The organism is Bradyrhizobium sp. LLZ17 (assembly GCF_041200145.1).
Taxonomy (GTDB): domain Bacteria; phylum Pseudomonadota; class Alphaproteobacteria; order Rhizobiales; family Xanthobacteraceae; genus Bradyrhizobium.
On the sequence record NZ_CP165734.1, the window covers coordinates 6534979 to 6647802 of the forward strand.

Here is a 112824-nt window from a genome sequence, read left to right on the forward strand (position 1 = left end):
AGCGGCTCGCGATCGCAACCGACTCGCGCTTCCTGGTGCGCAGCGTCGCCGCCGCGTTCGATGCGCATCTGGATCCAGGCAAACAGCTGCATAGCCGGGCGGTGTAGATCTCTCCGTCATTCCGGGGCGCGCCTCTTGGCGCGAACCCGGAATCCATTTCTCATGTCATCCGCCGCAAGATGGATTCCAGGCTCGCGCTTCGCGCGCCCCGGAATGACGAGTTTGCTTGCGCTCCAACAAAGAAACCGCCGCCCGCTCCGCTATCGTCGCTCCGGAACGGAGTTGCTCATGCCTTTTGGATCCGACGATTTGGTCGATGACATCATGCGCACGGCGCCGCACACGATCCGGGTGTTTCTCGCGTTCAGGATGGCCTGCGTCGGCTGTCCGATCGCGACCTTTCACACGGTCGACGACGCCTGCCGCGAGCACGGCATCGATCGCGACAAGTTCCTCGCGGCGCTGTGCGATTGCGTGCCAGCGTAAGGCGGGTTGGAACTCGCGCCGGGCGCGCGGATTCCCGGGTGACGGAGAGCTTGCGCCGTAAGCGGAAGCGCTCACCCCATCCTCACGATGCGCTGTCGGCACTCCGCTCCGCCAGCACGACAAACCCGTGCGGATCGCGCAGGATGATGCGCTGCCGGCCGCTCTCGACGAGACCTTGGCTCTCCCAGCCGCTCAGGATGCGGCTCACGGTGTGCAGCGTGGTGCCGGTCATCTGCGCGATATCCTGGCGGCTGATCGGAAAGTCGATCTCGATGCCCTGATCGAGCTTCTTGCCGGACTGCTTGGCGAGGCGCAGCAGCGCATGCGCGACGCGCTGCTCGACCTGCTGCGTCGACATTTCAAGGATGCGGGTGTGGCTCTCCTGAAGCCGCGTGCCGACGGCCTGCATCGTATTGGCGGCAAGCGCCGGAAAGCGTTCGAGCAGTCGCGGCCAGGCGGCGGTCGGCCAGATCAGGGCGACGCTGTCGTCGACCGCGGTCGCGGTTGCCGGGTATTGCGCGAGCCCGATCGCCATGGCGAGCCCGAAGGTTTCGCCGGGAGCGACATAGCGCACTACGATCTGCTCGCCCGTCGGCGTGGTCTTGGCCGCGCGGACATGGCCGTGCAGCAGCAGAAAGAACGACTGTGCATCCGCACCCTGTTCGAAGATGGTGCTGTGCCTGGGGTAACGCGCTGAATGCGCCTCGCGCAGGACCTCCTTGAGATCGTCGGGCTTAATCCCCGCGAACAGCGGCAAATGCGCCACCAACGACGTGTCCACCTTGGCCATTCTGTCTCCTTGGCGCTCGGGAGTGTGATGGCATCTGCAATCGTCCGGGTGTTTGCGATAGCGCAAATCCCTCCGGCCCGACGGCAGTATTTTTCCATCTGACGATCTGATCTTCAGGAGTGCCCCATGGCCAGTGCCCGATCCCGCAACTTTGAGGGCTGGCCGCTGTTTGCGAACAGCTTTCGGCCGTTCTTCCTGCTCGCTGCAATCCAGGCCGGACTGTCGATCCTGGCCTGGCTGCCGATGTTCTACGGCGAATTGTCGGTGACCTCAGCCTTCGCGCCGCGCGACTGGCATGTCCACGAGATGCTCTATGGCTTCCTGCCGGCGGTGATCACCGGGTTCCTGTTCACCGCGATCCCGAACTGGACCGGCCGGCTGCCGATCCGGGGCAGCTCGCTGGTGGCGCTGGTGGTGGTCTGGCTCGCCGGGCGCGCCGCGGTGATCCTCTCCGCCGATCTCGGCTGGGCCTTTGCGCTTGCGGTCGATGCCGCGTTCCTGGCGCTGGTCGTCGCCGCCGCAACCCGCGAGATCATCGCCGGCGGCAACTGGCGCAATCTGCCCGTCGTGCTGCTCGTGCTGGTGCTGCTCGCCGGCAATGTCGCGTTCCATCTCGAAGCGCATTTCGAGGGTGCCGCCGATGTCAGCATCCGCGTCGGCATCGGCGTGGTCGTGCTGCTGATCACGCTGATCGGCGGCCGCATCATCCCGAGCTTCACCCGCAACTGGCTGGTCAAGTTCAATCCCGGCCGCCTGCCGGTGCCGTTCGGGCGATTTGACGGCGCGGTGATCGGCTTGACGGCACTCGCGCTCATCGCATGGATCGTGGCGCCGCTGAACACGGTGACCGGCGCAGCGATGGCGCTCGCCGGCGCGCTGCACCTGGTGCGTTTCTCGCGCTGGGCCGGCGACCGCACGGCGCGCGAATGCCTGCTGCTGATCCTGCATGTCGGCTATCTATTTGTGCCGCTCGGCTTCCTCCTGCATGCCTTGGCCGTCTTTGGCGTGCTGCCGCCGAGCGCCGGCGTTCATGCCTGGATGACAGGCGCCGCCGGAACCATGACGCTCGCGGTGATGACACGTGCGAGCCTTGGCCATACCGGACAGGCGCTGACGGCTTCGCCGGCGACGCAAGCCATCTACGCCGCGATCATTATCGCTGCGCTGACACGCGTTGCGGCCGCGGTGTTGCCGGCGCATGGCGATGCACTGCTGCACATCGCAGCCTGTGGCTGGGTCGTCGCCTTCCTCGGCTTTGCGATTGCGTTCGGCCCGCTGCTCGCCGGCAGCGAGCGGCGCACGCTCGCCACGATGGGCGTACCCGCCCCGGCGCGCTGAGCCTAGGCCGCCGTGGCCGAAGGCGCACGGGCAGGCTTCGCCAGCGGCCGCACGCCCTTGCGCCATGCCGAGATGGTGCAGCCGAATCGGCCGCGGAACCATCGCGCCATGGCGCTCTGCGCAGAGAAGCCGAGCTGCATGGCGATATCAGCCAATGGCCGATCGGGGTCTTCGATCAGCCGGATCACCAGATCGCCGCGCTGCGCGTCGAGAATGGCCGAGAAGCTGATGCCTGCCTCGGCGAGGTGACGGTGGATGGTGCGGCGGGTACAGGCGAAATGCTCCGCGACGCGCTCGACCGTGCAGTCGCCGGTCGCGAGCAGGCTACGCACGACTTCGTCGACCTTTTCTTCCCAGCTTGCCGGTCGTGTCTCGATCGCCTCGATCCGCTTGCGCAGATAGCTCGCGATCATCGGATGCGCGCTTGGGATCCGCCGCTCCATGTCGTGCGCCGACAACAGGATCGCGTCGTCCTCGGCGTTGAAGATCACACGGCAGCCGAAGAACTCGCGGTAGCGCCTGCGGTCGTGCGGCGGCGGGTAGTGCAGGTGCACCTCCTGCGGCCGCCAATCGCTGCCGAACAGCGACTGGATGATGCGGTGGACGCTGCCCAGGGTCATGTCGATCGATTGGCGCCGCGCGGTCGGCTGCCGGCCGCGCAGATGCAGCCTGACGGTCACGGTCTGCCTGTCGCGCGCAACGTCAAGCCGCATGCCGTCATGGTGGACATGGATGAAGTGCGAGAACGCCTCGATCGCCTCGCCGACCGTGGCCTGTTCGCGCACGATCAGGCCGACCCCGCCAAAGTTGGTCAGCCCGCCGCGCTCGGCGAGCCGCAAGCCGAAATCTTCGGCACCGGACACCTCGGCCGACAATTCGAGCAGGCGACGCAGGCCCGTGACGGCGATGGGGGTATCGGGCCGGTCGAGGCAGGCCAGCGGCAGCCTGACCCTGCGCATCATCTGTCTTGGATCGAGCCCGACCGACCGGGCGACCTCCGGGTAATAGCTCAAACCCGCGCTGCGAATGAGGTCGGCCATGCCAACCGTTCCTGCCAGCCATTCCCGCCGATGTCCCGAAATGTAAAGTTTCTGTCCCGATCCGTCAAATCCGGGAACCGGCTGGAACATACATAAGGGAAACCGAAGCACGGGCGTGAATGCCGTGCTGATGACGGCGCGGCTGGGCGACGAGGCCCGCTTCCGTCTCGGGCCATTTTGACCAAGACATTGCTGGATAAATTTATGCCGGGAAACATGCTTTCCAAGGGTGAGGTATTCGTCGTTGACACTGACGCCGCCTCCCGCGAACAACTTTCAATCGCGCTTCAACACAGCGCCTATGACGTGATCTGCTTTGCCGACAGCGCATCGCTGCTGTCGGAAGCAAAGGCGCGGATGCCGGCCTGCGTGCTGCTGGACATGCCGCCCGATCGCTCCGCTCTCGACCTGCTCAAGCAGCTGCGCGAGGAAAACTGCCTGGCGCCGGTCCTGGTGACCTCGGCCAACGGCAGCATCGCGATGGCCGTCGACGCCATCAAGAGCGGCGCGACCGACTTCATCGAAAAGCCGTTCCGTACCCATGACATCGTCGACCGGATTGACGCTGCGATCGACGAGTTCGCCCAGCCCGATGAACACCGGCAGCGCTGGCTTGCCGGCTGCGAGCCGCTGACCCGGCGCGAAGGTGACGTGCTCGAACATCTCGCTGCTGGCCTGACCAACAAGGAGATCGCGCGACGGATGCATCTGAGGCGCGCACGGTCGAGGGTTATCGCGCCAGTGTCCTGAAGAAGGCCGGCGCCCGCAATGTGACCGATCTGCTCCGCCGCATCTTCGTCCAGGGTTCGCCCTCACAGGTTTGAGGCGCGGCTTCTAAGGGCGCGACTTCCAGAGGCTCCGCCGCGGGACGACCACGCGTTCCGCAGCCTTGGTGCCGCCGCAGCCCCGCCCAACCGAAACCCCAATCGAACCGGTTCCTTCCCCGCCGCGTCTCACCACGATGGTGAGGCGTGTTTCGCGCGTCCGGCTGGCGGCGCGGCGATATCGGCACGGAGGAATTTGATGCGCACGATCACAAATTGTCTGGCAACGACGAGCCTGGTCCTGGTGACCACCGCGTTCGCGTTGCCGTCATGGGCTGCCGATGTCGATGCCACATCGGCCATCGACACGGTCACTGTCTACCCTGATGGCGCGACCGTGACCCGAATCATTGCGCTGGATCTTGCCGCCGGTGACAGCACGCTGGTCGCCAGGGATTTTCCGCTCTCGCTCGATCCGTCCTCCATCCGCGTCGAAGGCGAAGCGGGCGCCAAGCTCACCATCGGCACGATCGATGCGCGGCCGCCGCGCGCGGCGCAGCCCGTCAATCTGCCCGAGCTCGACAAGCGCATCGAAGAGCTGAAGGATCAGCGCGCCGATCTGCAAGGCGCGATCGATTCGGCCGCCGCGCGGCGCAAATTCGCGCAACATTTCGCCGAGGCCTCTCCCGCGGGCCTGGGCGACAAGGGCGAGGCGCGGCCGATCACCGAATGGCGCGCGGCCTTTGCCGCGGTGGCCGAGGAGATCGCGACCGCCGACACCGCGATCCGCGACGCCACACGAAAGCAGCGCGAGATCGATCGGCAGATCGCGCAGCTCGAAACCGAACGCTCGGCCAAGCCGCCGAGCAAGCTCGAGGTGCGGATCGACGTTGCCTCCGCGGCGGCGACCAAGGCGACACTGCGCGTGACCTATGCGGTGCGCAATGCGCGCTGGATGCCGCTCTATGACGCCCGGCTCGACACCGGCGCCAAGGACCGCAAGCCGCAGCTTGAGCTTGTCCGCCGCGCGGAGGTCACGCAATCGACCGGCGAGGATTGGTCAAATGTGACGCTCGGCGTCTCTACGGTTCGCATCGGCCGTGGCGGCAGCGCCCCGGAGCTGAACTCGCTGGTGGCGCAATATCCGCAAGTGCCGAAGCCACGGGTGCTGGGGTCAATCTCCGAGACGGCGACGCCTGCGGCTCCGATGCAGCGAAAGGTGGAATCCGCGTATCAGAGCAGGTCCCGGGAAGAGGTCAACCTAGACCAGCGCGCCGACGAGCAGCAGGCCGTCGCCGAAATCGGTGACTTCCAGGCCACCTTCAAGATCTCCGGCCGCGTCAGCCTCGGTGCCGCCGAGGGCGCCAAGGCCTTGCGCATCGCGTCGATGACCGTGCCTGCCGATCTCATGGTTCGCGCAGCTCCCGTGATGGACCCGACCGCCTTCCTCGAAGCCAGCTTCAAGCAGAGCGACGACACGACGCTGCTGCCGGGCAAGGTCGCGATCTATCGCGACGGCGTCTTCGTCGGCCGCGGCAAGATCTCGGCGTCGGCCAAGGACGATATCGTGCGGCTCGGCTTCGGCGCCGACGACAAGGTCAAGATCGAACGCGCCGTCCTCAAGCGCAACGAAGGTTCGGCCGGCTTGCTCGTCACGACCTCGAAGACCGACGAGCGTTCCTTCAAGACGACTATCCGCAACGGCCATGATTTCCCGATTCATGTCGCGATCGAGGACCAGTTGCCGGTCAGCGAGAACGAGGACATCCTTGTCGAGATGCTGCCTTCCACCACGCCGCCGACTGCGAGCAACATCCGCGACAAGCGCGGCGTGCTGGAATGGTCGGTCGATGCCAAGCCCGGCGAGGTCAAGGACATCAATTTCGCCTGGCGCGTCCGCTGGCCCAAGGACAAGACCATGGTGATCGTGCCGGCCGGCTAAGCGGGGTCTTCACCTCGCCCCGCTCGCGGCAGGGCAATCGCATGTGGAGCCGATTTCTCTGTGGCCATCCTTCGAGACGCCCGCCTTTGGCGGGCCCTCAGGATGAGGACCGAGTGTGCGGCAGCAGTTTCAACGGGCTCCGATGCCGCTTAGCCTCATCCTGAGGAGACCGCGAAGCGGTCGTCTCGAAGGACGAGGTGTGCGCTCAGACCGCCCAAATTCCAAATGCAATGACCCTGCCGCATGCGGGGAGAGCGCGAAGCGCCGGGCGAGGAGGACTTTCCGCGAGTCCATCTCTCACCGCCATCGTTGAAGCAGCCCCTCACCCCAACCCTCTCAGCGCGAGCGAAGCTCGTCGCGGCCCCGTAAGAACGGGGAGAGGGAGAGGAGAGAGTGGAGGCTATTCCTTGACCGCGCCCGTCAGCGACGACACGTAGTAGTCCACGAACAGCGAGTAGAAGATCGCAACCGGCAGCGAACCGAGCAGCGAGCCGGCCATCAACGCGCCCCACTGGTAGACGTCGCCGGTGACGAGCTCGGTCAGGATCGCGACCGGCACGGTCTTGTTGGCGCCGCTCTGGATGAAGGCGAGCGCGTAGATGAACTCGTTCCAGGACAGCGTGAAGGAGAAGATGCCGGCCGAGATCAGGCCGGGCACCGCCAGCGGCAGCGTGATCCGCCGCAGGATCTGGAGCCGCGTGGCGCCGTCGACCAAGGCGCATTCCTCCAGCTCGTAGGGGATCGACTTGAAATAGCCGATCAGCAGCCAGGTGCAGAACGGCACCAGGAAGGTCGGATAGACCAGGATCAGCGCCAGCGGTGAGTCGAACAGGCCGAACTGCACCACGACGGTGGCGAGTGGAATGAACAGGATCGACGGCGGCACCAGATAGGCCAGGTAAATGCCGAGCCCGACATAGCCGCTGCCGCGGAAGCGCAGGCGCTCGATAGCGTAGGCCGCGAGCGTGCTTGCGATCAGCGACAGCGTGGTCGAGCCGATCGCGACCAGCATCGTCGTCCACAGCCAGCGCGGATAGGAAGTGTCGAACAGCAGGTGCTTGATATGGGCGAGCGTCGGCGAGGTGATCCAGAACGGATTATGTTCCTTGAAGTTCATCAGCTCCGCGTTCGGCTTGAACGACGTGATCGCCATCCAGTAGAACGGGAACAGCAGGATCAGCACGAAGCAGGCGAGCGGCAGATAGATCATCATCAGCCGTCGTAGCCCGGAATCCCAGGCCATGGTGTCGGGCGGCGTGCTGGCGACCGCGGCCGGTTGCGCGACGGTGTCAGTCATTGGCCTCTCCCTGCTGCCATTTGCGGCGCGCCAGGCCGAAATAGGAGAACAGTGTCGCGAAGATCAGAAACGGGATCATCGATACCGCGATCGCAGCACCCTCGCCGAGCTCGCCGCCGGAAATGCCGCGCTGAAAGGCCAACGTCGCGAGCAGATGGGTCGAGTTGCCGGGGCCGCCACGGGTGATGGCGTAGACGAGCTGGAAGTCGGTGAAGGTGAAGATGATCGAGAAGGTCATGACGATGGCGAGGATCGGCATCATCATTGGGAATGTGATGTAGCGGAAGCGCTGCCAGGCGGTGGCGCCGTCGAGCATCGCGGCCTCGTAGAGCGAGGGCGAGATCGTCTGCAGGCCCGCCAGCAGCGAGATCGCCACGAACGGAATGCCGCGCCAGATATTGGCGGCGATCAGCGAAAACCGCGCCGGCCAGGGCGAGCCGAGAAAGTCGACGTTGGTCGTCCGCCAATGCAGCACGTCGACCAGCAGATAGGAGATGATCGAGAATTGCGGATCGTAGATCCACCAGAACGCCAGCGCGGAGAGCACCGTCGGCACGATCCAGGGCAGCAGGATGATCGCACGCAGCACGCTCTTGAATGGAAAATGGTTGTTGAGCAGCAGCGCGAGCCAGAAGCCGAGCGCGAATTTTCCGAACGTCGCGATGCCCGTGTAGACCACGCTGTAGAACACCGCGTTCCACCACAGCGGATCGGTGAGCAGATACTGGAAATTCTCGAGGCCGACGAACTCACCGCGCCGGCCGATCGTTGTGTCCGTGAAGGCGAGCCAGATGCCGAGACCGAGTGGATAGGTCAGAAAGACCGCAAGCAGCCCGATCGCAGGCGCGAGGCACATCGTGATCAGGAACGGCTTGTAGTCGAACAGGCGCACGAGCCAGCTTGGCTGCCGCTGGGCCAGCGCGGGGGAAGAAAGTGTGGTTACGGACATCAGGGCGTTGTCCTGTTCTAGACTGTCACCACACCGTCATTGCGAGGAGCGAAGCGACGAAGCAATCCAGGCTCTGGCCGCGGGGGTGGACTGGATTGCTTCGCTTCGCTCGCAATGACGGCCGCTCCGTTTTACTTCTGCCGCCTGAAATACCGCTTGCAGCGCTGCTCGGCCTCCGCGGCGGCGGCCTCCGGCGTGGCAGTGCCGGTCGCAACGGACGCGAACATCTGAATCAGCACGTAGTCGGCGCTGACGGCACCGGTCGCCGTCGAGATCGGACCCGCGTAGCCGTCATAATAGGTGCTGTTCATCGTGTCCTTGAAGATCTTGACCTTGGGATCTTCGCCCCAGACCTTGGCCTCGGCATAGGCCGCCAGCGGCTGGGCCCAATAGCCCGAGTTGGCGTTGAGCCACGGCTCGTACTGGTCCTTTTCCAGCATGTATTGCAGGAAGGCCTTTGCGGCGTTCGGATACTGACTGTGCTTGAACACCATGGCGTTGAGCGTCAGCCCCGCCATCGGAGATATCTTGGCGACGCCCTTCGGCAGCAGCTGATGCTCGCTGTCCTCGGCGATCGCCTTGGTCGCCGGATCGTTCTTCAGCGAGAAATACAGCGAGACGCCATTGGAGGTCAGCGCGATGTCCTGCGCGGCATAGGCGCGGTTGTTGCTGACGTCGTTCCACGAGGTCGTGCCGGCGATGAAGGTCGGATACAACTGCTTGACCCAGTTCAGCGCGGCGATGGTCTCCTTGCTGTTGATGGTGAGGTTGCCGTCTTCATCGAGCAGGGCGGCGTTATGCGACCACAGCGCCCAATTCGCGAAGCCGTTGCCGTCGCCCTTGGCGTTGCCGAGCGCGAAGCCGGCGGGCTTGCCGGCCTTCTGAAGCTTTTGGCAGAGGTCGAGGATTCCGGCATGGTCCTCCGGCACCTTGTCGAAACCGACCGATTGCAGGATCGATTTGCGGTAGATCAGGGCCCGCCGCTGGCGCCGAACGGCAATCCGATCCAGCTGTTGCTCTTGTTCTTCTTGCCGTAGCGCTGCGCCAGCGGCAGCCAGCCGCCATAGCGCTTGCCGAGATAATCGGCCACGTCGGTCAGCTCGATCAGCTTGTCGATGTAGATGTGCGGCGCGTCGGAGAAGCCGATGATGATGTCGGGGCCGGCGCCGGAATTGGCGGTCACCGCGGTCTGCTGGTTGATGTCCTCCCAGCCGACGAAGTCGACCTTGACCTCGACGCCGGTATCCTTGGTGAATTTCGCGGCATTGGCGCGGAATACGTCCTCGTCGGCCTGGACGAAGCGCACCGGCCGCAGCATGCGCAGCGTTGCGCCTTTCTCGATCGGCAGTTTCGGGGCCGGGACGTCGGCGGCCTTGATCGCGGATTGAGCGTGCGCTGCAACACCAGTGGCAGCCACCGCTGCAGCGGACACGCCCAGAGCCAAGGCATCACGACGTGTGATGTCGTTCCTCATCAGTTCCTCCCTATGATGTCTCCCTTCCCGGCGTTGATCGCCGGTGAAGGGCCGTTCCGTCCTCCGGCGCGCCTTGCGCCGGCCGCCTTAGCTGTTCGGGCCGCGGTCCATGCTGACGGGCTGCCAGCGGCGGAGCGCGGTGTCTTGCAGCACCGACGGATTGACGCAGCTTACCGGCCACATGCCCTGAAGCACCAGTGACAATTCGTAGCCCACCCGGCGCTTGCGCGCCTCGTCGAACCGTGCCGAGGCCGAGGCGACGTGGGCGGTCAGGGTAACGTTCTCCATGCCGAGGATGGGATTGTTGTGCGAGGGCGGTTCCTTCTCCAGCACGTCGAGCGCGGCATGCGCGATCCAGCCCTCTTGCAGCGCCTTGATCAGGCTCTCCTCGTCCACGGTGGCGCCGCGGCCGGTGTTGATGAAGACCGAGCCCTTCTTCATCTGCCGAAAATGCTTCTCGGTCAGCATGTGATGCACCTCGGGCCGGGCGGGCGCGTGCATCGACACGAAGTCGGACTGCGACAGCACCTCGTTCAGCGTCGCCGGCATCACGCCGTGGTCGTACATCAGCGTTTCCTGGATGAAGGGATCGTAGGCCATCATGCGCAGGCCGAAGGGAGCGGCGCGCTTGGCCACCGCACGCGCGACGCGGCCGAACGAGATGAAGCCGAGCGTCTGGCCCATCAGCCGCGGAATCTTCAGCAGCGCCGGCCGGCCCTCCGCCCAGCGCCCGCTGCGCACCATCTTGTCCTGCTCGACCAGTCGGCGAAAGCCGGCGAGCAGCAGCATCACGGCGTGGTCGGCGACTTCCTCGATAAAGGTGTCCGGGATGTTGGTGACGGGAATGCCGCGGGCGGTGGCGGCCTTGATGTCCACGCTGTCGACGCCGACCGAGCCGAGCGTGATGACTTTGCAATTCTCCAGCGCGTCGATGATGGTCTTGGTGATCGGGATGGCCTTGGCATAGATGGCGTCGGCGGTCCTGGCTGCGGCGATGAACTCGGCCTCGCTCGCGGGCGCCTCGACGATCTCGGCATCGATCGGATCGAGCGCCTCGCGCTCAAAGGAATAGTCGCTGCCCGCGACCGTGAAGCTCGCGCCCTTCGGCGTCACCACCCTGTATTTCGGCATTTTCTGCTCCCGATTTGGTTTGTCGGTTCTTGTTATGACTCGCAGCTGCGGCGGGCCTTTGCGTCTTTTACGCGGAATCGGGGCGAGTGCGTACAATTCACAGTTGTCAGGGGCGACGATTATTTGCCCGGTTTCCCGGCAGGTCGGGGGTTGTACGGAGGGGCGTGTAAGGAACTTGCTAAGGGGTCCCACACTACAAGCTGATTCAAATTCGATCGATTCGCTTGCGCCCCCGCATCCCTTTGCCCCCGGAGCCACATCGTGAAGTTGAGCAATCTGAAGATCGCCCCCAAGCTTGGCATCCTTGTCGGCGTGACCTTGTTTGGGCTGTGCATTTCCGGGGTTCTTGCCGGCTACCTGATGAAGCAGGAGATGGTGAACGCGCGCATCGATCAGGCCAAGGCGATCGTGGAGTTGGGGCGCAATTATGCCGCGGCGCTGAAGAAGCGCGTCGATGCTGGCGAGATGACGAAGGAGGCGGCGATGGCCGAAATTCGTCGCTACGGCAATGCGATGACCTACGACAACGGGGCGGGCTATCTGTTCGGCACGTCCTATGACGGCATCACGCAGCTTGCGCCCGATCCGAAGCAGGTCGGCAGCAACCGCATGGATGTCGTGACCAACGGCCGGAAGCTGTCGGTCGAGCTGATGGAAGGGGTCAAGGCCAACGGTTCGATCCTGCTGTACTATGAATATGTGAAACCCGGTCAGGAGAAGCCGATCCGCAAGATCGGCTACGCGGTCGCGGTCCCCGGCTTCGACATGTATCTCGGCACCGGCGCCTATCTCGACGACATCGACGCGAAGATGGGCCCGGTCTATTGGCTGCTCGGTCTTGCCATGCTCGCCATCGTCATCGTCGCCGGCAGCGTCGCCTGGCTGCTCGGCCGCAGCATCAGCCGTCCGCTCGCGCTGCTCGGCGCCCGCATGAAGGATCTCGCCGACGGCAAGCTCGATGGCGACATCCCCGGCGTCGGCCGCGGTGACGAGGTCGGCGCGATGGCCGCGACGGTCCAGATCTTCAAGGACAACGCGGTCCGCATTCGCGGCATCGAGAACACCGAAGCGGAGGCCAAGGAGCGCGCCGCGGCGGAACGCCGCAGCGCGATGGAAGGCATCGCCAGCGACTTCGAGCGCAGCGTCAACGGCATCGTCCGTTCGGTCTCTTCGGCCGCGGCCGGCATGCAAAGCACGGCGCAGTCGATGACCGCGACCGCCAGCGACGCCTCGTCGCGGGCGGCCACCGTCGGCGCGGCCTCGCAGAGGGCGTCGGGCAATGTCGGGACGGTCGCAGCCGCCGCCGAGGAGCTGTCGAGCTCGGTTGCGGAAATCTCGCGCCAGGTGACGCGCTCGACCGAAGTGGCGAGCCGCGCCGTCAACGACGCCGAGCGCACCAACGCCACGGTGCAGGAGCTCTCCACCGGCGCCGAGAAGATCGGCGAGGTGGTCAAGCTCATTCATTCGATCGCGGCACAGACCAATCTGCTCGCGCTCAACGCCACCATCGAAGCGGCGCGTGCCGGTGAATCCGGCCGCGGCTTCGCCGTCGTCGCCTCCGAGGTCAAGGCGCTGGCCAACCAGACCGCCAAGGCGACCGAAGAGATCTCCGCTCAGGTGGCGGCGATGCAGACCTCGACCAGCGATGCGGTCGCAGCGATTGGCGGCATCACCCAGACCATTGCCGAGATGAGCGAGATCACCGCGGGCATTTCCGCGTCGATCGAGCAGCAGGGCGAGGCCACCCGCGAGATCGCCCGCAACATCCAGTCGGTCGCCGCCGGTTCGAGCGAGATCAACACCCATATCGGTGGCGTCACCTCGGCCGCGGAAGCGACCGGCAGCGCCGCCACCGACGTGCTCACCAACGCCCGCGAGCTGGACACCCAGTCCGGCGCGCTGCGCAGCGCCGTCGACAGCTTCCTCGCCAAGATGCGTGCGGCGTAAGTACAGGCACGCTGAATTTGTAGGGTGGGCAAAGACGCGAAAGCGTCGTGCCCACCTTTTTCTTTTGAGTGCGTGAAGATCGACCGTGGGCACGCTTCGCTTTGCCCACCCTTGTATTAGCGCGCCGGATTATAATGGCCACGTTCCGTGAGGAATGGCCCAGCCCGGGTGGCCGCCCGAGCTGGGCCGCCGATCGATCGGATCGATGCCCACCGAAGCCTTGAGGGCTGCGTTTCGTAGCAAGATCGCGGTCGGCACTTCATCGGGACCCGCATGGTTGAACGAACTTCAGGTTCGCATAACAAGGGAGGGTCGAGGAAGATGGCCAAGCGTATCATGATCTGTGCCGGGATCGATACCGGCAAACATAAGCTCGACGTGGCGGTCGACGGCAGCTCGGAACAGTTGCGGGTCGACAACACGATGGAAGGCCACCAGGCTTTGGTAGAGTGGCTGAAGCGCATCAAGGTCAAGAGGGTTGGGATCGAGGCCAGTGGAGGCTACGAGCAGGCGGTCGTCGCCGAGCTGCGGCGCAAGCGGTTCGTCGTCGTCTTGTTTCAGCCGAAGCAGGTCCGTGCTTTTGCCACGTTCCATCAGCTGCTGGCCAAGAACGACAAGATCGACGCGGCGCTGATCGCGATGTGCACTGCTGCGATCAAGACCATCCATCCCGCTCCGGATCCGCGGCTGCAGCCCCTTGCCGAGCATCTGACGATGATCGACCAGATCACGGAAGACATCGCAAGGCTCAAGAACCGGCTCGAGAGTTGCCGCGACAAGCGGATTCAAGGGGTTTGGAAGGCGCAGATCGCGCTCCTGGCCAAGTCCAAACGAGCCGAGCTCAAGGCGCTGCTGGCGGCGATCCGCAAGCACCCTGATCTTGCCGCACGGCTCGATCTGATCCACAGCGTCGGCGGCTGCGGCCTGCCGACCGCGATTGCCGTCCTGATCCGGATGCCTGAGATTGGCAACATCACGCGCGGGCCTGCCGCAGCTCTCGGCGGGCTGGCACCTTACGACGACGACAGCGGCAATCGCGCCGGTGCCCGTCACATCGAAGGTGGCCGCGAACGCCTGCGCCGGGCGCTCTACAACGCGGCTCTTGCGGCATCCTTCCGCTGGAATCCGCAGCTCAAGGCTTTGTACAGCCGTCTGATCGCCGCCGGCAAATGCCACAAATGCGCGCTCATCGCCTGCGCCAGGAAATTGCTGGTCACGATCAACGCCGTCGTCGCCCGCGGAACTCCCTGGGTCGCCGAGGCGCCTCAACTCGCCAAGCTGCCCGCCGTCTGACCGCGTTTCTTTGTTCGATCAGGCGACCGTTTCTTCGTCCCGACCTGCCGCCACAACGACGCCGCGCGCCGCGGTCGTCAAGGCTGGCCGTCGCTCAAATCTCTCCTCACATCCGCTGCTGCCAGGCCACGCCTTGACGGCCGCAAGCGCGGCGTCATGCTCGCGGAAATCGGACGCCAACCTAATGGTTGCTACGAGACTGTGGCGTCTCCTACTGCTTCTCGATCCCCGCCTTCGTGATCAGCTTCTCCCACAGCACGAGCTGCTCATTCACGAACGTGCCGAGCTGTTCCGGCGTGCCCGAGAATGCGTCCATGCCGAGCGTCGCGAGCTGGGCCTTGATCTCCGGCTTCTCGACGATCTTGCGGATCTCGGCGTTGAGCCGCGTCACGATCTCCCTGGGCAGGCCGGCCGGGCCGAAATAACCTTGCCATGACGAGATGTCGAAATCCCGCACGCCGGCCTCCTGCATCGAGGGGAGATTCGGCACCAGCGGCGAGCGCTCCCGGGTCGTGACCGCGAGCGCGCGGAGTGCGTTGCCGCTGACGTGCGGCAGGCCGGTCAGGATGTCGACGAACATCATCGAGACGCGCCCGCCCATGACGTCGTTGAGCGCCGGCGGCGAGCTCTTGTAGGGCACATGCAGCAGATCGAGCCCGGCATTATGCGCGAAGGTCGCGCCCGACACGATCGCCGAGGACGAGCCGGAGGCATAGCTCAGCTTGCCCGGATTGGCCTTGCCATAGGCGACGAGCTCGCCGACGGTCTTGGCGGGCACGTCCGGGTGGACCACCAGCATGAAAGGCAGGTCGCCGGTGCGCGCGATCGGCGTGAAATCCTTCACCGGATCGTAGGTCAGGCTCTTGAGCAGATAGGGATTGGCGGAATGCGTGGTGTTGGTGGTCACCAGCAGGGTGTAGCCATCGGGTGCGGAGCGCGCGACATAGGTCGCTGCGATCATGCCGTTGGCGCCGGCCTTGTTCTCGATCACGATGCCGACGCCGAGCGCCTGCGACAAATGCTGCGAGATCAGCCGTGTGGTGGTGTCGGTGCCGCTGCCGGCCGCGAATGGCAGCACCAGCGTGATGTTGCGGCTGGGCCAATTGTCGGCTCGCGCGGTGGATACTATGGCGAGACACAGCATGGCCGCGCCCGCGGCGCGCAGGGCTCTGATTAGTGATGACGGCATGTTTGGGCGTTCCCTCTTTTTTCGTTGGCGGGGAACCTAGCGTCTCGTCGTTGAAACCGGAAGGCGCGACTTTGTCGCTCCGCCACGATTCCGCGGAATTACTTCGCCGCGGAGCCCTGTCGCGACGCGATCACGACGCCGGCGAGCACCAGCGCGTAGCCGATCAGGTGAAATGGCTGCAGCCTTTCGCCGAGCAGCAGGATCGCCATCGCGGAGCCGAACACCGGCACCAGATGGAAAAAGGGCGCGGCGCGGTTTGGCCCGATCAGCGCGACGCCGCGGTTGAAGAAGAGGTAGGCGAGGGTCGAGGGGAAGATCAGGATGTAGCCGAGCGTGGCCAGCGTCACCGTGTCGAATTGCAGCACGCTGCCGCTCCAGGTTTCCCAGATCGCCGTCGGCAACAGCATCATCGCGCCGCAGCAGGTGGTGAAGGAGAGAAAGGAGAGCTGGTGAACCTTCGGCCGGCGCGGGATGAAGGCGGAGTAGATCCCGAACGCCACCAGCGAGGAGGCGAACATGATGTCGCCCCGGTTCAAGCTGATGCTCGCGAGCGCCGCAAGATCGCCGCGCAGGATGATGATCAGCACGCCGAGAAGCGAGATCGCGATGCCGGCAAATTGCGCGCGGGTCAGCCGCACGCCGAACAGCGCCAGCGACCACAACGCCACGAACAGGGGCCCGGCCGACTGGATCAGCAGGGCATTCAGTGCCTCGGTATATTGGAGGGCCCAGTACGAGATCGCGTTGTTGAAGGCGAAGCCGACCAGCGACAGGAACAGCATCAGCGGCAGGCTATTGCGCAACGCGGGCCAGTCGCGCTTCAGATGCGGCCATGAGAACGGCAGCAGGATCAGGAACACGCCGAACCAGCGGATCGTGGTCACCGTCAGCGGCGGCACATGCGCGCCGACATGACGCGCGAGCACGATATTGCCGGCCCAGAACAGCGAGCTCAGGCTCAACAGCAGATAAGGCTGGTTATTGAGCCAGCCGGCCGGATTCGTGGCGGGTGGCGCGGGCGAAGCGATCGTCATTGGCGTTGGGTGCGACCTTGCGCCGGATCGCCGTTGTGACACAAGTCACGCCGCCGCAAGGCTACAATGCAAGCTTGACCCGAGGAGGCGTCATTGGCGGTTAATATGTTGAACGTTGAAGGCCTCGAGCGGCTCGATTCGAGCGCGCCGGTGGTGATGCTGAACCTGATGCGCTTCCACGCACGCTCGCGCGACGGTGACGGTTCCGGCTGGGACGCCTATCTGCGCTACAGCGCGATCACTGTGCCGATGATCAAGGCGCGCGGCGGGACGCTGCTCTGGACCGGCGAGCCCAGGGCGGTCGCGCTCGGCCCGCACGACGGCAACGAATGGGACTTTGTCGCGCTGGTCTCCTATCCCTCAGTCGCGGCCTTCCTCGACATGATGACCTCGGAAGCCTACGAGCGAGAGGCCGATCCGCATCGCGTTAACGGCTGCGCCGAGCATGTGATCATCGCGACGAGCGAAGCGTACAGTAAATTCAGAATGAATTAGCGCGCGCTTCCCCTCTCTCCTTGTGGGAGAGGGTGGCTCGTCGCGATAGCGGCGAGACGGGTGAGGGGTCTCTGTCCGCGAATCCAATTCTTGTTTGAATGCGCGGAGACAACCCCTCATCCGGCGCTTCGCGCCACCTTCTCCCACAGGGGGAGAAGGAAGAATCTAGCTTGCCTGCTTCCTTGACGCGACGAAGACCCCCGACAGCACCAGCGCGAAGCCGATGAAGTGGAAGGCTTGCGGGCGTTCGCCGAGGAAGCTCATTGCCATGATGGCGCCGAACACTGGCACGACGTGGAAGAACGGCGCGGCGCGGTTGGCGCCGATCAGGCGGACACCGCGGTTGAAGCAGAGATAGGCGAGCGTCGAAGGGAAGACGGCGACGTAAAACAACGTCAGGAGGTTCGGCCCGTCGAGCTTCATCACGGGGCGCGCGAATAACTCCCAGATCTCCAGCGGAATCAGGCAGGCCGCGCCAGCGCCGAAGGTGAAGGCGAGGAACGACAGGCCGTGCATCGGCGGCCGCTTCAAGGTCAGCACCGAATAAAGTGCGAAGATGATGAGCGCGACCAGGAAGATCAGGTCGCCCTTGTTGAAGTCGATGTTGGAGAGCGTGGTGAAATCGCCGTGCAGCAGGATGATCAGCACGCCGCACATCGAGAGCAGCACGCCGAACGCCTGCGCTGCGGTGAGCCGGACGCCGAGGATGACCAGCGACCACAGCGCCACCACCAGCGGCGCAGCCGATTGCAACAGCAGCGTGTTGAGCGCCTGGGTATGCTCCAGCGCCCAGTATTGCAGGGTGTTGAAGGCGCCGATGCCGGTGATCGACAAGGTCATCATCAGGCCGAGCTTCTCGCGGATCGCGGGCCAGTCCTTTGCGAGGTGCTTCCAGGCGAACGGCAGCACCAGCAGGAACGCGAAGGTCCAGCGCAGGAACGACAGCGTCACCGGCGGGATGTGACCGGCGGCGAGCCGCCCGACAACGGCGTTGCCGGCCCAGCACAGCGCTGTGATCGAGAGCAGCAGATAGGGCTGATTGGCGATCCAGTTGTGGCCGGGCTGGTCGGCGCTCGTGGTCTGGCCAGTGGCGGACATTTTATTGTTATGGCCCCTGCGTGGCGTGCGCCGAGGCCTTCGGCCCGGCGATGTCCGGGCCGGTCGAGACCCGGCACGTTCAAAAACACGGAAACGCGCCGGATATCAATGGCGCGAGGCGCATCGGCTCCATGCGCCGGGAGCGATGCGGCGGGAACCTCGCTCAGGCTTTCCGTCCTGCGCTGATCGCAAACGGCTTCAACAACTCGGCGCAGACGAGATAGATCACGACCAGCGCCGCGATGCCGGTCATCATGAGCGGAGGCGGTGCGACGAAGCCGAACCATGAGCCCAACGGCGTGAACGGCAGGACCATCGCCACCACGAGGGCGATCAGCGAGGAGATCGACAGCACCGGATCGGGCCAATTCTGCCAGGGCCGTCCATTGGTGCGGATGATGAAGATCACCAGGATCTGCGTCGCCATCGATTCGATGAACCAGGCGCTGCGGAATTCCTCCGGCGATGCGTGAAACAACATGATCAGCGCACCGAAGGTCAGGAAATCGAACACCGAGGACAGCGGGCCCATGATCCCGGCGAAACGCACCAGCCGCCTCATGCTCCACACCTGCGGCTGCGCGGTTGCGGCACGCGAGACCTGGTCGAAGGGAATGCCGAGCTCGGACAGATCGTAGAGCAGATTGTTGAGCAGAATCTGTGTCGGCAACATCGGGAGGAACGGTAGCGCCATCGAGGCGATCGCCATCGACAGCATGTTGCCGAAATTCGAGCTCGCGCCCATGCGGACATATTTCATGATGTTCGCGAAGGTGCGCCGGCCCTCTTCGACGCCGTCGGCGACGACTTCGAGGTCGGAGGCCAGCAGAATCATGTCTGCCGCGGCCTGGGCCACGCCGGTCGCGCCTTCCACCGACAGGCCGATATCGGAGGCTTTCAGCGCGGGTGCGTCGTTGATGCCGTCGCCGAGGAAGCCGACCACCTCGCCGCCGGCCTGCAGCGCCTTGACGATGCGCGATTTCTGGTCCGGCGCCAGCCGGCCGAACGCGTCGGCGGAGCGCACCTGCACCGCCAGCGCCTCGTCGCTGAGCTCGGCGATGTCGGCGCCCGACAGCACGCGCCCGGCGTTGAGCCCGACGAGGCCGGCGAGCCGCTTCACCACCAGGGGATCGTCGCCGGAGAGGATCTTCAGGCGGATGCCGGCCGCCGCAAGCCGGGCGATGGCGGCCGCCGCGGTCGGCTTCGGCGGGTCGGCGAAAGCGCACAGGCCCTCGAACACGAGACCGGTCTCGTCCTCGGTCTCGACCTCGCGCGTTGCGCCGTTCCAGGGACGCGAGGCGATTGCGACGCAGCGCAGGCCCTCCATCGCGAGCTGATGCACGCGCGCCATCGCGGCAGTTCGCGCGTCCTCGTCGATCGCGCCGCCGCGCTGCGTCGTGCACAATTCCAGCACCGTCTCCGGTGCGCCCTTGACGATCAGCAACGCGTCTTGTTCGGGACCGGTCGCGAGCACCGATCCGAGCCGGCGCGAAAAATCGAACGCCTGCCGGCCGGCAAGGATCCAGCCTTGCGCGGCATCCGGCTGGCTTGCAGCCAGCGCCGCATCGAGCGACCCGCGATCGCCGCCGAGAGCTGCGGCGATGGCACCGAGACGCGCGGCGCGGGCATCGTCCTTGCCATCGACATCGAGGCTCCTGGCCAGCGTGATCTCGGCCGAGGTCAGCGTGCCCGTCTTGTCGGTGCACAGGACGGTCATGGCGCCGAGGTCGTGGATTGCGGCGAGGCGCTTGACGATCACCTTGCGGCCGGCCATCCGCAATGCGCCGCGCGACAGCGTCACCGTGGTGATCATCGGCAACAACTCCGGGGTCAGCCCGACCGCGAGAGCGACGGCAAACAGCAGCGAGTCCATCACCGGGCGGCCGAACACCACGCGCACGGTGAGCACGACCAGCACCAGTGCCAGCGTGGCGCGTGCGATCACGAGGCCGAATTCGCGCAGGTCGCGCTCGAAGGGCGAGCGCGTCTGGGCTTCGGCCAATGCGGATGCTGCCGCCCCGAATACCGTGTTGCGCCCGGTGTAGACCACGAGCGCGATCGCCTCGCCGGTCTGCGCCACCGCGCCGCGAAACAGCGCACTCGACGTGTCGTCGGGATCGGCGCATGGCCCCGCGCGCTTCTGCACCGGGTAAGGCTCGCCGGTGAGCGCCGCCTCGCCGGCGGTGAGGGCTGTGCTCTCCAGGATGAGCGCATCGGCCGGGATGATGTCGCCGGCGCGAACGCGCAGAATATCGCCGGGGACGACCTGCTCGACGTCGATCTGGCCGAACGCACCGTCCCGCTTGACCTCGGCCTTCAGCGCCACCGAGCGGCGGAGGATGTCCGCGGCCCGCACGGCGTGGCCTTCCTGAATGGTGTCGAGCCCGATCGAGAGCGTCAGGATCAAGACGATGATGAGCCCGCCGATCCCGTCGCCGGTGAGCATCGAGGCGACGCCCGCAACCAGCAGGATCAGCGACAGCGGCTCCAGCAGCCGGCGCAGGATCGCGTGCGCCGCCCCCTCGATCCGCGGCGCTGCGTCGCTGTTCGGCCCGAAGCGGTCGAGGCGTTCGGCCGCTTGCGCTGCAGACAACCCCGTGAGCTCGCAGCCCAGCCGGCTGCAAAGGTCAAGGGCGGACAGACGCCAGAAACCGGCGTCGGTGCGGGTTGGTTTCTCCAGCAAGCGAAGCTCCCGGTTCCAAGGCGTCGTGTGGCGGCAGATGGCCCTGAATTCATCGTCACCTATTGACCTAAAGCAATTTGGAATGCCGGCGGTCCGGGAGCGATATGGACCTGGCGCGGCGCTGCGACCGCATCATCGAAGTGGTTGACGGCCGCATCCGGGCCTAAGGTTGTAGAGCCGGCCGGGCAAGACGGATTTTTAGGCTAAATCAAGGGCTTGGATCGCGCGTTGGGCCGCGAAAAAGCTCCGTTCTTGCTTGCCTAGAGAGGCCGCTTCCTTTATCCGGTTGAGCTGCCTCGCGTGCGAGCGGCCTAGGCCGTGACTTGGGCTGGGCGCATCTAAAATTCTGCAGAGGGATTACCCGCGAATGGCCAATGTTGTCGTCGTCGGCGCCCAGTGGGGCGACGAGGGAAAGGGCAAGATCGTCGACTGGTTGTCGGAGCAGGCGGATATCGTGGTCCGCTTCCAGGGCGGTCATAACGCCGGCCATACGCTGGTCATCAACGGCAAGACCTACAAGCTCGCGCTGCTGCCCTCGGGCGTGTTGCGCGAGCACAAGCTGTCGGTGATCGGCAACGGCGTGGTGTTCGATCCCGCGGCCTTCCTCGACGAGGTGGGCAAGCTGCGGTCGCAGGGCGTCGCGGTCTCGCCGGACAATCTGCGGATTGCCGAGAACGTCACCCTGATCCTGCCGCTGCATCGTGAACTCGATGCCCTGCGCGAGTCGTCCAACGCGGCGACCGCGATCGGGACCACCCGCCGCGGCATCGGCCCCGCCTACGAAGACAAGGTCGGCCGCCGCGCCATTCGCCTGATGGACCTCGCCGATCTCGACACGCTGCCGCACAAGATCGACCGGCTGCTTGCGCACCACAACGCATTGCGCCGCGGGCTCAACCTGCCGGAGTTCGAGGGCAAGGACATTCTGAAGGAATTGACCGCGCTCGCGCCGCAGCTGCTGCCCTATGCCGAGACGGTGTGGCGGCTGCTCGACATCAAGCGCCGCGAAGGCAAGCGCATGCTGTTCGAGGGGGCGCAAGGCGCGCTGCTCGACGTCGACCACGGCACGTATCCTTACGTCACCTCGTCCAACACGGTGGCGGCGCAGGCGGCGACCGGCTCGGGCCTCGGCCCCGGCGCGGTCGGCTATGTGCTCGGCCTGTGCAAGGCCTATACGACCCGCGTCGGCCAGGGCCCGTTCCCGACCGAGCAGGACAACGCGACCGGCCGCAGGATCGGCGAGCGCGGTCGCGAGTTCGGCACCAATACCGGGCGGCCGCGCCGCTGCGGCTGGTTCGACGCCGTGCTGGTCCGCCAGGCGGTCCGCACCTGCGGCATCAATGGCCTGGCGCTGACCAAGCTCGACATTCTCGACGGCTTCGATTCGATCGAGGTCTGCACCGGCTACAAGCTCGACGGCAAGGAGATCGACCATTTTCCCGCCGGCGAGGGCGCGCAAGCCCGGGTCGAGCCGATCTACGAGACCATCGAAGGCTGGAAGGAGCCGACCGCGAACGCCCGGTCGTGGGCCGACCTGCCGGCCCAGGCCATCAAATATGTCCGCCGGATCGAGGAATTGGTGGGGTGCCCGGTCGCACTGCTTTCCACCAGCCCCGAACGCGAGGATACTATTCTGGTGCAAAATCCGTTTGAGGCTTAACGATATCTTACCGGGACGTGCGCTAGTTGAGTTCAAATGGCTGATTACTATCCGCTGATCGCCCGCGCTATTTCCGCCCTGGACCCCAACGCTCCCGGCGAAAGCCGTCGCGCGCTCTATGAGCGGGCGCGCACGGCTCTGATCGCGCAGCTCCGCAGCGTGCAGCCGCCGCTCTCCGAATCCGAGATCACCCGCGAACGGCTGTCGCTGGAAGAGGCTGTCCGCAAGGTCGAGTCGGAGGCCGCCCAGCGCGCCCGCGAGGCCTCGCGTCCCGGCGGCGGTGCCCGCCCCGGCGGCAGCGGCGATGCGTTCCGCCGGGCCAGCGCCCGCGCCACTGAGGCTAACTCGCCTGCATCTTCTCAGCCGCCTGCTCCGCCGCGCGCGCGTCAGCCCGCACCGCCGCCGCCGCGCAACGACCGCCCGCCACTCGGCGGTGACGACCAGGGCGATGCCCAGCGTCCGCCGCGTGCTCCTCGTTTCGACGCGCCGCGCCAGCCGCCTCCGCCGGAGCAGCCACCGCCGGCCGGGCGTGATCGCTCTGCCCCGCGCCGCCCGCAGGATGCCGGACCGCCGCCGCCGCCGGCCCCTGGCGTGCGCGGCTTTCGCGACATCACCGCCGACGTCAATGATCTCGGCGGCGCCGCCGCGCAGGCCAGCCGCGCCGCGCGCCGCACTTACGCCAACGTGCCCTCGCCCTCGCCGGAATTCGACCGGCTCGAGCCGAGCCTGGAAAATCGCGCGGCCGAGCCGGACGCGCCTTATTCCTATGACGAGTCGGTCGAGGAGGCGGAGCGCTATACGCCGCGGCAGTCCTCGGGTCGCCCGCACATCCCCGTCCTCGGCCGCGATGCCAAGAAGGCCAAGCGCGGCTCGATCTTCCCGTTCAAGAGCGCAATCGCCATCGGCATCGTGCTGATCCTGGTCGGCGCCGGCATTCTCTGGGGCAAGTCATTGGTCCAGACCGCGAGCGGTCTGTTCAAGTCCTCGCCGACCCAGGTGGTGGAGGCGCCCAAGGACACTTCGCAGCCGCAGAGCAAGCCCAAGATCCCGGATCGCGTCGGCCAGCCTTCGGCGAGCGACCAGCCGGTCGCGCCGGTGGCGCAGAAGGTCGTGCTCTATGACGAGGATCCGTCCGATCCCAAGGGCAAGCAATATGTCGGCTCGGTGGTGTGGCGGCTCGAGCCGATCAAGGCGTCCGGCAACCAGAAGGCCGACGTCGCGGTGCGCGCCGACATCGACATTCCCGAACGCAAGTTCAAGATGACGATGTCGTTCCGCCGCAACACCGACCCTCGCTGCCGGCGAGCCATACCGCGGAATTGACCTTCGTCCTGCCGCCGGATTTTCCGGGCGGCAGCGTCTCCAACGTGCCGGGCATCCTGATGAAGTCGAACGAGCAGGCGCGCGGAACGCCGCTCGCGGGCCTCGCGGTCAAGGTCACCGACGGCTTCTTCCTGGTCGGCCTCTCCAACGTCGATGCCGACCGCAGCCGCAATATCCAGCTCCTGAAGGAGCGTTCCTGGTTCGACGTGCCGCTGGTCTACGCCAACCAGCGCCGCGCCATCATCGCCATCGAGAAGGGCGCCCCCGGCGAGCGCGCCTTCAACGACGCCTTCGCGCAGTGGGGCGACTAGAGCTCTTCTCTTCTCACCGAAGAAGGTCGTCATGCGCGGGCCTGTCCCGCCTGCGCGGCCGAAGCCGCTTCGGCGAGGCGAAGGCCCGGGCATCCACCTTGTGTCTTGGGCGAGGCGTCGATGGCCGGGACAAGCCCGGCCATGACGCTCAGGACAGTCTATTGCACGGCCGCTTCGCGCTTGCGCGATGCTGAGTGCTCGCGCTCCATCACGGCGCGGCAGCCGGGGCTGACCTGCGATTTGTTCCGCACCATGCATGCGGTGACCCGCGGGATATCCGGGATTTCACGGGAGCACAGCCGCATCGCATCGCCCGAGCACATCTGCTGCGCTTCGGACGAGAAGGCGAGGCTCGGCGTGGTCTGCAAGACGAGAGTAGCGCTGACGAAGGTGAACAGCGTGGCGATGATCTGTTGGCGTGTCATGTAGATAGGTCCCCAAGTTTGCCGCGGATCTGAGCCGCTTGATTTTTGGGGCGCCGCACGCGGCTTGCTTTGCCGCATGTCACAGCCATCACGCCAGGAGCCTAGTCCCGCATGTGGTGCTCGATCTCGGATGATGTTCAGATCGAAAAGTGCTGCGCCGCCCGAGCGAAGTATGCGCCATTGTCACGAGGCTGCAATGGGAGGCGCAAAGGAATTCGCGATTGTTGCGCCTTCGACACGTCGGTCGGCGTGTTCCGTGAAAAGTGGCGCTAAGGTGATGCGCTCGCCTCTTCCGTTTCGGCATCGCCGAGCGCCGCGGCGTGGTCTTCGACGGCGGTGACGCCCTTCGCGGTCAGCTCGAACAGATCGCCGTCCTTCATCACATAGCCCTCGGCGATCAGCTCGCCGATCTTGCCGTGCAGGTCGTCGGAAAACGCCACCGACTGGCTGATGTCCCGCAGGATCGAGAGCTGGTCGTCGCGCAGCATGTCCGACATTTTCAACCTCCGAGGGCTTGAGCCTCACATGCCGTGGCTCTCGAACACCTTGCTGCACGATCTGGACAGCTTGGCGCGGTTGGCTTGCAGGCAACCTTGCACCGCACCGTCATTGCCGAGGTCCTTGCGGCAGAGCCGCGAGGCGTCGCGCGAGCAGGCGCGCTGCTCCTGAGGCGAGCCCATATGGCCCTGCGCGCGCACGGGCGCGTTCGCCAAGCCACCGAGCGCCGTCAGTGTGATTGTCGCCAGCAAGAACAGGTTACGAGGCATCGTCAGCTCCAAATCCGGCAGGTAATTTCAACTCCTGTCTGAACTCGTCGCTTTGTCACTTGTTCCCCGAACGGCTCGCGACCCCGCTGTTCAAGGTTCCGGTCGCACTGCTATAAAACCCGCTGGATGTGAGGAGTCCTTAATGAAACGCTATCTGGTGTTTGCGCTGGTCGGTCCGTTCGTTGGCGGGTTCCTGCTGCTGCTGACGACGACCTACCAGTCCGGCTACTGGACCCAGACCAATCTCGGCGAGGTCGGCAAGCTGTTCGTGGTGTTCTTCAAGACCCTGCAATACAGCTATTTGTTCGGCTTCCTGCCGTCGCTGATGATCGGGGCGGTGGATGACATCCTGCTCCACGTCAGGCGTATCGGCCCGCTGCTGCGGATGCTGCTGGTGGGGCTGTTCGCCTTCATCCTGGCCGCGCTGACCTACGGCTCGCGCGGATCGGATCCGGGCGCGGTGCAGTTCATCCTGTACGGACTGGTCGGTCTCGTGCCGGCGATGCTTTCATCCTGGCTGGTGCATCGCTATGTCGAGGAGCCGCAGCAGGCCGCGGCGGCGACTTGAGCGCGACGTTCGGACGCTCCGGCGCAACCTCCGCCACGCTGGCGCGTTCTTGAAAGCCATGACGATGTCCGACGACGATATTCTTGCGCCGCGTAAACCTCGTTCCGGGGGCCGTTCCCGCGCGGGCGCCGAGCCGCGTGGGCCGATCATCGACCAGGAGGGCCATGAGATCCGGCCCGAGACGCTGGAGCAGGGATTTCGCGAGTTTCGTTTCGAGTTCGGCAAGGACAACCCGTTCGGTGCGAACCCTTTCGGCAATCTGACGCGGGAGCAGCGCATCGCGCGGCTCGAGGCCATCGCAAAGCTGCTCGATGTCGCCTTCGTTCTGCCGGGCACCAATATCCGTTACGGCATCGACGGGCTGATCGGGCTGATCCCGATCATCGGCGATCTCATCACCACCGCGATCTCGCTGTGGCTGGTGCGCGAGGCGCGCGCCCTGGGGGCGCCCTGGTATCTCACCGCGCGGATGCTCGGCAATGTCGCAGTCGATGGCGTGGTCGGCATGGTGCCGTTCGCGGGCGACGCCTTCGATGTGATGTTCCGCGCCAACATGCGCAACGTGCGCCTGTTGCGGCGCTGGCTCGACAAGCAGCCGCGCGTCTAGCGAGGTTGTTCGCCTCTCCCGCAAGCGGGAGGGCCATCGCATATGAGGCCGATTTCTCTGCGGCCATCCTTCGAGACGCCCGCCTTTGGCGGGCCCTCAGGATGAGGACCGAGTGTGCGGCAGCAATTTTAACGGGCTCCGATTGCCGCTTAGCCTCATCCTGAGGAGACCGCGAAGCGGTCGTCTCGAAGGACGAGGCGCGCGCTCAGGCCGGCCAGCAGCCATATCCGATAGCCCTGCCGCAAGCGCGGAGACGGAGAAGAAATAGCTCCGCAGAACGCGAAAAGCGCGACGACCGTTGGGTCGTCGCGCTTTCAGCGCACATGGGAAGGCTTGCGAAAAAGAAAGGCTTGCGAAAAAGCTTACGCCGCGTCGGCGTCGGCTTCCGCGACCGGCTCGGGCTTGCGGTGGCGGGGCAGGGGGAAGGCTTCGCTCTCGTAGAGCGAGCGGATGCCGTTCTGGTCGAAGCGCGCTTCCTCCACCTGAAGGTAGGCGCCGTTCAGCGAGTCCGTCGGCAACTGCTCCATTGCGAACTGCACGGCTTCGGCGGCGGTGCCGAACCGCCGATAGGTAAAGCCCGCCCGCTTCTTCTTGCGGATCGCGGCGGGGAAGAGTTCGGCGGAAGTGTTGAAGTTGAACGGACGCAGTGGACGCATGGTCAAAGACCTCGTGATCTTCTCTGGGGCTTTAAGCGCGTGGGGTTGAGGAGGGCGAAGACCCGATTGAGGGGCCCGCCCTGCGCATCATTTTCATCATCTAATATAGGCCGATTTGACAAAATTGCGACCCCTGAGATGGGAGATGATGAATCCACGCATGGCAGGCCCGCAACCGCGATAAATCAAATTATATCAACGTCTTAGATGGTTTACAGCTTGCCAAGAAGCAGCAGCACGATCAGCACCACGAGCACGACGCCACCGATCCCCATGCCGGAATGGCCCATACCGTAGCCATAACCGCCGATGCGGCCCGACCAGCCGCCCAGCAGATAAATGATCACCAGGATGATCAGGATGGTCCCGAGTGACATGGCTTCCTCCCTGGCGGCCGCCGAAGTGCGATGACCGGCCGCGCCGCCAGAGAAGAAAAGCACATCGCGCCGCCGGGTTCCACGTCGGAACCCGGCGGCGCGGGATGTTATTTCGGCTCGAGCTTCAGCGAAGCCGAATTGATGCAGTAGCGCAGGCCCGTCGGTCCGGGGCCGTCCGGGAAAACATGGCCCAAATGGCCGCTGCATTTGGAGCAGAGCACCTCGGTGCGGACCATGCCGTGGCTGACGTCCCGCTCTTCGTCGACATGGCTGTCGACGGCGGGCTGGGTGAAGCTCGGCCAGCCGCAGCCGGAATCGAACTTGGCATCGGACTCGAACAGCACGTTGCCGCAGCCGGCGCACACATAAGTGCCGGCGCGGTGGTCATGCTCATATTCACCTGAGAAGGGACGCTCGGTCGCCTTCTCCCGCAGCACGGCGTATTGCATCGGCGACAATTCCTGCCGCCACTGCTCCTCGCTCTTGATGACCTTGTCGCCTGTGGTTTTCGTCTTGGTGTCGGGCATGGGTCTCCCGTTTTTTCTCGATGATCTCGCGATCAGTTGGTGGCCTTGCTGGCACTCACCAGCGTCGGCTTCTCAATGTAGTTATCCGCGAACAGCTTTTTCAGGTTCTCGACCTTCGGGATGTCGTTATAGGCGATGTAGGGCTGGTTCGGGTGCAGCGTCAGATAGTCCTGGTGATAGGCTTCCGCCGGGTAGAACGCCTCCAGCGCGCCGACCTTGGTCACGATCGGCTTGCTGAAGACCTTGGCGCCGTTGAGCTGGGCGATATAGGCCTCCGCGACCTTCTTCTGCTCGTCGCTGGTGGTGAAGATCGCCGAGCGATATTGCGTGCCGCTGTCCGGGCCCTGGCGGTTGAGCTGGGTCGGGTCGTGCGCCACCGAGAAGTAGATCTGGAGGATCTTGCCGTAGGAGATTTTCTTCGGGTCGTACTTGATCTCGACCGACTCTGCGTGGCCGGTCGTCCCGGACGACACGGTGTGGTAGTCGGCGGTCGCCTTGCTGCCGCCGGCATAGCCGGAGACCGCGTTGACGACGCCCGCGGTGTGCTGAAACACGCCCTGCACGCCCCAGAAGCAACCGCCGGCAATCACCGCGGTCTGGATGCCGCTGGCGGGCGCTGCGTCCATCGCGGGGGCGGGGATGACGACTGCGTCCTCCGCGGCGCGGGTCGGTGCAGCAAAGGCCAGCGTCATGGCGGTGGTCGCGGCAAGCAGGGACAGGAGGGCGGGGCGGCGCATGGCGGATCCTCTTTTCCGAAGGTCTGACAGTCTAGGGCGGCCGAGGCTGAGCGAACAGCCTGCCCGGCGGCATTTGGTGACCTGAGATACGGGCCCCGCTTGCCGATGTTACGCCGGGACGGACACGAGTCCGTGAGAAACGCCGCCTGAGACGGCCCGGCTTGGCGAGACCGGGAACTCCGGGCTAGATGAACCGCCGCGATCGATGACCGACTTAAAAATGTGGTGGCTGGAGCTGACCTGACAACATGCTACGCGTCCTTGCCCTGACCTTTGTCATACTTGTCACCGGCGCCGCGATCGCCGCGGCCGAGCCGCCAGAGGGCGACGATCTCGCCACCTGCCGCGACCGCCAGGCGGAAACCCAGGCCCGTGCGACCGCCTGCGACAATCTGCTCAATGCCGATCGGGTCACCGGCAAGGACAAGGCGGTCGCGCTCGGCGTGCGCGGCAATACGCTGATCGGCAAGCACGACTACGATCATGCGATCGAGGTGCTCTCATCCGCCATCGAGGCCGATCCGGACAATGTCGTGATCGTCAACCTGCGCGGCGTCGCCTATGAGCGCAAGGGCCAGGACGATCTCGCGCTGGCCGACTACAACCTCGCCATCCGCAAGCGCGCGACTTACGGCGTTCCCTACAGCAATCGCGGCACCATTCAGCTGCGCAAGGGCGCGCTGCAAAGTGCGCTCGACGATCTGAACCTGGCGGTCAAATACGCGCCGAAATTCCTGTTCGGCTGGACCAACCGCGCGCGCGTGCGCACGCTGATGAAGGATTATGACGGCGCGCTGTCCGACTTCGCGGAAGCCGAGAAAATCGATCCGACCGCGCCGCAGATCGCCAGCAACCGTTGCGTCACTCATGGCCTGATGGGCAAATACGACCAGGCCTTCGCCGACTGCAACGGCCTGATCCAGAAGCAGCCGAAGAACCTGTACGCGACCAACAACCGCGGCGACGTCTTCCTGATGAAGGGCGACATCGATGCCGCGCTCAAGGACTACAACACCGTCCTGGCAGCCAATCCGAACAATGTGCGCGCCCATTCCGGTCGTGGCCAGGTGTTCGAGCAGAAGCACGACCTCGCCCAGGCGCGTGCCGATTATCGCTCGGCGGCCTATGCGTTGACGCCATTCGACGAGCTCGACGTCGCCCGCGCCCGCGCCAAGGCACAGGAGCGGCTTGCCGCACTGACGCCGCAGACGGCCGGGACTGTTGGCAATTCGCGCCGCATCGCGCTGGTGATCGGCAACGGTGCCTACAAGAACGTCCATGTGCTCGACAATCCGCCGCGCGATTCCAGGCTGATCGCAACCGTGCTGCGCGACGCGGGCTTCCAGAGTGTGACGGTCGCCAACGACCTGACCCGCGACAAGTTCTTCGAGACCTTGCGCGCCTTTGCGGCGGAAGCGGAGAAGGCGGACTGGGCCGTGGTCTACTATGCCGGCCATGGCTTCGAGATCGGCGGGGTCAATTATCTGGTGCCGATCGATACCAGGCTTGCCGCCGACAAGGATGCCGAGACCGAGGCCGTGGCGCTCGAGCAGGTGATCGCCGCGGTGGGCGGTGCGCACAAGCTGCGGCTGGTCATCCTCGATGCCTGCCGCGACAATCCGTTCGCGCCGACCATGCAGCGCACGCTGTCGCTGCAGCTGGTCGACAAGGGCTTTTCCAACATCGAGCCCGGCGCCGGCTTCATGGTGGTCTACGCCGCCAAGCACGGCGAGACCGCAATCGACAGCGACGGCGGCGCCGACAGTCCGTTCGCCACCGCGCTCGCCCGCGACATCAAGGAGCCGCGCGTCGAGGTCAGAAAACTGTTCGACATCGTCCGCGACGACGTCTGGTCCGCGACCAAGCACGCGCAGCAGCCCTTCACCTACGGCTCGCCGCCGGGGCGCGACGATTTCTATTTTATCGGGGGAAGTGATGTTTCGATGTTGGTGCTGTAGGGTGGGCAAAGGCGCGCTCTTGCGCGCCGTGCCCACCATCTCTCCACAGACGCAATAACGGTGGGCACGCTTCGCTTTGCCCACCCTACGGCAGCGCGGCTTCACACCACGATGCTCAACCGTTTCGCCGCCCGCGTAATTCCCGTGTAGAGCCACCGCGCTCGGCTCTCTCCGAACGCAAAGCTCTCGTCGAACAGCACGACGTCGTCCCATTGCGAGCCCTGCGATTTGTGCACGGTTAGGACGTAGCCGAAGTCGAACTCGTCGTAAGGCTTGCGCTGCTCCCAGGCGATCGCCTCGACGCCGCCCTCGAAACAGTCGGCGCGCACCGAGACCTTGGTCACCTTGTGCCCGAGATCCTCGTCGGGCGACAGCCGCATACTGAGGATGCGCGATTTCGAGCGCGAGGTGTTGCGTGATTTCACGCGCCACAGGCCGCCGTTGAACAGGCCCTTCTTGCGGTTGTTGCGCAGGCAGACCAGTTTGTCGCCCGCGACCGGGAAGGTGTCCTCGATGTTCTGGCGCTGGCGGAAGCGGGTGTTGTAGGCGCGGCGGGTGTTGTTGCGGCCGACCAGGATCTGGTCGGCGCTCATGACGCGGTCGGGGTCGAGCTCTTTGCGCGACACCACTTCGCTCTCGCCGTAGCGGCCGATGTCGAGTTCGCGCCCCTCGCGGATGTCCATCGACATCCGCACGATCGGATCGTCCTGCGCCTGCCGGTGCACTTCGGTGAGCATCGCGTCGGGTTCGGTGTTGGTGAAGAAGCCGCCGCCCTGGATCGGCGGCAGCTGCGCGGGATCGCCCAACACAAGCAGCGGACATTCGAACGACATCAGGTCGCGACCGAGCTCAGCATCGACCATCGAGCATTCGTCGATCACGATCAGCTTGGCCTTGGACGCCGGCGCGTCGTCCCAGAGCTCGAAGCTCGGCTGCTCCTCGCCGGATTCGCGGGCGCGGTAGATCAGGGAATGGATGGTGGAGGCCTCGTCGCAACCCTTGTTGCGCATCACCAGCGCGGCCTTGCCGGTGAAGGCGGCGAACTTCACCTCGCCGTCGACGCCGTCGGCGATGTGCCGCGCCAGCGTGGTCTTGCCGGTGCCGGCATAGCCGAACAGGCGGAACACCGGCGGCGTGCCGTTACGGCCGGGCTTGGCCTTGAGCCAATCGCCGACGGCTTTCAGCGCGGCATCCTGATGCGGGGTGAATGTGGGCATTTGTGTCTTGAGAAAGGGCGAAATCGAAGCGATCTGCCACCCCCAAAACTAACCATTAGCCCCGCTGGTTCAAGCGCGGGACAATCGCATTAAGGCCCTTTGTCTGCGGACCATCCTTCGAGACACCCGCCCTTGGCGGGCCCTCAGGATGAGGACGGAGTGCGCGGCAGCAGTTTCGGCAGGCGAGATACCGCCTAGCCTCATCCTGAGGAGACCGCAAAGCGGTCGTCTCGAAGGACGAGGCGCTCGCTCAGGCCGCGCCAGGAAGTCAGATGGGAGACCATCCCTATTGCCAGCCGGGAACGCCGCGCATGTCGGGCAGGTGGTGGGCGATGCCCTTGTGGCAGTCGATGCAGGTCTTCTCTCCCGTGAACAGGAAGCGCTGGTGCGCCACCGAGGCCCTCGGCGACTGTTTGGTGATGTCCATGGAATCGGCGCTGTGGCAGTTGCGGCATTCCAGCGAATCATTGGCCTTGAACCGCGCCCATTCATGCGCCGCAAGCTCGAGCCGGTGATCCAAAAACTTCTCGCGGGTGTCGATCGTGCCGAACAGCTTGCCCCAGACCTCCTTGGAGGCCTGCATCTTGCGCGCGATCTTGTCGGTCCAGTTGTGCGGCACGTGGCAGTCCGGACAGGTGGCGCGCACGCCGGAGCGGTTGCTGAAATGGATGGTCGATTTCAGCTCGGCGAAGACGTTCTCGCGCATCTCGTGACAGCCGGTGCAGAATTTCTCGGTGTTGGTGAGCTCCAGCGCGGTGTTGAAGCCGCCCCAGAAGATCACGCCGGCGGCGAAACCCGCCAGCACCAGCACGCCGAGCCCGAACACCGAGCTCGGCCGGATCAGCACCTGCCAGAGCTCGCGCGCGAAATCCAGACCCCGCGCGATCAATCCGCGTTTCGCCTTCACCCTCTCGTTGGGCTCGTCGGCGGTGGCGGTCATCGCCGGCCCCGGGGCTTGCGCGCGACAGCAGCGTGTCGATGTCGGTGAAATCATTGCTGATGGGCGGCGTGGCGGTGTTCTGCGGCACGTGACATTCGGTGCACCAGAACCGCCGCGGCGAGATCGAAGCCAGGAACTGGCCGTCGCGATCCATGAAATGCGTGATCGAGACCATCGGCGCCTGCGATTCCGCGATGCGTGCCCGCGCATGGCAGGACAGGCACTTGTTGCCGTTGAGGTCGATCTGGTAGCCGTCGATAGTGTGCGGGATCACCGGCGGCTGCTCGGGATAATTGCGAACCTCCCGCTCGGATGTATTGCGATTCGGCAGCATCGGCGGCGCCGGACCCTCGTCATTGAGCGACGTCGGGCCGCGCAGGCCTGATGTCACCGTCTGCGCGGTCAGCGAGCTCGCCCCGGCGGCAATCGCGAACGCGATCAGCACAATTGCAACTCGTCTGGTCATGACAGCCCCACCCGCTCGATGCGCACCGCGCATTTCTTGAAGTCAGCCTGCAAAGAGATCGGATCGGTGGCGTCGAGCGTCACCTTGTTGATCAGCTTGGATCTGTCGAACCACGGCACGAACACCAGGCCGCGCGGCGGCCGGTCGCGGCCGCGGGTCTCGACCCTGGCGCGGATAAAGCCGCGGCGGGACACCACCCTGACCTCGTCGCCGCGTCGGATCTTTGCGTCCTGGGCATCGTCGGGATGCATGAAGCACACGGCTTCGGGGAACGCCTTGTAAAGCTCGGGCACGCGGCGCGTCATGGTGCCGGAATGCCAGTGCTCCAGCACGCGGCCGGTCGAGAGCCAGAACGGATAATCGTTGTCGGGTGATTCCGCCGCCGGCTCGTAGGGCAGCGCGAAGATGCGCGCCTTGCCATCGGGGTAACCATAGAACTGCACGTCGGCGCCCTGCTTGACGTAGGGGTCGCTGCCCTCGCGGAAGCGCCACTTCGTCTCCTGGCCGTTGACGACCGGCCAGCGCAGGCCGCGCTCGCGGTGATAAGTCTCGAACGGCGCGAGGTCGTGGCCGTGGCCGCGACCGAACGAGGCATATTCCTCGAACAGCCCCTTCTGCACGTAGAAGCCGAACGCCTTCGACTCCTCATTGAGATAGCCCTGCTCGATCTCCGAGCTCGGAAACTTGTCGACCTGACCGTTGCGATAGAGCACGTCGAACAGCGTCTTGCCGCGAACCTCCGGCATCTTGGCGATCAGCTCCTCGGGCCAGACCTCCTCGATCTTGAACCGCTTGGAGAATTCCATCAGCTGCCAGAGGTCTGATTTCGCCTCGCCCGGCGCGGTGACGAGCTGGTGCCAGAACTGCGTGCGCCGCTCGGCATTGCCGTAGGCGCCTTCCTTCTCGACCCACATCGCCGTCGGCAAAATGAGATCGGCCGCGAGTGCCGTCACGCTCGGATAGGAATCCGAGACCACGATGAAATTGTCGGGATTGCGGAAGCCCGGATAAGTCTCCTCGTTGGCGTTGGGGCCGGCCTGGAGATTGTTGTTGACCTGCACCCAATAGGCGTTGATCAGGCCGTCCTTCAGCATCCGGCTTTGCAGCACGGCGTGAGCGCCGGGTTTGTCGGGGATGGTGCCCTCGGGCAGCTTCCAGATGTGCTCGGCCTTGTCGCGGTGCTCCTTGTTGGTCACGACCATGTCGGCGGGCAGGCGGTGCGAGAAGGTGCCGACCTCGCGCGCGGTGCCGCAGGCCGAGGGCTGGCCGGTCAGCGAGAACGGGCTGTTGCCGGGCGAGGCGATCTTCCCGGTCAGAAGATGGATGTTGTAGACGAGGTTGTTGCACCAGACGCCGCGGGTGTGCTGGTTGAAGCCCATGGTCCAGAACGAGACCACTTTTGTGTTCGGATCCGCGTAGAGCTCGGCCAGCGCTTCCAGCCGGTTGAGCGGTACGCCCGACATTTCGGCGGCCTTCTCCAGCGTATAGTCCGAGACGAACTTGACGTACTCGTCATAGCTCATCTCGGTGGAGTCGTTGGCCTTCGCCGCGCCGGTGGCCTTCTTCTGCAGCGGATGCTCGGGCCGCAAGCCGTAGCCGATATCGGTCTGTCCGCGCCGGAAAATGGTATGCGCGGCCACGAAGTCCTTGTTGACGCGGCCGGTCTTGATGATGTGGTTGGCGATAGCGTTGAGCAAATAGAGGTCGGTCTGCGGCTTGAACACCATGCCGATATCGGCGAGGTCAAAGGATCTGTGCTCGAAGGTCGAGAGCACGGCGACGCGGACATGCGGCGCGGTGAGCCGGCGGTCGGTCAGGCGCGTCCACAGGATCGGATGCATCTCCGCCATGTTGGAGCCCCACAGCACGAAGGCATCGGCGGCTTCGATGTCGTCATAGCAGCCGGCCGGCTCGTCGATGCCGAAGGTGCGCATCATGCCGGCCACGGCGGACGCCATGCAGTGCCGCGCATTGGGGTCGATGTTGTTGGTGCGGAAGCCGGCCTTGAACAGTTTTGAGGCGGCGTAGCCTTCCCAAATCGTCCACTGGCCGGAGCCGAACATGGCGACGCCGTTCGGCCCACGCTTCTTGAACGCCTCCTTCCACTTCACTTCCATGATGTCGAAGGCTTCGGTCCACGACACCGGCGTGAACTCGCCGTTCTTGTCGTACTTGCCGTTGGCCTTGCGCAGCATCGGCTGGATCAGGCGGTCATGGCCGTACATGATTTTGGACAGGAAGTAGCCCTTGACGCAGTTGAGGCCGCGATTGACCTCGGCCTTGATGTCACCGTGGGTGGCGACCACGCGGTTGTCCTTGGTCGCGACCATCACCGAGCAGCCGGTGCCGCAGAAGCGGCAGGCGGCCTTGTCCCATTTCAGTTCGGCCGTCTCGCGCTCGGTGACGAGATTGGCGGGGAGCGCCGGCGCCGGCATGCCGGCCGCGACGGCTGCAATCGCGGCGGCTTCGAGCTTCAGCATTTGGCGGCGGTCGAGCTTCGGCGATGTCATGATGGCTCTCCGGCCGTTAGGTCGTTTCGATGGCGTGAAACACCAGCGCCGCGGAATAGACGTTCGGCAGCGACTGGATAGTGTTGAGCATGGTGCCGAGGCTGCCGGCGTCCGGCGCTTCGGTGACGACGACGAGCTTTCCGCGCGGGTCGCGGCCGTGGATTTCGCAGCCGGGAAGCGCGACGATCGCGGTCTCGACCTCGGCAAGGCGTTCGGGACGCGCCTGCACGATGATGCTGGCGATCTCGTATCCCGGCGGCGGGATGATGCGGTCAGCGCCGAGCACCCGGCCGGTGATCAATGCGCGGCGGTTGAGTGTGGCTTTGCTGAGTGAGGCTTGGGCCATGATGCCTGTCTTTCGCTGTGCGGGATCAATGCGGGGAGGGCGGTGGGCCGGGCGGACCTGCGACCATCTGGTAGATCCAGACGCCGAGCCCGTATGAGCCGACCGTTCCGACCGCGAGGACGGGCATCACGACCGCGGTCAGGAACAGGAACGCAAAGATCTCCATGCGCCTACGGCGCACGCGCCCATGCGTGTCGTCAGGGGCCGACATATCCGCTCTCGCTGAATTTTGGGAAATCGGGACGGCATCCGGGCCGTTGCCTTGCTGCACTTTTGATGCATTCGGGCCGCCGCGGCGTTGATCTGGATCAATCCGTCGATTGGCGACGATCGCGGCCGCAATGTCCGCAAGCACAAGTCCGGGTTGTGCCCGCGCGGAGGCGGTGCGAGAGTTGGCGTCTAACGGGGAATGCAGATTGTGAACGGGATGGGGCTCACGGCCATCGATCTCGGACTGCGCGGCGCGACCAGCGGCGTGTTCCTGATGATCATTCTGGTGGCGCTGCTGCGCCGTGGCACCAGCCAGCAGGGTTTGCTGGGCATGGCCATGTCGGCCGGCGGCGTGTTCTATGCGATCGCGACCGCGCCTTTGTTTCCAAAATCCTCGTGGTGGTGGGTGCTGCCGATCCTGTCGGCGCAACCCGCCGTGTTCTGGATGTGGGCGCGCGCGGCGTTCGACGACGATTTCGTCCTCAGGCGATGGCACGGCGCCCTGTGGCTGAGCATCGTGGCTTTGGGGTTCGCGATCACGCTGAGCTGGGCGCACTGGCCCGCTTTGGCCGGGGCCGGCGGTCGAGTCCTGGCGTTGGTCTGCCTGGCACTGGCTCTCGCGGCCGCGGTGCAGACGGTCAAGACCTGGCGTGCCGATCTGGTCGCGCGCCGCCGCCGGCTGCGGCTGGCCATGCTGGCGATCAATGTTGGGCTGATCGCGGCCGTCGCCGGCGCCGGCTTCGCCGCGATTCCCGTTGCGCTGCCCGGCGCGCCCGGCAGTCTTCCGACCGCGCTCGGCCTGTTCGTCGTGGCGATGCTCGCCGGACTGGGCGCTTTCGCCACCCAGCCGGCCGTGCCCGTCGACGCCACGGCGGCAATCGCATCCAGCGCGCGCGGCGCCGCTCGTGCTCCCACGGGATCGGTCGTGGTCGATCCGATCCTGCTGCGGCGTCTCGACCATCTGATGACGATCGAGCGAACCTACCGACAGGAGGGGCTTGCGATCGGGGCGCTGGCGGCACGGCTCGACGTTCCCGAGCATCGGCTGCGCCAGGCGATCAACGAAGGCCTGGGCTATCGCAATTTCAATGCGTACCTCAATCACTATCGGATCGAGGATGCCAGGCTGGCGCTGTCCGATTTGGCGCAACGGGAGGTCCCGGTGCTGACCATCGCCATGGATGCCGGCTTCCAGTCGATCGGGCCTTTCAATCGCGCATTCAAGGCCGAGACCGGCGTGACTCCGACCGAATTCCGGCGCGAGGCGTTGAGCCGGCCGCAAACGGCGCCGGACCAGGAGCGCCCTCTCCAAACCAGCCAGCCGCGCCGAGAAATCGGCTAGCCGATTTTTGGATTGGGCGAGAGAGTCCTGAGGCCATCAAGCAGACTGCCGGCAGGAAAAAGCTCTTCTCCAGCAAGCCGAGCCCGTCCATGTCTCCTTTGACCAACATCGTCCCCTCCGCACCGGAACGCCTGCATGCGCTTGATGCGGTCAGGGCTCTTGCCCTCCTGCTCGGCATCGTCCTGCACGCGACGCTGTCGTTTGTGCCGGCGTCGCCCCGGTTCTGGATCATCCAGGACACCCATCCAAGCCTGGTCCTGGGTTTGCTGTCCTTCACCATCCACGTCTTCCGGATGACGACGTTCTTCCTGATGGCGGGTTTCTTCGCCCGCATGAGCTTTCATCGCCGCGGGCCCTGGGACTTCGTCAAGGACAGGCTGCAGCGGATCGGGCTGCCGCTCGTGATCGCCTGGCCGCTCGTGTTCGCGCCGATGGCGCTGGTCGTGATCTGGGCATCCGGCTTTCCGAATGGCGGTCTGACCCACCCCACGTCCAGCTGGCTACCGGCATTGCCGAATTTCCCCCTGACCCACCTCTGGTTTCTGTATGTGCTGCTGGAGCTCTACGTCGCCATGCTGCTGCTCCGCGCCGCGATCGTCTGGCTTGACGCCTCCGGCACATTCCGAACGGTCCTAGATCGTCTGTTTGCGCGGATCATGCGAAATCCCCTGGCGCCCCTGGTTCTGGCAATCCCGATCGGCGTTGCTTTCAGTCTCGACCAACGCTGGATCAGCGCGATGGGCGTGAGGACGCCGGATCAATCGCTTGTCACCAACGCGCAGGCGTGGATCGGCTTCGGCACTGCCTTCGGGGTCGGATGGCTGCTGCATCGGCAGGCCGATCTGCTGCGGATCCTGGAGCGACGCTGGCTGTGGAATCTCCTGGCGGCGATAGGCCTGATCCTGATCAGCTACCTGCTCGCCGGCGTCATCACATCGGCGCCGGGCGCACCAAGGCTGCCGTTCCGGTCCGATACGCTGCGGCTGGTCTCGGTCATGCTTTACGCACCGGCCATATGGATCGCGACGTTTGCGATCATCGGCGTCGCGCTCCGGTTCATGTCCGGCTTCAGCCCGACGCGACGCTATCTCGCCGATGCGTCCTACTGGCTCTACCTGATCCACATGCCGATCGTGATGGCGCTCCAGGTCGCGCTGTCGCAACTCGACTGGCCCGGGCTGGTCAAGTTCGACATGATTCTCATCGTCGCGATTCCGCCGATGCTGGCGAGCTATCACCTGCTGGTGCGCTTCACCTTCATCGGCGTGGTCCTGAATGGCCGCCGCGCCGAAAAGCGCATCCTCCCGCAAGGCGGAATTGCGACTGCGTAGACAGCGCCGTCCCACGCATTAAGATGCCCGCAACAAAAACAAGCAGGCAAGAAAATGTGGGAGAGATGGCGTCATGAAGTTCGGCATCTTCTATGAGCTGCAACTGCCACGGCCGTGGGTGGCGGGCGACGAGCTCAAGCTCTACCAGAACGCGCTTTCGCAGCTCGAGCTCGCCGACAAGGTCGGCTACGACCACGCCTGGGTCGTCGAGCATCATTTCCTCGAGGAATATTCGCACTCGCCTTCGCCGGAATCCTTCCTCGCCGCCGCCAGTCAGCGCACGCAGAACATCCGGCTTGGCCACGGCATCCTCCAGCTCACCACCAATCATCCGGCGCGCGTCGCCGAGCGCGTCGCGGTGCTCGACCTGCTCTCCAACGGACGCTGCGAATTCGGCATGGGCGAGAGCGCCTCCATCACCGAGCTGACACCGTTCGGCCGCGACATGGAGACCAAGAAGGAGGTGTTCGAGGAGGCCGTCGCCGCGATCTTCCCGATGTTCAAGGACGCAGGCAGCGAGCACCACGGCAAGCATTTCGATATCCCTTTGCGCAATGTCGTACCGAAGCCGGTGCAGAAGCCGCATCCACCGCTGTGGATGGCCTGCTCGCAGCTGCCGACCATCGAACGCGCCGGCCGCCACGGCTTTGGCGCGCTCGGCTTCCAGTTCGTCAGCGCCGATGCCGCGCATGCCTGGGTCCACGCCTATTACAACGCGATCACCAAGCGCCTCACCAAGCTCGCCGACTATGAAATCAATCCGAACATGGCGCTGGTGTCGTTCTTCATGTGCGCCAAGACCGATGAAGAGGCGCGTGCGCGTGCCGACGGCGCCACCTTCTTCCAGTTCGCGCTGCGTTTCTATGGCGCCGCGCAGAACCGCCAGCGTCCCGCGCCCTACACCATCAATATGTGGGACGAGTACAACAAGTGGAAGCGCGACAATCCGGAGGCGCAGGAGGCCGCGCTGCGCGGTGGCCTGATCGGCTCGCCCGAGACGATCCGCAGGAAGCTGAAGCGATTCCAGAGCTCGCATATCGACCAAGGTCATCCTGCTCAATCAAGCGGGCAAGAACAGCCACGAGCACATATGCAGATCGCTGGAGCTGTTCGGCCGCGAGGTGATGCCTGAGTTCCAGAACGATCCCGCGCAGGCGGCCTGGAAGAAGGGTGTCATGAGCGGCGAGATTAAGCTCGAGGAGATCGACACCGAGGCTTTCACCGACCGCTACGGCAAGCTCGCGATCAGCGTCGCGCCGGCGAAGGCGGCGGGGTAGGGGATCTCCAAACGGACATCGCGCGCTCTGGCGTGCCTACCTGAACCCACAAGGTGAGAAGGACCGGCGCTGCACGATGCCGTGTATTCGACGAGCCTTGTGCAAGTGCGAGCCATAGCAGTATGCGTAGTCATTCTCGCTCCTGCGAATTGAAGCACTTGAGCCAACGTAAGGACGCTCAACTATGCTCACTGTCTTTGGCGAAGGTCGTGGGTTCCGTGTCGTTTGGCTGCTCGAGGAATTGGGGATGGCTTATCGGCTGCGCCCGGTCGATCTCCTCGCTGTCGAGAATGATCCCGATTTTCTTGCGATCAACCCGGCCGGCTTTATCCCGGCGCTACAGGACGGTGAGACGATCATGGTCGAATCGATCGCGATCCTCGAATACCTGCTCGCCCGCCACGGCTCGAGCCCGCTCGCCGTCGCCCCGGATGATCCGGCTTTCGCCGCCTATCTGCAATTCCTCCATTTGGGAGAGGCTGGGCTCGCTGGGCCAATGAACGCCGTCTTCGTCGGTCGCGCACTCGCGCCGGAAGCAGAACGAAACGCCCGGGTCACGAGCTGGGCACTGGAGACCTTTCATGGCCGGCTGGCATTGGTCATCCAGCGTCTCTCAAATCATCCATTTCTCGCCGGGGACAAGTTCACCGCTGCCGACATTTCAGTGAGCTACGCTCTCCTGCTTGGTCTGCGAACCGGCAACTATACTCCGGGTTCAGTCGAGCGTGCCTATCTCGCCTGCACGACCACACGCCCCGCCTACGCCCGAGCGATGGAAACCTGCCAAGCCACCAAAGCCTGGGCGGAGCGATCACCGAAATTGTAACTGCCACTGCGGCCGCAAGGACGGTAATCAGCGGCCGAATTTAATGACGTTGTGCGCCCCCACGGGTCCGGTCCCAATAGCGGCATTCTCCAGAACAACGTCGGCGTCTGCGGCGAGCGCCGCTGATCGTCTGATTGTGGATGCGTGCTCCGGGCGTGTAGCGCCGCGTGTCGCCCGGTCGCGTTGCGTCTTGACACCCTTAAACACGAGCATCAGTGTTTCGCCAATGGACTGGCATAGTCTCGAGACGTTTTCCTTCGGTGATAGTCCTGATCTCGCCGACAGGCTCCTTGAGCTGGTTCTTGCGGGAGCCAAGCGTGCGACCTGCTGGGCGGAAAGTCAGGGTCTTCTATCGGCGGAAGTCGGAAAATTGATGGTCGTTGTCGATGGACAAGGCGTTCCGAAAGCCGTTCTCAAGACCATCGAGCTCACGAAGCGACGCTTCGATGAAGTCGATGAGGCGTTTGCCTATGACGAAGGTGAAGGACCGCTCCTTGCAGTATTGGCGCGAGGCGCATAAGCGGTATTTCATCCGGCTCGGACGCTACGCGCCGGATATGACGCTCTGGTGTGAACGCTTTGAGCTCGTCGAGCGCATTGGTTCGGCTTGATCCCCATTCGCTTCCCGAACCGTTAGCGTTGCTGCGCAGGCCCAGCACCCATCGGGCCGCATATCCCGGCGACTTCCGTCTTCCGGCGCGCTGCCATTGCTGCTAAATTTCGCAAAACGCGACAGGGAGAGAACGATGCGGCCTCACGGGACGGCCCTGAATCCGGCCCCAGCCGATGTTACGCCCGCGGTGCTTGCCATTGGCCGCGCGGATTTCCCTAACATCCTGATCGACACGCTGCGCAGGCAGGCCGGCGTCGGCCATTGCATGGTGTTCGCGTTGACGCGCGCCGGTGCGACGAGCTGCCTGCTCAATGCCGGCAACATCCCGACCGGCGGCGATCTCGGTGCCGCCTATGCCGGGCAGTTCCACGAATCCGATCCCAATCGCGATGCGCTGTTCGAAGATGAGGGCCGCGCCCCCATCGTGCTGCCGGCCTTTGCGCCGCGCATGTACGGCGCACGCTACCGGAAGATATTCTTCAACAATTCCGGCATCGTCGACAAATGCGCGACCGCGATCTGGGTCGAGGACACCTGCTTCTACGTGAATTTCTACCGCATCGCCGCCCAGGGCCGCTTCGGCGATGTCGAGCGCGCGCGGCTCCATGCCATTGCGCCGGCGATCGGCGCAAGCGTCGCACGCCACTTCCAGCACAGTCCGCTCGACCAGAATCTCGCCGCGCTGTTTGCGACCCGCGCGCCACTCGCCGATCTCACGAACCGCGAGCAGCAGGTCTGCCGGCGTATCCTGCTCGGCTTCAGCTCCGAGGCGATTTCGCAGGCGCTCGGCATCAGCCTGCATTCGACCCTGACCTATCGCAAGCGCGCCTATGAGCGGCTCGGCATCTCCTCGCAGAACGAATTGTTCGCCATCGTGCTGCGCCTGCTCGCGGGGCCGCGGAGCCTGAACTGAGGGTACGCCAACTCTGGGATTCTCGCTTCCGAACTGGGCCAGCTCGACCGGATATGGCGCCACGCGGCCACGGTCGACGCGAATGACCCAAAGCGGAGTGTGCTCAGGTTGCGCGCACAAAGCGCGAATGATATGATAATTATCATTCATAAACCTGAAGCGGCTCATGACCAGCAACGTTGAAAATCCTCCGCTCGCACGGGTCGTGCCGCTCGGTCTTCAGGTTGCCGTTCTTGCAGCGCTGTCTGCGAGCGGCACACTAGCCACTAACATCCTGCTGCCTTCGCTGCCGAATATCGCCGTTGCGGTGGGCGTCTCCAGCGCACAGGTCACGGGAGCCATCACCATATTCCTTGCCATGTTCGCGCTCGGACAACTTGTTGTCGGTCCGATGTCGGATCGTTTCGGCCGGCGCGTACCCGTGATGATCGGGTTCGCGGTGTTTTTCGCAGGGAGCATCTGGTGCGCGTTGGCCAACGACTTCGCGGCACTGCTCATCGGCCGCGTCGTGCAGGCCGGTGGGGCGTGTGCCGCATCCGTTCTTTCGCGAGCTATCGCAAGAGATCTCTTTGAGGGTGAAAAGCTGGCCCGGGTGCTCACCTTTGTCATGATTGCGATGGCAGCTGCGCCCGGATTCTCGCCGCTGGTCGGTGGCGCGCTGGATCATTTTTTTGGTTGGCGTTCGGCCTTTGTCTTCGTCGCGATCTTCGCCGCTGTTGCCGCCATGGCATTTTTTGCCGCATTCGAAGAAACTCACCTCGCACCACGCCCCGCGTTCGATGCATCGACGATCGCCAGGAACTACTGGTCGCTTTCGACTGACCGCCGCTTCGTGATTCCTGCCGCGACTGTCAGCCTCATCCTGGGCGCGCTGTTTGCAATGTTTTCGGCGTTGCCGCGTGTCTTGATTGAGGGCCTCGACTTCACCCCACTGCAACTCGGCCTGTTCTTCGCAGGCACGGTCATGATCGTCTTCAGCGCGGGCATTATCGCGACGAAAATCGTTCCGCATCTCGGTCTCGACCGATCGATCGGCATCGGCCTCGCACTCGCCTGTGTCGGCAGCGGCATGGTGTTGCTGTTTGCGCTGTTCGACGGGCGCTTTTTGCCATTTCTTGCCGGCGCATGCGTCTTCCTCCTGGGAATGGGCATGGTCAATCCGCTCTGCAGCGCGCAGACACTTTCGCCGTTTGGCGATCGCGCCGGTGCAGCCTCGGCGCTGCTGGGTTTCTGGCAGATGCTGGCCGCGGCGCTGGGGGTATCGCTCGCGGCGGTAATCGCAAAGAACCCCATGATCGGGCTTGGTCTTGTGCTGGTGCTCGCCTCGATCCTCGCCTCGGCGCTCTATCAAGTTCGGGTAAGGGGTTGATTGAGCCCGCCAATCTCGCCTGAGGGCCAACTCTCGTGCCCAGGCGCATCCTACGGACACCTGCCCAATATTGCCCTGTCCCCATCGCTAGGGACAGACGCCGGCACCGGAGTTCGCTAGTCTGGTCCGGATCACACGAGTATCCGGGGAGCCCGCTTTGAGCACCGCGCCGCGCATCGACATCGACCCGGCCTCGTTCTGGGTCGACCCCTATCCGATGCTCGCGACCATGCGCAAGGAGGCGCCGATCGCCTTCGTGCCGCAGCTCGGCTCGACGCTGCTGACGTGCCGCGACGACATCTCGATCTCCGAGAAGCAGATCGACGTGTTCTCCTCGCATCAGCCCGCGGGCCTGATGAACCGGCTGATGGGCCACAACATGATGCGCAAGGACGGCGAAGCGCATCAGGTCGAGCGCCGCGCGATGTTTCCGACGGTGTCGCCGAAGACGGTGAAGGCGCACTGGACCGCGCAGTTCCAGGCCCACGCCGATCGCATCCTCGACGCGATCGAGCCGGGCCGGATCGATTTCATGCGCGACTTCGCGCTGCCGTTCTCCGGCGAGTGCCTGAAGTCGATCACCGGCCTCACCAATATCGGCTATCAGGACATGGATGCCTGGTCGCAAGGCATGATCGAGGGTATCGCCAATTACGGCGGGGATCCCGCGGTCGAGGCGCGCTGCCACGCCGCGACGTCGGGGATCGATGCGGCAATCGACGACATGCTGCCGGTGATCAGCAAGCATCCCGACCAGAGCATCCTCGGCGTGCTCGTCGCCTCCGGCATGGCGATGGACAGCGTGCGCGCCAACGTCAAGCTCGCGATCTCCGGCGGGCAAAACGAACCGCGCAAGGCGATCGCCGGAACCGTGTGGGCGCTGCTCACCCATCCCGACCAGCTCGATCTCGTGTGCAACGGCGAAGTGTCCTGGCTCCAGGCGTTCGAGGAATACGCCCGCTGGATCTCGCCGATCGGGATGTCGCCGCGGCGGATCGCAAAGCCGTGGTCGATCCGCGATGTTGCGTTCGAAACGGATGAGCGCGTGTTCCTGATGTTCGGCTCCGCCAACCGTGACGAGAAGCATTTTGAGCGCGCCGATCAGTTCGACGTGCGGCGTGATACGTCCAAGAGCGTCTCCTTCGGCGCCGGCCCGCATTTCTGCGCCGGCGCCTTCGCCTCCCGCGCCATGATCGCCGACGTGGCGCTGCCGACCGTGTTTGGCCGCGCAAGGCAGCTCGAACTCGCCGAGGACGAGCCGGTGCGGATCGGCGGCTGGGCGTTCCGCGGGCTGCAGAATTTGCCGGTGAGATGGCGGCGCTAGGCCGGAAGGAGACGTGCCGATCGCTCTGGCGCCATGATGGAACTGTGCTCCTGTTTTGCCCGACGAGTCAAACCGTGTTGCCCGATGAGTAAGCCATTGATCTGACTGGCCCCGGCTACTGTGCATGGGGTTGTTTTCGACATTATTTGTTTCGGTCGTGACAGCGTCGGACGGAATCCGCGCGTCTCTCACATTCGCGTGCAGAAAAACTTCATCTTCATTCGCTTGACCGGTTGAAAGATTGATCATGCGCGCTGCCGCACGCGCAGTGCGGGCATCGCTATTTTTCCGCGCGTCTCGACAGCTCCGATCGCCCGCACCATCATTCTCCAACGCGAATGAATGACGGCCGCGCGGGCCCGGGAGTGTTGGATGCAGCGTCGGGACTTTCTCAAGCTATCCGTTGGAACAGCGGCCGCAGCTACGTTTGCGACGCGCGCGAACGCGCAAGCGGGCGTGAAGGAAATTCGTATCGGCTACCAGAAGAACGGTGTGCCGGTTATCACGCGCCAGCAGGCCGCGTTGGAAAAACATTTCGCCCCGCAAGGCATCGAGGTGAAGTGGGTCGAGTTCTCCTCGGGCCCGCCGATGATGGAGGCGATGAACGTCGGCAGCGTCGACTACGGCGCGGTCGGCGATTCCCCGCCGGTGTTCGCGCAAGCTGCGGGTGCTGCGATCGTCTATGCCGCAGGCCAGCCCATCACCAACGGCGCTGGCATTCTGGTGCCGAAGGACTCGCCGATTCACGCGATTGCTGATCTGAAAGGCAAGCGCGTCGGCTTCACCAAGGGTTCCAGTGCCCACAACATCGTGGTGCAGACACTGGAGAAAGCCGGCCTCACCTATGCCGACATCACGCCGGTCTATCTGACGCCGCCGGACGCCGGCCCAGCGTTCGCCAATGGCAGCATCGAGGCGTGGGCGATCTGGGATCCGTATTTCGCGATCGGCGAGGCCAAACAGAATGGCCGTATCCTGATCAACGCGAGCGAGGTCACCAAGTCCAATTCCTTCTACATTGCCAACCGCGAGTTCGCGAGGAGTCACGGGCCCCTCCTGCAACAGATCGTCGACGTCACCACCGCGACCGCAAATTGGGCCGAGCAGCACCGCGACCAAGTCGCGAAATCGCTGGCAACGGTGACCGGCATTCCGCTCGACATCCAGACCATTGCCGCCAACCGGTCGGCCTTCGCGGTCGGGCCCGTCACCGACGACATCGTTGCGACCCAGCAGGGCGTCGCCGACCGGTTCTACAAGCTCGGCCTGATCCCGAGGCCGATCGTCATTCGCGACATCGTCTGGCGCAGCACGGCCACATGAACGTGCCGACCAATCTCCCCCATCAAAAGGTTTGAACATGAGGCGCATTGTTCAACGTCTGATCGCGGCCATCGTGCTGTCGATCGGCATCGTCGCCGCTGCGGTCGGCACGTCCTACGGACAGGACAAGGTCGTCCGCATCGGCTATCAGAAATACGGCAAGCTGGTGCTGCTCAAGAGCAAGGGCACGCTGGAGCCGAAGCTTGCAGCGAGCGGCTACAAGGTGGTGTGGACCGAATTTCCCTCAGGCCCGCCGCTGCTCGAAGCGCTCAATGTCGGCGCGATCGATTTCGGCAATACCGGCGAAGCCCCGCCGATCTTCGCGCAGGCTGCCGGCGCGCCGATCCAGTATGTCGCCTATGAGCCGCCGGCGCCGAAGGGCGAGGCGATCCTGGTGCCGAAGGACAGCCCGTTGAAGTCGGTCGCCGATCTCAAGGGCAAGAAGGTCGCGCTGAACAAAGGGTCCAACGTTCACTATCTTCTGGTCAAGGCACTGGAGAAGGCGGGCGTCAAATATTCGGAGATCGAGCCGATGTTTCTGGCGCCGGCCGACGCGCGCGCCGCCTTCGAGCGCGGCGCGGTCGATGCCTGGGTGATCTGGGATCCGTTCCAAGCGGCGGCAGAAGCCGCCACCGGTGCGCGCACGCTCGCTGACGGCACCAACATCGTCGCCAACTACCAGTTCTATTTCTCCTCGAAGAAATTCCTCGAAGCCCATCCTGAGATCGTCGATGCCGTGCTCGCCGAGCTGAGCTCGGTCGATGATTGGGCCAAGGGCGACATCCATGCGGTGGCCGAGCAGCTGGCGCCGGCGATTGGATTGTCGGTTCCCGTCGTCGAGGTCGCTCTGAAGCGGCAGGCCTACGGCATCAAGCCGCTGACCGATGCCGTGATCGCCGATCAGCAGCAGGTTGCGGACGCATTCTTCGCGCTCAACCTGATTCCCAAATCCATCAAGATTTCCGACGTGGCGCGGAGGCCAGGATCATGAGCAGGACCATCAGCAAGCAAGCCAACGCCAATATCCTCTGGTTCCTGCCGACGCACGGTGACGGCCGCTATCTCGGCACCGGCATCGGCGGCCGCGAGGTCAGCTTCAACTATCTGCGCCAGATTGCGCAAGCCGCCGATCAGCTCGGCTATTACGGCGTGCTGCTGCCCACCGGGCGCTCTTGCGAGGATTCCTGGATCGTCGCCTCCAGCGTCGCGCCCTTTACCGAGCGGCTGCGCTATCTGGTGGCCGTGCGCCCCGGCCTGCAATCGCCGACCGTTGCCGCGCGCATGACCGCGACGCTCGATCGCATCACAGCCGGCCGGCTGCTGGTCAACGTCGTCACCGGCGGCGATCCCGTCGAGAACAAGGGCGACGGCATCTTCCTTGGCCATGACGAGCGCTACGAGGTCACCCGCGAGTTCCTCAACGTCTATAACGACCTGCTCGCCGGCAAGACGGTGAACGTCGCGGGCAAGCACATCCGCATCGAGGACGGCAAGCTGCTGTTTCCGCCGGTGCAGTCGCTGCGGCCGCCGCTGTATTTCGGCGGCTCGTCGGATGCCGGCATCGACGTCGCCGTCGATACGGTCGACAAATATCTCACCTGGGGCGAGCCGCCGGCTCTGGTTGCCGAGAAGATCGCGAAGGTGAGGGAAGTCGCGAGCGCACGCGGCCGAAAGCTCTCGTTCGGCATCCGGCTCCATGTGATCGTGCGCGAGACCAGCGAACAAGCCTGGCGCGCCGCCAACGAGCTGATCAGGCATGTCAGCGACGAGACCATTGCCACGGCCCAGAAGAACTTTGCGCGCATGGACTCGGTCGGCCAGCAGCGCATGGCGCAGCTCCACGGCGGCAAGCGCGACAAGCTCGAGATCGCGCCGAACCTCTGGGCCGGTGTCGGCCTGGTGCGCGGCGGTGCCGGCACGGCGCTGGTCGGCGATGCCCAAACCGTCGCCGCGCGCATCAAGGAGTATCAGGACATCGGCATCGATACCTTCATCATGTCGGGCTATCCGCATCTCGAGGAAGCCTATCGCTTCGCCGAGCTGGTGTTCCCGCTGCTCTCGCTGGAGCAGCCGAGCAACGTGACGAAGCTGCACTTCAACGGCGGTCCCTTTGGCGAAACCGTCGGCAGCGACTTCCGTCCGCAGCACAAGGTGTCGCAATCATGAGCCTGATCGACAGTCTTTCCCTTCCGCGCAGCTTCCGCCTGCCGCGCGTCGACGGCCTGATCCAGTGGATCGTGCCGCTCGCCATCGTCGCGGCCTGGCAGGTGGCCTGCGTCGCCGGCTTGGTGCCGACCCGCGTGCTGCCAGCGCCGAGCGACGTCGCGCTCGCCGGCTGGAAGCTGCTGCTCTCCGGCGAACTGATCCGCAACATCTGGGTCTCGTTCTGGCGCGCCTCGATCGGGTTCCTGATCGGCGGCAACATCGGCTTCGCATTCGGGCTTGCGAATGGTCTCTCCCAGCTCTCGGCCAAGCTCACCGACACCACGCTCCAGATGGTGCGCAACGTGCCGCATCTGGCCTTGATCCCGCTGGTCATCCTCTGGTTCGGCATCGATGAGAGCGCAAAGCTGTTCCTGGTGGCGCTCGGGGTGTTCTTCCCGATCTACCTCAACACCCTGCACGGCATCCGCACCGTCGACCCGCAGCTGATCGAGATGGGCCGCATCTACGGCATGAGCGACGGCGAGCTGTTTCGCCGGGTGATCTTCCCGGGCGCGCTGCCTTCGATCTTCGTCGGCATCCGTTTTGCGCTCGGCATCATGTGGCTCACACTGATTGTCGCCGAGACCATCGCGGCCTCCTCCGGCCTCGGCTACATGGCGATGCAGGCGCGCGAGTTCATGCTGATCGACGTCGTCGTGCTCTCGATCCTGATCTACGCCCTGCTCGGCAAGCTCGCCGACAGCGCCTCCCGTGTGCTGGAGCGCCTGACGCTCTCCTGGCACCCCGCATTCCAGAAACGTTGAGCAGAAATACTGGGAATCACATGCAGACAGTCCTTCGGACGACCCTTCCCGAAACCGAGCACGCCAGCTTCGCCCCGCAGACCCGTGCGGTGCGCGAGCAGCGGCAAGAGCGCCAGATGCGGAGCACCGGCCTGCCGCTCAGCATCCGGGGCCTGCGCAAGTCATTCGGCGACAACGAGGTGCTGCGCGGCATCGATTTGCACATTCCCGCCGGCCAGTTCGTCGCCATCGTGGGCAAGAGCGGTTGCGGCAAGAGCACGCTGCTGCGCCTGATCGCAGGCCTCGAAAAGATCGACGCCGGCAGCATCAGCTTTGGTGATGCGGCGATCCAGCCCGAGGACATCCGCGTGATGTTTCAGGAGCCGCGGCTGCTGCCCTGGGCGCGCGTGCTGTCCAATGTCGAGGTCGGCCTCGGCCGCAACCGCTCATCGAGCGACGCGCACGCTCGTGCCGAGAAGGCGCTGGCCGAGGTCGGGCTCACGGACAAGCGCGAGCAGTGGCCATCGGTGCTGTCGGGCGGCCAGAAGCAGCGCGTTGCGCTCGCCCGCGCCCTGGTCTCCCATCCGCGCGTGCTTGCCTTCGACGAGCCGCTCGGCGCGCTGGACGCGCTGACTCGAATCTCGATGCAGCGCCTGCTGGAGCGGGTCTGGCGCGACCAGGGTTTTACCGCGATCCTGGTGACCCACGACGTTTCCGAGGCGGTCGCGCTGGCCGACCGCGTGCTGGTGATCGACGAGGGCCGCATTGCCCATGATCTCTTGGTTAACACCGCCCGGCCGCGCGAGCGCGGCTCGATCGAACTCGCAAGCCTTGAAGGCTCGATCCTGAGCCACCTTTTGTTGGCGGACGATCGTACCTAGATAGAGAGGAACCCCGCTTCGGGGAGCATGAAATGAATGTAGTCCCCCGCAATATCATGACCGACACCCTCGTCTCGTCTGCCGATTTCCGCGGCGCCATGCGCCACCTGACCGGTGGCGTCAGCGTCATCACCGCCGGGCGGGGCAAGGACATCACCGGCATGACGGTCACGTCGGTCACGTCGCTGTCGGTTGATCCGCCGACACTGCTGGTCAGCGTCAACCGCGATGCCTCCTCTTTCCCGCTGATCAGGCGCTATGGCGCCTTCGGCGTGAACATCCTCAACGCCGATCAGCTCGACATCGCCGAACGCTTTGCCGGCAAGGGCGGACTGAAGGGCGTCGATCGCTTTGCCGGCGCCCAGTGGGTGACTTCAGTCTCGGGCGTTCCGCTGCTGGTCGGCGCATTGTCGGCCGTCGATTGCGAGGTCGAGGAGATCGTCGAGCGGCACTCGCACGCCATCGTCATCGGCCGTGTCAGGGACATCAGGAGTTCGACCCGGACCGCCGCGCTGGCCTATTGGCATGGGCAATATGTGGCGGTTGACCAGGACGAGGATGCCGCCAAGCTCGCAGACGTCAGCGTTCCCGCACGCAGCCTGCGCGGCGTTTGATCGCTGCCGTCGAAAGCTGCACAGGCTGGCCTTTTCCCCGTCATCGCTCTAGAAGCGCTGCCTGAGCCTTCTCAGGCCGGGACGGCAATGGAGCGCCATGATGAAACGCGTCGCGACCTGGGCCTTCTACGCCATCGGCGCGCTCGCGATCGCCTATCTCGCGCTCTACGCCTATGCAATGTTTCGCGGCCAGCCGATCATCCCCGGCGATCCCATCCACATCTTCCGCAAGCCCGACGCGCCGAGTTATTCTTAGAACTCGGAAGGTCTCGTAGCAACCATTAGGTTGGCGTCCGATTTCCGCGAGCATGACGCCGCGCTTGCGGCCGTCAAGGCGTGGCCTGGCAGCAGCGGATGTGAGGAGAGATTTGAGCGACGGCCAGCCTTGACGACCGCGGCGCGCGGCGTCGTTGTGGCGGCAGGTCGGGACGAAGAAACGGTCGCCTGATCGAACAAAGAAACGCGGTCAGACGGCGGGCAGCTTGGCGAGTTGAGGCGCCTCGGCGACCCAGGGAGTTCCGCGGGCGACGACGGCGTTGATCGTGACCAGCAATTTCCTGGCGCAGGCGATGAGCGCGCATTTGTGGCATTTGCCGGCGGCGATCAGACGGCTGTACAAAGCCTTGAGCTGCGGATTCCAGCGGAAGGATGCCGCAAGAGCCGCGTTGTAGAGCGCCCGGCGCAGGCGTTCGCGGCCACCTTCGATGTGACGGGCACCGGCGCGATTGCCGCTGTCGTCGTCGTAAGGTGCCAGCCCGCCGAGAGCTGCGGCAGGCCCGCGCGTGATGTTGCCAATCTCAGGCATCCGGATCAGGACGGCAATCGCGGTCGGCAGGCCGCAGCCGCCGACGCTGTGGATCAGATCGAGCCGTGCGGCAAGATCAGGGTGCTTGCGGATCGCCGCCAGCAGCGCCTTGAGCTCGGCTCGTTTGGACTTGGCCAGGAGCGCGATCTGCGCCTTCCAAACCCCTTGAATCCGCTTGTCGCGGCAACTCTCGAGCCGGTTCTTGAGCCTTGCGATGTCTTCCGTGATCTGGTCGATCATCGTCAGATGCTCGGCAAGGGGCTGCAGCCGCGGATCCGGAGCGGGATGGATGGTCTTGATCGCAGCAGTGCACATCGCGATCAGCGCCGCGTCGATCTTGTCGTTCTTGGCCAGCAGCTGATGGAACGTGGCAAAAGCACGGACCTGCTTCGGCTGAAACAAGACGACGACGAACCGCTTGCGCCGCAGCTCGGCGACGACCGCCTGCTCGTAGCCTCCACTGGCCTCGATCCCAACCCTCTTGACCTTGATGCGCTTCAGCCACTCTACCAAAGCCTGGTGGCCTTCCATCGTGTTGTCGACCCGCAACTGTTCCGAGCTGCCGTCGACCGCCACGTCGAGCTTATGTTTGCCGGTATCGATCCCGGCACAGATCATGATACGCTTGGCCATCTTCCTCGACCCTCCCTTGTTATGCGAACCTGAAGTTCGTTCAACCATGCGGGTCCCGATGAAGTGCCGACCGCGATCTTGCTACGAAACGCAGCCCTCAAGGCTTCGGTGGGCATCGATCCGATCGATCGGCGGCCCAGCTCGGGCGGCCACCCGGGCTGGGCCATTCCTCACGGAACGAGGCCATTATAATCCGGCGCGCTAATACAAGGGTGGGCAAAGGCGCCCTTGCGCCGTGCCCACCATCTCTCTGCAGTTGAGCAAGAATTGGTGGGCACGCTTTGCTTTGCCCACCCTACGGCACCTGTGCTTACCCCCGCAAAATCGCCAGCGCCAAGGCCTGCGCGCGCGGCACGATGCTGTCGAGCTCGAGATATTCCTCCGGCGTATGCGCGAGACCGCCGACCGGTCCGACGCCGCAGATGGTCGGCGTGCCGACCGCGGCGGTGAAGCCGGAATCGGCGCAGCCGCCGGAGAACTCGCCCTGGAGCGTGGTGAGGCCGGCCTGCTTTGCGGCCGCCTGATAGCGTTCGAACAGCGCCTTCGAGCCCTCGCTCTGCACGACTGGCGCGAACTCGCCCTTGATCGTCAGCACGGCACTGGTGCCGGGTACACAAGGCGTGGCGATGATCCTTTCGATCTCAGCCATCACCGTGGCGCGGTCGGCCGGGTCGACATAGCGCATATCGATCTGGCCTTCGGCGTAAGGCGCCGTCGTGTTGACCGACTGGCCGCCCGCAACGAGCCCGACATTGAGCGTGATACCCTTGGTGAGATCGGTCAGTGCGTGGATCTGGATGATCTTGTGCGCGAGCTCGCCGATCGCGCTGACACCTGCGGCGAAATTGGCGCCGGAATGCGCGGCTTTGCCGGTGATGGCGAAATGCATGAAGATGCCGCCCTTGCGGCTGGTGACGACGTTGCCGGTCGGGCGGCCCGGCTCGGAATTGAACACGGCGCGCGCAGAGCGCCCCTCACGCTCGATCACCGGTCGCGACGAGGGCGAGGCAATCTCCTCATCCGAGGTGATCAGCAGCTTGATCGGATGCGGATTGCCGCCGAATTTGTGGAAGGCGGTGGCCACGAACACGTTCATGACGAGGCCGGCCTTCATGTCGGCGACGCCGGGTCCATAGGCGCGATTGTCTCTTATCGTGAACGGGCGCCGTCCGGCCTCGCCCTCGCCGAACACGGTGTCGCGATGTCCCATCAACAGCACCGGCTTCTCGTTGCTGCCGGGCTTTGCGACCTCGGCATGGAGCGCATCGCCAAAGCTGCCGTGGCTTTCGCGCCGGCAGGGAATGCCGTGCTCGGCAAAATGCCGCTCGAATCGCGCGCCGACCGCATCGACGCCTTCCTTGTCATAGGACCCGGAATCGATGTTCACGACGTCGCACAACAGATCGATCATCGCCTGCCGCTGCGACGCCAGCCAATCGATGATTTGAGCTTCAGACATGCTTTCCCTCGCGTGGTTCTCAGTGCGGGTTATAGGGCCTGCCGTGGCCATGGCCTAGTCGGCTGGCGCGGTCCCGTCATGCGAGAAGCGCTCTCAGCCCCGTCATTGCGAGCGTAGCGGCGTAGCGAAGCAATCCAGTCTGTCACCGCGGATGAATTCTGGATTGCTTCGCTGCGCTCGCAATGACGATGTTGGTAGCCGCATTCAAACAAAAATGCTCGGGACTCAACCCGGGCATTGCACGTCTCTCGATTTTGCGGTGAGGCCTACGCCCCCACCATCGGCATCCGCGGATACTCACCCGGCGTGCCGGCGGGGGTGATCGGGATGCCGCCGTCGGAATATTCGTTGAGCTTGTTGCGCAAGGTGCGGATCGAAATTCCCAGAATGTTGGCGGCGTGGGTCCGGTTGCCGAGGCAATGCTTCAGCGTCTCCAGGATCAGGTCGCGTTCGACATCCGCCACGGTGCGTCCGACCAGAGCCCGCGTCACCTGCTCGGCGGCCATCGTGGCATGCGCCACCGCCGGTACCGTCCTGGCGAGGTCGAGGCGATCACCGTCCGGCGTGAGGATGGCGTCGGGTCCGATCTCGTCGCCCTGCGCCATCAGCACGGAGCGGTGCATGGTGTTTTCGAGCTCGCGGACGTTGCCTTGCCAGCGGTTGGTGGAGAGCACGCGGCGTGCTTCCGCCGAGACCGGGCGTACCGGCACGCCGTTGGCGTCGGCGTATTTCTTCACGAAGTGCTGGGCGAGCTCCAGAATATCGGCGGGACGCTCGCGCAGCGGCGGGATCTTGAGGTTCACGACGTTGAGGCGGAACAGCAGATCCTCGCGGAAGCTGCCTTCGCGCACAGCGTCGCCCAGATTGCGGTTCGAGGTCGCGATGATGCGAATGTCGATTGGGACAGGCTTGGTGCCGCCGACGCGGTCGATCACGCGCTCCTGGATCGCGCGCAGCAGTTTCGATTGCAGGCGGACGTCCATTTCGGAGATTTCGTCGAGCAGCAGCGTGCCGCCAGTCGCTTCCTCGAACTTTCCAATGCGGCGGGCGATGGCGCCGGTGAACGCGCCCTTCTCATGGCCGAACAGCTCCGACTCCAGGAGGTGCTCGGGGATCGCGGCGCAGTTGATCGAGATGAACGGGCGTTTGGCGCGGGCCGAGCGGGTATGGACGTAGCGCGCCAGCACTTCCTTGCCGGTGCCGGATTCGCCTGTGATCATCACCGAGGCGTCGGAACCTGCGATCTGCTGAGCGAGCTTGACGACCTTCGCCATCGCGTCGTCGCGATAGATCAGCTCGCGGGAATCATTGGCGACCGCAGCTAGCACCGCCGCGATCAGCTCCGGATCGGGCGGCAGCGGGATGTATTCCTTGGCGCCGGCGTGGATCGCGGCAACCGCGGCGCGGGCGTCGTTGGTGATGCCGCAGGCGACGATCGGAGCGTGGATGTGCTCGGCCTCGAGCCGCATCACGAGGTCGCGGATGTCGAGAGCGACGTCGACCAGCAGGAGGTCGGCGCCCTTGCCGCCGCGCAGTACGCGCATCGCCTGGTCGTGATCCTCGGCGTGGGTCACGGTGGCGCCGTTCTCCATCGCGATCTTGGTGGCGGTGGTGAGTTGGCCTTTTAACGTGCCAACGATGAGAAGCCGCATATCAGTCTCCTGTCCGTCTGTTCGCGCTGCCGCGCGTCATGTCCTGTGTTGGCGCGAGCATGATCCGGAAAAGTGCGTAGCGGTTTTCCGAAAAGATCATGCTCAAAACTATTACCCGCGTTCTGTCCTGATGATTTCCGTCATGGTCACGCCGAGCTTGTCCTCGACCAGCACCACCTCGCCGCGGGCGACGAGCTTGTTGTTGACGTAGATGTCGATGGCCTCGCCGACGCGCCGGTCGAGCTCGAGCACGGTGCCGGGTCCGAGCTTCAGCAGTTCGCCGACGTCCATCTTCGAGCGGCCGAGCACGGCCGAGACCTGCACCGGCACGTCGAACACGGCTTCGAGGTCGGCGGCGACGCGCGAGGCATATTCCTCCTCGTTGTAGCTGACGTCGTTGCCGGTCGGCGGCATCGGGCCGTTGAGATCGGGCAGCGGGACCTGTCCGTCGGTGTCGCTCATGGCTTAATTCCCCCTGCGGGACGCGATATAGCGTCCGACCAGCTCGTCCACCTTGGCCACGATGGCGCCGCGCTCCAGCACGACGCCGCCATCGGCCCATTCGATCCGGCAGTCGCCGGTCGCTATCTCGGGCTCGGCCAGGATCACCAGCCGACCTTCGAAGCCGCTCTGCTTGGCGAGGCGCTCGATCTTCTCGCGCGCGCTGTCGTAGAGCGCGTCGTTAATGCGGACGACGAGATGCGGCGTCGCGACCAGATGCGAGAAGCAGTCCTTGACCAGTGCCATGATCTCGCCAAGCGGCTCGGCTGCGATCAGATCGGCGCACAGCTTGCGCGCCACGGCGAGGGCGACGTCGACCGCCTCGGTCTCCATCTTGCTCTCGATATTGCCGATGCCCGAAGCAATGCCCCGGATCGAGACGCTGATCTCTTCGACGGCGAGCGCCACGCGGCGGTCGCTCTCCGCCTTGGCTTCGCGCTGACCCGCGGCAAATCCGTCCTGATAGGCGCGCGCCTCGGCTTCCGCGAGCTTCTGGGCGATCTCGGCCGCAGTCGCGACCTTCTCGCGCGTCCGGTCGGGCGCGGCGAAGTCGTTATCGAACAGGAATTTTGCGGGTGCGCCCATCAATACACCAGTTCGTCGTCGGCGCGATTCTTGGTCAGCATGATCTCGCCCTTGGCGGCGAGGTCTTTGGCGAGGTTGACGAGCAGCGCCTGCGCCTCGTCGACGTCGCGCAGGCGCACCGGGCCCATTGCCGCCATGTCGTCCTGGAGCATCTTGGCCGCGCGCGACGACATGTTGCCGAAGAAGAAGTTGCGGACGTCCTCGTTGGCGCTCTTCAGCGCCACGCCGAGCTTGTCCTTGTCGACGTTGCGCATCAGTGTCTGGGCCGAGCCGGAATCGAGCTTCACGAGGTCGTCGAAGGTGAACATCAGCGCCTTGATGCGCTCGGCCGATCGCGGTTGTCCTCTTCCAGCGAGGTGATGAAGCGAGTTTCGGTCTGCCGGTCGAAATTGTTGAAGATTTCGGCCATGACCTCGTGGGCGTCGCGGCGGCGGGTCTGCGACAGGTTGGACATGAATTCGGTGCGGAGCGTCTTCTCGACGCTCTCGATCACTTCCTTCTGGACCGCCTCCATCTTCAGCATGCGGTTGACGACGTCGAGCGCGAGATCCTCGGGGAAGATGCCCAGCACGCGCGCGGCGTGCTCCGGCTTCAGCTTCGACAGCACCACCGCGATGGTCTGCGGATATTCGTTCTTGAGGTAGTTGGCGAGGACCTCTTCCTGCACGTTGGAAAGTTTCTCCCACATGTTGCGCCCGGCCGGGCCGCGGATCTCGTCCATGATGCCGTTGACGCGTTCGGGCGCCAGATATTGCTGGAGAAGCCGCTCGGTGGCGTCGAAATTGCCCATCAGCGCGCCGGAGGCCGACATGCGCGAGACGAATTCGAGCAGCATGTCTTCGACGGTGTCGACCTCGACGGTGCCGAGCGTCGACATTTCCAGCGAGAGCTGCCGCACCTCGTCGTCGTCGAGCAGTCCCCAGATCTTGCCGCCATATTGCTCGCCGAGCGCCAGCATCAGGATCGCGGCGCGCTTCGGCCCCGGCACCACTTCGACCTTGGCGCCCGCGCGGCCGACGGCACGCTGGCCGAGCGTGGATATCACGCTGGTGATGTCGTTCGAGTTGGCGTTTTGCAAAGTGCCGGCCATGTCAGTTCACTTCTCGAATCATTTCGCGGGTTCGGTCAGCCATTGACGGATGATGGCGACGGTTTCGTTGGGGTTGCGCTCGGCGAGCTCGCCGACACGGTGAACGGACTGGGCGTGGACCTGGCCCTGGACGGTGGCGACGTCGATCGCGCTTGCGGTGCCGCTCGGCAGCAGCGCCTGGCCCGCCGGCGCAGCCTCGTCCGAGGCGGCGGGGCCGGTGAGGGCGCCGGAGATGGCGGCGGCGACCTCCTCGGAGGCCAGGATCCGCTTGACCAGCGGCCGGATCACCATGAACAGCACGACCAGGCCGAGCAGCATCATCACGCCGAGCTCGACGAAGTACATCAGGTCGTCCTTGGTGAACTGGAGCATGCCGAGCAAGCCGGTCGGCTCCGCGATCGGGGCGGTGGAGGGCGCCTCGGCAAAGCGCAGATTGACGACCTCGACCTGGTCGCCGCGCTTCTGGTCGAAGCCGATCGCCGAGCGAACCAGAGTGGCGATCTGTTCGAGCTGCTCCTTGGTGCGGTCCTGATAGGCCAGATCGCCCTTCTCGTTCTTGGAGTAGATGCCGTCGACCAGGACCGCGACGGAGATGCGGTTGACGCGGCCGGCCTCGGTCACTTCGGTCTTGGTGGTGTGGGAGATCTCGTAATTGTTGGTCTCCTCGCTCTTCTTGCTCTGGTCCTTGGCCGCGACGCCGCTGTTCTGCTGGTTGCCGGGCAGCTCGTTGTTGACCGTGACCTGGCCGTTGTTGTCGGCGGTCATGCTCTGCTCTTCGCGGGTCTGGCTCGAGCGCAGCACGCGGCCCTCGGGATCGAACTTGTCCGAGGTCTGAGTGACCTTGTTGAAGTCGAAATCGGCGGAGAGCTGGACGCGGGCGCGGCCCGAGCCGACCACGGAGGAGACGATGTCCTCGACCTGCTTGCGCATCCGCTTCTCGTAGGCGGTGCGACGCTCGTCGCCGACGGCCTGCTCCGGATCCGTCGCTGCGCCGTCGGCGAGCAAATTGCCGGCTTCGTCGACGATCGAGACCCGCTGCGGCTTCAAGCCGTTGACGGCGGAGGCGACGAGATGGCGGATGGCGCGGATCTGCTGGGCTTCCAGCGAGCCGCGGACCCGGACCACGATCGAGGCCGACGGCTCCGGCGCCTCGCGCGAGAACAGCGGGCGCTCGGGCAGCACCAGGTGGACGCGCGCGGCCTGGATGCGGTCGATGGCGCGGATGGTGCGGGAAAGCTCGCCTTCGAGCGCGCGCAGATGATTGATGTTCTGGACGAAGCTGGTGGTGCCGAGCGCGTCCGACTTGTCGAACACCTCGTAGCCGACCCCGCCGCCCTTGGGCAGGCCGCCTTCGGCGAGCTTCATCCGCAGACGCGTGACCTTGTCCTTCGGCACCATGATGACGCTGCCTTCATTGCGCAGCTCGTACTGGATGCCTTGGCGCTCCAAGTCCTTGATAATGCCGGAAGAATCTTCGACGCTGAGATCGGTGAAGAGCGTCGTCATCTGCGGCGTGGTGACGCGCATGATGACGAAGGCAAAGAAGCCGATGAGCGCGGCGGTGACCGCGATCATCGCCCCGAAGCGGGCGGCGCCGATACCCTTCAGAAAGTCCCCAAGACCTTGCAAGCAACCGCCCCAACAGATTCGGCTGCTTTCCCTGGAAAGGCCGACTGGGCAATTATTGCCTAGGTGATGGTTTCGATATGGTTAACGAAGGTTAAGAGCTCGGACAAAAGTAGCGTCATGAAAAAAATCGGCCTCGCATAGCGAGACCGATTTTCGTCAAAAGCCACAGATTTCCGGATCGCTTACTGGCGATATTGCTGGATGCGGGTGGTGCGAAGGCCCGCCAGACCGTGCTGGTCGATGGAAAACTGCCAGGAGAGAAATTCGTCGACCGTCAGGGTGTAACGGCTGCAGGCCTCCTCGAGCGAGAGGAGTCCGCCACGAACGGCGGCGACGACTTCGGCCTTGCGGCGGATGACCCAGCGTTTGGTGCCGGGTGCGGGCAGATCTGCAATCGTCAGCGGACTGCCGTCCGGCCCGATGACGTATTTTACCCTCGGGCGATGGGGTTCTGTCATGGTGTACTCACAAACTCTCAACCACTGAACTCACGCCACAACCGTACGCATCGCGGCTTAAAAATCCGCTAAGCCTAAGGCTTCAATACAATTCTCGTTGAAACTGGCTGGAACGCGACCGGCCCGGCGGGCTGAACACGTGTTTCAGCCGGCTGAGCGGGGTGTTCGTAAAGACTTTACTAACGAACGGAGCCTGAGCGCGACGCTGCGATGCCCCAACCGTCGTTCCGGCGAAGGCCGGGCCCCATAACCACAGGAGTCGTTTGGCGAAGACTCGTAGTTGGGAAGTCTTTCGCGCTACTGCTACCTGCGTTTCATCGAAAGATCTCGCGGTATGGGTCCCGGCCTCCGCCGGGACGACGCTGCATGTGTGGCATGGGGGCGAGCCTCAGCTGCCGGTGCTGCTGCTGGTGGCGACGATGCTCTTCACCTGGCTCAGGGTGTAGCTGTTGCCGTCGATCGTGAGCAGCGGCGGCGATTGGGTCAGGTCGACGGACGACACCGTGCCCTGCACCTGGGCCGCGATGCCGACGCTATTGCCCGAGACATCCTTGCCCGTTGCGGTGATGGTGTATTTGCCGTCCGGCCACTGCGTGCCGTCATTGCCCTGGCCATTCCAGGTGAAGGGAACGTCGCTGGCGGCGCCGGCGGTGTATTTGCCCGTGAACACGGTCTGGCCGCTGGAATTGGCGATGGAAACATCCACGGTCGCATCGGTCGGCACGTTGAGATGCCAGGTTGCCGACGAACTCGTCATCGTCGCGGTGGTGCCGTCGACGACGGCGGTCTTGCCGACGAAGTCCAGCGCCTGGGTCGCCTGCGTGGTCTGTTGCAGGGTGACGAGTTGGGACAGCGAGTCGTTGGTCTTGAGCTGCTGCTCGACACCGGCGAACTGCACCAGCTGCTGAGTGAACTGGTTGGTGTCCAGCGGATCGAGCGGGTTCTGGTTCTGAAGCTGCGTCGTCAGCAGCGTCAGGAAGGTCTGGAAGTTGCCGGCGAGCGTCGCGCCGGTGGTCGAGCCCAGGGTCGGGTTCGACGAGGACGACGAGGACGATGTCGGTGTCGTGCCGGAGACGACGGCAGGTGCGGTGGCGGAATTCGTGGTGGTCATTTGCGAATACTCCTCACACTCTGATGTCGACGCCGCTGCTCGATCCGAGCATGCGGCCGTAGCTGCGGCTGATGGGCGCAGCAGTGCTTGCGTCTTCGTCGCTGATGATCAGCCGGCGGGCGTTGCCGTTATTGTCGTTGTTCTGGCCGGAGTTCTGCCCCGACGAATTCTGGTCGCGCAGGCTGAAGGAGAGTCCGTTGCTGCCGGTCTTGAGGCCGGCATCGTCGAGCGCGCGCTGCAACTGCGGCGCGTCCTGTCTCAACAGCGACAGCGTCTCCGGCTTTTCGACGGTGAGGTGCGAGGTGACCTGGCCGTTCCGGTCGACATTGATGCGGACGTCGATGCGGCCGAGATCGACCGGATCGAGGCTGATGTCGAAGCGGGTTTTTCCGGCGCGTGCGGCGGCGGCGATCTCGATCGGCACGCCGCTGATCGGCACGGCGGTGGATGTGGCCGCGCTCGCGGTCAGCGTTGCGGTGGAGGCGGTCGCGACCGAGGTCGTCGTGGTCAGCGGCGCCTGCACGGCATTGGCGGCCTGGGCGCCCGTGTCCGTCGTCGCGGCAACGGCTTGCGTGTCGGCATGGGCGTGCGCGGTCGGCGCAGCTGGCGTGGCATCGGGGATGCGGTCGGCGGCGCCGGCCTTCGCATCGGTCGAGGTCGCGTCAGCCTGCGGCTTTGCGTTCTGCGGATGCGCGGCGGCGTTTATCGTCGCGGCCGTCGCGGGATTCTGCGTGGCGGCGCTCGTTGCGGTCTTGCCCGCATCCTGGCCGATATTGGAGATGTCGGTCTGCGACTGCCCCGTCGCGGCGGCCTTGAACGAGGTCTTCGGCGTGCCCTGATCGATCGCGGCGACCAGTACTCCGTTCGTCTTGGCATCGGTCGCGGTGCCGTCGGCTGTGCCAGTGGCGGCATCCGCGATCGTCGCCGAGGTTTTGGCGTCGACCTTGGCGCCAGCGGTCTTGGCGCTCTTGTCGCCAGGCGTGGCGGTATCGGTCTTGGCGCCGGTGATCTGCGCCGCGGTCGAGGCGCTGGCGGCGATGCCGGCGGCGGCGATGGTCAGCGGCGAAGCGGCGGTGTTGGCGGCCTGGGTCGCAGCCGCGTTGGGATCGACTGGGACAACGGGCACGGCGACGACGATCGCGTTCGGATCGGGCACAGCGGCTTGCATTGCCGCGGTCTGGGCATTGGCCGAGGCGTCGACAGCGGCGGCAAGGCCGTCGGTGCCGTCGGTCTTGCCAGCCTTGTCGCTCTTGTCGGTCTTGGAGGTGTCGGCTTTGTCGCCCGACTTGGCGCCGGAGGCTTCGGACGTGTCCTTGGTCTTGCCGCTCGCCTTGGCCGGATCTGTGCTGGTGTCGGTGCTGGCTGGCGTCGCGGAATTGCTGCTGTCGCTCGGCTGGCTTTGCGAAGACTGATCGGGCGAGGACGTGTCGCGCGTGCTCCGATCGGACGAGGAGGACGATGATGAGGACGAGGACGAATCACTGCGCCGCGGCGTGGTGTCCTGGGTCGAGGACGACGCGCTGTTGCTGATCGCCTGCGTATTGCTGTCGACCAGCGCACCGAAGGAGTTGCTGCCGGAGGTGTCCTTCGAGCTCTGCGGGCGGGCAGGCTTCTGCTGTGCGCTCGAAACCTGCGCGCTCGCTGCTACATCTGACGTGACACCAACCACAGGCGACCCCTTGAAACCATCTTCGGACCAGGAGGTGAGCAAGGAGCGGGCCAGCCGCGCTGGACGCGATTTTATCCAGTAAAATCAATCTATTGACGAATCTGGTCTGGCGCCGCGAGGGTCCCGCGACCCCGCCATTTCTGCCGCCCCGGCAAGAATTGCCGTAAAGCTTTCGGCCCGCGCGATTGCTTCACCGAAAGGCCGCCTATATTAAAGGGTGCTCTCAGCCGCTTTCGACCGGGCACATCAGCCCCCGGGGGAACCGAAGTTCCCGGGGACCGCCGATGTCCCGGCTCAAGGCATCAGGAACCCATGCTCAACAGTCTGGATCTCGAAGGCCGTCCGCAGGACACCAGGGTCGTCGTCGCCATGTCGGGCGGCGTCGATCTGTCGACGACGGCTGCGCTGTTGAAGGCGGAGGGTTACGACGTCGTCGGCATCACGCTCCAGCTCTATGATCATGGCGCGGCGACCCATCGCAAGGGCGCCTGCTGCGCCGGCCAGGACATCCACGACGCCCGCGACGTCGCCGCCAAGCTCGGCATTCCCCATTACGTGCTCGATTACGAGGACCGCTTTCGCGAGTCCGTCATCGACAATTTCGCTGACTCTTACGCGCTCGGCGAGACCCCGGTGCCGTGCATCGAGTGCAACCGCTCGGTCAAGTTTCGCGACCTCTTGAAGACCGCCCGCGAGCTCGGGGCCACCGCGCTCGCCACCGGCCATTATGTCGCCTCGCGCCGTCGCGCCGACGGCTCGCGCGCGCTGGTCTGCGCCGCCGATGCTGATCGCGACCAGAGCTACTTCCTGTTCGCGACGACGCAGGAGCAGCTCGATTATCTACGCTTTCCGCTCGGTGACATGACCAAGCCCGAGACCCGCGAGCTCGCCCGCCGCTTTGGCCTGTCCGTCGCCGACAAGCACGACAGCCAGGACATCTGCTTCGTGCCGACAGGCCGCTACACCGACATCATCACGCGGCTGCGGCCGAACGCGATGGACCCCGGTGACATCGTCGATCTCGACGGCCGCGTGCTCGGCCAGCATCACGGCATCGCCAATTTCACGATCGGCCAGCGCCGTGGCCTCGGCATCGCGGCAGCCGCGCCGCTGTTCGTGGTGCGGCTCGAAGCGGCGAACCGCCGTGTGGTCGTCGGCCCGCGCGAGGCCTTGAAGATGCACCGCATCAGCTTGCGCGACGTCAACTGGATCGGCGACGGCGATATTGACCGCGCCATCGGCAATGGCCTCGAAATGTTCGTGCGCGTGCGCTCGACCCGCAGCCCCCAGCCGGCGTGGCTGCGCGGCGCTGGCGGCCATTACGAGGTCGAGCTCGTTGCCGGCGAAGAGGGCGTTTCGCCGGGCCAGGCCTGCGTGTTCTACGACGCCCCGTCAGGGCAGGCGCGCGTGCTAGGCGGCGGCTTCATCCAGAGCGCGGCGGCGAAGGTCGCGAGCAACGCAGCGCGGTCGCTGCCCGAAGCCGTGCGCGGCTAGGTGCGATGAAATTCAGCCCGACTGTAGCTACGGAAAAACTGCGCCCCCTCTCCCGCTTGCGGGAGAGGGTAGGGGAGAGGGCTCTCTCCAGCTGCGATATTTCGCGGGAGGAAAGAACCCTCACCCGGCACTGCGTGCCGACCTCTCCCGCAAGCGGGAGAGGCTCAGACTGCACGCGGGGCTGGATTTGATTCCACCAATAATCATCATCAGCTAAAGAATTTTCCTGGGGCAGGACACGAGGCATGGCAGCAGATATCTCGCGGGCCGGGGTCGAGAAGGCCTATGGCCGCTGGGCGCCGGTCTACGATCTCGTGTTCGGCAAGGTGTTCGACGCCGGAAGGCAGTCGACCATCGCCGAGGCCGACCGCATCGGCGGTCGCATTCTCGACGTCGGCGTCGGCACCGGGCTTTCGCTCTCCGACTATGCGCGCACCACCAGAATCTGCGGCGTCGACATTTCCGAGCCGATGCTGCGCAAGGCGCAGGCGCGCGTGCGCGCGATGCGGCTGTCCAATGTCGACGTGCTCTCGGTGATGGACGCGAAGAACCTCGCCTTCCCGGGAAACTTTTTCGATGCGGTGGTCGCGCAATATGTCATCACCGCCGTGCCCGATCCCGAAGGCACGCTCGACGAGTTCGTGCGCGTCCTCAAGCGAGGCGGCGAGCTGATCCTCGTCAACCACATCGGCGCCGAGAACGGATTTCGCAAACTCTCCGAGCTGGCCTTTGCGCCGCTCGCCCGCCGTCTCGGCTGGCGCCCGGAATTCCCGTGGCAGCGCCTGGTCGATTGGGCCGCGAAGCACGGCGGTGTCACCCTGGCCGAGCGCCGCCCGATGCCGCCGATGGGACACTTTTCGCTGATCCGCTACGTCAAATCGTGATCGGGATGAGCCCGGCGCGCCGCTCAGCCGGCAGCGCGCTCCCTCTCCCGCCTGCGGGAGAGGGTAGGGGAGAGGGCTCTCTCGACCAGCGATATCTCGCGAATGGAAAGAACCCTCACCCGGCGCGCGGGACGATGCTTCGCATCGCCCGAGACGCGCCGACCTCTCCCGCAAGCGGGCGAGGTGCACCGACCTCGTGGCGGCAATGGAGTCCTGAACCGGTCACCATCTAGCGCGATCACATCGCGTTTTGGCCGGGAACATCGGGCCCGACCCGCGCGTTTGCCTTCATGCGCACCACATCGAACATCATCTTTGCGGGTCTCGTGATGGCAGCCTCCGGCGCAGCGATCGCGCAGGCCCCGCCCGCCCCGGCGACGCCGCCGCAACAGACCGCGCCGCCGTCCCCGCAGCACGCCACCGACTGCTCGCCCGCAGACCGGGCGCGCGGCGCCGCCACACCAGACGGCAAGACGACCGGCCAGTCCCGGGAACCGCTCGGCGACAAGCTGGCGAAATCCGAGGGCGTGCTTTGTCCGCCCGCCGGCATCGACCCCGAAATGCACGCCCCCGCGCCCAGCACGGGTGGCACCATGCCGGTCATCCCACCCCCCGGCAGCCCAGGCGGCGACCCCTCCGTCAGGCCGAAATAGCTCGTCGCGCCGAAGCCTTGGCGTAGGCGGAGCCGGTTCCGCAACCCCAATCTCCGTCATGCCCGGGCTGGTCCCGGGCATCCACGTTCTTGAGGCCAGCAAGGCGTGGATCGCCGGGACCCGGCTTCGCCAAGGCTTCACCGGGCTTTCCCTGCTGGGGCCGGCGAAGCTTTAGCGAAGACGGCAAGCCGGCCATGACGGATTCAGTGCCAAAAACCGCCAAATCGACCTGCCCATTTGCGGAAGCCTTGCCAAACGCGGATTGACAGCCCGCCGCCCCCTTCCTTATATGCCGCGCGTTCGCGAGATCGGCCATTCGCCGTTCGCGACCCTGTGGCGGGGTAGCTCAGCTGGTTAGAGCACGGGAATCATAATCCTGGGGTCGGGGGTTCGAGTCCCTCTCCCGCTACCATCTATCCCTGTTCAGCCTGATGCAAGCGACGTTGATCAGTTCTCAGATCAACAAGGGACCTGTGACGATCAAAGCGCAGCGGCCCAGTCTTTTTGCGAGCTCAAACCGCTAGCAATTTCGCAACGAGACAGTCTTCCAGCGCTGTGCTTCGAACTAAATCGGCATCGTTCTCGCGTCGAGCCCAAGAAGACCATTAGACGAAAAACCTGTGTAGGGGCGCCAATTGTTCCTAGTCTGTTCTTGCGAAGAACGCAAATCGTAGGTAGCGTCGCAGCCTATCAACCAAGCGTTGAGATGCGGGAGTGGCCGCGACAGCCCAACACGAATATGTACCTTGTCGCACTCCTTCAGGTCAGCTCTTAACCCCGCCAGACCGGCGTTTTTCCACCGTGTTCGAGCAGCGAGCGCCGGAACCGATAAGTCGAAGACTTGCGTGCCGATGGTCACCTTAGCCCGTAACTTGGGCCTGTTGGGATCATAGTCGTTTTCATAAAAGCTCAGCTTGGACGCGGGTATTTCTACAGCACCCAAAGAGCGTACGTTCTTGCCCGCTAGGACGTAGGCTTTCCCGGAAGCAGGTCGGATCAATTCATTGTCGAAGGCAACCTCCAACCCGGGGGAAACGCTCCCCGCCGCTGCTGTAGCTAGCGCCGGAACACTCAAGGTTTCAAGGATGGTGAGGGGCTGCGCGAGGTTGACGATGCGATCTTCCGTAGCATGTGGAAATGGAAAGTTTGGATCTGCGGGGTTCGCTGTAAAGCGAACGACATTTCCTACATCGAAGGCCCGACCGGGGCCGGCATATTGGCCGCTCCAGAACCGGGACGATTCGACAGCGACATTAGCACCTGGAGGCTCAGGGCGTATCATACGGCCCGAAACTCGGTCCCATCCCGCGACACAAAACAAATCCCCATAACTCGTTACGTCCGTAACAATCAAATCACACTGCGCCATCGCTGAAACCGCCGAACATGCCGTTAAAATCAACTATCGGTAGCATTGTTCATTCAAAGGTTGAACTAGTAATCCGTCTACCTTCGTACCCGTCGGGCAAAACACCCAGCACCCGTCAACCCCTCCCCACAAAAACATTCCGCTTTACCGAAATTCGGTTTTGACGTATGTGTCGCTCGTCCCGGCTCATCCTTGAGGGGCGATCTCGTTGTCGTCTTGATTGCGAGTCGGGCTTGCGATGGACGCGGCAGCGTCGGCACGAGATGGTGCGGGCAGGGCGGGTAGTCCCTGTGAGCCCGCAACCGCGTGCGGACGAGCGGCGCTGCTAGGCTTCGTCTCGCCCGTAAGTTTCCGGCTTCGTCGACACGGCCGGGAAAACTGCGGCGAAATGGCGGGCCGTGCGTACGGCAAAACCGTGTGGTCCTGGCCGTCGTTGCTACGGTCAAGCTGTCGCGGAGGTGTGTGCGAGCCCAACCGGGCGGACAGCATCATCCAAATTCGCGAGGCGAGGGAGGCCAGCAGGAACTCGGCTCCCGGGAGAGCACGGCATAAGCCGTCCAACCATCGCGCAGGGAAGGCCGAGTGATTGGCACCACCTGTATGCTGCTGTGCGGTTTCCTTGCGCTACATTTTCGCGCAGCGGACCGCGGGTGCGAGGTCAGCACCCGGCCTTCTCTGCGCCCTCTTGGATTTGAGGGTGAAGTGACCAGGCAAAGCTCGGGCGAAACGCGCCGCGAGAGTGCGAAAGCGTGTCCCGCGGCTTGCAATGCGTGTCAGAGGACTGCGATCCCTTCCACCAGAGGTCGTTTTCATTTGAGAATGACGTTTCATGATCGGAAAGAAGGATGGCGGCACAAGGCGCTGCGCCGATCACGAAACTCTATCGTCGCGAGCGTCACGCATCTTGCGGCGCGGCTGCGCCGACCGTCCGTCGCCGTGCCGGCAGGAAACACCCCGCAATCGCGCCGGCCAGCGACACCGTTGCTGCAAGACTCATCGCCGCAGCAAATCCGCGCTCGAAATGCGCGGCGGAATCGACCCCACCGTTGGCCGAGAAGCTCGCCACCAGCGCGGCGATGCCGAACATGCCGCCGAGGAAGCGGCTCATGTTGAAGATGCCGGACGCCTTGCCCATTTCGGCCACCGCGACCGAGCTCAGGATGGCGTTCTGTGCTGCCGGCATCGCCATCGAGACGCCGACACCGGCCAGCACCAGCGGCGCGACCAGGGCGGAGTAGGCAATCGTGGGGCTGACGATCTCGGCGATCCAGCCAAGGCCGATCGCTTGCATCAGCAAGCCCGTCACCACCAGCGGCCGCTCGCCGAATCTGTTGACGACCGCGCCGGCGATCGGGGCGGTCACGAACAGTGTCGCCGTCCAGGGCAGCAGGCGAACTCCGGCGCCGAAGGCGTCGAAGCCCAGCGTGGTCTGGAGGAACTGCGGCAACAGGAACAAGACGCCATACATCGCGGCGTAGAACAGGACGCTTGCGGACATGCCGGAGGCAAGCGCCCGCGATGCGAACAGCCGCATCGGCACCATTGGCGCGGTCGCGCGCAATTCCCGGAGCACGAAGCCGGCTGTGAACACCACGCCTGCCATCAGCGTGGCCATGATTTCGGCGCTCGCCCACCCCACGGCGTTGCCGCGCAACAGGCTCCACACCAGCGCCAGCGCCGCAAGCGCGACGAGCGCCAGTCCGGGGATGTCCAATGCGGCCGCCGGGCCGAAGCTTTCGCGCAACCGTGCCAGCACCAGGGCGATCGCGATCAGGCCGATCGGCAGGTTGATCCAGAACACCCAGCGCCAGCCGAAATGTTCGGTGATGAAGCCGCCGATGGCGGGCCCGATGATCAGCGCGCAGCCGGTGATGCTGCTGAAGATGCCGAGCGCGCGGGCGCGCTCCTCGCGGCCGAACGTGCCGCTCAGGATCGCCATTGCGAGCGGCATCACCAGCGCAGCGCCGGCGCCCTGCAGTGCGCGGGCGGCGATCAGCGCGGTGGCACTGCCTGCGAGCGCACAGGCCGCCGATGCAACGACGAACAGGGCGATGCCGGACGCGAACATGCGGCGGCGACCGAATCGGTCGCCGAGCGCGGCGCCGGTCAGGAGCAGCACGGCAAAGGTCAGGTTGAAGGCGTTGACGGTCCATTGCAGCGTCTCGACCGGGCTGCCGAATTCGGCGCGGATGGCCGCGAATGCCGTCGTGATGATCATGGCGTCCAGCGCCATCATGAAGGATGCCAGCGCGGTGACGCCAAGCACCCAGTTCTGCGCGGCGCGATTGGTCGGGGTCTTCATTGCCCTGTCTCCGTGGTTCGCGCCGCCCTGTCGCGGCGCGTTCTGCGGGGTAGACGAGGCCGGAGCCGCAAAGGATGCGCCCAAAAATAATTTCTCTCGGACCGCATCCTTCGCCGGCCGGCAAACGTCCTAGGGGTGATGCGGCCATTTGCGCGATTTTGAGCGAACCAGGTCGCGACATGAGCAAGGAGCGCGCGATGAGAAGGACGTTGATCAGGTACAAGGCCAAGCCGGAGCTGGCCGATCGGAATGCCGAGCTGGTTTCGGCTGTATTTGCGGAATTGAAGGCGGCCGGGCCCGACGGCGTGCGCTATCTGACGCTGCGGCTGGAGGACGACACCTTCATCCATTTTGTCGAGGCCGCAGCCGAGGACGGCTCGAGCCCGATCCCGAAGCTCAAGGCGTTTCAGGCATTCCAGGACGGCATCCGCGATCGCTGCGCGGAGCCGCCGCTGGTTCGTGACGTGAGGATCGTCGGCAACTACCGTATGCTGGATGAGTCCTGACAGGCGAGACGGAGGAGCTATGGCGCCAGACCCGCTGGCCACCGTCGATATCGAAGCCCTGGTGGCGCGGATGCGGCCGAAGCTGCATCGCTACTGCGCGCGCATGGTCGGCTCGGTCATCGACGGTGAGGATGTGCTGCAGGACGCGCTGATCAAGGCGATGGAAGCGCTGCGATCGGTGACGCCCGTCGTCAATACGGAGGGCTGGCTGTTCCGCATCGCGCACAACACCGCGCTGGATTTCCTGCGTCGCCGAAACCGGCAGGAGGCGCTGCATTCGGCTGAGGAGGTGGAGATGATTGCCGACCAGCTCGATGATGTGGAAAGCCGCCAGATCGCTGCGACCAGCCTGCGCACGTTCATGCGGCTGCCGGTGGCGCAGCGGTCTAGCGTGATCCTGATGGACGTGCTCGGCTGCTCGCTGGCCGAGGTCTGCGACATCATGGATTTCAGCCTGCCGGCGGTGAAGGCCGCGCTGCATCGCGGACGCACGCAACTGCGTGAGTTCGCCGGAGAACCCGACGATGTGCAGCAGCCGGGCCTGTCGGACGCCGATCGGACGCGGCTCAATGCCTATGTCGGCTATTTCAATGCCCGCGACTTCGACGCGATCCGCGGCATGATCGCCGACGACGTCAGGCTCGAGCTCGTCAACCGCACCAGGCTGAAAGGCAAGGCCGAGGTGTCGAACTACTTCGGCAATTATTCGAAGGTCAGCGACTGGCATCTCGTGACGGGGCAGGTCGAGGGACGTCCCGCGATCCTGGTGTTCGATCCGAATGAGCCGGGCGGGCGGCCGAAATACTTCATGCTGCTCGACTGGTCCGCCGACAAGCTCGCCACCATCAGGGATTTTCGTCACGCAACTTATGTTGTCGACGGTGCGGAGTGCGTGGTGGATCCAGGGTGAGTTCGCCTTTCACATCGGAGCAGACGTCGCTTGACCAGAAGAACGCCGTGGCTGGGTTGAGCGGTCTCCCGCTACCATCTCTTCAAGCGCTTGCCCGCAAATCCACTGGCTCTCCGAAGTCCACCGGCTGACTGGTATCTCAAGCAACCCTCAATCGAGGTCATGCGCCCGCCGCCCCAAATGGTGGGCTCACGCGCACACGGGCGCGTTGATTTGAGCAACGGCCTGTTCGGAAAGTGGCTTCGCACTTTTCCCGATCGCTTGGAACTCTCGCGCCAGATCAAGGCTTGAATCCCCGGGCCAGCGTCGCCGCCGATGGCTGGCCTGCACGGTCCCGCCCCCAAGCCCCCCATACCCCCCAGGGTGGGGCCGTGCTTCACAGCAGGTGATGCAATGCCCGAGCCGACCGAACAGGCCATCAGAGAACGCGCGCACCGGCTGTGGGAGCAAGCGGGCAAGCCGGAAGGCCGCGAGGACGAGTTTTGGCAGGCGGCCGAGCAAGAGCTGCGCAATGAGGATAATTCGAATCCCATGCGGACGCCGGATACGCTGTGACCAAGAAGTGCCCATTCTGCTACGGTCTGGGATGGGTCTGCGAAAACCATCCGCTCCGACCCTGGAGCGAAAAACTAGGTGGCTGCCGCTGCGGGGCCGGGATGCCTTGCACCTGCAACACGACGGAAGATCCCGAGATCAGGGCGGTCATTGTGGAAGCCGATACCACTTGGCATTGACAGCATCGGCGTTGGAACCGCCCCAGCACCCCGAGTGATTCAAGGTCGCTGCTACCCGCGGAACGGACTGGTGCCGCCATGCCGGCAAACCAGTCGCCTTCTCCATGCCGTCTGTGGAACCGAGGCGGAGGCGAGCGGCTTCAGCCGTCCCGTTTCCCGGCAGAGAAAAAGCCGCCGAGTTCTTCACCCTGGCGGCTTCACAAGTCCGTAGCTGTTGATCGCCTTCCCAGCCTGGTGCGTACCGCCGTTACCTTGTTCGCGGCCATGCGCAGTCCTTCTAGGCGAAGGCACCTGATTCTGCTGTGACCTGAAGCACACAATCAAAGACCATGCTCCGAGCTGCGTGAGAACTGAGATCGGCCAATTGATCTCGCGTCTTGTCCGCGAAGGACGTGAAAGCGGCGCGGCCAAAACCGACCGCGCCGCTTCCGCTTTGCAGCATTGGCTGCATCAATACTCGTATTGTGGCGCGTAGGCCGGCGCGCCCCAGCCAGGCTCGTCATATCCATAGGCGCCATAACCCTGGCCGCCGTAGCCATAGCCGCTGGTGTGGTGCCAGCTTCCGAGGCGATTGCATTGGCCGACGCCTGCCATCAGCTGGCCGCCGTTCATCGCGGGACCGGCCACACCAACGGCGTTTTCGCTAGACGGGGTGCACCAGCCCGGCCCGCGCCCTGCGGCAAGCGTAGGACTTGAGGTCGCGAGCGGCAAAACGAGGGCCGTCAGGGCGGCCGCGCCCACGAGTTTCAAGCGCGTCATTGTTGTCTCCATTGTTGTTTGAGTTGACAGCGACCCAATCCCGGCGACGGCGAGCCGTTCCCAAGGAGACAATCGCGATTTCGGGAGCAACAAGGGTTTCAGCGGGGTTCGGAACACTCGGAGCCGCTTTCGTCACTCTGCGCTTCTCTCCCTCAACTCCGATACCAACTCCCCAAATTCCACGTCGTCACGTCCCATCCCGAGATATCCGCCATCAGGTCGTTGACCGCGCCGCCGACGATGTTGCGCGAGAGCAGCGGCACCAGCACGTTGGTCTCGCAGAAGATCTCGTTGACCTTGATCAGCAGTGCTGCGCGCTTGACCGGATCGAGTTCCTTCTGCGCGGCCTTGTAGGCCTTGTCGGCCTCGGGATCGGACCAGCGCGAGACGTTGCGCCGGAGCCATTTGCACGGTGCGCGCCGCGGAGACCGCGTCGCCGCCACCCTTGAGTTCAAGTGTATCGAAATGCGGCTGGTTGCTGACGTGATAGTCGGGGTTGCGTTCGGCTCGGAGCATGTCGCCCGGCCTGAACTCGACGAACTTGTAGGGACCGGTGCCGACCGACTTCAGATTGCCCGGCGCATCGCGCGACTTCGCGCCGGCATAGTCGCCAAAATGATGCTTTGGCAGGATCTGGCCGACCGAGCCGACGAAGGGGTCGGCCCAGAACGGCGTCGGGTCCTTGAAGATCACCTTGACGGTGTGGTCGTCGATCTTCTCGACGATGATGTCCTTGTAGGATCCCGTGGTGTACGCGGCGTTCGTGAGATCCGCTGCGTAGGCCCAGGTAAAGACGACGTCGTCGGCGGTGAACGGCTTGCCGTCATGCCATGTCACGCCCTGCTTCAGCTTCCAGGTCACGCTCGTGCCGTCCGCAGCAAGGCCGCCGTGCTGCCTGGTCGGGACCTCGGCGCCTCATCCCCTGCCTCGCCGCGAGGCGACCTGATCCTTGGTCGACGATTCATCGTGCTCCGTCATTGCGAGCGCGACGAAGCAATCCAGAGTCGTTCCGCGGAGCGATTCGGGATTGCTTCGCTGCGCTCGCAATGACGATGTTGAGGCCGTGCGCCTTCAAGGGCTGCGATGTGCGCGATGCCGCTATGCTCTCGGTCTTGAACGCCGGTAATGCGTTGCCCTTCGGCAGCCCCGCTCATTATATTGTCGCGTTGTTTGCGGCCGGAGCGGCCTGCGCGGCGCTTCCTGCGATGAGGACCACGCGATGGATGATACGATTGGCTTTCCCGACCCTGGCCTCGATCTGTCGGACGGCTTCAAGCCGCATACCTCGCATTGGGGCGTGTTCTCGGCCCGCAACAGCGCGGCCGGGCTCGAGGTCCGGGCTTATGCGGGCGATCCCGATCCGAACGGCATCATCGACAATTTTCCCGGCGCCTTGCGCCACCAGGCGCGCATCGCTCAGCCCGCGATCCGCCGCGGCTGGCTCGAGCGCGGCCCCGGTCCTGACGATCGCCGCGGCCGCGACGAATACGTCTCCGTGAGCTGGGAGAAGGCGCTCGATCTGCTTGGCGACGAGCTGGCGCGCATCCGCGATACGCGCGGCCCCGGCGCTGTGTTCGGCGGCTCCTACGGCTGGTCGAGCGCAGGACGCTTCCATCACGCGCAGAGCCAGGTGCATCGCTTTCTCAACATCGCGATGGGCGGTTATGTGCGGTCGGTGAACTCCTATTCCTCGGGCGCGTCCTCGGTGCTGCTGCCGCAGATCCTGGCGGGCTACGAAGACATCACCAAGCGCAACGTCACCTGGGAGCAGATCGCGACCGAGACCGAAATCGTGCTCGCGTTCGGCGGCATGGCGCTGAAGAATTCGATGGTCGCCGGCGGCTCGATCAGCAAGCATGTCGAGCGTGGCGCGATGGCAGCGGCGCGCAAACGCGGCTGCGAGTTCATCCTGGTGAGCCCGCTGCGAGACGATCTTCCGGCGGAAGCCGGCGCCGAATGGATGACATGCATTCCCGGCACCGACACGGCGCTGATGCTCGGCATCGTCCACACGCTTGTCACTGAGGCCCTCCACGACCAGGCCTTCCTCGATCGCTACACCGAAGGCTGGCCGGTGTTTTTGCGTTATCTCACCGGTGAGGGCGATGGCCACGCCAAGGACGCCGCATGGGCCGCCGCGATCTGCGGCGTCAATGCGGACGCGATCCGCACGCTCGCGCGCCGGCTTGCCGGCAAGCGCGCGCTCATCACCGTCTCGCATTCGCTGCAGCGCGCCGAACATGGCGAGCAGCCGGTGTGGATGGGCATGGTGCTGGCGGCAGCGCTCGGCCAGATCGGCCTTCCCGGCGGCGGCTACGCCTATTCGTTGGGGGCGATCGGCTATTACGGCCGCCGCGTCAACGACGTCCCCGGGCCGACGCTAGGGCAGGGCCGCAACGCCGTCCGCGATTTCATTCCGGTGGCGCGCATCGCCGACATGCTGCTCAATCCCGGCAGCACCTACCGCTACAATGGCGAGACGCGCACCTATCCGGACATTCGCCTGGTCTATTGGGCCGGCGGAAATCCGTTCCATCACCACCAGGACATCAACCGCTTGCGCAAGGCGTTCGCGAAGGTGGACACGCTGGTCGTGCACGAGCTGGCCTGGACCGCGACGGCGCGGCACGCCGACATCGTGCTGCCCTCGACCATGACGCTCGAGCGCGAGGACATCGGCTATTCCAGCAACGATCCGCTAATGGTCGCGATGCACCGCATCGCCGAGCCGTTTGGGCTGGCGCGCGATGATTACGACATCTTTGCCGATCTCGCCGATCGTCTCGGCGCCCGCGAGCCCCTCACCGAAGGCCGCACGTCGAGAGAATGGCTGCAACATCTCTATGAGCCGACCCGCGCTTCGCTCGCGGGGCGCGGCCTTGAGGCTCCGAGCTTCGATGAATTCTGGCAACGCGGCAGCCTCGTGGTGCCGCAACAGCCTGACGACGGCGGGCGGCTGCGCTCTTTCCGCGATGATCCCATCGCCCATCCGCTGCCGACGCCGAGCGGACGCATCGAGATCTTTTCGACGAAGATCGCGGCGCATAACGATGCCGATTGTCCGGGCCATCCGGTCTGGCTCGACAAGAGCGATGTGCCGAAGCCGGACGCGCCGTGCTTCCTCGTCGCCAACCAGCCGGTGACGCGCCTGCACAGCCAGCTCGATTTCGGCGGGCATTCGCTCGCGGCAAAGCACCGCGGCCGCGAGGTCGCGCGCATGAACCCGCGCGATGCCGAGGTTCGCGGCATCAAGCATGGCGACATTATCCGCCTGTTCAACCAACGCGGCGCCTGCCTTGCCGCGGTGAACGTCACCGACGCCATTGCGCCAGGCGTGGTGCAGCTTCCCACCGGTGCCTGGTACGATCCGATGGATCCCGAGGACGAGGCGCCGCTCTGCGTTCACGGCAATCCCAACGTGCTCACCCGCGACATCGGCACATCGTCCTTCGCGCAAGGCTGCACCGGCCAGCTCACGACCGTGGAGGTGGAGAAGTTCACCGGCAATCTGCCGCCGATCCGGGCTTTCGATCCGGTGTAGGGGAACGAATGATACGATCGGCGCTTGCTGCCGCCGCAATCGATAGCTGCGCAAGACCAGCGAACGAAGCCCGACAAATCGTTGCGTGATGCTATCGCTGCGCGCCGGCGAGGGCGACCGCGGCCTCCACTGCATTCTCCAAAATCTCGTCGGATAATTGTCTGTCGTCGACCGCACGTGCCAGTTGCAGCGCGCCGACCATCGTCGCGTAGATCGTGATCGCCTTGCGCCGTCGGTCACGGGCCGAACCCGATGGAATCTGCTCTGCCATCAGCGCGATGACGTCGGACATCTTCGTGGTGAAGGCGTTACGCGTCGCCTTCGGATGTCGCGCGATTTCGGCGGCGAGCGCAGCGGTTGGGCAACCGGTTCCCGCGTTGTCGCGGTGTCGCGTCGAGAGGTACTCACGGATGGTGGTTTCGATCGCGACACCGTCTTCGAGATTGGCCTTATGCCGCTCTTCGCGCCGGGTGAGCGCTTCGGTCAGCACCTCGCGCACCAGATCCTCCTTGGAGGCGAAGTGCGTGTAGAAGGCGCCATTGGTCAGCCCTGCCGCCGACATGATGCCCGCGAGGCCGACCGCGGCGATGCCGCTCTCGCGGAACTGCGCGGAGGCGACATCGAGAATGTGCCGGCGCGTGTCGTCCTTGCGTCCCTTGTCGTAGCGCATCCGTCCGGACCCCTCCTGCGGCACGGGTTGAGCCCGCGGCCACGGGATCGTGAGCGACTTGTCTATTGCATTACGGTCATAATAATGAATTATGATCGTAATGCAATAGCGCCCTGAGGGGCGGCAGCTTTCGGGAATAACAGGATCGTAACGCATGTCAGTCGAGGACGTCGCTGCATCGCCATTGTCCGTCGCGCAGCCCCTCGCGCGCGCGGCAGCTCCGGTTCGGTCCGCCACGCCGGCGGCTCAAGGCCCAAGCGACCGGACGCGCGCCGCGCTGCTGACGGCGCCGATCCTGCCGACGCTGCTCAAGCTGGCGCTGCCGACAGTGACCGTCCTGGTGGCGCAGACCGCGGTCAACATCGCGGAAGCCTATTATGTCGGCTATCTCGGCACGGATGCGCTGGCCGGTGCCGCACTGGTGTTCCCGATCTTCATGCTGATGGCGATGATGTCGAATGGCGGGTTCGGCAGTGGCGTCGCCTCGTCGGTGGCGCGCGCGATCGGCGCCGGCCGCCGCGAGGATGCGGAGGCGGCACTGTTCCACGCCGTCGTGCTGGCGATCATCGCGGGCGGGCTCTTTACGCTGGGGGCAGTGCTCGGTGGCCCGGCGCTTTTCCGCACCCTCGGCGGCCGTGGCGGGGCGCTCAGCGCCGCCATCACCTATTCCAACTATCTGTTCGCCGGTGCGATTCCGGTCTGGATCGTCAATCTCCAGGCGGCCGCATTGCGGGGCTCCGGCAACGTCAAGGTGCCCGCGCTGGTGACCCTGATCGGGGCGATTGTGACCATCCCGGTCTCGCCGCTTTTGATTTTCGGCTATGGGCCGGTCCCAAGCCTCGGCATCGGCGGCGCCGGCATCGCCTTCGGCCTCTATTACGGCGCGGCGATGCTGTTCCTGCTGCGCTACATGTCCACGGGAGCGTCCGGCCTGACGCTGCGCATCGTGCGGTTGCGTGCGAGAGTTTTCGCCGACATGCTGAAGGTCGGCATCCCCACCGCGCTCAACGCGGTGCTGAGCAATCTCACCGTCATTCTCGTCACCGGCGCGGTCGGCCTGTTTGGGACCTCAGCGCTTGCAGGTTACGGCATCGCCTCGCGGCTCGACTATATCATGATCCCGCTGCTGTTCGGCATCAGCACGGCGACGTTGACCATGGTCGGCGTCAACATGGGCGCAGGCCAAACGGCGCGTGCGCAAAAGATCGGTTGGGTCAGCGGCGTCGCCGGCATGATCATGACGGGCACGATCGGCCTCCTGGTCGCGATCTTCCCGACCGCCTGGCTCAATCTGTTCACCCACGACGCAGAGGTCGTGAACGAGGGCATGACGTACCTGCGCATCGTGGCACCGGCCTATGCCGCGCTCGGCTTTGGTTTCGTCACGTCCTTCGCCGCGCAGGGCACCGGCCGCGCAATGGGTCCGCTGGTTGGCGCGTTCGCGCGGGTCCTGATTGCGGCCGGCGGCGGCTGGATTGTGGTCGCGGGCTTTGGCGCGGGAATGACCGGCCTCGCCACCATGGTCACGCTGTCATTCGTTGCCTACGCCGGGATCTGCGTGATGATGATGCTGTCGCCATCGACCTGGCGCGCCGATCAACGCGCCTCGCGCGGGTCGTGATCCTGGACTTGTTTCCCATTTGACGGCCAACGGAGAAAGGTCGCCCGCCGCGGGCGACAAATAGGAACTTTCTTTTCATTGATTTCGCACTCCGGGCGGAGGAAGACGGTCCCAGTCGTTGTTACAGCTGCCACGGAGACCCAAGATGTCGTTTCGTTCCGCCCTGATCCTCTCAACCGTGCTCGCCGCATGGTCGGCTGTAGCTTCAGCCGAGACCATCAAGATCGGCGTGACACCGGGGCCGCATGCGCAGATCCTGGAGGCTGTGAAGCCGGTCGCCGCCAAGCAGGGTCTCGATATCCAGCTCATCGAGTTTTCCGACTATGTGGTGCCGAACGCGGCACTCGATGCCGGCGATATCCAGGCCAATTCATTCCAGAACCAGCCCTATCTCGACAACCAGAAGGCTGACCGCGGCTACAAGATCGAGTCCGTCGGCCTGACGGTGAATTTTCCGATCGGCGTCTACTCGAAGAAGCACAAAGCTTTCGCCGACATTCCCGACGGCGGCAAGGTCTCGATCCCCAACGACCCGACCAATGGTGGCCGCGTGCTGCTGCTCCTGCGCGACAAGGGCGTGATCAAGCTGAAGGACGGTGTCGGCTTCAAGCCGACGGTGCTGGACATCAGCGAGAATCCCAAGAAGCTGAAGTTCATCGAGGTCGACGCCGCGCAGGCGCCGCGCGCGCTCGATGACGTCGATGCCGCCGCGATCAATACCAACTATGCGACGCAGGCCGGACTCGATCCCGTGAAGGACCCGATCCTGCGCGAGGATCCGAAGGGCCCCTATGTCAATTTGATCGCGGTGCGCACCGCGGACAAGGACAAGCCCTGGGTCAAGATCCTGGTCGACAGCTATCACACGCCCGAGGTGAAGGAGTTCGTCCTGACCAAGTTCAAGGGCGCGGTGCTGCCAAGCTGGTAGGGCGGGACACGCGCGTCGGCGGGGCGGGTTGCACGAGATCGGATGCCGCTTGACCGTGGGCGTAGAAACGTTGTCTGCCCAGGGCTACAAATTTGAACGTTCATTTCATTGATTTCGTCCGCCGGGCAGGAGAAGACCGTCCCGTTCGGCCGCGGCCGCGAGCAGCAAGATCGGTGTTAGATTGTGATCGAAGGTTATGACACGCGCAAGATGAGGAAGTTCGCTCTGGCCAGCTTCAACGCGCGATCGCGCCCCGTTGGTAGGCAGATGGCCTGCCGTCCTCCGATGCAACGAGCCCGGGGACGTGGCAGCCTTGCGCATTGGCCGCTTGTCTCGGGCTGCGGCAACCGACATCATCTGGGCCGTGGCAATATCCGCCCGGCAGGGGTCGTATGAAACGCTTTGCAAAATTGAAAAGACTGGGGTTCTTCACGCGGCTGCTCGACGAGGCGCCGCCGGCCGAGCGCTATCGCTTTGCGGCCGAGCAGATCGTGCGTGCCGAGAAGGCGGGCCTGGATTCGGCGTGGATCGCCCAGCATCATTTTCACGAGCGCGAAGGCGGACTGCCGTCGCCCTTCACGTTCCTCGGCTATGTCGCCGCGCAAACCTCGCGCATCCGCCTCGGCACCGGCATCGTTACCCTGCCGTTGGAAAGTGCGGTGCGTGTGGCGGAAGACGCCGCGGTCCTCGATCTGCTTTGTGATGGCCGGTTCGAGCTCGGCGTCGGCACCGGCGGCAACCCGTCCGCTTTCGCGGCCTTCGGCCTCGACAGCGCCCAGCGCAACGAGATCTTTGCGCGCAATCTGGAGGTCGTGCGGACCGCGCTTGCCGGTAAGCCGCTCACCGGCGGCGACACGCTCTATCCGCAGCGGCCGCAACTGGACGGCCGGATCTGGCAGGCGACGTTCTCGGTGGCGGGCGGTGCGCGTGCCGGCAAGGCCGGCGACGGCCTGCTGCTGTCGCGCACCCAGCCGCGGACCAAGGATGCGCCGAATGCCACGCTCGCCGACATCCAAAACCCGGTCATCGATGCTTATCTGGCAGCGCTGCCGCCGGGCCGCGAGCCCCGCATCATGGCCTCGCGCACCATCTTTGTTGCCGACGACCGCCGCGAGGCGATGCGGCTCGCGGACCTTGGATTGCGGCGTGCGCTGCCGCAGTTCATGAAGAGCGGTCACCTTGCTCCGGGCGAGACGCTGGAGGAGATGATCACGGCCTTCGACACCCATGTCGGAGCGGCCGATGATGTCATCGCCTCACTGCGTGCCGACGCGACCTTGGAGCGGGTGACCGATCTGGTCTTCCAGGCCCACTCGGTCGATCCGCCGCATCCCTATATCCTGCGCTCGATCGAATTGGTCGCGGACAAGGTCGCGCCGGCGCTGGGCTGGACCAGGACGGCGTCCGATGTGGCGCTCGCGGGCTAGTCGGGATTCCACGGAATTGGTTGAGGCTGAAATATGAGTACCAAGGATATCATCGACACGCTCGCCGGGATCGAACCGGGCTCGAGCCTGGATGCCATCCGGGCGAAACGCGTGCAGGCGCGCGACAATGCGCAGAAGAGCTATCTCGCTCTGTTCGAGCCGATTGACGCCGGCGACTTCTCGCACGCGGAACGCGCGGTGGTTGCGCTCTTCGTCGCGGGTCTTCATGGCGAATCGCCGGTGACCGCCTTCTATCGGGCGAAGCTTGCGGCGAGCGCGAATGGCGCGGCTCTGGTCGAGGCGATCGAGGCCGAGATCGCGCATGGCAAGACGTCTGGACCATACGGCGCCTATCCGGCCGGACCTTTGTCGGCGGAGGACACGACCGGCTTGAACTATCGCGTGAGGGCAGAGCGCAGGCCGTTGCTTGGCGCAAGGCTCGTCGCGGCGCTCGAACATGCGCATCTCCTGGTGTTCCGGCCGCGCGACGCGGCATCGGCGGATATGAAGGCGCTGCTTGCCGCCGGCTGGTCGAACAGCGGCATCGTCACACTGTCCCAGCTCGTCGCGTTCCTGTCGTTTCAGGTGCGGGTCGTCAGCGGTTTGCGCACGCTTGCCGCGGCCAATGCGTATGAGAAGGCTGCATCATGAGCACCATCAATCCGCCCGTCGTCTTCACCCAGGACGAACTTGGCTGGGTGTCCTGGATCGACCCGCTGCCTGAGGCTGAGCTGACTGAGCGGCATTTCGCCGGCCTGGTCGATCGATCCCGTGCCAAATCGGAATATTTCCGGCTGCTCGTGCGTGATCCCGAGGTGCTGGAAGCCCGCACCAAGACCGACAAGGACATCTTCTACAACGTCGCCGACGGCCTGCCGCGCGCCGAGCGCGAGCTCGCGGCGGCCGCGACCTCGCGCTACAATGGCTGCATCTACTGCGCCTCGGTGCATGCGCGATTTGCCAGTACCTATTCCAAGCGCCGCGACGACGTGCAACGCTTGCTCGACGAAGGCGTTGGTGCCGATCTCGGCGAACGCTGGAACGCCGTCGTCAAGGCCTCGGTTGCGCTGGCCTCGACGCCGATCGCGTTCGGCCCCGACAACATCGAGGAATTGCGCCGCATTGGCCTCGACGATGCCGAGATCGTCGACGTCATCAACAGCGCGTCGTTCTTCAACTGGGCGAACAGATTGATGCTGTCGCTCGGTGAGCCGACAAAATAGGCATCTTCGCTGGCACAGAAATTGTCGCTTGTTTTCACCACCAAAGTAGATGGAGCCGTGCATGAGCAACATCAATCGCCGAACCCTGATCAAGAGCTCGCTTGCCGCCGTGCTGGCGGGAACAGCACTGTCGCGCGCCGCTGTCGCAGATAGCTCCGAGCCGATCCTGCTCGGCGTCAGCGGTCCGCTGACCGGGCCGAATGCGCAATATGGCACGCAGTGGAAGCAGGGCTTCGACCTCGCGCTCGACGAGATCCTCGCGGCCGGCGGCATCAACGGCCGCAAGCTCGCCTACAGCTTCGAGGATAGCCAGAGCGATCCGCGGCAGTCGGTGGCGATCGCCCAGAAATTCGTCTCCGATCCCAGGATCGTCATGGAGCTTGGCGACTTCTCCAGCCCGGCATCCATGGCGGCGTCACCGATCTATCAACGGGCGGGTCTGGTGCAGTTCGGGTTCACCAATTCGCATCCCGATTTCACCAAGGGCGGCGACTACATGTGGAGCACCTCGGTCAGCCAAGCCGACGAGCAGCCGCTGCTGGCGAAATATGCCGTGAAGGGCCTCGGCCTCACGAAGCTCGCGGTGCTGCACCTCAATACGGATTGGGGCCGCACCAGCCGCGACTATTTCGTCAAGGCGGCCAAGGAATACGGGGCCGAGATCGCCGTCACCGAAGGCTACATTGCGGAGGAGCGGGACTTCCGCTCCACGCTGGTCCGAGTCCGCGACGCCAACCCGGACGGGCTCATCCTGATCTCCTATTATTCCGACGGCGCGCTGATCGCGCGGCAGGCCCGCCAGGTCGGGCTGAAGCAGACGATGTGTGCGGCGAGTTCGGTCTACTCGCCGAAGTTTCTGGAGCTCGGCGGCGACGCCGTCGAAGACGTCCATGTCGGCACGCGCTATTTCCCGGAAGATCCGCGGCCCGAGGTGCAGAAATTCATCGCGGGCTTCAAGAAGAAGTACAACGGGCTCGAGCCCGACGCCTTCAATGCCTATGCCTATGACGCGATGAACATGGCGGCTGCCGTGGTGAAGATCGGCGGCACTGACCGCCGCGCCATCCGTGACGCCTTCGCCAAGGTCAAGGACGTCTCTAGCGTCATCTTCGGCACCGCGACGTTCGACGTCGAGAGCCGCCGCGTCAAGGGCGCGATGAATGCTGAGCTCGTCGTGCGCAAAGGGCAGTTCGCGCTTTGGGACGGCAAGCCGACTTGACATGATGGCCGGAGTGGCACTCCGGCCGCGCTCTCTTATTAGGACCATCGCGTGTCTTCCTGGCTCGACTACACGATCAACGGGCTGATCGTCGGTAATGTGTACGCCCTCGTTGCGGTCGGGCTCGCGCTGATCTTCGGCGTCAGCCGGCTGATCAATTTTGCGCAGGGGTCGATCTATCTCGTCGGCGCCTATATCGGCTGGGTGGCGGTGGTGCAGCTGCACACGCCGCTGCCGCTCACCATCATCGTGGTCGCAGTGGCGGCCGCGCTGGTCGGGCTGATCATCGAGCGGTTCGGCCTGCGTCCGCTCCAGAATTCGGTGCGGATCGCGCCGCTGCTGGCCACGATCGGCATCAGCTTCGTGCTGGATCAGCTCGTCATGCTGACGTTCTCGCCCAATCCGCGGGCGCTGCCGAGCCAGTTGCCCGATGTCCGCTTCCAGGTCGGTGGTGGCACGATCGGGCCGCTTGACCTGCTGATCGCGGGTGTCGGCATCACCAGCGCAGTGCTGCTGTTCGTTTTCCTGCGCTACAGCAAGCTTGGCTGGGCGATACGCGCCACGGCGCAAGACCGCGACGCCGCGATGCAGATGGGCGTCGACGTCAACCGCGTCAATCAGGCCGTGTTCGGCATCGCCGCCGCGCTCGGCGGCGTCTCCGGCCTGCTGGTCGGCATGTACTACAACCAGATCGACACCGCGATGAGTCTTCAGGCGACGCTCAAGGGCGTCGTTGCGGAAGTGGTCGGTGGCGCCGGCAATGTGCCCGGCGCCGTCGTCGGCAGCCTGCTGCTCGGCTTGGTCGAGAGCTACGGCGTCGCCGTGTTCGGCACCAGCTACCGCAATCTGTTCGCGTTCCTGCTGCTGGTGCTCGTGCTAGTACTGCGACCGAACGGCCTGTTCGCGAGCGCGCGGCAGGCGCCGCCGGAGCCGCTCACCGGCACCTTCATCGCGCCGAGCCGTCCCGTGCGCGTTCCGCGCTGGGCGTTGCTGGTCGCGGTCGGTGGCTTCGCGATTCTGCCGTTTTTCCCGGTGTCCTTCTACGTGCTCCAGACCCTGATCAATGCCTGGCTGCTCGGCATGCTCGCGCTCAGCCTCACGCTCGTCGCCGGAACGATTGGTCAGGTCTCGCTCGGACACGCCGCGCTGCTCGCGATCGGCGCTTACACGTCCGCACTGCTGTCACTGACCTTGTCCGTTCCCGTCGGTCTCGCCATCATCGCCGGCGGCCTGATGAGCGCCGCACTCGGTACGGCCCTGATCTCGCCGTCGTTTCGCCTGCGCGGGCATTACGTCTCGATCGCGACGCTCGCGATCGGCGAGATCGTCTCGCTGGTGATCCTGAATTGGGAAAGCGTCACGCGCGGTCCGATCGGCATTTCCGGCATCCCGCCGCTGTCGCTGTTCGGCTATGACCTGATCAGCGCCACGTCGATCTACTGGTTCAGCTTTGCTGTCATGGTCGTGCTGGCGTTGCTGCAAGCGCGTTTGCTCGGCTCGCATCTCGGCCGCAGCTTTCGCGCCATTCGCGACGACGACATCGCCGCGCGCGCCTATGGCCTCAGCCTGAACCGCTACAAATCGCTGGCCTTCATCTTCGGCGGATTCGCCGCCGGCGTCAGCGGCGGTATCGCGGCGCATCTGTATTCCTACATCAACCACGAGACCTTCAACACGCAGCAATCCATCCTGGCGCTGACGGTCGTGATCCTCGGCGGCCTCGGCAATGTCGTCGGCGCCGTAGTCGGATCGGTCGCGCTGGTCGGCTTGCCGGAAGTGTTCCGGATCGCCGCAGAGTATCGCATCCTGATCTACGGCATCGTGCTCCTGCTGCTGGTGCGGTTCAGGCCGCAGGGCCTGTTGGGGACGATCTGATGGCGGACACGTGCGCTGTACCGCTGTTGTCTCTCCGCGGGTTGACGCGCCGCTTCGGCGGCCTCACCGCTGTCGACGGCATCGACCTTGATCTCGCCAAGGGCGAGCTGATCAGCATCATCGGCCCGAACGGCGCCGGCAAGACCACCCTGTTCAATCTCGTCACCGGGCTCGACCGGCCCGATGCCGGCGATGTCGGCTTCGAAGGCCAGGATATCACCGGCCTTTCGCCGGAACGGCTGGCGGCGCGGGGGATCGCGCGCACATTCCAGCTCGGCCGCGTCTTCGGCAATCTCAGTGTCATGGACAACGTCCTGATCGGCGCCCACACGCGATTGCGCGCGGTCAAGCCGGCGGTGCCGATCATCGGCCCGCTGCTGGAGTTGGGCCTGGCGCTGCTACGCCCCGCCAGTGTCAAGGCGGAAGAGGAGCGGCTGCGGGAAGAGGTGAAAACCATCCTCTCGCGCTTCGGCGAGCGGCTGCTGCCGCGCATTGACCAGCCGGCCTACAGCCTGTCCTACGCCAACCGCCGCCGCGTCGAGATCGCGCGCGCGCTCGCCCTGAAACCGCGGCTGTTGCTGCTCGACGAGCCGACCGCCGGCATGAACCCGAGCGAGACCGCGGAGATGCAGGGCCTCGTCGCCGAGCTGAAAGCGGAAGGGCTGACCATTCTCCTGATCGAGCACAAGCTGGAGATGGTGATGCGCCTCTCCGACCGCGTTATCGTCATGGACGAGGGCAAGAAGATCGCGGAAGGCGCCGGTGAAGCGGTGCGTAACGATCCCAAGGTGATCGAGGCCTATCTCGGCCATGGCCTGTCGGGCGCAGCCGAGCAGGAGAGCGCGGCATGACGAGCTCATCTGCCGATCCGCTGCTGGTGCTTTCGAACGTCAACACGTTCTACGGCCAGGCCCAGGTGCATTTCGACCTCACGGTCAATGTTGCGCGTGGCCATATCGTCTGTCTGCTCGGCGGCAACGCCAGCGGCAAGTCGACGACCATGAAGATCATCCTCGGACTGGTGAAGCCACGTTCGGGCGAGGTCAGCTTCGACGGCGCCTCGCTGATTGGCCTCTCCACGCCGCAGATCGTTCGCCGCGGCATTGCCTCGGTGCCGGAGGCGCGGCGGCTGTTCGCGGACATGAGTGTGCGCGAAAACATCCTGATGGGCGCCTTCGTGCGCAACGACCGCGAAGCCATCGCGCAGGATCTCGAGCGGATGCTCGCGCTTTTCCCGAAGCTCGGCCAGCGGCTGTCGCAGCGCGCCGGCTCCCTGTCGGGTGGCGAGCAGCAGATGGTCGCCATGGCGCGCGCGCTGATGAGCCGGCCGCGGATGATCGTGATGGACGAGCCGACCATGGGCCTGTCGCCGCTCTATGTCGACCGCGTGCTGGAGTTGATCAGGACCATCAACCAGGAGGGCGTGTCGGTTTTCATGGTCGAGCAGAACGCCAGTCTCGCGCTCGAGATCGCGCATGAGGCCTACGTGCTTCAGACCGGCAAGATCGTGCTGTCCGGCTCGGCACGGGCGCTGAAGGACGATCCGCGCGTGCGCGACGCCTATCTTGGCGGGTCCGAAGCCGCCTAGCGGGAGCTCTGCGCAACCCCGTCCCGGCGGTCCGGGATTGCAGTAGCTAGTGTGATCATTCTATGGAAGGATCATGCCAATGTGGTGTCGGCAAGAATGGGGCGTGTGACGAAGTTGTCTTGGCGGGTGGTCAATCCCGGAACGGTGCTGCTGTTTGGTGGGCTCATAGCCGCTAATGTCGCCGCATGGGCCTGGGCGTTCGCGCTGTTCGCCGATCGACCCGCGGTGATGGCGACGGCGCTGCTCGCCTGGGTGTTCGGCCTGCGCCACGCTGTCGATGCCGACCACATCGCGGCCATCGACAATGTCGTGCGCAAGCTGATGCATGCGGGCAATGCGCCGCGAAGCGTCGGTCTCTACTTCGCGCTCGGCCATTCCACTGTCGTCGTGCTCGCGACCATGCTGCTGGCGCTCGGCGTGGTGAGCCTGGGTGGTGACAGCCTGCTCAGGGATGTCGGTGCCCTGGTCGGCACGTCGGTCTCTGCGCTGTTCCTGCTGGCGATCGCGGCGATCAATCTCGTCATCTTTGTTGGACTGTGGCGGATCTTTCGTCTCGCGCGGGAGCAGGGCGTTCGTGACTCGGCCCAGCTCGATGCGCTGCTCGCCGGCCGCGGTTTCCTGGCCCGCTTGCTCGGCCCGATGTTCCGCCTGGTGACAAAACCCTGGCACATGTTTCCGCTCGGACTTCTGTTCGGGCTCGGCTTCGACACCGCGACCGAGATCGGTCTGCTCGGCATTTCCGCCACTGAGGCCGCCCACGGCGCCTCGCTCGCCGATGTCCTGGTCTTCCCTGCTTTGTTCGCGGCCGGCATGGCGCTGGTCGACACCGCCGACTCGGTGCTGATGGTCAGCGCCTATCGCTGGGCGTTCGTCGATCCCTTGAGAAAGCTCTGGTACAACCTCACCATGACCGGTGCCTCCGTCGCGGTCGCGCTGTTCATCGGCGGCATCGAGGCGCTTGGCTTGATCGGCGACCGTCTCGGCCTGTCCGGCGGCGTGTGGACGCTGGTCGGCGGCCTCAACGACTCGCTCGCGAATGTCGGCTTCGCGGTGATCGCGCTGTTTGCGACCGCATGGCTCGTTTCGGTCGTGCTCTACCGCCGCATGGTTGCGGATAGCGGCCGTGGCGCGCCCGAAGTGCTGGAATGCGTCGATGCGACCGAGGCGGCTTGATAGGTCGCCGATCGATGCCTCGCTTCAGGCAGAAGCGGCGCTCGGAGCCGGCTCTACCGGGAGATCATCGGCATTGGGATCACCGGGTGCCGTTGCCCAGGCCAACTCCACCAGCGTCACGAACCTGCGGCCGCCGCCGTCGAGCTGGCAGACGATCAGGCCCTGTTCTTCCATGTAGCTGAGCAGGCGCTGCGCCCGGCGAAGTGAATGCGAACCGTAAGCGCGCGCGATGGCGGCATCGCCGGGGCACGGCCAGCCTTCTTTGGCGGCGCGCGCGATCATCATGAACACGCCCTGCATGTCGTCGGGCAGGATCGAGGCGCGCAGCGACACCTCCTGCCAGGCGTCATCCCCGGCGAGCTCGGCACCGAGACCGGCACGCGCATGCGTGATCATGCGGCGAAATTCGTTGAGGTCAGGCACGGCCGCGCCAAGGCCCTCGATGCGGCAGCGAACCACGAATTCCTGATAGAGCACACCGATGGCGCGGAAGCCGGCATCGGGTTCGGCCAGCACCGCGCGCAAGGTCCGGTCGACGCGCTCGCGCCGCTCTGCCAACGCTTCGGCGCTGACTGGCAGCTCGATCGGTTCAGGACGGGCTTCCGGCGCGGCGGCTTTCGCGGCGCGGAGTTGCTCGAGCAGGTCCGGTGCCGGCAGGCGCTGCGGCCGGCTGGCATCCGGCGGCGGCGCGGCCAGGATCACCGCGCGCGCGTCCTCCAGCATCGCCTCCGGCAGCGGCATCAGTCGCGGCGTGGCATTCCGCGGCTTGGTATCCGTCGCGCCGATATGCAGGCGCAGCGGACGGCGCGACAGCGCCGGGCCGAGCGCCATGAATTGTCCGCGCTCGAGATCGCGAAATGTCTCCGCCTGGCGCCGCTCCATGCCGAGCAGATCGGCGGCGCGCGCCATATCGATGTCGAGGAAGGTCCGGCCCATCAGGAAGTTTGAGGCTTCCGCCGCGACGTTCTTGGCGAGTTTTGCCAGCCGCTGGGTCGCGATAATGCCGGCAAGCCCGCGCTTGCGGCCGCGGCACATCAGATTGGTCATGGCGCCGAGCGAGAGTTTTCGCGCCTCGTCCGACACCTCGCCGGCAACCGCCGGCGCAAAGAGCTGCGCCTCGTCGACGACGACCAGCATCGGGTACCAATGGTCGCGTGCCACGTCGAAGAGACCGCCGAGGAAAGCCGCCGCGCGCCGCATCTGATTCTCGGCGTCCAGCCCTTCGAGATTGAGCACGGTGGAAACGCGATGCAGCCGCGCGCGCTCGCCCGCGACCTGAAGGCCGCGCTCGGTATGATCCTCGGCCTCGATCACGAGATGGCCGAAATGCTCGGCCAGCGTGACGAAATCGCCTTCGGGGTCGATGATGGCCTGCTGCACCCAGGGCGCGCTCTGTTCCAGCAGCCGCCGCAGCAGATGCGATTTGCCGGAGCCCGAATTGCCCTGCACCAGGAGGCGGGTTGCGAGCAGTTCCTCGAGATCCATGGCCGCCGCGGCGCCCGCAAGGGTCTGCCCCATCTCGATCGCAACCGTCATGACCCGACTCAAACCCCGTCCTTCGCGGACAGGGGCTTACCAATCAGATCGGGATGCGTCGAGCGAAACGGGACGAATCATGACCTGTTGCCCACGGCGGAGTTCAGGCAGGATGCGACAGCCCTCGAATTCCTGCCTGATCCGCTCGATCTCGGCGACGTGCATCGGTCTCACGCACAGTTCCTTTTACTGCGCGCCCGATCCGCCCAGCACGATCTTTTCATTCAGCTTCTGGTCCACAGTCTCGACCGTGCGGTCGATCTCGCCGTTCGGCACGCCGAGCTGATGCGAGATCAGCTTGACCAGCAGGTCGACGCGCTCGATGAAGGGCGCACCGCTGGCGACCGCGCGCGCAGCCGATGACGGCTTGAGCAGGCTTTCGGCGGCCTTGGCATATTTCGCGAAAGGCACCTGGTCCTGCGGATCGGCGCCGAGCTTGCGGGCGATGGCGTCGACATGGTCGTAGATCGTCTGCGAGCGCGCGAGATCGCCATGCACGGCGTCGCGGATCGACTGCGGCTCGTGCGGCGTGATGCAGCGGTAATTGCCGGTCAGGAGCATCGACCATTTCGCCAGCGGCACGAACAGCGACGAGAACACTTTCAGCTTCACCGGCACGTCGTGGCCGTCCAGCGTCACCGCGTCGATGTCGGCCTCGAGCTCGCGCAACACCTTGTTGTGCTTGTCGTCGGCGAAGACCGAGGCCTTGAAATTCGTGGGCAGGCCGACATGAAGCACGTTGGCTGCTTCTTCCGGCGGACGGAAGGCCTGCGGGTCGGGCGAGCACAGCGTCACCAGGCCCGGCTCGAAGCGTTCCCACACCTGTGCATTGGTGTAGGCCTCCTCCAGATCCATGTCCGCCAGCGCCGGGATACGCTTGAGGTAAGGCAGCGGTGGCATGTTCATGATGGACAGGCAGGGCAGCTTCGCCGCGGCGATCCTGACCATGAGAACGCGGACCGTATGGTTGGTGTATTGCGGCTCCTGCATGGCAAGGCCGACCATGTCGTAGCGGGACAGATCGACCTCGGCCGGCGTCACCGCGTCCAGCTTGCCAGACAGGTCGCGCGAGAAGATCGCCCGGTGCACTGCTTCGTCACGCAGCTTGATGCGCACCTCGGTACCGTCGCGGTTGATCAGCTCCGCGGTCTTGGCGCGGCAGACCAGGGTGACGTTGTGCCCGGCCATCAACAGCTTGGTGCCCAGCAGCGAGCCGTAGGAAGCCCCGAGGATCAGGATATTGCGTGCCATGCTCTTCCTTCCGAGAAATCGCGTCGTATTTGGCCCGCGCCGCAGCCCCGGGGCCGATTTGCGCGGCATCTAAAGCGAAGTGCGACGTGCTGGCAACTGGGATAATGCATACAAGGGCACCGGTATTCCGTGGCACGGACGGCGCGAAGCTCAATCCGGGATCACCGCGCTCCGCCTTCGCCCGCGTCCCACAACGCATCCAGGCCCTGGCGATAGTCCGGGAAGGCGAGCGTCACACCGAGCTCGCGCTTCGCCTTTGCGTTGGAGACCCGCGCATTGCCGCCATAGAAGCTCCGCGCCATCGCCGACATTTCGGCCGAGGCGAATGCTTCCTCGGCCGGGGCGGCAACGCCCATCAGCTTCGCCGCATAAGCGATCACATCCTGCGGCGGCGCGGGCTCGTCGTCGCAGATGTTCCATATGCCGCCGCCCTGATGGCGAACCGCGGCCATGATCGCGCTTGCGATGTCGGCGACGTGGATGCGGTTGAAGACCTGCCCCGGCTTGACGATACGGCGGGCCGAGCCCGCGCGTAGCGCCGCGAGAGCATTGCGGCCGGGGCCGTAGATGCCCGCAAGCCGCAGGATCGCGACGTCGCCGCCCGTTAGCTCGACCCAGGCCTGCTCTGCAGCGAGCCGGCTGCGCGTCCGTTCGAGAATGGCCTGCGGCGGCGTGGTCTCGTCGACCCATGCACCACCGTGATCGCCATACACGCCGATGGTGGACAAATAGATGATCTTTTGGCTGCGCTTCGCAGCCAGCGCGTCGGCGAATGCGCTAATCGCGGGATCGCTGTGGTTTCCAGGCGGGATCGACACCAGAAGGACGTCGGCCTTACGAACCTGCTCGACCGTCTCGCCATCAGGGTCGCTCCCGTGAAACGCGTGCGTCTCGACGCCGGCGATCGTGTTTCGGGTCGTGGAATTGCGCACCGTACCGGCGATATGCGCAAAGGCGCCGCCGAATCTGGAGACGAAATGCCGGGCGCTATAGCCAAGGCCGAGGATGAAGAGCCGCATTCGTCTTCCGTGCTGGTCGAAGTTCAGGCGCTCCCGCGCACTCACAAGAGATTTCTGTCGGAGCTGGGACGTCTCGCTGAGCGTGCGCCGCTTTAGTGAAACCGCCGGCTCGGGCCGGGCGGGTCCTCGTGGGTTTGCTCGACGATCTGCGCGATCGGGCTCGACTGGTGATGAACGAGGCGCCAGCCGTCGCCGACGCGCCTAAAATGGTTGGCGGCGGCAAGCGCCGTCCCGTCGACGATCTCGATGCAGAGCACGCGCGCACTGTCGCCGTCGACGATCACCTGCGGCTCGGCACAGACGATCTGCGGCCGCTCCGGATTTTGCAGGATGTCGCGCCAGCTTCCGATCACGGTGGCGCGCCCGATGATGGCCGGCCAGCCGGGATGGATGCAGGAAATCGCGTCGTCATCCGCCCACATCCGTTCCATGCCGGCAAAGTCGCCGGTTGAGAAGGCGGTGTAGAAGGCCGCATTGGCGGCGATGACCTTGCTGTCCTTTGCCATGGCTCTCGGGTGGGGCAATGACAGGCAAAAATCAAGCGCGACTTCCGTCGAAATTGCCCGCCGTGCAACATTCTGCCGCCCGGTTTGTGGTCACGCCCAGACGAGCCTCTCCACAGCCTGCCGCGCGCCCTTTGCATAGAGTTGGGCGAGCGCCGCGGTCGCGGCCTCGCGCAGGCGCGGCTCAGCACCCAGCGGTCCGAACACCTTCTCGATTCCGAGCAGTGCGGGCGCGAGCCGTTCAGCGACGGGGCCGGCCTGCCGCGCCAGCGCTGCGAGCTCGCCGGCGAGGGGGTCGCGAACGTCGATGGCGCGGCCTTGCTCGTCGATTGCAGTGACGTAGCGCATCCAGCCGGCCACCGCGAGCGCATGCGTCGTGATCGGCAGGCCCTTGCCTAGGCGATCCTGCATCGCGCCGAGCAGGCGCTGCGGCAGTTTTTGCGAGCCGTCCATCGCGATCTGCCAGGTGCGGTGATGCAGTGCCGGATTGGAAAAGCGCTTGAGCAGCGAGGCGCGATAGGCCGCAAGGTCCGTGCCGGCCGGCATTGTCAGCGTCACCGCCGCCTCTTCCATCACCTGCGCGGCAAGACGCGCGAAATGCGGATCTGTCATGGTGTCGGCAATGGTCTCGTAACCGGCGAGATAGCCGAGATAGGCCAGCGCCGAATGACTGGCGTTGAGCAGCCGCAGCTTCATCAGCTCGAACGGCTTGACGTCAGCGACGAGCTCGACGCCCGCGGCAGCGAGATCGGGCCGTCCGGCGGCAAAGCGATCCTCGACCACCCATTGCGTGAACGGCTCGGTCGTCACGGGCCACGCATCGCGCAGGCCGAGCGCTGAGGCAATGGCGTCGCGATCGGCATCGGTCGTCTCCGGCACGATGCGGTCGACCATCGTGCAAGGGAAAGCGGTTGTATCCGCGATCCATTTGCCGAGATCCTTCGAGCGCAGCGCCGCGAACTGCGTCACGATCCGCTGCACGGTGTGACCGTTGGCGGCGAGATTGTCGCAGCAGAGCACGGTTAAGGGGGAAGGCCCTGCGCCCGCCGCCGCGCCAGCGCAGCAACGATGAAACCGGGCGCCGAGCGCGGTACGTCAAGATTGCTCAAATCGTGCACGACATCCGGATGCCGCTCGTCAAGGTCGCCGGTCTGCGGCGTGTGGCAATAGCCTTTTTCGGTGACGGTGAGCGAGACGATGCGGATCGCGGGATCCGCCATCCTATCGACCAGTCCTGCCGGATTTTCGCGCGCGACCACGCTGTCGAGCAGCGCGCCGATGACGCGATGCTCGGTGCCTTCGGCCGCGCGAACGGCGACGGTGTAGAGATGGTCCTGCGGCGCGAGGGCGTCGCGCGTCTCCCGACTGCGCAGGCTTGCACCGACGACGCCCCAGGCAGTCGCACCGGCCGCAAGGCAATCGTCGATGACGACGGCCTGATGGGCACGATGAAAGGCGCCGAGTCCAAGATGCACGAGGCCGGGCGTGACGCGTGAACGGTCATAGGCCGGACGGCGGATGGCCGGCGGCAGCCGGTCGAGATTGGCGCGGCCAAGCCGCATGGTTGTCTCTCCCTTCGTTTGGCCGCTGCTTGACATGGCACCCGCGCTCGGTCAATGCTTCGGCCAATTGGTAAGGCCAATTATCCAGAATTGGCGGGCGACCGGGATAAACCGGAGCGGCCGTTTCAGGGAGGCCCGGGTGCCGCTGGAAGCTGTGGAGGCGAGACGGCTCTATCGCCAAATCGCCGATCAATTGCGAGGGCTGATCGACAGCGGCGAGTACGCGGTCGGCAGCCGTCTGCCGACCGAGCGCGATCTCGCCGACCAGCTCAAGGTCTCGCGGCCGACGGTGCGCGAAGCCCTGATCGCGCTCGAAGTCGAGGGACGCGTCCGCATCCGCGTTGGTTCCGGCATCTATGTGATCGAACCCGCGGGCGCTGCGCTGGTGCCGGCAGCGGCCGTCATCGAAGGCCCGTTCGAGCTGTTGCGCGCCCGCGAATTCCTCGAAGGCGCGATCGCCGAGCAGGCCGCGCGCGTGGCGACGAAGGACGACGTTGCGCGTATCGATGCCGCCCTCGTCGCCATGGAAAATGTCGAGCATCCCGGCGAAGCCTCGATGGTCCATGATCGCGCGTTCCATGTTGCGATCGCCGGATGTCTCGGCAATGCCGTGCTGGTGCGGGTGGTCGGCGAGTTGTTCGACCAGCGCCTCAATCCTTATTTCGCACAGCTTGCACATTACTTCGAAAACCCCGGCACGTGGCGCACCGCACTCCACGAGCATCGTGCGGTGCGGAACGCAATTTCGGCGCGCCAACCCAAGGCGGCCCGCGACGCCATGCGCGATCATCTCGCACATTCGCAGGAGCGCTTCGCGCAGAACTTTGGTGCCGAAAACGCGGCAGCATCATCCTTAGTGCGGAAGCGACCAGCCCGGTCCCCGGCAAAACGATCAGGGCAAAAAGGACCGCGGAAGAAACAGGCCAAGAGCGGGGCCATGCGGCGACGATGACATTGGGCGGCCCGCAACGCTTGGGGCGGGCGACTAAGAAGCAGACTTAGAAAATGGAGGATAACAAGTGTTGAAGAAAATGACGATTGCCGCGGCCGTGTCCGCTGCCGCGCTGTTGGCGGCGACCAATGCCAGCATGGCGCAAACCAAGCTGAAATGGGCGCATGTTTATGAGACCTCGGAGCCGTTCCACACCGCCTCGGTCTGGGCCGCGCAGGAGATCGGCAAGCGCACCAACGGGCGCTATCAGATCGACGTCTATCCCGCGTCCCAGCTCGGCAAGGAAGCCGACATCAACCAGGGCCTCTCACTGGGCTCGGTCGACATCATCATTTCCGGCTCGAGCTTTGCGGCAAAGAGCTTCCCGCCGATCGGCGTGACCTATTATCCCTACACCTTCCGCGACGCCGATCATCTGCTCGCTTACACCAAGAGCGACATTTTCAAGGAGCTCGCCAAGGGCTACGAGGACAAGAGTGGCCACCATATCATCGCAGTGACCTATTACGGCGTGCGCCAGACCTCGTCGAACAAGCCGATCAAGACCTGCGCCGATTTGAAGGGCCTCAAGATGCGCGTGCCTGATGTGCCGGCGTATCTCGCCATGCCGCGCGCCTGCGGCGCCAATACCGCGCCGATCGCATTCGCTGAAGTCTATCTCGCGCTCCAGAACGGTACGGTCGAGGCGCAGGAGAATCCGCTGACCACGATCGAGGCCAAGAAGTTCTACGAGGTGCAGAAGCAGATCGTGCTGACCGGCCACATCGTCGACCACCTCAACACGGTGGTGGCAGGCGCGCTGTGGAAGAAGCTCAGCGACGAGGACAAGAAGATCTTCACCGATGTCGCGCAGGAAGCTGCCGCCAAGGCGACCGAGGAGATCAAGCAGAACGAGGCCAAGCTGGTCGCCTTCTTCAAGGACAAGGGTCTGACGGTGACCGAGGTCGACAAGAACGAGTTCCGCGACACCGTGCTGAAGAACGTCGCGTTCGAGACCTTCGGCTACCGCAAGGCCGACTGGGACCGGATTCAGGCGGTGAAATGACCGAAGGTCATTCCGGGGCTCGCGAAGCGAGAACCCGGAATCTCGAGGTTCCGGGTCTGGTGCTACGCGCCATCCCGGAACGACGTAAATGAGTTCGAGGAGCAACCCCATGTCCACCGCCGAATTGCACCGGCAGATCACCGCGGACGAGATCGCCCATACCTTCGAGGAGGAGGCCACGCCGAAGGTCGATCTCGGCGTTTACGCTTTCGAGGATTGGGTGGCGCTGGCGATATTCTGGGTGATGGCGCTTGCCGTCTTCCTCCAGTTCTTCACCCGCTATGTCCTCAACGACAGCTACGCCTGGACCGAGGAGATCGCGACCTACTGCCTGATCGGCGTGGTCTTCATCGGCGCGTCAATGTGTGTCCGGCTGTCGCGGCACATCCAGGTCGACTTGATCTACCGCTACCTGCCGCATCTGGTGGCGCGCACGTTGTCCACGATGATCGACCTGATCCGGATCGCCTTCTTCGGCTACGCCGTCAAGCTGGTCTGGGTCTACATCCAGATTATCGGCGACGAGACGATGACCACGATCAATTTTCCCAAGAACTACGTCTATTACGCCGTGCTGCTCGGCTTCGTGCTGATGTTCGTGCGCTCGGTGCAGGTGGCGTTGCAACATCTGCGGCAGGGTTATTCGATCCTCGAATGTCCCGGCGCCTGCGACGGTTTTGAAGGGTAAGGTCATGCTGTTGTTGCTTGGAGGCTTTCTCGTCCTGATGCTGCTCGGGGTTCCCGTGGCGATTGCCATGGCGTCCTCGTCGCTGCTCTACATCCTGGTCAGCGGCGTGACGCCCGACGTGACGCTGGCGCAGCGGATGATCGCCGGTGTCGAGAGCTTTCCGCTGCTCGCCGTGCCGTTCTTCATCCTCGCCGGCAATCTCATGAACATCGCCGGTGTGACGGGCCGTATCTACAAATTCGCGGTCGCGCTGGTTGGCTGGATGCGCGGTGGCCTCGGCCACGTCAACATCATCGGCTCGGTGGTCTTCTCTGGCATGTCCGGTACCGCGATCGCGGATGCCGCCGGTCTGGGCACCATCGAGATCAAGGCGATGAGGGACCACGGCTACACCACCGAGTTCTCGGTTGGCGTCACTGCGGCTTCCGCGACCCTTGGCCCGATCATCCCGCCGTCGCTGCCTTTCGTGATCTACGGCATGATGGCGAACGTCTCGATCGGCGCGCTGTTCCTCGGCGGCGTTGTTCCGGGCGTCGTTCTGACCCTGCTGATGATGGCCACCGTCACCTACTTCGCGCACAGGAACAAATGGGGCAGCGACACGCCGTTCTCGTGGCCACAGCTCGGCACTGCCGGCCTCGAGATCGTCGTCGTGCTCGCTTTCCCGCTCGCGATCTGGCTGATGACGCTGGCCGGCATGTCGACCAACATGGCGGTTGCCATCGGTCTCTGCGCGCTGCTCGCGATCGACTGGTACTTCGATTTTTCCGCGGTGATGGCGCTGATGGCGCCGGTGATCCTCATCGGCGGCATGACTCTCGGCTGGTTCACGCCGACGGAGGCCGCGGTCGCCGCCGTGATCTGGTCGCTGTTCCTGGGCCTTGTGCGCTATCGCACCATGACGCTGAAGACGGTGGCGAAAGCGACCTTCGACACCATTGAGACCACGGCCTCGGTGCTGTTCATCGTCACCGCCGCCTCGATCTTCGCCTGGCTGCTCACGGTATCGCAGGCAGCGCAGTTGCTTTCGGATTGGATGCTCAGCATCACCCATAACAAATGGGTGTTCCTGGCGCTCGCCAACATCCTGATCCTGTTCGTCGGCTGCTTCATCGACACCACGGCGGCGATCACGATCCTGGTGCCGATCCTGCTGCCGATCGTGCTCAAGCTCGGAATTGATCCGATCCATTTCGGCCTGATCATGACGCTGAACCTGATGATCGGCCTGTTGCATCCGCCGCTTGGCATGGTGCTGTTCGTGCTCGCCCGGGTGGCAAAGCTCTCGGTCGAGCGCACGACGATCGCAATCCTGCCCTGGCTGGTGCCTCTGATGCTCGCGCTGCTCGCGATCACCTACATTCCCGAATTGACCCTCTGGCTGCCAAAACACATGGGACTTTCCAAATGACCTCCACAACTCTCGCCGCAACCCTGTTCGGCCCCGAAGATCTGCGCATGGTCGAGCATCCGCTGGACAAGCTGGCACCCGGCATGGTGCGCATCCGCTTCGGTGCCGGTGGCATCTGCGGCTCGGACATGCACTATTTTCGCCATGCCCGCACCGGCGATTTCGTGGTGAAATCGCCACTGGTGTTGGGGCACGAGATCTCGGGTGAGGTCGTGGAGATCGCAGGCTCCGCCGCCAATTTGAAGATCGGTGACCGCGTCGCGGTCAATCCGTCGCGCTGGTGCGGCCATTGCGTTGCCTGCCGCGAGGGCCGGCCCAATCTCTGCGAGAACATCTACTTCATGGGCTCGGCCTCGAAGACGCCGCACATGCAGGGCGGCTTTGCCAATTATTTCGACGCGATCCCCGCGCAATGCGTGAAGATTCCGGAGCACGTCTCATACCAGGCCGCGGCGCTCGCTGAACCGCTCGCGGTCTGCCTGCACGCCGTCGCGCGGGCCGGCAAGATCGAAGGCAAGCGCGGTATCATCTTCGGCGCCGGGCCGATCGGGCTTCTGACCATGCTCGCCGCGCGCCGCGCCGGCATGACCGACATCACGGTGGCCGACATCGCGCCGGCGCCGCTCGCCTTCGCAACCCAACTTGGCGCCTCTCACGTCGAGAACGTCGCGAATGGCGAAGAGGGCCTGAAGGCGCAGGCCGCTTCGCGTTCCTATGATGTCGCGTGGGAGGTCTCGGGCACGGCCGCGGGCCTCGCCAGTGCCATCGGTATTGTCAGGCGCGGCGGCATTGTCGTGCAGATCGGTAACTTGCCGGGCGGCCAGATTGCGGTGCCCGCCAATGCGGTGATGGCCAAGGAGATCGACCTGCGCGGCTCGTTCCGCTTCGGGCTCGAGTTCATGACGGCAGTGGAACTGATCTCAGCCGGCAGCGTCGACGTATTGTCGCTGGTGACCGCCGAGCGGCCGTTGTCGACAGCGCCCGATGCGCTGCGGCTGGCGCTCGACCGCTCGCAGAGTGTCAAGGTCGTGCTGACGGCGAACTGATCCTCGAGTCCCGTTCCGATGAATCGGAACGGGACTCGCGATTTTTGCTTTGACGCGTTTTATTACGCGAACCGGTATCCACTTCGCTCGAAAACGCTCCAGGAGAACGCGCATTATGCTAGAGGGATGGCGCTGGTATGGGCCGGATGATCCGGTGTCCTTGGATGACGTCAGGCAGGCCGGCGCAACGGATATCGTCTCGGCGCTGCATCAGGTGCCGATCGGCGAAGCCTGGACACGCAAGGCCGTTGAAGAACGCAAGAACTTCATCGAGAACGGTCCCCCCGGCCGCTCGCGGCTGACCTGGTCGGTGGTGGAATCGATTCCGATCCCCGACGACGTCAAGCGATTGGGGCGTAAAGCGACGCAGTCGATCGACGCCTGGATCGCAAGCCTGGAGGCGGTGGCCGCTTCCGGCATCAAGATCATCTGCTACAATTTCATGCCGGTGGTCGACTGGTGCCGCACCGATCTCGAATGGGAATTGCCGAACGGCGCTCGCGCCATGCGCTTCGACCAGGACCGCTTCGCCGCCTTCGAACTGCACATCCTGAAGCGCCCGGCCGCAATGCAGGAATATTCGACCGAACAGCAGGCGCGTGCCAAAAAGCTGTTCGAGCAGATGAGCCAGGCCGATATCGACTACCTCATCATGGCCATCGCCAGCGCGCTGCCGGGATCGACCACCGAACCGATGACCATTCCTCAATTCCGGGACCGGCTGGAGCAGTATCGCGACATCACGCCAACGATCCTGCGGAAGCATCTCGCCGAATTCCTCGGCCGTGTCGCGCCGGTCGCCGAGCAGCTTGGCGTGTCCTTGACGCTGCATCCGGACGATCCGCCGCGGTCGCTGTTTGGCCTGCCGCGTGTCGCCTCCACCGCCGACGACTATCAGGCGCTGTTCGACGCCGTGCCGTCAAAAGCCAACGGCATCTGCCTGTGCACAGGCTCGCTCGGAGTCCGCGCCAGCAACAATCTGCCTGAGATGGCCGAACGCTTCGGCCCGCGCATCGCGTTTGCGCATCTGCGCGCCACCAAGCGCGAGGTGGATGGCCTGTCCTTCTACGAGTCCGATCATCTCGATGGCGACGTCGACATGATCGCCGTGCTGAGGGCGCTGCTGAAAGAGAACGCGCGGCGCGCGCCCGACCGGCAGATCGTCTTCCGGCCCGATCACGGCCACCGCATGCTCGACGATCTTGCCGCGACCAAGCGCATCAATCCCGGCTACACCGCGATCGGCCGCCTGCGCGGTCTCGCCGAGCTGCGCGGCGCCATCCGCGCGATCGGGCATCAATAGCACGCGGCCATCGCGCCGAGTTTCGGATAGAGCCGGTCGATCGCCGCGATCTCGATTCTGCATCTGCGCGAGGATCCAGTCGCGGATCTCGGCGGCGATCGGCCGCATCGGCCGATTGCGCGGCGGCAGGAATTCGCAGATGCGCTGCGTGGTTGTGAGCGTCTCGGACGCCGGCACCAGCGCGCCGGTCAGCAGCCAGTGCGACGCCACCGTCAGCCAGCCGAGCGCGATGCCCTGGCCGAGTAGGGCGGCCTGCATCACGACGGCGTAATCTGTGAAGCTCAGCGCCTTGGCCGAGCCGCGGCGTTTCGTGAGAAACGACGGATAGTCCGCGGCCCAGTCGCCAGGCGCCTCGGCGAGACGAATGATAATGTTGCCCTCGGCTGGATCGGTCTCGCCGAGATAGGCAGGGCTGCACATTGGCAGCATGACTTCCTTCATGACCAGCGTGCCGCCGGACGACGGCTCTTCGCGGTCGCGGAAGCGCATGCCGAGATCGACATTCTCCACCGGTCCGCGCAGCGCGCCGGAGATCAGTTGGAAACGCAAATCGACTTGCGGAAACTGCCGCTGCAGCTTGTCGATACGCGGCATCAGCCAATGCGTGGTGAAGGCGGAGGAGACCGATAGTGTCACCGTCTCGGTGCCCTTGCGGCGCCGCTCGATCTCGAGGAGCCCGCTCTCGATGCTGCGGAAGCCGTCGAGCACGCGGCGATACAGGAGCTCGCCGTCCTCGGTCAGCACCGCGCGGCCTGCGGCGCGGTCGAACAGGCGCACGCCGAGATGCTCCTCGAGCTGTCCGAGCATCCGGCTCACCGCGGGCTGCGTGACGTTCAATTCGGCCGCCGCTGCCGTGAAGCTGCCGTTGCGCGCCGCCGCGTCGAAGACGAACAGGGCATTACTGGAGGGCAGCATTCGGCGTAGCTCGGGCATAACGCCATGTTATGAGCCAGGTGAGAATTTGGCAATTGCCGAGTTTTGCCAAGTCTGGTGTCATCCGCTCGACAGCTTAAACACAGGGTCTTCGGCAGAAGGCTGGCTGCAGTGCGCGCGGTGAAGCGTGAGTGCGCCAAAAGCTGTCTATTAAGGAAGCTTATGGCGTGCAGTGAGATATGCCAGCTCAAGCGATCCCCAGGCGGGCGACTAGCGTGCAGCCTTTCCAACCGAGAGAAGAACCAAAATGTCCTCCCCAGCCTCGTTCAGCAATTTCAAGGTTCTCACCTTCGACGTCGTCGGCACCTTGATCGATTTCGAGAGCGGTGTGCTCGCCGCGGTGCGGAAGATTTCCGGTCGGTCACCGGCCGAACTCGGCGACGACAAGATTTTCGAAGCCTACAAGCGCGGCCGCGACAAGCACCATGAGCGTTCGAGTGAGGTGATGTTCCACGTCTACCGTCATCTCGCCAAGGAGCTCGGGCTGCCTGCGGACGACGCGTCATGCGACGTGTTCCAGCTTTCGGTGTTGCGCTGGGGTCCCTTCCCGGATTCGATCGAGGCCCTGAAGCGCCTGCGCTCGAAATTCCGTCTGGTCGCGATGACCAATGCCGATCGTGTCGCGTTGTCCTGCTATGCGCACGCGCTCGGCGATCCCTTTGACGACACGGTGTGCGCCGACGAGACCGGCGTTGCAAAACCAAACCCGGAGTTCTTCGCCTACAACAAGGGCCGGCAGTCGGCGTTCGGCTACAAGCAGTCCGACATCCTGCATGTCGCGCAGAGCCAGCACCACGACATCGGGATCGCGCGCAAGCTCGGCTACAAGGTGTGCTGGATCGAACGGCGCCAGGGCATGGCCGGCTTCGGCGGTACGCCGGCCGTCGAGACGCTGACCAAGCCGGACTTCCATTTCGCGACCTTGAAGGCACTCGCTGATGCCGCAATCGGGCCGGCGGCGTAGCGCAAGCTCGCAATGACGATGTTGAGGTAGTTGCGCGCAAATGTCTCCCCGCTGTCGTCCCGGCGAAGGCCGGGACCCATAACCACAGGGAGGAATTTGGCGAAGAATCATCGTTCGGTACTAGGATCGATTTCCGCGGGATACACCTCGCGGTATGGGTCCTGGCCTTCGCCAGGACGACAGCGAGTGTTTGGTGCGCACCGCTTCCTCACACCTTCGTCAGCCACGCCAAGATCATCTCCACGATCTGCGTCCTGCTTCTCGCCAGCGCCCTGGGTTCGCTGAGGTCGCGGTCGAACAGGGCGCCGAAGGTGTGGCGGTTGGCGACACGGAAGAAGCAGTAGGAGGAGATGGCCAGATGCAGATCGATGGCGTCGACGTCGTCGCGGAAGGCGCCTTCGCTGCGGCCGCGTGTGAGGATGCCGTCGAGCGTCGCGATGACGCTGGCGTTGAGCTGGCGCAGCTGCAAATTCTGCTTCAGGTGCTTGCCGTGGTGGATATTCTCGATGCTGACGAGGCGGATGAAGTTGGGATTGCGCTCGTCATGGTCGAAGGTCGCCTCGATCAGCCGGCGCAGGCCCTCGCGCGCGTCGCAGCTGGCGATGTCGAGCTGCTCCTCGAGCGCGCGGATGCTGCGATAGGCCTCCTCCAGCACCGCAAGATAGAGCTGCTCCTTGCCGCCGAAATAATAATAGATCATCCGCTTCGAAGTGCGCGTCCGTGCCGCGATCGCGTCGACGCGGGCGCCGGAATAGCCTTCCGAGGCGAATTCGGCCATCGCCACTTCGAGGATGTCGCGCCGGGTGCGCTCGGGGTCGTTGGTGCGCTTCGATCGGGGCGGCATGCGCTTGAGCATCACAATTTCTCCCGCCGGTTTCTATGGATCACCCTGAAGGTGAAGGCAAATTTCGTTCAATCCGACGTCCTCCAAGCGCGGCTTGCATAAACGTACTAGTTCGTACATTATGGATGGAAACCAAGGTTGCGGCAACCAAAAGCAAAAAACTCGCGCACGGCCGGACGACCAGCAGCGAGCCGCCGCCGACATTGTACACGGGGAGGAATGTCATGAGCTCGACCTCAATCGCATCGCTGCACGCGCCGTCCACTGCGGAGGCTACACCTGGCATGCTGCCGAAGCGCGCGGCGCTCGTCAGCTTCGTCGGCAGCATGCTTGAATACTACGACTTCTTCATCTACGGCACCGCGGCCGCGCTGATCTTTCCAAAAGTGTTCTTTGCCAATGTCGATCCGTCGACAGGGACGCTGCTCGCGCTGCTCTCCTTCGGCATCGGCTACATCGCGCGTCCCGTCGGCGCCGTCATCCTCGGCCATTTCGGCGACCGCATCGGCCGCAAGACGGTGCTCCTGTTCACGCTGGTGGTGATGGGTTGCTCCACGCTTGCGATCGGGCTGCTGCCGGATGCCAAGACGATCGGCAACGCCGCGCCTGTCGTCCTGACCCTGCTGCGCCTGTTGCAGGGCCTCTCGGCCGCCGGCGAGCAGAGCGGGGCGAACTCGCTGACGCTGGAGCATTCCGCCAACTCCAACCGCGCCTTCTTCACGAGCTGGACCTTGAGCGGCACGCAGGCCGGCGCGATCCTGGCGACGCTGGTGTTCATTCCCATCGCCAGCATGCCGGAAGATCAATTGCTGAGCTGGGGCTGGCGCATTCCGTTCCTGCTCTCTGCTCTGGTGCTGCTGGTCGCCTATCTGGTGCGGCGGACGATGCCGGAAACGCCGGTGTTCGAAGACATCAAGGACAAGGCGCAGGTCGCGCGCTTCCCCGTCGTGATGCTGCTGCGCAACTACTGGCCGGACGTGCTGCGTGTGATCACCTGCGCGCTGATCGCAACCGTCAGCACCATGACCGCCGTGTTCACGCTCGGTTACGCCACCAGCAAGTTTGGCGTCGCGCGTCCGATCATGCTGTGGGCCGGCGTGCTCGGCAACGTCACGGCGCTGATCACCCAGCCCTTGTGGGCGCTGCTCGCCGACAAGATCGGCCGCAAGCCGGTGTTCATCGGCGGCGTGCTCGGCTGCGCCGTGCTGCTGTTCCCGTACTTCATGCTGATCACCTCGGGCAACACCATCGCGATCTTTGCCGCGGCGATGATCCTGTCCGGCGTCGTCTATGCCGCGCCGAACGCGATCTGGCCGTCGTTCTATGCCGAGATGTTCGAGGCGCGGGTGCGCTATTCCGGCACCGCGATCGGCACCCAGCTTGGCTTCCTCGCCGCCGGCTTCACGCCGCTGGTGAGCGCGAGCCTGGTCCGCGAGGGCCCCAATGGCTGGATCCCGGTTGCGATCTTCGTGGCCTGCTGCTGCGTCATCTCGGCCGCGGCCGCGGCAACCGCGCGCGAAACTCACAAGGTCGACATCGGCGATCTCGGCAAGCGGCGCGCTTGAGCGAAACACAGGACCGTTCGCATGCTGACCAACGCAGTTCCGACCACTAACGGGCCGATTCTCGGCGTCGAGCAGGGGGCGGTCCGCGCCTTCAAGGGCATTCCGTTCGCGACCGCCCGGCGGTTTGCCAAAGCAACACCGCCCCCCGCGTGGACGGAGCCGCGCCGCTGCACGGACTTCGGCGGTTTTGCGCCGCAGCCCGGGTATCTCGATCATGCGCTCGAGGAGTCCTGCCTCAGCCTGAACATCTGGACGCCGGCGGGGGGCGATTGCCCGCTGCCGGTGCTGTTCTTCATCCATGGCGGCGCTTTCGTCACTGGCGGCGGCGCCGATTATGACGGCGGCTTCCTCGCCACGCATGGCCCAGCCGTGATCGTCACCATCAACTACCGGCTCGGCCCGCTCGGCTTCCTGCAACTGCATCGCCACGGGCTGGACCAGGCCAACAACCTCGCCATCTCGGATGCGCTCGCTGCGCTCGACTGGGTGCACGCCAACATCGCGAATTTCGGCGGCGATCCGGGCGCGGTGACGCTGTCGGGCCAATCAGCCGGCGCCTCCATGCTGATTGCGCTGGCAACCCTGAAGCAGGCCCGCGGCAAGTTCATCCGCGCCCTCGCGCTGAGTGCGCCCGGACGAAACATCCTGAGCGCCGATCATGCCGATGACGTCGCGCGCCGTGTGCTGGCCGAGCTCGGGCTTGAGCACGACAGCGCCGCGATCGCGTCCATGCCGTTGCCGCAGCTGTTCGCGGCGGTCGAGAAAGTCGGCCGCAGGCTCGCCGACGAGACCGCCTCAGGCAGCGTGTTCGGCCCGGTGCTCGATGGCGCCGTGATCCCGCGCGAGCCACGCGATGTCATTGCCGATGGCAGCTTGCGCGACATTCCGCTCTGGCTCGGCTCCTGCCGCGACGAGATGGTGATGTTCTTGAAGAGCACTCCGCCGGCCGCGATGATCCGCACCACCGAGCGCAACGTGCGCGCCGCATTCGGCGATGCCGGCTGGGAACGGCTGCTGGATTGTTATCGCGCCACGGCGCGCCTCGACGAGGACCCGTACGAGGCGCTGCTGTCGGATGCGTTCTGGCACCGTCCGATGGCCGATCTCGCGCGGCATCATGCAGCCGCCGGCGGCGCAGTGTGGCTGAGCCGGTTCGATCATCGCCCCGCGCTGCAGCCGTTTCAGTCGCAGGGACCAACTCACGGCGCCGACAATGCCTGCCTCTGGGCGCATCTGCCCGCGTTCATCGATCGTCCGATCCTGAAACGCAAGGGCGGGCCGATGACGCCGGCCGACATCGACGTCGCGGCACGGTTCCAATCAACGCTGTTGCGTTTCGTGACGACCGGCAGACCGGATGCTGCGGAAGTCTGGCCGCGGTTCGAAACGGGCGAGGAGCCGCTCGCAATTTTCGGTCAGCCGTTTCATGTTATTCCTCTGAATCAGGGGCCGCGCTTCCGCCTGTGGGCGGAACTCAGCCTGAGCAGCAACGACAAGAACAAGATGAGGGAGGCCGGATGAGCATCCTGAACACCAACGGCGCACGCGGTTCGATCGTCTCGCTCCTTGTTGTAGTCGCGCTGCTGACGCATTCGCCCGCCGCGGCGCAGATCGTCGCGACGCCCGTTCCCGGAGATCCCGTCAGCATCGATTCCGGCGCCGTTTCCGGCAAGGTTTTATCGTCGGGCGTGAAAGCCTATTTCGGCCTTCCCTTTGCCGCGCCGCCGGTTGGTGATCTGCGCTGGCGCGCGCCGCAAAATGTCGAGCCGTGGAAAGGCGTCTATCACGCCGACCGGCTGGCGCCGGAATGCATCCAGGTGTTGCGCCGGCACAACCTCAATCATTATTTCGGCGAGGAGGCGATCAGCGAGGACTGCCTGTATCTGAACATCTGGGCGAGCGCCGACGCCAAGGCGGGAGCGAAGCTGCCGGTCGTGGTCTGGATTTATGGCGGCGGCTTCACGCTCGGCTCCAGCGGCATGGCGATGTATGACGGCGAGAATGTTGCGAAGAAGGGCACGATCTTCGTCAGCTTCAACTATCGCGTCGGCATCCTGGGCAATCTCGCCCATCCCGAGCTGAGCGCGGAATCGCCGAACCACGCTTCCGGCAATTACGGCCTGATGGACCAGGTCGCGGCCCTGCAATGGGTCAAACGCAACGTCGCGCAATTCGGCGGCGATCCCGACAACGTCACCATCACCGGGCAATCGGCCGGTGCCATGTCGGTGTCGGCGCTCGAGGCGAGCCCGCTGGCGAAGGGCCTTTTCAATCGCGGCTTTGCGATGAGTCTCAGCCTGTTCGACAACCGCTTCAAATTCCCGGCGCTGCCGGCGGCCGAGAAGATCGGGCTCGACGTGCAGTCGGCCCTCGGCGCGGCCTCGCTGGCCGAGATGCGGCTGATCCAGGCCGACAAGATTCTGGCGATCCAGAAGGACTGCCAGCTCGGCTGCGCCGGGACCATCGCGGTCACGCCCGATATCGACGGTTACGTGCTGCCGGATACCGTGCCGAACATCTTTGCTGCCGGGAAGCAGAACGACGTCGCCACCGTGGCTGGCTTTACCAGTGACGAAAGCTCGAATGATTTGCGCACGGCAGGGACGCGCGACGCCTATGTCGCGGCTGCGCGAAAACTCTATGGCGAGCAGGCCGATCGCTTCCTCTCGCTCTATCCCGCCAGGACCGACGGCGAGGCCAAAGCCATGGGCGTGCTCGCCGCGCGCGAAGGGCTGGTTGAGATCGGCACGCGCAACTGGGCCGTCGCGCAAGCCAAGACCGGCAAGGCGCCGTTCTACATGTACATGTTCTCGCGCGTGCATCCGTTCGCGCCCGGTGTCGCGTTCTTCGACAGTCCGCAGAAGATTGGCGCTTATCACACATCCGATGTGCCCTACTGGTTCGGCACCCAGGACGCCTTCAACAAGTTCCGCACAACGCGGGTCTGGACCGAGTTCGACCGCACGCTATCCGACCGCATGATGGATACGCTGGTCGCGTTCGCGCGCACCGGCAATCCCGCCACGCCGGCGACGCCATGGCCGCAATGGAAGCAGGACGCGCAAAACTATGTCGAGTTCGGTGATCAATCCGGCGTGCGCGAAGAGAACCGTGCGCGGCTGGACTTCCACACGCCGGCCAACGCCACGCCCTCGAAGCCGCGCGTGTCGCGGGACTAGGGCGCGGGATCTCGAGTTTCACGGGTAAGGCAGACTTGCGCGTGGAAGTCCGGGATGTGGCCGCTTGACCCAACGCGGACAAACTCCTGAGAGACCACACCTCGCCGCAAGCGGGGGAGGGAGAGCACCTCCGCTGTGGCAAGCAGTCAAATCTGATTTCGCCATGCTCTCGCGCGCGGGCCGCCCGTCTCACCGCGATGCTTTGCCGTCGGTCAGAACTGAATCTCCACCCACTTGCTCCTGAAGAGATTCAGCCCGGCGTCTGGACTATTCTTGTATTCAGGATAAAATGCAGGACAGTATTTTCTTCAGCTGAAAGATGAAAGAAAGTGGTGCGCGCCCTTTTCGTCGACGCAATGATGGCGCTTGCCGCCTTCACTGAAAAGCTGTTCGCCTGTCCTACGCCACCTCGAACAAAACTTGTGTGAGGAATTGTCATGACTAGTCGCAACAGCCGCACCGGGGGCCAGATCCTGATCGACCAGCTGGTCGCGCAAGGTGTTGAGCGCGTCACCTGCGTGCCCGGCGAGAGCTATCTCGCAGCACTCGATGCGCTGCATGACAGCCCGATCGACGTCATGATCTGCCGCGCCGAAGGTGGTGCCGCGATGATGGCGGAAGCCTATGGCAAGCTCACGGGCCGGCCCGGAATCTGCTTCGTCACCCGTGGCCCCGGCGCGACCAATGCCAGCCACGGCGTCCACATCGCCATGCAGGATTCGACGCCGATGATCCTGTTCGTCGGCCAGGTCGATACCGGCATGCGCGAGCGCGAGGCATTCCAGGAGCTCGACTATAAGGCGGTGTTCGGCAGCATGGCGAAATGGGCGGTCGAGATCGATCGCCCCGAGCGCATTCCGGAATTGGTCGCGCGCGCGTTCCGCGTCGCGATGCAGGGCCGTCCGGGTCCCGTGGTGATCGCACTGCCCGAGAACATGCTGACCGAGACCGCAGCCGTGGCCGACGCCATGCGCATCGAGCCGGCGGTGAGCTGGCCCGCACCTGCCGACATCGAACGCGTCGGCGCCATGCTTGCGAGCGCGAAGGCGCCGCTGGTGATTCTCGGCGGCTCGCGCTGGACCGATGAGGCGACGAAGAGCATCGCGGGGTTCGCCGAGCGGTTCGACCTGCCGGTCGCGACCTCGTTCCGCCGGGCGTCGCTGATCGATGCCGATCACTCGCACTATGCCGGCGATCTCGGCATCGGGCCGAGCCCGGGCCTGAAGGCGCGCGTCGACGGCGCCGACCTCATTGTTCTGATCGGCGGCCGCATGTCGGAGATGCCGTCGTCGTCCTACACGCTGCTCGATATTCCGACGCCGCGGCAGAAGTTGATTCACGTGCATCCGGGCTCGGAAGAGCTCGGCCGCATCTACCAGCCGGAGCTTGCGATCCAGGCAACGCCGGCTGCGTTCGTCGCCGCCGTGGAGACGCTGAAGCCCGCCGGCGCGATCGCGTGGAAGGGCGAGGCGGCCAGGGCGCATGCTGATTATCTGGCCTGGACCGAGAAAGCGCGCGAGTTGCCGGGCGCATTCCAGTACGGGCAGATCATGACCTGGCTGCGCGACCGCCTGCCGAAGGATGCGATCGTCTGCAACGGCGCTGGCAATTATGCCGGCTGGATCCATCGGCATCACCGCTTTCACAGCTTTGCGGCGCAGCTCGCGCCGACCTCGGGCTCGATGGGCTATGGCGTGCCGGCGGCGGTGCTGGCGAAACGGCAATATCCGGATCGCACCGTGGTCGCCTTCGCCGGTGACGGCTGCTTCCTGATGAACGGCCAGGAATTCGCGACCGCCGTTCAGTATGACGCGCCGCTGGTCGTCATCATCGTCGACAATTCTCAATACGGCACCATCCGCATGCACCAGGAGCGCGACTATCCCGGCCGCGTCGTCGGCACCCAGCTCAAGAACCCGGATTTCGCGATGTACGCAAAAGCATTCGGCGGCCATGGCGAGCGCGTCGAGCGCACCGAACAATTCGCGCCGGCGTTCGAGCGTGCGCTTGCCTCGGGCAAGCCGTCGATCCTGCATTGCATCATCGATCCGCGCGCGATCTCGGTCAGCAAGGACTTTGCGCCCGCGGTGAAAGCAGGCTGATGCCGACCGGCCGCTACGTCGCCATCATCGGAGCCGGCGCCGTCGGCGTGATCAGCGCGATCGAGGCGCTGCGCGAGGGCCATCGCGTCACGCTGATCGACGCGGGCGAGCCCGGCGGCGAGCAGGCGGCGAGCTACGGCAATGCCGGCTGGCTGTCGTCGCATTCGGTGATCCCGCCGGCCGAACCCGGCATCTGGAAGAAGGTGCCGGGTTATCTGATGGACCCGCTCGGCCCGCTCGCGATCCGCTGGTCCTATCTGCCGACGGCGTTGCCCTGGCTGATCAAGTACCTGCTCTCGGGCTGGACCGAGGCGCGGGTCGAGAAGACCGCGTTCGCGCTGCGCGGTCTCCTGAAGGACGCGCCTCTGCTGCACAGGACACTCGCGCAAGAAGCGGGCGTGCCCGAGCTGATCGAGCGCAACGGCGTGATGCACGTGTTCCCCTCGCGCGGCAATTTCGACCATGATCTCGGCTGGCGGTTGCGCAGGAAGGTCGGCGTCGAATGGCTCGAGCTCAATGCCGACGAAATCCGTCAGCGCGAGCCCGAGCTGCACCCGCGCTACACCTTTGCCGTGGTAGTGGAGGAGGCAGGCCGCTGCCGCGATCCCGGCGCTTATGTTGCCGCGCTCGCCCAGCATGCGCTGGCGAGCGGTGCGCAGCTCATCCGCGCCAAGGCAACAGGGTTCAGGCTCGATGGCGACAAGCTCGTCGCCGTCGTCACCGAGAGCGGCGAGATTCGTTGCGATGCCGCCGTGGTCGCGGCCGGCGCCCATTCGAACCGGCTCACCGCATCGCTCGGCGATCCGCTGCCGCTGGAAACCGAGCGCGGCTATCACGTCATGATCGAGCATCCGGAGTCCGGTCCGCGCAGCTCGATGATGGCGTCGGATGCGAAGATGGTGGTGAACTGGACCGACAAGGGCCTGCGTGCCGCCGGCACCGTCGAGATCGCCGGCCTCGAAGCTGAGCCGAACTGGAAGCGCGCAGAGATCTTGCGCGACAAGCTCCTGGGCATGTTCCCGAAGCTGCCGAAGGACATCCCGGCCTCCCGCATCAAAACCTGGTTCGGTCATCGCCCGAGCATGCCCGACGGCCGGCCCTGCATCGGCTACGCGCGCGCCTCGCGCGACATCGTCTATGCCTTCGGCCATGGCCATGTCGGCCTGGTCGGCTCGGCCCGTACCGGCCGTCTGGTCGCGCAACTCCTGAGCGGCAAGCAGCCGGAGATTTCGCTCGCGCCGTTCGCACCGACCCGCTTCCTCTGAGATCGCACCATGACCACTCCAGCCAACGCACCCTCCCGCATCGCCCGTGGCGGCAAGGCCATCTACGGCGCGCCGCTCGGCATCTTGATGCTGGAGGCGCGCTTCCCCCGCATTCCCGGCGACATGGGCAACGGCACCACCTGGCCGTTCCCCGTGCTTTATCGCGTCGTGAGCGGCGCTTCGCCGGAGAAGGTGGTGCTGAAGGGCGCGGCCGGTCTGCTGCCTGATTTCATCGATGCGGCGAAGGATCTGGTGCGCCTGGGTGCCGAGGCCATTACCACCAATTGCGGCTTCCTCTCGCTGTTCCAGAAGGAGATCGCGGCTGCGGTCGGCGTACCGGTTGCGACCTCGTCGCTGATGCAGGTGCCGTGGGTGCAGGCGACCTTGCCGCCGGGCAAGCGCGTCGGTCTGGTCACGGTGTCGGGCGCGACCTTGACGCCAGCCCATCTCGAAGGCGCCGGCGTGCCGCTCGACACGCCGCTGGCCGGCACCGAGAACGGCAAGGAATTCTTCCGCGTCCTGATCAAGGCCGAGAAGGACGACATGGACATCGCGCAGGCCGAGCGCGACGTCGTCGAAGCCGGCAAGCAACTCGTCGGCAAAAATCCGGACGTCGGCGCGATCGTGCTGGAATGCACCAACATGCCGCCTTATGCCGCCGCCTTGCAGGCCGAGGTCGGGCTGCCGGTTTATGATATCTATTCGATGATCACGTGGTTTCATGCCGGACTGCGGCCGCGCCGGTTCGGCTAGGGGTCGAGAAGCTGCCTATGAACAAGCACCTGGAACTCCCTTCCGACAGCATCGTCGACCGCGTCTATGAACAGCTCAAGGCCATGGCCGTGAGCTACGAGTTCAAGCCGGGCGAGCGACTCAACGAAGGTGAGCTGGCAAAGCGTCTCGGCGTCAGCCGCACGCCGCTGCGCGAAGCTCTCAATCGGCTCAACACCGAGGGCTTTCTGCGCTTCACGCCCGGCAAGGGCTTTTTCTGCCGCGAGCTCGACGCCCACGAGATCTTCGATCTCTACGAGCTGCGCAAGTCGATCGAGGTCGCCTCGATCCGCCTTGCCATCAAGCGCCAGGGACGAGCACATCGACGCGCTGTTGAGATTCCTCGAGGCCACCGGCCCCGATCCCGGCGAGCGCTCATCGGTCGAGCTGGTCGAGCTGGACGAGACGTTTCACGAACAGCTGATGGCGATGTCTGACAATGCCGAGATGCTGCGCGTGCTGCGCAACGTCAACGCCCGGATTCGTTTCGTGCGTTGGATCGACATGGACCGCAGCAACCGCTCCAACACGCAAGCCGAGCACCGCGCCGTCCTCGAAGGATTGAAGGCGCGTGACGAGGCCGCTTGCGTCTCGGTGCTGGAAAAGCACATCGACCGCCGGCTCGATCGCATTACGTCGGCAATCAAGGAAGGCTACGCGCAGATTTATATGCCGGCCATGGCGCGGTCTGCGAATTGAAGCTCTTCCCTTCTCCCCTTGTGGGAGAAGGTGGCGCGAAGCGCCGGATGAGGGTCTCTCTCCGCGCCTGCGATGGGCCTGAATGTGCGGAGACATACCCCTCACCCTAGTGAGTTCGTGTCAACCTGCGGTAATGACCTCTCACAAGGGGAGAGGGCGCTGCAACGGGCACCTCTGCGATCTCACCTGCCTTCGCGCGAAGCCGCCTTTATGAAGAGCCGGTTCCGTGCTCATCTCGGATTTGCGGCGGCTTGAACTGAGGCTCGTGCCCCGAATAGGTTCGCCGCAAGCAACTATTCTGGAGTGAGACCCATGAAACTATCCGGCAAGGTCGCCGCCATCACCGGCGCGGCACGCGGCATCGGCAAGGCCTGCGCGAAGCGATTCCTCGACGACGGTGTC

97 protein-coding genes, 1 tRNA gene and 9 pseudogenes (2 of these 107 cut by a window edge) are annotated in these 112824 nt (G+C 64.8%); 62 read left to right on the plus strand and 45 right to left on the minus strand.

Annotated elements, in window-relative coordinates; translation table 11 throughout:
* Both hemN and AB8Z38_RS31390 read left to right on the plus strand, forming a co-directional pair.
* Window positions 1-107 carry the final stretch of an oxygen-independent coproporphyrinogen III oxidase gene (gene hemN, locus AB8Z38_RS31385; protein WP_369721478.1) on the plus strand. 1246 nt of this gene lie to the left of the window's left edge, so the window shows 107 of its 1353 coding nt (coding positions 1247-1353); the start codon falls outside the window, past its left edge; its stop codon occupies window positions 105-107.
* A 181-nt stretch (window positions 108-288) separates the two neighbouring features.
* Window positions 289-486: a DUF1858 domain-containing protein gene (locus tag AB8Z38_RS31390; RefSeq protein WP_211394734.1), complete on the plus strand. Its 198-nt coding sequence runs from the start codon at window positions 289-291 to the stop codon at window positions 484-486.
* A gap of 82 nt (window positions 487-568) precedes the next feature.
* On the opposite strand, the gene AB8Z38_RS31395 is transcribed toward AB8Z38_RS31390, so the two are convergent.
* Window positions 569-1276, minus strand: coding sequence for a Crp/Fnr family transcriptional regulator (locus tag AB8Z38_RS31395; RefSeq protein ID WP_369721479.1), 708 nt, complete (start codon window positions 1274-1276; stop codon window positions 569-571).
* Between the two features lie 126 nt (window positions 1277-1402).
* On the opposite strand from AB8Z38_RS31395, the gene AB8Z38_RS31400 reads away from it, so the two are divergent.
* A complete protein-coding gene (locus tag AB8Z38_RS31400; RefSeq protein ID WP_369721480.1) occupies window positions 1403-2614 on the plus strand; it encodes an NnrS family protein in 1212 nt (403 codons plus the stop codon).
* Window positions 2615-2616: 2 nt separating this feature from the next.
* On the opposite strand, the gene AB8Z38_RS31405 is transcribed toward AB8Z38_RS31400, so the two are convergent.
* Window positions 2617-3654, minus strand: coding sequence for an AraC family transcriptional regulator (locus tag AB8Z38_RS31405; protein WP_369721481.1), 1038 nt, complete (start codon window positions 3652-3654; stop codon window positions 2617-2619).
* Between the two features lie 204 nt (window positions 3655-3858).
* On the opposite strand from AB8Z38_RS31405, the pseudogene AB8Z38_RS31410 reads away from it, so the two are divergent.
* Together AB8Z38_RS31410 and AB8Z38_RS31415 are read left to right on the plus strand one after the other, a co-directional pair.
* Window positions 3859-4478: pseudogene (locus AB8Z38_RS31410) on the plus strand (response regulator transcription factor).
* 199 nt (window positions 4479-4677) lie between these two features.
* Window positions 4678-6360 (plus strand): mucoidy inhibitor MuiA family protein, encoded by a 1683-nt coding sequence (locus AB8Z38_RS31415; protein WP_369721482.1) that lies wholly within the window; start codon window positions 4678-4680, stop codon window positions 6358-6360.
* Between the two features lie 400 nt (window positions 6361-6760).
* Here AB8Z38_RS31415 and AB8Z38_RS31420 read toward each other — a convergent pair whose 3' ends face one another.
* The 4 genes and pseudogenes from AB8Z38_RS31420 to AB8Z38_RS31435 form a co-directional block, all read right to left on the minus strand.
* Entirely contained in the window at window positions 6761-7657 is an 897-nt protein-coding gene (locus AB8Z38_RS31420) for a carbohydrate ABC transporter permease (protein ID WP_369721483.1), read from the minus strand.
* Window positions 7650-8606 carry a carbohydrate ABC transporter permease gene (locus AB8Z38_RS31425; protein ID WP_369721484.1) on the minus strand — a complete coding sequence of 319 codons (957 nt, stop codon included), beginning with the start codon at window positions 8604-8606 and terminating at the stop codon, window positions 7650-7652. The genes AB8Z38_RS31420 and AB8Z38_RS31425 overlap by 8 nt, the downstream gene beginning before the upstream one ends.
* Window positions 8607-8737: 131 nt before the next feature.
* Window positions 8738-10080, minus strand: a pseudogene (locus AB8Z38_RS31430) (ABC transporter substrate-binding protein).
* Between the two features lie 87 nt (window positions 10081-10167).
* Window positions 10168-11211, minus strand: a complete 1044-nt coding sequence (locus AB8Z38_RS31435) for a C-terminal binding protein (protein ID WP_369721485.1) — start codon at window positions 11209-11211, stop codon at window positions 10168-10170.
* Between the two features lie 261 nt (window positions 11212-11472).
* On the opposite strand from AB8Z38_RS31435, the gene AB8Z38_RS31440 reads away from it, so the two are divergent.
* Together AB8Z38_RS31440 and AB8Z38_RS31445 are read left to right on the plus strand one after the other, a co-directional pair.
* On the plus strand, window positions 11473-13158 hold the full coding sequence (locus AB8Z38_RS31440; RefSeq protein ID WP_369721486.1) for a methyl-accepting chemotaxis protein: 1686 nt from the start codon (window positions 11473-11475) through the stop codon (window positions 13156-13158).
* Window positions 13159-13479: 321 nt separating this feature from the next.
* On the plus strand, window positions 13480-14451 hold the full coding sequence (locus AB8Z38_RS31445) for an IS110 family transposase (RefSeq protein ID WP_369720550.1): 972 nt from the start codon (window positions 13480-13482) through the stop codon (window positions 14449-14451).
* A 211-nt stretch (window positions 14452-14662) separates the two neighbouring features.
* On the opposite strand, the gene AB8Z38_RS31450 is transcribed toward AB8Z38_RS31445, so the two are convergent.
* Both AB8Z38_RS31450 and AB8Z38_RS31455 read right to left on the minus strand, forming a co-directional pair.
* Window positions 14663-15640 (minus strand): Bug family tripartite tricarboxylate transporter substrate binding protein, encoded by a 978-nt coding sequence (locus AB8Z38_RS31450; RefSeq protein WP_369721487.1) that lies wholly within the window; start codon window positions 15638-15640, stop codon window positions 14663-14665.
* A 98-nt stretch (window positions 15641-15738) separates the two neighbouring features.
* Window positions 15739-16674 (minus strand): DMT family transporter, encoded by a 936-nt coding sequence (locus AB8Z38_RS31455; RefSeq protein WP_369721488.1) that lies wholly within the window; start codon window positions 16672-16674, stop codon window positions 15739-15741.
* 105 nt (window positions 16675-16779) lie between these two features.
* Between AB8Z38_RS31455 and AB8Z38_RS31460 the strand changes: the two genes are divergently transcribed.
* Window positions 16780-17169 carry a DUF1330 domain-containing protein gene (locus tag AB8Z38_RS31460; RefSeq protein ID WP_369721489.1) on the plus strand — a complete coding sequence of 130 codons (390 nt, stop codon included), beginning with the start codon at window positions 16780-16782 and terminating at the stop codon, window positions 17167-17169.
* 165 nt (window positions 17170-17334) lie between these two features.
* Here the strand turns inward: AB8Z38_RS31460 and AB8Z38_RS31465 are convergent, their stop codons facing one another.
* Complete coding sequence (locus AB8Z38_RS31465) at window positions 17335-18267, minus strand: DMT family transporter (RefSeq protein ID WP_369721490.1); 933 nt, start codon at window positions 18265-18267, stop codon at window positions 17335-17337.
* Between the two features lie 163 nt (window positions 18268-18430).
* The gene (gene mgtA / locus AB8Z38_RS31470; protein WP_369721491.1) at window positions 18431-20950 is read right to left on the minus strand and encodes a magnesium-translocating P-type ATPase; all 2520 of its coding nucleotides are present in this window, start codon (window positions 20948-20950) and stop codon (window positions 18431-18433) included.
* Window positions 20951-21317: 367 nt separating this feature from the next.
* On the opposite strand from mgtA, the gene AB8Z38_RS31475 reads away from it, so the two are divergent.
* Complete coding sequence (locus tag AB8Z38_RS31475) at window positions 21318-22610, plus strand: adenylosuccinate synthase (RefSeq protein ID WP_369721492.1); 1293 nt, start codon at window positions 21318-21320, stop codon at window positions 22608-22610.
* A 36-nt stretch (window positions 22611-22646) separates the two neighbouring features.
* Window positions 22647-24244 (plus strand): annotated as a pseudogene (locus tag AB8Z38_RS31480) (hypothetical protein).
* A gap of 158 nt (window positions 24245-24402) precedes the next feature.
* On the opposite strand, the gene AB8Z38_RS31485 reads toward AB8Z38_RS31480, so the two are convergent.
* From AB8Z38_RS31485 to AB8Z38_RS31495, 3 genes are all read right to left on the minus strand, one after another.
* A complete protein-coding gene (locus AB8Z38_RS31485; protein WP_369721493.1) occupies window positions 24403-24669 on the minus strand; it encodes a hypothetical protein in 267 nt (88 codons plus the stop codon).
* A 269-nt stretch (window positions 24670-24938) separates the two neighbouring features.
* Entirely contained in the window at window positions 24939-25166 is a 228-nt protein-coding gene (locus AB8Z38_RS31490; RefSeq protein WP_369721494.1) for a hypothetical protein, read from the minus strand.
* Window positions 25167-25190: 24 nt separating this feature from the next.
* Window positions 25191-25436: a hypothetical protein gene (locus AB8Z38_RS31495; RefSeq protein ID WP_369721495.1), complete on the minus strand. Its 246-nt coding sequence runs from the start codon at window positions 25434-25436 to the stop codon at window positions 25191-25193.
* Between the two features lie 142 nt (window positions 25437-25578).
* On the opposite strand from AB8Z38_RS31495, the gene AB8Z38_RS31500 reads away from it, so the two are divergent.
* Together AB8Z38_RS31500 and AB8Z38_RS31505 are read left to right on the plus strand one after the other, a co-directional pair.
* Complete coding sequence (locus AB8Z38_RS31500; protein WP_369721496.1) at window positions 25579-26004, plus strand: DUF5413 family protein; 426 nt, start codon at window positions 25579-25581, stop codon at window positions 26002-26004.
* A 58-nt stretch (window positions 26005-26062) separates the two neighbouring features.
* Complete coding sequence (locus tag AB8Z38_RS31505) at window positions 26063-26611, plus strand: DUF4112 domain-containing protein (protein ID WP_369726654.1); 549 nt, start codon at window positions 26063-26065, stop codon at window positions 26609-26611.
* A 362-nt stretch (window positions 26612-26973) separates the two neighbouring features.
* Here AB8Z38_RS31505 and AB8Z38_RS31510 read toward each other — a convergent pair whose 3' ends face one another.
* The 4 genes from AB8Z38_RS31510 to msrA form a co-directional block, all read right to left on the minus strand.
* The gene (locus AB8Z38_RS31510) at window positions 26974-27267 is read right to left on the minus strand and encodes a hypothetical protein (RefSeq protein WP_148754538.1); all 294 of its coding nucleotides are present in this window, start codon (window positions 27265-27267) and stop codon (window positions 26974-26976) included.
* A gap of 212 nt (window positions 27268-27479) precedes the next feature.
* The gene (locus AB8Z38_RS31515) at window positions 27480-27644 is read right to left on the minus strand and encodes a DUF3309 family protein (protein WP_354140547.1); all 165 of its coding nucleotides are present in this window, start codon (window positions 27642-27644) and stop codon (window positions 27480-27482) included.
* 107 nt (window positions 27645-27751) lie between these two features.
* A complete protein-coding gene (msrB, locus tag AB8Z38_RS31520) occupies window positions 27752-28171 on the minus strand; it encodes a peptide-methionine (R)-S-oxide reductase MsrB (protein WP_369721497.1) in 420 nt (139 codons plus the stop codon).
* A gap of 32 nt (window positions 28172-28203) precedes the next feature.
* Window positions 28204-28908, minus strand: coding sequence for a peptide-methionine (S)-S-oxide reductase MsrA (gene msrA / locus AB8Z38_RS31525; RefSeq protein ID WP_369721498.1), 705 nt, complete (start codon window positions 28906-28908; stop codon window positions 28204-28206).
* 248 nt (window positions 28909-29156) lie between these two features.
* On the opposite strand from msrA, the gene AB8Z38_RS31530 reads away from it, so the two are divergent.
* A complete protein-coding gene (locus AB8Z38_RS31530) occupies window positions 29157-30866 on the plus strand; it encodes a caspase family protein (RefSeq protein ID WP_369721499.1) in 1710 nt (569 codons plus the stop codon).
* Window positions 30867-30967: 101 nt separating this feature from the next.
* On the opposite strand, the gene AB8Z38_RS31535 is transcribed toward AB8Z38_RS31530, so the two are convergent.
* The 6 genes and pseudogenes from AB8Z38_RS31535 to napE all read right to left on the minus strand — a co-directional run bounded on the left by AB8Z38_RS31535 (window position 30968) and on the right by napE (window position 36556).
* On the minus strand, window positions 30968-32083 hold the full coding sequence (locus tag AB8Z38_RS31535; RefSeq protein ID WP_369721500.1) for an ATP-dependent RecD-like DNA helicase: 1116 nt from the start codon (window positions 32081-32083) through the stop codon (window positions 30968-30970).
* A gap of 286 nt (window positions 32084-32369) precedes the next feature.
* Complete coding sequence (locus tag AB8Z38_RS31540) at window positions 32370-33023, minus strand: NapC/NirT family cytochrome c (protein ID WP_369721501.1); 654 nt, start codon at window positions 33021-33023, stop codon at window positions 32370-32372.
* 7 nt (window positions 33024-33030) lie between these two features.
* A pseudogene (locus AB8Z38_RS31545) lies at window positions 33031-33522 on the minus strand (nitrate reductase cytochrome c-type subunit); the annotation flags it as partial.
* Entirely contained in the window at window positions 33486-35999 is a 2514-nt protein-coding gene (gene napA / locus AB8Z38_RS31550) for a nitrate reductase catalytic subunit NapA (protein WP_369721502.1), read from the minus strand. The gene napA and the pseudogene AB8Z38_RS31545, both read right to left, overlap by 37 nt.
* Before the next feature lie 16 nt (window positions 36000-36015).
* The gene (locus AB8Z38_RS31555) at window positions 36016-36345 is read right to left on the minus strand and encodes a chaperone NapD (RefSeq protein WP_369721503.1); all 330 of its coding nucleotides are present in this window, start codon (window positions 36343-36345) and stop codon (window positions 36016-36018) included.
* A 25-nt stretch (window positions 36346-36370) separates the two neighbouring features.
* Window positions 36371-36556 carry a periplasmic nitrate reductase, NapE protein gene (gene napE, locus AB8Z38_RS31560; protein WP_369721504.1) on the minus strand — a complete coding sequence of 62 codons (186 nt, stop codon included), beginning with the start codon at window positions 36554-36556 and terminating at the stop codon, window positions 36371-36373.
* A 198-nt stretch (window positions 36557-36754) separates the two neighbouring features.
* Between napE and AB8Z38_RS31565 the strand changes: the two genes are divergently transcribed.
* The 15 genes and pseudogenes from AB8Z38_RS31565 to AB8Z38_RS31635 all read left to right on the plus strand — a co-directional run bounded on the left by AB8Z38_RS31565 (window position 36755) and on the right by AB8Z38_RS31635 (window position 51572).
* Window positions 36755-37897: a helix-turn-helix domain-containing protein gene (locus AB8Z38_RS31565; RefSeq protein WP_369721505.1), complete on the plus strand. Its 1143-nt coding sequence runs from the start codon at window positions 36755-36757 to the stop codon at window positions 37895-37897.
* An 89-nt stretch (window positions 37898-37986) separates the two neighbouring features.
* A complete protein-coding gene (locus AB8Z38_RS31570) occupies window positions 37987-39228 on the plus strand; it encodes an acyltransferase family protein (RefSeq protein ID WP_369721506.1) in 1242 nt (413 codons plus the stop codon).
* Window positions 39229-39301: 73 nt separating this feature from the next.
* Window positions 39302-40505: pseudogene (locus AB8Z38_RS31575) on the plus strand (LLM class flavin-dependent oxidoreductase).
* A 184-nt stretch (window positions 40506-40689) separates the two neighbouring features.
* Window positions 40690-41331: a glutathione S-transferase family protein gene (locus tag AB8Z38_RS31580; protein WP_369721507.1), complete on the plus strand. Its 642-nt coding sequence runs from the start codon at window positions 40690-40692 to the stop codon at window positions 41329-41331.
* 226 nt (window positions 41332-41557) lie between these two features.
* A complete protein-coding gene (locus AB8Z38_RS31585; RefSeq protein ID WP_369721508.1) occupies window positions 41558-41851 on the plus strand; it encodes an ASCH domain-containing protein in 294 nt (97 codons plus the stop codon).
* A 226-nt stretch (window positions 41852-42077) separates the two neighbouring features.
* The gene (locus tag AB8Z38_RS31590) at window positions 42078-42857 is read left to right on the plus strand and encodes a helix-turn-helix transcriptional regulator (RefSeq protein ID WP_369721509.1); all 780 of its coding nucleotides are present in this window, start codon (window positions 42078-42080) and stop codon (window positions 42855-42857) included.
* Window positions 42858-43023: 166 nt separating this feature from the next.
* Window positions 43024-44226, plus strand: coding sequence for a multidrug effflux MFS transporter (locus AB8Z38_RS31595; RefSeq protein WP_369721510.1), 1203 nt, complete (start codon window positions 43024-43026; stop codon window positions 44224-44226).
* Between the two features lie 157 nt (window positions 44227-44383).
* Window positions 44384-45550: a cytochrome P450 gene (locus AB8Z38_RS31600; RefSeq protein WP_369721511.1), complete on the plus strand. Its 1167-nt coding sequence runs from the start codon at window positions 44384-44386 to the stop codon at window positions 45548-45550.
* A 372-nt stretch (window positions 45551-45922) separates the two neighbouring features.
* Entirely contained in the window at window positions 45923-46873 is a 951-nt protein-coding gene (locus tag AB8Z38_RS31605) for a sulfonate ABC transporter substrate-binding protein (RefSeq protein ID WP_369721512.1), read from the plus strand.
* A gap of 37 nt (window positions 46874-46910) precedes the next feature.
* A complete protein-coding gene (locus tag AB8Z38_RS31610) occupies window positions 46911-47864 on the plus strand; it encodes a sulfonate ABC transporter substrate-binding protein (protein WP_369721513.1) in 954 nt (317 codons plus the stop codon).
* Window positions 47861-49039, plus strand: coding sequence for an FMNH2-dependent alkanesulfonate monooxygenase (ssuD, locus tag AB8Z38_RS31615; RefSeq protein WP_369721514.1), 1179 nt, complete (start codon window positions 47861-47863; stop codon window positions 49037-49039). The genes AB8Z38_RS31610 and ssuD overlap by 4 nt, the downstream gene beginning before the upstream one ends.
* Window positions 49036-49842, plus strand: a complete 807-nt coding sequence (locus AB8Z38_RS31620; RefSeq protein ID WP_369721515.1) for an ABC transporter permease subunit — start codon at window positions 49036-49038, stop codon at window positions 49840-49842. Before ssuD ends, AB8Z38_RS31620 begins: the two co-directional genes overlap by 4 nt.
* 116 nt (window positions 49843-49958) lie before the next feature.
* Window positions 49959-50702 (plus strand): ATP-binding cassette domain-containing protein, encoded by a 744-nt coding sequence (locus AB8Z38_RS31625; protein WP_369726655.1) that lies wholly within the window; start codon window positions 49959-49961, stop codon window positions 50700-50702.
* 32 nt (window positions 50703-50734) lie between these two features.
* Complete coding sequence (locus AB8Z38_RS31630; RefSeq protein WP_369721516.1) at window positions 50735-51316, plus strand: flavin reductase family protein; 582 nt, start codon at window positions 50735-50737, stop codon at window positions 51314-51316.
* A gap of 100 nt (window positions 51317-51416) precedes the next feature.
* Entirely contained in the window at window positions 51417-51572 is a 156-nt protein-coding gene (locus AB8Z38_RS31635) for a hypothetical protein (RefSeq protein WP_369721517.1), read from the plus strand.
* Between the two features lie 210 nt (window positions 51573-51782).
* Here AB8Z38_RS31635 and AB8Z38_RS31640 read toward each other — a convergent pair whose 3' ends face one another.
* The 10 genes and pseudogenes from AB8Z38_RS31640 to AB8Z38_RS31685 form a co-directional block, all read right to left on the minus strand.
* Window positions 51783-52754 (minus strand): IS110 family transposase, encoded by a 972-nt coding sequence (locus AB8Z38_RS31640; RefSeq protein WP_369720550.1) that lies wholly within the window; start codon window positions 52752-52754, stop codon window positions 51783-51785.
* Between the two features lie 310 nt (window positions 52755-53064).
* Complete coding sequence (locus AB8Z38_RS31645; protein WP_369721518.1) at window positions 53065-54213, minus strand: M20 family metallopeptidase; 1149 nt, start codon at window positions 54211-54213, stop codon at window positions 53065-53067.
* A 266-nt stretch (window positions 54214-54479) separates the two neighbouring features.
* Window positions 54480-55865 (minus strand): sigma-54 interaction domain-containing protein, encoded by a 1386-nt coding sequence (locus AB8Z38_RS31650; protein WP_369721519.1) that lies wholly within the window; start codon window positions 55863-55865, stop codon window positions 54480-54482.
* Between the two features lie 111 nt (window positions 55866-55976).
* Window positions 55977-56327: a flagellar motor switch protein FliN gene (fliN, locus tag AB8Z38_RS31655; RefSeq protein WP_369721520.1), complete on the minus strand. Its 351-nt coding sequence runs from the start codon at window positions 56325-56327 to the stop codon at window positions 55977-55979.
* Window positions 56328-56330: 3 nt separating this feature from the next.
* Window positions 56331-56951: a FliH/SctL family protein gene (locus tag AB8Z38_RS31660; RefSeq protein WP_369721521.1), complete on the minus strand. Its 621-nt coding sequence runs from the start codon at window positions 56949-56951 to the stop codon at window positions 56331-56333.
* Window positions 56951-58041 (minus strand): annotated as a pseudogene (gene fliG, locus AB8Z38_RS31665) (flagellar motor switch protein FliG). The gene AB8Z38_RS31660 and the pseudogene fliG overlap by 1 nt, the downstream one beginning before the upstream one ends.
* Before the next feature lie 18 nt (window positions 58042-58059).
* Window positions 58060-59670 (minus strand): flagellar basal-body MS-ring/collar protein FliF, encoded by a 1611-nt coding sequence (gene fliF, locus AB8Z38_RS31670; RefSeq protein ID WP_369721522.1) that lies wholly within the window; start codon window positions 59668-59670, stop codon window positions 58060-58062.
* A 182-nt stretch (window positions 59671-59852) separates the two neighbouring features.
* Window positions 59853-60128 (minus strand): DUF1153 domain-containing protein, encoded by a 276-nt coding sequence (locus AB8Z38_RS31675; RefSeq protein WP_002714638.1) that lies wholly within the window; start codon window positions 60126-60128, stop codon window positions 59853-59855.
* A gap of 388 nt (window positions 60129-60516) precedes the next feature.
* Complete coding sequence (locus AB8Z38_RS31680) at window positions 60517-61239, minus strand: flagellar hook assembly protein FlgD (protein ID WP_369721523.1); 723 nt, start codon at window positions 61237-61239, stop codon at window positions 60517-60519.
* 13 nt (window positions 61240-61252) lie between these two features.
* The gene (locus tag AB8Z38_RS31685) at window positions 61253-62908 is read right to left on the minus strand and encodes a flagellar hook-length control protein FliK (protein ID WP_369721524.1); all 1656 of its coding nucleotides are present in this window, start codon (window positions 62906-62908) and stop codon (window positions 61253-61255) included.
* Between the two features lie 312 nt (window positions 62909-63220).
* Between AB8Z38_RS31685 and mnmA the strand changes: the two genes are divergently transcribed.
* The 4 genes from mnmA to AB8Z38_RS31705 all read left to right on the plus strand — a co-directional run bounded on the left by mnmA (window position 63221) and on the right by AB8Z38_RS31705 (window position 66351).
* A complete protein-coding gene (gene mnmA / locus AB8Z38_RS31690; RefSeq protein ID WP_369721525.1) occupies window positions 63221-64402 on the plus strand; it encodes a tRNA 2-thiouridine(34) synthase MnmA in 1182 nt (393 codons plus the stop codon).
* Between the two features lie 245 nt (window positions 64403-64647).
* Window positions 64648-65286, plus strand: coding sequence for a class I SAM-dependent methyltransferase (locus AB8Z38_RS31695; protein ID WP_369721526.1), 639 nt, complete (start codon window positions 64648-64650; stop codon window positions 65284-65286).
* A 290-nt stretch (window positions 65287-65576) separates the two neighbouring features.
* Window positions 65577-65939: a hypothetical protein gene (locus tag AB8Z38_RS31700; protein WP_369721527.1), complete on the plus strand. Its 363-nt coding sequence runs from the start codon at window positions 65577-65579 to the stop codon at window positions 65937-65939.
* A 335-nt stretch (window positions 65940-66274) separates the two neighbouring features.
* Window positions 66275-66351: transfer RNA gene (locus tag AB8Z38_RS31705), tRNA-Met, on the plus strand.
* Window positions 66352-66504: 153 nt separating this feature from the next.
* Here the strand turns inward: AB8Z38_RS31705 and AB8Z38_RS31710 are convergent.
* Both AB8Z38_RS31710 and AB8Z38_RS31715 read right to left on the minus strand, forming a co-directional pair.
* Window positions 66505-67308, minus strand: a complete 804-nt coding sequence (locus AB8Z38_RS31710; RefSeq protein WP_369721528.1) for a hypothetical protein — start codon at window positions 67306-67308, stop codon at window positions 66505-66507.
* 895 nt (window positions 67309-68203) lie between these two features.
* Window positions 68204-69610: a DHA2 family efflux MFS transporter permease subunit gene (locus AB8Z38_RS31715; RefSeq protein ID WP_369721529.1), complete on the minus strand. Its 1407-nt coding sequence runs from the start codon at window positions 69608-69610 to the stop codon at window positions 68204-68206.
* A 197-nt stretch (window positions 69611-69807) separates the two neighbouring features.
* On the opposite strand from AB8Z38_RS31715, the gene AB8Z38_RS31720 reads away from it, so the two are divergent.
* The 3 genes from AB8Z38_RS31720 (at window position 69808) to AB8Z38_RS31730 (ending at window position 71581) form a co-directional block, all read left to right on the plus strand.
* On the plus strand, window positions 69808-70116 hold the full coding sequence (locus AB8Z38_RS31720; RefSeq protein ID WP_369721530.1) for a hypothetical protein: 309 nt from the start codon (window positions 69808-69810) through the stop codon (window positions 70114-70116).
* A gap of 19 nt (window positions 70117-70135) precedes the next feature.
* Entirely contained in the window at window positions 70136-71026 is an 891-nt protein-coding gene (locus tag AB8Z38_RS31725) for a sigma-70 family RNA polymerase sigma factor (RefSeq protein WP_369721531.1), read from the plus strand.
* Between the two features lie 393 nt (window positions 71027-71419).
* Window positions 71420-71581, plus strand: a complete 162-nt coding sequence (locus AB8Z38_RS31730) for a DUF2934 domain-containing protein (RefSeq protein ID WP_369721532.1) — start codon at window positions 71420-71422, stop codon at window positions 71579-71581.
* 629 nt (window positions 71582-72210) lie between these two features.
* Here AB8Z38_RS31730 and AB8Z38_RS31735 read toward each other — a convergent pair.
* Window positions 72211-72519 (minus strand): hypothetical protein, encoded by a 309-nt coding sequence (locus AB8Z38_RS31735; protein ID WP_369721533.1) that lies wholly within the window; start codon window positions 72517-72519, stop codon window positions 72211-72213.
* A gap of 408 nt (window positions 72520-72927) precedes the next feature.
* A pseudogene (locus AB8Z38_RS31740) lies at window positions 72928-73431 on the minus strand (ABC transporter substrate-binding protein); the annotation flags it as partial.
* Window positions 73432-73738: 307 nt separating this feature from the next.
* Here AB8Z38_RS31740 and AB8Z38_RS31745 point away from each other — a divergent pair.
* Entirely contained in the window at window positions 73739-76060 is a 2322-nt protein-coding gene (locus AB8Z38_RS31745) for a molybdopterin guanine dinucleotide-containing S/N-oxide reductase (protein ID WP_369721534.1), read from the plus strand.
* Between the two features lie 91 nt (window positions 76061-76151).
* Here AB8Z38_RS31745 and AB8Z38_RS31750 read toward each other — a convergent pair whose 3' ends face one another.
* On the minus strand, window positions 76152-76730 hold the full coding sequence (locus AB8Z38_RS31750; protein ID WP_369721535.1) for a TetR family transcriptional regulator: 579 nt from the start codon (window positions 76728-76730) through the stop codon (window positions 76152-76154).
* 154 nt (window positions 76731-76884) lie between these two features.
* Between AB8Z38_RS31750 and AB8Z38_RS31755 the strand changes: the two genes are divergently transcribed.
* The 10 genes from AB8Z38_RS31755 to AB8Z38_RS31800 all read left to right on the plus strand — a co-directional run bounded on the left by AB8Z38_RS31755 (window position 76885) and on the right by AB8Z38_RS31800 (window position 87784).
* Window positions 76885-78351: an MATE family efflux transporter gene (locus AB8Z38_RS31755; RefSeq protein ID WP_369721536.1), complete on the plus strand. Its 1467-nt coding sequence runs from the start codon at window positions 76885-76887 to the stop codon at window positions 78349-78351.
* A gap of 145 nt (window positions 78352-78496) precedes the next feature.
* A complete protein-coding gene (locus AB8Z38_RS31760) occupies window positions 78497-79279 on the plus strand; it encodes a MetQ/NlpA family ABC transporter substrate-binding protein (RefSeq protein WP_369721537.1) in 783 nt (260 codons plus the stop codon).
* A gap of 392 nt (window positions 79280-79671) precedes the next feature.
* Window positions 79672-80706 (plus strand): putative FMN-dependent luciferase-like monooxygenase, encoded by a 1035-nt coding sequence (locus AB8Z38_RS31765; protein WP_369721538.1) that lies wholly within the window; start codon window positions 79672-79674, stop codon window positions 80704-80706.
* Window positions 80707-80739: 33 nt separating this feature from the next.
* Window positions 80740-81357, plus strand: a complete 618-nt coding sequence (locus AB8Z38_RS31770) for a CMD domain protein (protein ID WP_369721539.1) — start codon at window positions 80740-80742, stop codon at window positions 81355-81357.
* Entirely contained in the window at window positions 81354-81929 is a 576-nt protein-coding gene (locus AB8Z38_RS31775) for an alkylhydroperoxidase domain protein (RefSeq protein ID WP_369721540.1), read from the plus strand. Before AB8Z38_RS31770 ends, AB8Z38_RS31775 begins: the two co-directional genes overlap by 4 nt.
* 61 nt (window positions 81930-81990) lie before the next feature.
* Complete coding sequence (locus AB8Z38_RS31780; RefSeq protein ID WP_369721541.1) at window positions 81991-83148, plus strand: ABC transporter substrate-binding protein; 1158 nt, start codon at window positions 81991-81993, stop codon at window positions 83146-83148.
* 51 nt (window positions 83149-83199) lie between these two features.
* Window positions 83200-85023, plus strand: coding sequence for an ABC transporter permease (locus AB8Z38_RS31785; RefSeq protein ID WP_369721542.1), 1824 nt, complete (start codon window positions 83200-83202; stop codon window positions 85021-85023).
* Window positions 85023-85874: an ABC transporter ATP-binding protein gene (locus AB8Z38_RS31790; RefSeq protein WP_369721543.1), complete on the plus strand. Its 852-nt coding sequence runs from the start codon at window positions 85023-85025 to the stop codon at window positions 85872-85874. The genes AB8Z38_RS31785 and AB8Z38_RS31790 overlap by 1 nt, the downstream gene beginning before the upstream one ends.
* On the plus strand, window positions 85871-86611 hold the full coding sequence (locus AB8Z38_RS31795; protein ID WP_369721544.1) for an ABC transporter ATP-binding protein: 741 nt from the start codon (window positions 85871-85873) through the stop codon (window positions 86609-86611). The genes AB8Z38_RS31790 and AB8Z38_RS31795 overlap by 4 nt, the downstream gene beginning before the upstream one ends.
* 96 nt (window positions 86612-86707) lie before the next feature.
* The gene (locus tag AB8Z38_RS31800) at window positions 86708-87784 is read left to right on the plus strand and encodes a HoxN/HupN/NixA family nickel/cobalt transporter (RefSeq protein WP_369721545.1); all 1077 of its coding nucleotides are present in this window, start codon (window positions 86708-86710) and stop codon (window positions 87782-87784) included.
* Window positions 87785-87808: 24 nt separating this feature from the next.
* On the opposite strand, the gene AB8Z38_RS31805 is transcribed toward AB8Z38_RS31800, so the two are convergent.
* From AB8Z38_RS31805 to AB8Z38_RS31825, 5 genes and pseudogenes are all read right to left on the minus strand, one after another.
* Window positions 87809-89320, minus strand: coding sequence for a helicase HerA domain-containing protein (locus AB8Z38_RS31805; RefSeq protein WP_369721546.1), 1512 nt, complete (start codon window positions 89318-89320; stop codon window positions 87809-87811).
* Window positions 89321-89506: 186 nt separating this feature from the next.
* Window positions 89507-90571, minus strand: coding sequence for a ketopantoate reductase family protein (locus AB8Z38_RS31810; protein ID WP_369721547.1), 1065 nt, complete (start codon window positions 90569-90571; stop codon window positions 89507-89509).
* 161 nt (window positions 90572-90732) lie between these two features.
* Entirely contained in the window at window positions 90733-91590 is an 858-nt protein-coding gene (locus AB8Z38_RS31815; RefSeq protein ID WP_369721548.1) for an SDR family oxidoreductase, read from the minus strand.
* Window positions 91591-91682: 92 nt separating this feature from the next.
* Window positions 91683-92096 (minus strand): nuclear transport factor 2 family protein, encoded by a 414-nt coding sequence (locus AB8Z38_RS31820; protein WP_369721549.1) that lies wholly within the window; start codon window positions 92094-92096, stop codon window positions 91683-91685.
* A 90-nt stretch (window positions 92097-92186) separates the two neighbouring features.
* Window positions 92187-93655, minus strand: a pseudogene (locus AB8Z38_RS31825) (mannitol dehydrogenase family protein).
* A 139-nt stretch (window positions 93656-93794) separates the two neighbouring features.
* Here AB8Z38_RS31825 and AB8Z38_RS31830 point away from each other — a divergent pair.
* The 6 genes from AB8Z38_RS31830 (at window position 93795) to uxuA (ending at window position 100100) form a co-directional block, all read left to right on the plus strand.
* The gene (locus tag AB8Z38_RS31830; RefSeq protein ID WP_369721550.1) at window positions 93795-94607 is read left to right on the plus strand and encodes a FadR/GntR family transcriptional regulator; all 813 of its coding nucleotides are present in this window, start codon (window positions 93795-93797) and stop codon (window positions 94605-94607) included.
* A 79-nt stretch (window positions 94608-94686) separates the two neighbouring features.
* Window positions 94687-95652, plus strand: a complete 966-nt coding sequence (locus AB8Z38_RS31835; protein ID WP_369726656.1) for a sialic acid TRAP transporter substrate-binding protein SiaP — start codon at window positions 94687-94689, stop codon at window positions 95650-95652.
* A 109-nt stretch (window positions 95653-95761) separates the two neighbouring features.
* Entirely contained in the window at window positions 95762-96340 is a 579-nt protein-coding gene (locus AB8Z38_RS31840) for a TRAP transporter small permease (protein ID WP_369721551.1), read from the plus strand.
* Between the two features lie 4 nt (window positions 96341-96344).
* On the plus strand, window positions 96345-97751 hold the full coding sequence (locus AB8Z38_RS31845; protein ID WP_369721552.1) for a TRAP transporter large permease: 1407 nt from the start codon (window positions 96345-96347) through the stop codon (window positions 97749-97751).
* The gene (locus AB8Z38_RS31850; RefSeq protein WP_369721553.1) at window positions 97748-98797 is read left to right on the plus strand and encodes an L-idonate 5-dehydrogenase; all 1050 of its coding nucleotides are present in this window, start codon (window positions 97748-97750) and stop codon (window positions 98795-98797) included. The genes AB8Z38_RS31845 and AB8Z38_RS31850 overlap by 4 nt, the downstream gene beginning before the upstream one ends.
* A gap of 115 nt (window positions 98798-98912) precedes the next feature.
* Window positions 98913-100100, plus strand: coding sequence for a mannonate dehydratase (gene uxuA, locus AB8Z38_RS31855; RefSeq protein ID WP_369721554.1), 1188 nt, complete (start codon window positions 98913-98915; stop codon window positions 100098-100100).
* Here uxuA and AB8Z38_RS31860 read toward each other — a convergent pair.
* Window positions 100094-101033, minus strand: a pseudogene (locus AB8Z38_RS31860) (LysR family transcriptional regulator). The gene uxuA and the pseudogene AB8Z38_RS31860 overlap by 7 nt on opposite strands.
* 247 nt (window positions 101034-101280) lie before the next feature.
* Between AB8Z38_RS31860 and AB8Z38_RS31865 the strand changes: the two are divergent.
* The gene (locus tag AB8Z38_RS31865; protein ID WP_369721555.1) at window positions 101281-101997 is read left to right on the plus strand and encodes an HAD family hydrolase; all 717 of its coding nucleotides are present in this window, start codon (window positions 101281-101283) and stop codon (window positions 101995-101997) included.
* 208 nt (window positions 101998-102205) lie between these two features.
* On the opposite strand, the gene AB8Z38_RS31870 is transcribed toward AB8Z38_RS31865, so the two are convergent.
* Entirely contained in the window at window positions 102206-102853 is a 648-nt protein-coding gene (locus AB8Z38_RS31870) for a TetR/AcrR family transcriptional regulator (RefSeq protein ID WP_369721556.1), read from the minus strand.
* Window positions 102854-103065: 212 nt separating this feature from the next.
* On the opposite strand from AB8Z38_RS31870, the gene AB8Z38_RS31875 reads away from it, so the two are divergent.
* The 9 genes from AB8Z38_RS31875 to AB8Z38_RS31915 form a co-directional block, all read left to right on the plus strand.
* Window positions 103066-104406, plus strand: coding sequence for an MFS transporter (locus tag AB8Z38_RS31875; RefSeq protein ID WP_369721557.1), 1341 nt, complete (start codon window positions 103066-103068; stop codon window positions 104404-104406).
* Between the two features lie 21 nt (window positions 104407-104427).
* On the plus strand, window positions 104428-105927 hold the full coding sequence (locus AB8Z38_RS31880; RefSeq protein WP_369721558.1) for a carboxylesterase family protein: 1500 nt from the start codon (window positions 104428-104430) through the stop codon (window positions 105925-105927).
* The gene (locus AB8Z38_RS31885) at window positions 105924-107585 is read left to right on the plus strand and encodes a carboxylesterase/lipase family protein (protein ID WP_369721559.1); all 1662 of its coding nucleotides are present in this window, start codon (window positions 105924-105926) and stop codon (window positions 107583-107585) included. Before AB8Z38_RS31880 ends, AB8Z38_RS31885 begins: the two co-directional genes overlap by 4 nt.
* Window positions 107586-108022: 437 nt before the next feature.
* Window positions 108023-109687, plus strand: coding sequence for a thiamine pyrophosphate-binding protein (locus AB8Z38_RS31890; protein WP_369721560.1), 1665 nt, complete (start codon window positions 108023-108025; stop codon window positions 109685-109687).
* On the plus strand, window positions 109687-110952 hold the full coding sequence (locus AB8Z38_RS31895; RefSeq protein ID WP_369721561.1) for an NAD(P)/FAD-dependent oxidoreductase: 1266 nt from the start codon (window positions 109687-109689) through the stop codon (window positions 110950-110952). Before AB8Z38_RS31890 ends, AB8Z38_RS31895 begins: the two co-directional genes overlap by 1 nt.
* A 9-nt stretch (window positions 110953-110961) precedes the next feature.
* The gene (locus AB8Z38_RS31900) at window positions 110962-111705 is read left to right on the plus strand and encodes an aspartate/glutamate racemase family protein (RefSeq protein ID WP_369721562.1); all 744 of its coding nucleotides are present in this window, start codon (window positions 110962-110964) and stop codon (window positions 111703-111705) included.
* A gap of 17 nt (window positions 111706-111722) precedes the next feature.
* The gene (locus AB8Z38_RS31905) at window positions 111723-112160 is read left to right on the plus strand and encodes a GntR family transcriptional regulator (protein ID WP_369721563.1); all 438 of its coding nucleotides are present in this window, start codon (window positions 111723-111725) and stop codon (window positions 112158-112160) included.
* On the plus strand, window positions 112057-112422 hold the full coding sequence (locus tag AB8Z38_RS31910) for an FCD domain-containing protein (RefSeq protein ID WP_369721564.1): 366 nt from the start codon (window positions 112057-112059) through the stop codon (window positions 112420-112422). Before AB8Z38_RS31905 ends, AB8Z38_RS31910 begins: the two co-directional genes overlap by 104 nt.
* A gap of 312 nt (window positions 112423-112734) precedes the next feature.
* Window positions 112735-112824 carry the 5' end (the start) of an SDR family NAD(P)-dependent oxidoreductase gene (locus tag AB8Z38_RS31915; protein WP_369721565.1) on the plus strand. It continues 684 nt past the right edge of the window, so the window shows 90 of its 774 coding nt (coding positions 1-90); it begins with the start codon at window positions 112735-112737; its stop codon lies beyond the right edge, outside the window.

Excerpts from the sequence above, each read along its gene's own strand:
- AB8Z38_RS31570 (WP_369721506.1), top strand. The coding sequence starts at position 37,987 with ATGTCTCCTTTGACCAACATCGTCCCCTCCGCACCGGAACGCCTGCAT.
- AB8Z38_RS31815 (WP_369721548.1), bottom strand. The coding sequence starts at position 91,590 with ATGCGGCTCTTCATCCTCGGCCTTGGCTATAGCGCCCGGCATTTCGTC.
- AB8Z38_RS31505 (WP_369726654.1), top strand. The coding sequence starts at position 26,063 with ATGACGATGTCCGACGACGATATTCTTGCGCCGCGTAAACCTCGTTCC.
- mnmA (WP_369721525.1), top strand. The coding sequence starts at position 63,221 with ATGCTCAACAGTCTGGATCTCGAAGGCCGTCCGCAGGACACCAGGGTC.
- AB8Z38_RS31495 (WP_369721495.1), bottom strand. The coding sequence starts at position 25,436 with ATGCCTCGTAACCTGTTCTTGCTGGCGACAATCACACTGACGGCGCTC.
- AB8Z38_RS31890 (WP_369721560.1), top strand. The coding sequence starts at position 108,023 with ATGACTAGTCGCAACAGCCGCACCGGGGGCCAGATCCTGATCGACCAG.
- AB8Z38_RS31460 (WP_369721489.1), top strand. The coding sequence starts at position 16,780 with ATGTTGAACGTTGAAGGCCTCGAGCGGCTCGATTCGAGCGCGCCGGTG.
- AB8Z38_RS31675 (WP_002714638.1), bottom strand. The coding sequence starts at position 60,128 with ATGACAGAACCCCATCGCCCGAGGGTAAAATACGTCATCGGGCCGGAC.
- AB8Z38_RS31395 (WP_369721479.1), bottom strand. The coding sequence starts at position 1,276 with ATGGCCAAGGTGGACACGTCGTTGGTGGCGCATTTGCCGCTGTTCGCG.
- AB8Z38_RS31630 (WP_369721516.1), top strand. The coding sequence starts at position 50,735 with ATGAATGTAGTCCCCCGCAATATCATGACCGACACCCTCGTCTCGTCT.
- AB8Z38_RS31465 (WP_369721490.1), bottom strand. The coding sequence starts at position 18,267 with ATGTCCGCCACTGGCCAGACCACGAGCGCCGACCAGCCCGGCCACAAC.
- AB8Z38_RS31720 (WP_369721530.1), top strand. The coding sequence starts at position 69,808 with ATGAGAAGGACGTTGATCAGGTACAAGGCCAAGCCGGAGCTGGCCGAT.
- AB8Z38_RS31725 (WP_369721531.1), top strand. The coding sequence starts at position 70,136 with ATGGCGCCAGACCCGCTGGCCACCGTCGATATCGAAGCCCTGGTGGCG.
- AB8Z38_RS31795 (WP_369721544.1), top strand. The coding sequence starts at position 85,871 with ATGACGAGCTCATCTGCCGATCCGCTGCTGGTGCTTTCGAACGTCAAC.
- AB8Z38_RS31555 (WP_369721503.1), bottom strand. The coding sequence starts at position 36,345 with ATGGCCCAAGCCTCACTCAGCAAAGCCACACTCAACCGCCGCGCATTG.
- AB8Z38_RS31415 (WP_369721482.1), top strand. The coding sequence starts at position 4,678 with ATGCGCACGATCACAAATTGTCTGGCAACGACGAGCCTGGTCCTGGTG.
- AB8Z38_RS31485 (WP_369721493.1), bottom strand. The coding sequence starts at position 24,669 with ATGACACGCCAACAGATCATCGCCACGCTGTTCACCTTCGTCAGCGCT.
- AB8Z38_RS31900 (WP_369721562.1), top strand. The coding sequence starts at position 110,962 with ATGACCACTCCAGCCAACGCACCCTCCCGCATCGCCCGTGGCGGCAAG.
- AB8Z38_RS31420 (WP_369721483.1), bottom strand. The coding sequence starts at position 7,657 with ATGACTGACACCGTCGCGCAACCGGCCGCGGTCGCCAGCACGCCGCCC.
- AB8Z38_RS31695 (WP_369721526.1), top strand. The coding sequence starts at position 64,648 with ATGGCAGCAGATATCTCGCGGGCCGGGGTCGAGAAGGCCTATGGCCGC.
- AB8Z38_RS31445 (WP_369720550.1), top strand. The coding sequence starts at position 13,480 with ATGGCCAAGCGTATCATGATCTGTGCCGGGATCGATACCGGCAAACAT.
- napA (WP_369721502.1), bottom strand. The coding sequence starts at position 35,999 with ATGACATCGCCGAAGCTCGACCGCCGCCAAATGCTGAAGCTCGAAGCC.
- AB8Z38_RS31790 (WP_369721543.1), top strand. The coding sequence starts at position 85,023 with ATGGCGGACACGTGCGCTGTACCGCTGTTGTCTCTCCGCGGGTTGACG.
- AB8Z38_RS31775 (WP_369721540.1), top strand. The coding sequence starts at position 81,354 with ATGAGCACCATCAATCCGCCCGTCGTCTTCACCCAGGACGAACTTGGC.
- AB8Z38_RS31455 (WP_369721488.1), bottom strand. The coding sequence starts at position 16,674 with ATGACGATCGCTTCGCCCGCGCCACCCGCCACGAATCCGGCCGGCTGG.
- AB8Z38_RS31530 (WP_369721499.1), top strand. The coding sequence starts at position 29,157 with ATGCTACGCGTCCTTGCCCTGACCTTTGTCATACTTGTCACCGGCGCC.
- AB8Z38_RS31865 (WP_369721555.1), top strand. The coding sequence starts at position 101,281 with ATGTCCTCCCCAGCCTCGTTCAGCAATTTCAAGGTTCTCACCTTCGAC.
- AB8Z38_RS31895 (WP_369721561.1), top strand. The coding sequence starts at position 109,687 with ATGCCGACCGGCCGCTACGTCGCCATCATCGGAGCCGGCGCCGTCGGC.
- AB8Z38_RS31500 (WP_369721496.1), top strand. The coding sequence starts at position 25,579 with ATGAAACGCTATCTGGTGTTTGCGCTGGTCGGTCCGTTCGTTGGCGGG.
- AB8Z38_RS31490 (WP_369721494.1), bottom strand. The coding sequence starts at position 25,166 with ATGTCGGACATGCTGCGCGACGACCAGCTCTCGATCCTGCGGGACATC.
- AB8Z38_RS31510 (WP_148754538.1), bottom strand. The coding sequence starts at position 27,267 with ATGCGTCCACTGCGTCCGTTCAACTTCAACACTTCCGCCGAACTCTTC.
- napE (WP_369721504.1), bottom strand. The coding sequence starts at position 36,556 with ATGTCGGCCCCTGACGACACGCATGGGCGCGTGCGCCGTAGGCGCATG.
- AB8Z38_RS31425 (WP_369721484.1), bottom strand. The coding sequence starts at position 8,606 with ATGTCCGTAACCACACTTTCTTCCCCCGCGCTGGCCCAGCGGCAGCCA.
- AB8Z38_RS31590 (WP_369721509.1), top strand. The coding sequence starts at position 42,078 with ATGCGGCCTCACGGGACGGCCCTGAATCCGGCCCCAGCCGATGTTACG.
- AB8Z38_RS31715 (WP_369721529.1), bottom strand. The coding sequence starts at position 69,610 with ATGAAGACCCCGACCAATCGCGCCGCGCAGAACTGGGTGCTTGGCGTC.
- AB8Z38_RS31580 (WP_369721507.1), top strand. The coding sequence starts at position 40,690 with ATGCTCACTGTCTTTGGCGAAGGTCGTGGGTTCCGTGTCGTTTGGCTG.
- AB8Z38_RS31585 (WP_369721508.1), top strand. The coding sequence starts at position 41,558 with ATGGACTGGCATAGTCTCGAGACGTTTTCCTTCGGTGATAGTCCTGAT.
- AB8Z38_RS31750 (WP_369721535.1), bottom strand. The coding sequence starts at position 76,730 with ATGCGCTACGACAAGGGACGCAAGGACGACACGCGCCGGCACATTCTC.
- msrA (WP_369721498.1), bottom strand. The coding sequence starts at position 28,908 with ATGCGCCGCCCCGCCCTCCTGTCCCTGCTTGCCGCGACCACCGCCATG.
- AB8Z38_RS31800 (WP_369721545.1), top strand. The coding sequence starts at position 86,708 with ATGGGGCGTGTGACGAAGTTGTCTTGGCGGGTGGTCAATCCCGGAACG.
- AB8Z38_RS31450 (WP_369721487.1), bottom strand. The coding sequence starts at position 15,640 with ATGCCGTCATCACTAATCAGAGCCCTGCGCGCCGCGGGCGCGGCCATG.
- AB8Z38_RS31605 (WP_369721512.1), top strand. The coding sequence starts at position 45,923 with ATGCAGCGTCGGGACTTTCTCAAGCTATCCGTTGGAACAGCGGCCGCA.
- AB8Z38_RS31820 (WP_369721549.1), bottom strand. The coding sequence starts at position 92,096 with ATGGCAAAGGACAGCAAGGTCATCGCCGCCAATGCGGCCTTCTACACC.
- AB8Z38_RS31515 (WP_354140547.1), bottom strand. The coding sequence starts at position 27,644 with ATGTCACTCGGGACCATCCTGATCATCCTGGTGATCATTTATCTGCTG.
- AB8Z38_RS31875 (WP_369721557.1), top strand. The coding sequence starts at position 103,066 with ATGAGCTCGACCTCAATCGCATCGCTGCACGCGCCGTCCACTGCGGAG.
- AB8Z38_RS31390 (WP_211394734.1), top strand. The coding sequence starts at position 289 with ATGCCTTTTGGATCCGACGATTTGGTCGATGACATCATGCGCACGGCG.
- AB8Z38_RS31755 (WP_369721536.1), top strand. The coding sequence starts at position 76,885 with ATGTCAGTCGAGGACGTCGCTGCATCGCCATTGTCCGTCGCGCAGCCC.
- fliN (WP_369721520.1), bottom strand. The coding sequence starts at position 56,327 with ATGAGCGACACCGACGGACAGGTCCCGCTGCCCGATCTCAACGGCCCG.
- AB8Z38_RS31435 (WP_369721485.1), bottom strand. The coding sequence starts at position 11,211 with ATGCCGAAATACAGGGTGGTGACGCCGAAGGGCGCGAGCTTCACGGTC.
- AB8Z38_RS31400 (WP_369721480.1), top strand. The coding sequence starts at position 1,403 with ATGGCCAGTGCCCGATCCCGCAACTTTGAGGGCTGGCCGCTGTTTGCG.
- AB8Z38_RS31870 (WP_369721556.1), bottom strand. The coding sequence starts at position 102,853 with ATGCTCAAGCGCATGCCGCCCCGATCGAAGCGCACCAACGACCCCGAG.
- AB8Z38_RS31780 (WP_369721541.1), top strand. The coding sequence starts at position 81,991 with ATGAGCAACATCAATCGCCGAACCCTGATCAAGAGCTCGCTTGCCGCC.
- AB8Z38_RS31660 (WP_369721521.1), bottom strand. The coding sequence starts at position 56,951 with ATGGGCGCACCCGCAAAATTCCTGTTCGATAACGACTTCGCCGCGCCC.
- AB8Z38_RS31765 (WP_369721538.1), top strand. The coding sequence starts at position 79,672 with ATGAAACGCTTTGCAAAATTGAAAAGACTGGGGTTCTTCACGCGGCTG.
- msrB (WP_369721497.1), bottom strand. The coding sequence starts at position 28,171 with ATGCCCGACACCAAGACGAAAACCACAGGCGACAAGGTCATCAAGAGC.
- AB8Z38_RS31730 (WP_369721532.1), top strand. The coding sequence starts at position 71,420 with ATGCCCGAGCCGACCGAACAGGCCATCAGAGAACGCGCGCACCGGCTG.
- AB8Z38_RS31610 (WP_369721513.1), top strand. The coding sequence starts at position 46,911 with ATGAGGCGCATTGTTCAACGTCTGATCGCGGCCATCGTGCTGTCGATC.
- AB8Z38_RS31680 (WP_369721523.1), bottom strand. The coding sequence starts at position 61,239 with ATGACCACCACGAATTCCGCCACCGCACCTGCCGTCGTCTCCGGCACG.
- AB8Z38_RS31710 (WP_369721528.1), bottom strand. The coding sequence starts at position 67,308 with ATGGCGCAGTGTGATTTGATTGTTACGGACGTAACGAGTTATGGGGAT.
- AB8Z38_RS31640 (WP_369720550.1), bottom strand. The coding sequence starts at position 52,754 with ATGGCCAAGCGTATCATGATCTGTGCCGGGATCGATACCGGCAAACAT.
- AB8Z38_RS31770 (WP_369721539.1), top strand. The coding sequence starts at position 80,740 with ATGAGTACCAAGGATATCATCGACACGCTCGCCGGGATCGAACCGGGC.
- ssuD (WP_369721514.1), top strand. The coding sequence starts at position 47,861 with ATGAGCAGGACCATCAGCAAGCAAGCCAACGCCAATATCCTCTGGTTC.
- AB8Z38_RS31905 (WP_369721563.1), top strand. The coding sequence starts at position 111,723 with ATGAACAAGCACCTGGAACTCCCTTCCGACAGCATCGTCGACCGCGTC.
- AB8Z38_RS31810 (WP_369721547.1), bottom strand. The coding sequence starts at position 90,571 with ATGGCACGCAATATCCTGATCCTCGGGGCTTCCTACGGCTCGCTGCTG.
- AB8Z38_RS31845 (WP_369721552.1), top strand. The coding sequence starts at position 96,345 with ATGCTGTTGTTGCTTGGAGGCTTTCTCGTCCTGATGCTGCTCGGGGTT.
- AB8Z38_RS31850 (WP_369721553.1), top strand. The coding sequence starts at position 97,748 with ATGACCTCCACAACTCTCGCCGCAACCCTGTTCGGCCCCGAAGATCTG.
- AB8Z38_RS31650 (WP_369721519.1), bottom strand. The coding sequence starts at position 55,865 with ATGCGGCTTCTCATCGTTGGCACGTTAAAAGGCCAACTCACCACCGCC.
- AB8Z38_RS31405 (WP_369721481.1), bottom strand. The coding sequence starts at position 3,654 with ATGGCCGACCTCATTCGCAGCGCGGGTTTGAGCTATTACCCGGAGGTC.
- AB8Z38_RS31620 (WP_369721515.1), top strand. The coding sequence starts at position 49,036 with ATGAGCCTGATCGACAGTCTTTCCCTTCCGCGCAGCTTCCGCCTGCCG.
- AB8Z38_RS31840 (WP_369721551.1), top strand. The coding sequence starts at position 95,762 with ATGTCCACCGCCGAATTGCACCGGCAGATCACCGCGGACGAGATCGCC.
- AB8Z38_RS31835 (WP_369726656.1), top strand. The coding sequence starts at position 94,687 with ATGACGATTGCCGCGGCCGTGTCCGCTGCCGCGCTGTTGGCGGCGACC.
- AB8Z38_RS31565 (WP_369721505.1), top strand. The coding sequence starts at position 36,755 with ATGCAGATTGTGAACGGGATGGGGCTCACGGCCATCGATCTCGGACTG.
- uxuA (WP_369721554.1), top strand. The coding sequence starts at position 98,913 with ATGCTAGAGGGATGGCGCTGGTATGGGCCGGATGATCCGGTGTCCTTG.
- AB8Z38_RS31625 (WP_369726655.1), top strand. The coding sequence starts at position 49,959 with ATGCGGAGCACCGGCCTGCCGCTCAGCATCCGGGGCCTGCGCAAGTCA.
- AB8Z38_RS31805 (WP_369721546.1), bottom strand. The coding sequence starts at position 89,320 with ATGACGGTTGCGATCGAGATGGGGCAGACCCTTGCGGGCGCCGCGGCG.
- AB8Z38_RS31535 (WP_369721500.1), bottom strand. The coding sequence starts at position 32,083 with ATGCCCACATTCACCCCGCATCAGGATGCCGCGCTGAAAGCCGTCGGC.
- AB8Z38_RS31735 (WP_369721533.1), bottom strand. The coding sequence starts at position 72,519 with ATGACGCGCTTGAAACTCGTGGGCGCGGCCGCCCTGACGGCCCTCGTT.
- AB8Z38_RS31745 (WP_369721534.1), top strand. The coding sequence starts at position 73,739 with ATGGATGATACGATTGGCTTTCCCGACCCTGGCCTCGATCTGTCGGAC.
- AB8Z38_RS31475 (WP_369721492.1), top strand. The coding sequence starts at position 21,318 with ATGGCCAATGTTGTCGTCGTCGGCGCCCAGTGGGGCGACGAGGGAAAG.
- AB8Z38_RS31880 (WP_369721558.1), top strand. The coding sequence starts at position 104,428 with ATGCTGACCAACGCAGTTCCGACCACTAACGGGCCGATTCTCGGCGTC.
- AB8Z38_RS31885 (WP_369721559.1), top strand. The coding sequence starts at position 105,924 with ATGAGCATCCTGAACACCAACGGCGCACGCGGTTCGATCGTCTCGCTC.
- AB8Z38_RS31700 (WP_369721527.1), top strand. The coding sequence starts at position 65,577 with ATGCGCACCACATCGAACATCATCTTTGCGGGTCTCGTGATGGCAGCC.
- AB8Z38_RS31645 (WP_369721518.1), bottom strand. The coding sequence starts at position 54,213 with ATGTCTGAAGCTCAAATCATCGATTGGCTGGCGTCGCAGCGGCAGGCG.
- AB8Z38_RS31540 (WP_369721501.1), bottom strand. The coding sequence starts at position 33,023 with ATGACCGCCACCGCCGACGAGCCCAACGAGAGGGTGAAGGCGAAACGC.
- AB8Z38_RS31760 (WP_369721537.1), top strand. The coding sequence starts at position 78,497 with ATGTCGTTTCGTTCCGCCCTGATCCTCTCAACCGTGCTCGCCGCATGG.
- AB8Z38_RS31635 (WP_369721517.1), top strand. The coding sequence starts at position 51,417 with ATGAAACGCGTCGCGACCTGGGCCTTCTACGCCATCGGCGCGCTCGCG.
- AB8Z38_RS31595 (WP_369721510.1), top strand. The coding sequence starts at position 43,024 with ATGACCAGCAACGTTGAAAATCCTCCGCTCGCACGGGTCGTGCCGCTC.